Source organism: Enterobacter sp. N18-03635, assembly GCF_004006055.1.
GTDB classification, from domain to species: Bacteria; Pseudomonadota; Gammaproteobacteria; order Enterobacterales; family Enterobacteriaceae; genus Enterobacter; species Enterobacter vonholyi.
Genome location: NZ_CP034769.1, coordinates 57672 through 172220 on the forward strand (window position 1 = coordinate 57672; position 114549 = coordinate 172220).

The 114549-nt window shown below is 54.7% G+C and carries 109 protein-coding genes, 1 tRNA gene and 2 pseudogenes (2 of these 112 running past the window's edge); 44 read left to right on the forward strand and 68 right to left on the reverse strand.

The features are described from left to right. Both ELK40_RS00985 and ELK40_RS00990 read left to right on the forward strand, forming a co-directional pair. Nucleotides 1-6682 (forward strand): annotated as a pseudogene (locus ELK40_RS00985) (hemagglutinin repeat-containing protein); its annotated part reaches 4835 nt to the left of the window's first position; the annotation flags it as partial. A gap of 652 nt (nucleotides 6683-7334) precedes the next feature. Beyond that, nucleotides 7335-7586, forward strand: a complete 252-nt coding sequence (locus ELK40_RS00990) for a hypothetical protein (protein WP_127729056.1) — start codon at nucleotides 7335-7337, stop codon at nucleotides 7584-7586. A gap of 56 nt (nucleotides 7587-7642) precedes the next feature. Here ELK40_RS00990 and ELK40_RS00995 read toward each other — a convergent pair whose 3' ends face one another. The 4 genes from ELK40_RS00995 to ELK40_RS01010 form a co-directional block, all read right to left on the reverse strand. Further along, on the reverse strand, nucleotides 7643-8731 hold the full coding sequence (locus ELK40_RS00995) for an AAA family ATPase (protein WP_127729058.1): 1089 nt from the start codon (nucleotides 8729-8731) through the stop codon (nucleotides 7643-7645). 145 nt (nucleotides 8732-8876) lie between these two features. Further along, a complete protein-coding gene (locus ELK40_RS01000) occupies nucleotides 8877-9836 on the reverse strand; it encodes a DUF523 and DUF1722 domain-containing protein (RefSeq protein WP_127729060.1) in 960 nt (319 codons plus the stop codon). Nucleotides 9837-9938: 102 nt separating this feature from the next. Then, the gene (gene uraH / locus ELK40_RS01005; RefSeq protein WP_045907932.1) at nucleotides 9939-10352 is read right to left on the reverse strand and encodes a hydroxyisourate hydrolase; all 414 of its coding nucleotides are present in this window, start codon (nucleotides 10350-10352) and stop codon (nucleotides 9939-9941) included. Between the two features lie 99 nt (nucleotides 10353-10451). Then, nucleotides 10452-11177: a MerR family transcriptional regulator gene (locus tag ELK40_RS01010; protein ID WP_111964278.1), complete on the reverse strand. Its 726-nt coding sequence runs from the start codon at nucleotides 11175-11177 to the stop codon at nucleotides 10452-10454. 117 nt (nucleotides 11178-11294) lie between these two features. On the opposite strand from ELK40_RS01010, the gene ELK40_RS01015 reads away from it, so the two are divergent. Next, nucleotides 11295-11819, forward strand: coding sequence for a lipocalin family protein (locus tag ELK40_RS01015; RefSeq protein WP_109845916.1), 525 nt, complete (start codon nucleotides 11295-11297; stop codon nucleotides 11817-11819). A gap of 3 nt (nucleotides 11820-11822) precedes the next feature. Here ELK40_RS01015 and ELK40_RS01020 read toward each other — a convergent pair whose 3' ends face one another. The 6 genes from ELK40_RS01020 to ELK40_RS01045 are packed head-to-tail and all read right to left on the reverse strand — an operon-like array spanning nucleotide 11823 to nucleotide 17859. Then, nucleotides 11823-12833 (reverse strand): fimbrial protein, encoded by a 1011-nt coding sequence (locus tag ELK40_RS01020; protein WP_127732704.1) that lies wholly within the window; start codon nucleotides 12831-12833, stop codon nucleotides 11823-11825. Continuing rightward, the gene (locus ELK40_RS01025) at nucleotides 12833-13351 is read right to left on the reverse strand and encodes a fimbrial protein (protein WP_111964279.1); all 519 of its coding nucleotides are present in this window, start codon (nucleotides 13349-13351) and stop codon (nucleotides 12833-12835) included. The genes ELK40_RS01020 and ELK40_RS01025 overlap by 1 nt, the downstream gene beginning before the upstream one ends. Then, a complete protein-coding gene (locus ELK40_RS01030) occupies nucleotides 13342-15867 on the reverse strand; it encodes a fimbria/pilus outer membrane usher protein (RefSeq protein ID WP_127729062.1) in 2526 nt (841 codons plus the stop codon). The genes ELK40_RS01025 and ELK40_RS01030 overlap by 10 nt, the downstream gene beginning before the upstream one ends. Before the next feature lie 20 nt (nucleotides 15868-15887). Next, nucleotides 15888-16565 carry a fimbria/pilus periplasmic chaperone gene (locus tag ELK40_RS01035; RefSeq protein ID WP_115876729.1) on the reverse strand — a complete coding sequence of 226 codons (678 nt, stop codon included), beginning with the start codon at nucleotides 16563-16565 and terminating at the stop codon, nucleotides 15888-15890. Between the two features lie 53 nt (nucleotides 16566-16618). Then, nucleotides 16619-17203: a fimbrial protein gene (locus tag ELK40_RS01040; protein WP_115876728.1), complete on the reverse strand. Its 585-nt coding sequence runs from the start codon at nucleotides 17201-17203 to the stop codon at nucleotides 16619-16621. A 53-nt stretch (nucleotides 17204-17256) separates the two neighbouring features. Then, nucleotides 17257-17859, reverse strand: a complete 603-nt coding sequence (locus ELK40_RS01045; RefSeq protein ID WP_115876727.1) for a LuxR C-terminal-related transcriptional regulator — start codon at nucleotides 17857-17859, stop codon at nucleotides 17257-17259. A gap of 706 nt (nucleotides 17860-18565) precedes the next feature. Here ELK40_RS01045 and ELK40_RS01050 point away from each other — a divergent pair. The 5 genes from ELK40_RS01050 to ELK40_RS01070 all read left to right on the forward strand — a co-directional run bounded on the left by ELK40_RS01050 (nucleotide 18566) and on the right by ELK40_RS01070 (nucleotide 22548). Next, on the forward strand, nucleotides 18566-19327 hold the full coding sequence (locus ELK40_RS01050; protein WP_127729064.1) for a winged helix-turn-helix domain-containing protein: 762 nt from the start codon (nucleotides 18566-18568) through the stop codon (nucleotides 19325-19327). 1 nt (nucleotide 19328) lies between these two features. Continuing rightward, entirely contained in the window at nucleotides 19329-19808 is a 480-nt protein-coding gene (locus tag ELK40_RS01055; RefSeq protein WP_127729066.1) for a hypothetical protein, read from the forward strand. Nucleotides 19809-19997: 189 nt separating this feature from the next. Further along, nucleotides 19998-20936 (forward strand): helix-turn-helix domain-containing protein, encoded by a 939-nt coding sequence (locus tag ELK40_RS01060; RefSeq protein ID WP_115876788.1) that lies wholly within the window; start codon nucleotides 19998-20000, stop codon nucleotides 20934-20936. Between the two features lie 85 nt (nucleotides 20937-21021). After that, the gene (locus ELK40_RS01065; protein ID WP_127729068.1) at nucleotides 21022-22020 is read left to right on the forward strand and encodes a class I SAM-dependent methyltransferase; all 999 of its coding nucleotides are present in this window, start codon (nucleotides 21022-21024) and stop codon (nucleotides 22018-22020) included. 72 nt (nucleotides 22021-22092) lie between these two features. Then, nucleotides 22093-22548, forward strand: coding sequence for an acetyltransferase (locus tag ELK40_RS01070; protein ID WP_115876724.1), 456 nt, complete (start codon nucleotides 22093-22095; stop codon nucleotides 22546-22548). On the opposite strand, the gene rhuM is transcribed toward ELK40_RS01070, so the two are convergent. Together rhuM and ELK40_RS01080 are read right to left on the reverse strand one after the other, a co-directional pair. After that, nucleotides 22538-23575 carry a RhuM family protein gene (gene rhuM, locus ELK40_RS01075; RefSeq protein ID WP_127729070.1) on the reverse strand — a complete coding sequence of 346 codons (1038 nt, stop codon included), beginning with the start codon at nucleotides 23573-23575 and terminating at the stop codon, nucleotides 22538-22540. The two genes, ELK40_RS01070 and rhuM, sit on opposite strands and share 11 nt — an antisense overlap. 61 nt (nucleotides 23576-23636) lie before the next feature. After that, nucleotides 23637-23978, reverse strand: a complete 342-nt coding sequence (locus ELK40_RS01080; RefSeq protein WP_127729072.1) for a SymE family type I addiction module toxin — start codon at nucleotides 23976-23978, stop codon at nucleotides 23637-23639. A gap of 116 nt (nucleotides 23979-24094) precedes the next feature. Here ELK40_RS01080 and ELK40_RS22825 point away from each other — a divergent pair, with 116 nt between their 5' ends. After that, nucleotides 24095-24277, forward strand: a complete 183-nt coding sequence (locus ELK40_RS22825; RefSeq protein WP_127729074.1) for a YlcI/YnfO family protein — start codon at nucleotides 24095-24097, stop codon at nucleotides 24275-24277. A 61-nt stretch (nucleotides 24278-24338) separates the two neighbouring features. On the opposite strand, the gene ELK40_RS01090 is transcribed toward ELK40_RS22825, so the two are convergent. Further along, nucleotides 24339-25367: a hypothetical protein gene (locus tag ELK40_RS01090; protein WP_127729076.1), complete on the reverse strand. Its 1029-nt coding sequence runs from the start codon at nucleotides 25365-25367 to the stop codon at nucleotides 24339-24341. A 162-nt stretch (nucleotides 25368-25529) separates the two neighbouring features. Continuing rightward, nucleotides 25530-25624, reverse strand: a tRNA-Sec gene (locus tag ELK40_RS01095). Between the two features lie 288 nt (nucleotides 25625-25912). Between ELK40_RS01095 and ELK40_RS01100 the strand changes: the two genes are divergently transcribed. Both ELK40_RS01100 and yicI read left to right on the forward strand, forming a co-directional pair. Further along, a complete protein-coding gene (locus ELK40_RS01100; RefSeq protein WP_127729078.1) occupies nucleotides 25913-27304 on the forward strand; it encodes a glycoside-pentoside-hexuronide family transporter in 1392 nt (463 codons plus the stop codon). 12 nt (nucleotides 27305-27316) lie between these two features. Further along, the gene (gene yicI / locus ELK40_RS01105) at nucleotides 27317-29635 is read left to right on the forward strand and encodes an alpha-xylosidase (RefSeq protein ID WP_127729080.1); all 2319 of its coding nucleotides are present in this window, start codon (nucleotides 27317-27319) and stop codon (nucleotides 29633-29635) included. Nucleotides 29636-29695: 60 nt separating this feature from the next. Here yicI and ELK40_RS01110 read toward each other — a convergent pair whose 3' ends face one another. Next, a complete protein-coding gene (locus tag ELK40_RS01110) occupies nucleotides 29696-31399 on the reverse strand; it encodes an AsmA family protein (RefSeq protein ID WP_127729082.1) in 1704 nt (567 codons plus the stop codon). 119 nt (nucleotides 31400-31518) lie between these two features. Beyond that, a complete protein-coding gene (xanP, locus tag ELK40_RS01115; protein WP_127729084.1) occupies nucleotides 31519-32910 on the reverse strand; it encodes a xanthine/proton symporter XanP in 1392 nt (463 codons plus the stop codon). 225 nt (nucleotides 32911-33135) lie between these two features. Here xanP and gltS point away from each other — a divergent pair, with 225 nt between their 5' ends. Beyond that, the gene (gene gltS / locus ELK40_RS01120) at nucleotides 33136-34338 is read left to right on the forward strand and encodes a sodium/glutamate symporter (RefSeq protein ID WP_127729086.1); all 1203 of its coding nucleotides are present in this window, start codon (nucleotides 33136-33138) and stop codon (nucleotides 34336-34338) included. A 2-nt stretch (nucleotides 34339-34340) separates the two neighbouring features. On the opposite strand, the gene recG is transcribed toward gltS, so the two are convergent. Genes recG through gmk form a run of 5 tightly spaced genes read right to left on the reverse strand, consistent with a single transcriptional unit; the run spans nucleotide 34341 to nucleotide 40207 of the window. Beyond that, nucleotides 34341-36422, reverse strand: a complete 2082-nt coding sequence (recG, locus tag ELK40_RS01125; protein WP_127729088.1) for an ATP-dependent DNA helicase RecG — start codon at nucleotides 36420-36422, stop codon at nucleotides 34341-34343. A 3-nt stretch (nucleotides 36423-36425) separates the two neighbouring features. Next, on the reverse strand, nucleotides 36426-37115 hold the full coding sequence (trmH, locus tag ELK40_RS01130) for a tRNA (guanosine(18)-2'-O)-methyltransferase TrmH (RefSeq protein WP_047059694.1): 690 nt from the start codon (nucleotides 37113-37115) through the stop codon (nucleotides 36426-36428). Nucleotides 37116-37119: 4 nt separating this feature from the next. Continuing rightward, the gene (spoT, locus tag ELK40_RS01135) at nucleotides 37120-39234 is read right to left on the reverse strand and encodes a bifunctional GTP diphosphokinase/guanosine-3',5'-bis pyrophosphate 3'-pyrophosphohydrolase (protein ID WP_111964293.1); all 2115 of its coding nucleotides are present in this window, start codon (nucleotides 39232-39234) and stop codon (nucleotides 37120-37122) included. A gap of 19 nt (nucleotides 39235-39253) precedes the next feature. Then, a complete protein-coding gene (gene rpoZ, locus ELK40_RS01140) occupies nucleotides 39254-39529 on the reverse strand; it encodes a DNA-directed RNA polymerase subunit omega (protein ID WP_000135058.1) in 276 nt (91 codons plus the stop codon). Nucleotides 39530-39583: 54 nt separating this feature from the next. Next, nucleotides 39584-40207: a guanylate kinase gene (gene gmk / locus ELK40_RS01145; RefSeq protein WP_010426438.1), complete on the reverse strand. Its 624-nt coding sequence runs from the start codon at nucleotides 40205-40207 to the stop codon at nucleotides 39584-39586. A 251-nt stretch (nucleotides 40208-40458) separates the two neighbouring features. On the opposite strand from gmk, the gene ligB reads away from it, so the two are divergent. Then, on the forward strand, nucleotides 40459-42129 hold the full coding sequence (gene ligB / locus ELK40_RS01150) for an NAD-dependent DNA ligase LigB (RefSeq protein WP_127729090.1): 1671 nt from the start codon (nucleotides 40459-40461) through the stop codon (nucleotides 42127-42129). 2 nt (nucleotides 42130-42131) lie between these two features. On the opposite strand, the gene ELK40_RS01155 is transcribed toward ligB, so the two are convergent. Beyond that, the gene (locus ELK40_RS01155) at nucleotides 42132-42749 is read right to left on the reverse strand and encodes a trimeric intracellular cation channel family protein (RefSeq protein ID WP_023334014.1); all 618 of its coding nucleotides are present in this window, start codon (nucleotides 42747-42749) and stop codon (nucleotides 42132-42134) included. A gap of 340 nt (nucleotides 42750-43089) precedes the next feature. Next, nucleotides 43090-43278, reverse strand: coding sequence for a hypothetical protein (locus ELK40_RS01160; protein ID WP_127729092.1), 189 nt, complete (start codon nucleotides 43276-43278; stop codon nucleotides 43090-43092). Nucleotides 43279-43835: 557 nt separating this feature from the next. Between ELK40_RS01160 and ELK40_RS01165 the strand changes: the two genes are divergently transcribed. From ELK40_RS01165 to ELK40_RS01190, 6 genes are all read left to right on the forward strand, one after another. After that, nucleotides 43836-44513, forward strand: coding sequence for a hypothetical protein (locus ELK40_RS01165; RefSeq protein ID WP_127729094.1), 678 nt, complete (start codon nucleotides 43836-43838; stop codon nucleotides 44511-44513). Nucleotides 44514-44564: 51 nt separating this feature from the next. After that, entirely contained in the window at nucleotides 44565-45629 is a 1065-nt protein-coding gene (locus tag ELK40_RS01170; RefSeq protein ID WP_127729096.1) for a hypothetical protein, read from the forward strand. 4 nt (nucleotides 45630-45633) lie between these two features. Then, on the forward strand, nucleotides 45634-45987 hold the full coding sequence (locus ELK40_RS01175) for a hypothetical protein (RefSeq protein WP_127729098.1): 354 nt from the start codon (nucleotides 45634-45636) through the stop codon (nucleotides 45985-45987). Between the two features lie 16 nt (nucleotides 45988-46003). Then, on the forward strand, nucleotides 46004-46561 hold the full coding sequence (locus ELK40_RS01180; protein ID WP_127729099.1) for a hypothetical protein: 558 nt from the start codon (nucleotides 46004-46006) through the stop codon (nucleotides 46559-46561). A 10-nt stretch (nucleotides 46562-46571) separates the two neighbouring features. Further along, complete coding sequence (locus tag ELK40_RS01185) at nucleotides 46572-47597, forward strand: tyrosine-type recombinase/integrase (protein ID WP_127729101.1); 1026 nt, start codon at nucleotides 46572-46574, stop codon at nucleotides 47595-47597. Nucleotides 47598-47867: 270 nt separating this feature from the next. After that, nucleotides 47868-48392, forward strand: a complete 525-nt coding sequence (locus ELK40_RS01190) for a hypothetical protein (RefSeq protein ID WP_127729103.1) — start codon at nucleotides 47868-47870, stop codon at nucleotides 48390-48392. Between the two features lie 262 nt (nucleotides 48393-48654). Here the strand turns inward: ELK40_RS01190 and ELK40_RS01195 are convergent, their stop codons facing one another. From ELK40_RS01195 to ELK40_RS01245, 11 genes are all read right to left on the reverse strand, one after another. Further along, on the reverse strand, nucleotides 48655-50403 hold the full coding sequence (locus ELK40_RS01195) for a DUF5906 domain-containing protein (RefSeq protein ID WP_060570279.1): 1749 nt from the start codon (nucleotides 50401-50403) through the stop codon (nucleotides 48655-48657). Nucleotides 50404-50516: 113 nt separating this feature from the next. Continuing rightward, the gene (locus tag ELK40_RS01200) at nucleotides 50517-50738 is read right to left on the reverse strand and encodes a hypothetical protein (RefSeq protein WP_127729105.1); all 222 of its coding nucleotides are present in this window, start codon (nucleotides 50736-50738) and stop codon (nucleotides 50517-50519) included. Continuing rightward, nucleotides 50735-50929, reverse strand: a complete 195-nt coding sequence (locus ELK40_RS01205) for a hypothetical protein (RefSeq protein WP_127729107.1) — start codon at nucleotides 50927-50929, stop codon at nucleotides 50735-50737. The genes ELK40_RS01200 and ELK40_RS01205 overlap by 4 nt, the downstream gene beginning before the upstream one ends. Beyond that, the gene (locus ELK40_RS01210; RefSeq protein ID WP_127729109.1) at nucleotides 50922-51104 is read right to left on the reverse strand and encodes a hypothetical protein; all 183 of its coding nucleotides are present in this window, start codon (nucleotides 51102-51104) and stop codon (nucleotides 50922-50924) included. The genes ELK40_RS01205 and ELK40_RS01210 overlap by 8 nt, the downstream gene beginning before the upstream one ends. After that, nucleotides 51097-51975, reverse strand: a complete 879-nt coding sequence (locus ELK40_RS01215; protein ID WP_127729111.1) for a tyrosine-type recombinase/integrase — start codon at nucleotides 51973-51975, stop codon at nucleotides 51097-51099. Before ELK40_RS01215 ends, ELK40_RS01210 begins: the two co-directional genes overlap by 8 nt. Further along, a complete protein-coding gene (locus tag ELK40_RS01220) occupies nucleotides 51968-52666 on the reverse strand; it encodes a host cell division inhibitor Icd-like protein (RefSeq protein WP_244599397.1) in 699 nt (232 codons plus the stop codon). The genes ELK40_RS01215 and ELK40_RS01220 overlap by 8 nt, the downstream gene beginning before the upstream one ends. 10 nt (nucleotides 52667-52676) lie before the next feature. After that, entirely contained in the window at nucleotides 52677-53111 is a 435-nt protein-coding gene (locus ELK40_RS01225) for a hypothetical protein (RefSeq protein ID WP_127729113.1), read from the reverse strand. Next, nucleotides 53111-53317 (reverse strand): AlpA family phage regulatory protein, encoded by a 207-nt coding sequence (locus ELK40_RS01230; RefSeq protein ID WP_072197119.1) that lies wholly within the window; start codon nucleotides 53315-53317, stop codon nucleotides 53111-53113. Before ELK40_RS01230 ends, ELK40_RS01225 begins: the two co-directional genes overlap by 1 nt. A 110-nt stretch (nucleotides 53318-53427) precedes the next feature. After that, on the reverse strand, nucleotides 53428-54366 hold the full coding sequence (locus ELK40_RS22830) for a hypothetical protein (protein ID WP_230121591.1): 939 nt from the start codon (nucleotides 54364-54366) through the stop codon (nucleotides 53428-53430). A 56-nt stretch (nucleotides 54367-54422) separates the two neighbouring features. Then, on the reverse strand, nucleotides 54423-55691 hold the full coding sequence (locus tag ELK40_RS01240; RefSeq protein ID WP_127729115.1) for a site-specific integrase: 1269 nt from the start codon (nucleotides 55689-55691) through the stop codon (nucleotides 54423-54425). Nucleotides 55692-55882: 191 nt separating this feature from the next. Next, on the reverse strand, nucleotides 55883-56746 hold the full coding sequence (locus ELK40_RS01245; protein WP_090420358.1) for a YicC/YloC family endoribonuclease: 864 nt from the start codon (nucleotides 56744-56746) through the stop codon (nucleotides 55883-55885). A gap of 125 nt (nucleotides 56747-56871) precedes the next feature. Between ELK40_RS01245 and rph the strand changes: the two genes are divergently transcribed. Both rph and pyrE read left to right on the forward strand, forming a co-directional pair. Beyond that, nucleotides 56872-57588 (forward strand): ribonuclease PH, encoded by a 717-nt coding sequence (gene rph / locus ELK40_RS01250; protein ID WP_048975619.1) that lies wholly within the window; start codon nucleotides 56872-56874, stop codon nucleotides 57586-57588. 67 nt (nucleotides 57589-57655) lie between these two features. After that, nucleotides 57656-58297: an orotate phosphoribosyltransferase gene (gene pyrE, locus ELK40_RS01255; RefSeq protein ID WP_111964296.1), complete on the forward strand. Its 642-nt coding sequence runs from the start codon at nucleotides 57656-57658 to the stop codon at nucleotides 58295-58297. Between the two features lie 40 nt (nucleotides 58298-58337). On the opposite strand, the gene slmA is transcribed toward pyrE, so the two are convergent. From slmA to coaBC, 3 genes are all read right to left on the reverse strand, one after another. After that, complete coding sequence (slmA, locus tag ELK40_RS01260) at nucleotides 58338-58934, reverse strand: nucleoid occlusion factor SlmA (protein WP_008502690.1); 597 nt, start codon at nucleotides 58932-58934, stop codon at nucleotides 58338-58340. 120 nt (nucleotides 58935-59054) lie between these two features. After that, complete coding sequence (gene dut, locus ELK40_RS01265; protein WP_008502691.1) at nucleotides 59055-59513, reverse strand: dUTP diphosphatase; 459 nt, start codon at nucleotides 59511-59513, stop codon at nucleotides 59055-59057. Further along, nucleotides 59491-60702 (reverse strand): bifunctional phosphopantothenoylcysteine decarboxylase/phosphopantothenate--cysteine ligase CoaBC, encoded by a 1212-nt coding sequence (gene coaBC, locus ELK40_RS01270; RefSeq protein WP_127732708.1) that lies wholly within the window; start codon nucleotides 60700-60702, stop codon nucleotides 59491-59493. The genes dut and coaBC overlap by 23 nt, the downstream gene beginning before the upstream one ends. A gap of 172 nt (nucleotides 60703-60874) precedes the next feature. On the opposite strand from coaBC, the gene radC reads away from it, so the two are divergent. From radC to mutM, 4 genes are all read left to right on the forward strand, one after another. Beyond that, nucleotides 60875-61543, forward strand: coding sequence for a DNA repair protein RadC (gene radC, locus ELK40_RS01275; RefSeq protein WP_115876713.1), 669 nt, complete (start codon nucleotides 60875-60877; stop codon nucleotides 61541-61543). 218 nt (nucleotides 61544-61761) lie between these two features. Next, nucleotides 61762-61998 (forward strand): 50S ribosomal protein L28, encoded by a 237-nt coding sequence (gene rpmB / locus ELK40_RS01280; protein ID WP_002436699.1) that lies wholly within the window; start codon nucleotides 61762-61764, stop codon nucleotides 61996-61998. Nucleotides 61999-62020: 22 nt separating this feature from the next. Next, nucleotides 62021-62188 (forward strand): 50S ribosomal protein L33, encoded by a 168-nt coding sequence (gene rpmG / locus ELK40_RS01285; RefSeq protein WP_003024094.1) that lies wholly within the window; start codon nucleotides 62021-62023, stop codon nucleotides 62186-62188. A 72-nt stretch (nucleotides 62189-62260) separates the two neighbouring features. Beyond that, nucleotides 62261-63070: a bifunctional DNA-formamidopyrimidine glycosylase/DNA-(apurinic or apyrimidinic site) lyase gene (mutM, locus tag ELK40_RS01290; protein WP_115876712.1), complete on the forward strand. Its 810-nt coding sequence runs from the start codon at nucleotides 62261-62263 to the stop codon at nucleotides 63068-63070. Nucleotides 63071-63072: 2 nt separating this feature from the next. On the opposite strand, the gene coaD is transcribed toward mutM, so the two are convergent. The 7 genes from coaD to rfaQ form a co-directional block, all read right to left on the reverse strand. Beyond that, nucleotides 63073-63552, reverse strand: a complete 480-nt coding sequence (gene coaD, locus ELK40_RS01295) for a pantetheine-phosphate adenylyltransferase (protein WP_111964298.1) — start codon at nucleotides 63550-63552, stop codon at nucleotides 63073-63075. 3 nt (nucleotides 63553-63555) lie between these two features. Further along, nucleotides 63556-64326, reverse strand: a complete 771-nt coding sequence (locus ELK40_RS01300; RefSeq protein ID WP_115876711.1) for a glycosyltransferase family 2 protein — start codon at nucleotides 64324-64326, stop codon at nucleotides 63556-63558. Next, on the reverse strand, nucleotides 64326-65600 hold the full coding sequence (waaA, locus tag ELK40_RS01305) for a lipid IV(A) 3-deoxy-D-manno-octulosonic acid transferase (protein WP_029740803.1): 1275 nt from the start codon (nucleotides 65598-65600) through the stop codon (nucleotides 64326-64328). Before waaA ends, ELK40_RS01300 begins: the two co-directional genes overlap by 1 nt. Nucleotides 65601-65667: 67 nt before the next feature. After that, nucleotides 65668-66657, reverse strand: a complete 990-nt coding sequence (locus ELK40_RS01310) for a glycosyltransferase (protein ID WP_115876710.1) — start codon at nucleotides 66655-66657, stop codon at nucleotides 65668-65670. A gap of 11 nt (nucleotides 66658-66668) precedes the next feature. Beyond that, nucleotides 66669-67769, reverse strand: coding sequence for a glycosyltransferase (locus tag ELK40_RS01315; RefSeq protein WP_127729117.1), 1101 nt, complete (start codon nucleotides 67767-67769; stop codon nucleotides 66669-66671). A 2-nt stretch (nucleotides 67770-67771) separates the two neighbouring features. Beyond that, nucleotides 67772-68899: a glycosyltransferase family 4 protein gene (locus tag ELK40_RS01320; protein WP_127729119.1), complete on the reverse strand. Its 1128-nt coding sequence runs from the start codon at nucleotides 68897-68899 to the stop codon at nucleotides 67772-67774. Next, nucleotides 68896-69966: a putative lipopolysaccharide heptosyltransferase III gene (gene rfaQ / locus ELK40_RS01325; RefSeq protein ID WP_127729121.1), complete on the reverse strand. Its 1071-nt coding sequence runs from the start codon at nucleotides 69964-69966 to the stop codon at nucleotides 68896-68898. The genes ELK40_RS01320 and rfaQ overlap by 4 nt, the downstream gene beginning before the upstream one ends. A 150-nt stretch (nucleotides 69967-70116) precedes the next feature. Between rfaQ and ELK40_RS01330 the strand changes: the two genes are divergently transcribed. Beyond that, nucleotides 70117-71073, forward strand: coding sequence for a polysaccharide deacetylase family protein (locus ELK40_RS01330; RefSeq protein ID WP_127729123.1), 957 nt, complete (start codon nucleotides 70117-70119; stop codon nucleotides 71071-71073). A 23-nt stretch (nucleotides 71074-71096) separates the two neighbouring features. Here ELK40_RS01330 and ELK40_RS01335 read toward each other — a convergent pair whose 3' ends face one another. The 6 genes from ELK40_RS01335 to rfaD are packed head-to-tail and all read right to left on the reverse strand — an operon-like array spanning nucleotide 71097 to nucleotide 77291. Continuing rightward, nucleotides 71097-72308, reverse strand: a complete 1212-nt coding sequence (locus ELK40_RS01335) for an O-antigen ligase family protein (protein WP_127729125.1) — start codon at nucleotides 72306-72308, stop codon at nucleotides 71097-71099. Then, entirely contained in the window at nucleotides 72296-73204 is a 909-nt protein-coding gene (locus tag ELK40_RS01340; protein WP_115876704.1) for a glycosyltransferase family 2 protein, read from the reverse strand. The genes ELK40_RS01335 and ELK40_RS01340 overlap by 13 nt, the downstream gene beginning before the upstream one ends. Nucleotides 73205-73209: 5 nt before the next feature. After that, nucleotides 73210-74319: a glycosyltransferase family 9 protein gene (locus tag ELK40_RS01345; protein ID WP_127729127.1), complete on the reverse strand. Its 1110-nt coding sequence runs from the start codon at nucleotides 74317-74319 to the stop codon at nucleotides 73210-73212. 3 nt (nucleotides 74320-74322) lie between these two features. Beyond that, the gene (rfaC, locus tag ELK40_RS01350) at nucleotides 74323-75306 is read right to left on the reverse strand and encodes a lipopolysaccharide heptosyltransferase RfaC (protein WP_127729129.1); all 984 of its coding nucleotides are present in this window, start codon (nucleotides 75304-75306) and stop codon (nucleotides 74323-74325) included. 3 nt (nucleotides 75307-75309) lie between these two features. Beyond that, nucleotides 75310-76356: an ADP-heptose--LPS heptosyltransferase RfaF gene (gene rfaF / locus ELK40_RS01355; RefSeq protein ID WP_032661897.1), complete on the reverse strand. Its 1047-nt coding sequence runs from the start codon at nucleotides 76354-76356 to the stop codon at nucleotides 75310-75312. A gap of 2 nt (nucleotides 76357-76358) precedes the next feature. Further along, nucleotides 76359-77291, reverse strand: a complete 933-nt coding sequence (gene rfaD, locus ELK40_RS01360) for an ADP-glyceromanno-heptose 6-epimerase (RefSeq protein ID WP_008502707.1) — start codon at nucleotides 77289-77291, stop codon at nucleotides 76359-76361. Between the two features lie 215 nt (nucleotides 77292-77506). On the opposite strand from rfaD, the gene kbl reads away from it, so the two are divergent. Continuing rightward, entirely contained in the window at nucleotides 77507-78703 is a 1197-nt protein-coding gene (gene kbl / locus ELK40_RS01365) for a glycine C-acetyltransferase (RefSeq protein ID WP_024906617.1), read from the forward strand. Nucleotides 78704-78712: 9 nt separating this feature from the next. Beyond that, entirely contained in the window at nucleotides 78713-79741 is a 1029-nt protein-coding gene (tdh, locus tag ELK40_RS01370; RefSeq protein WP_111964308.1) for an L-threonine 3-dehydrogenase, read from the forward strand. A gap of 27 nt (nucleotides 79742-79768) precedes the next feature. Here tdh and ELK40_RS01375 read toward each other — a convergent pair whose 3' ends face one another. Both ELK40_RS01375 and ELK40_RS01380 read right to left on the reverse strand, forming a co-directional pair. Further along, nucleotides 79769-80683, reverse strand: coding sequence for a hypothetical protein (locus ELK40_RS01375; protein ID WP_127729131.1), 915 nt, complete (start codon nucleotides 80681-80683; stop codon nucleotides 79769-79771). Between the two features lie 15 nt (nucleotides 80684-80698). Then, entirely contained in the window at nucleotides 80699-81904 is a 1206-nt protein-coding gene (locus ELK40_RS01380; protein ID WP_127729133.1) for a glycosyltransferase, read from the reverse strand. Nucleotides 81905-82109: 205 nt separating this feature from the next. Here ELK40_RS01380 and ELK40_RS01385 point away from each other — a divergent pair, with 205 nt between their 5' ends. Continuing rightward, on the forward strand, nucleotides 82110-82880 hold the full coding sequence (locus ELK40_RS01385) for a glycosyltransferase family 2 protein (protein ID WP_127729135.1): 771 nt from the start codon (nucleotides 82110-82112) through the stop codon (nucleotides 82878-82880). A gap of 34 nt (nucleotides 82881-82914) precedes the next feature. Here the strand turns inward: ELK40_RS01385 and ELK40_RS01390 are convergent, their stop codons facing one another. The 3 genes from ELK40_RS01390 to gpmM are packed head-to-tail and all read right to left on the reverse strand — an operon-like array spanning nucleotide 82915 to nucleotide 86688. Next, the gene (locus ELK40_RS01390) at nucleotides 82915-83847 is read right to left on the reverse strand and encodes a divergent polysaccharide deacetylase family protein (protein WP_127729137.1); all 933 of its coding nucleotides are present in this window, start codon (nucleotides 83845-83847) and stop codon (nucleotides 82915-82917) included. A gap of 3 nt (nucleotides 83848-83850) precedes the next feature. Beyond that, on the reverse strand, nucleotides 83851-85110 hold the full coding sequence (gene envC / locus ELK40_RS01395) for a murein hydrolase activator EnvC (RefSeq protein WP_235211333.1): 1260 nt from the start codon (nucleotides 85108-85110) through the stop codon (nucleotides 83851-83853). A gap of 33 nt (nucleotides 85111-85143) precedes the next feature. Beyond that, on the reverse strand, nucleotides 85144-86688 hold the full coding sequence (gpmM, locus tag ELK40_RS01400; RefSeq protein WP_127729139.1) for a 2,3-bisphosphoglycerate-independent phosphoglycerate mutase: 1545 nt from the start codon (nucleotides 86686-86688) through the stop codon (nucleotides 85144-85146). Between the two features lie 247 nt (nucleotides 86689-86935). On the opposite strand from gpmM, the gene ELK40_RS01405 reads away from it, so the two are divergent. From ELK40_RS01405 to cysE, 5 genes are all read left to right on the forward strand, one after another. Then, nucleotides 86936-87367: a rhodanese-like domain-containing protein gene (locus ELK40_RS01405; protein ID WP_023309913.1), complete on the forward strand. Its 432-nt coding sequence runs from the start codon at nucleotides 86936-86938 to the stop codon at nucleotides 87365-87367. An 11-nt stretch (nucleotides 87368-87378) separates the two neighbouring features. Beyond that, nucleotides 87379-87630, forward strand: coding sequence for a glutaredoxin 3 (gene grxC / locus ELK40_RS01410; RefSeq protein WP_127729141.1), 252 nt, complete (start codon nucleotides 87379-87381; stop codon nucleotides 87628-87630). 32 nt (nucleotides 87631-87662) lie between these two features. After that, nucleotides 87663-88130 carry a protein-export chaperone SecB gene (gene secB, locus ELK40_RS01415; RefSeq protein WP_003860835.1) on the forward strand — a complete coding sequence of 156 codons (468 nt, stop codon included), beginning with the start codon at nucleotides 87663-87665 and terminating at the stop codon, nucleotides 88128-88130. Beyond that, nucleotides 88130-89149 (forward strand): NAD(P)H-dependent glycerol-3-phosphate dehydrogenase, encoded by a 1020-nt coding sequence (gene gpsA, locus ELK40_RS01420; protein ID WP_115876693.1) that lies wholly within the window; start codon nucleotides 88130-88132, stop codon nucleotides 89147-89149. The genes secB and gpsA overlap by 1 nt, the downstream gene beginning before the upstream one ends. A gap of 74 nt (nucleotides 89150-89223) precedes the next feature. After that, nucleotides 89224-90045: a serine O-acetyltransferase gene (gene cysE / locus ELK40_RS01425; protein ID WP_008502718.1), complete on the forward strand. Its 822-nt coding sequence runs from the start codon at nucleotides 89224-89226 to the stop codon at nucleotides 90043-90045. Here cysE and trmL read toward each other — a convergent pair. From trmL to ELK40_RS01470, 9 genes are all read right to left on the reverse strand, one after another. After that, on the reverse strand, nucleotides 90042-90515 hold the full coding sequence (gene trmL, locus ELK40_RS01430) for a tRNA (uridine(34)/cytosine(34)/5-carboxymethylaminomethyluridine(34)-2'-O)-methyltransferase TrmL (protein ID WP_127729143.1): 474 nt from the start codon (nucleotides 90513-90515) through the stop codon (nucleotides 90042-90044). The two genes, cysE and trmL, sit on opposite strands and share 4 nt — an antisense overlap. 45 nt (nucleotides 90516-90560) lie before the next feature. Beyond that, nucleotides 90561-91901, reverse strand: a complete 1341-nt coding sequence (locus ELK40_RS01435; protein ID WP_127729145.1) for an aromatic acid/H+ symport family MFS transporter — start codon at nucleotides 91899-91901, stop codon at nucleotides 90561-90563. A gap of 181 nt (nucleotides 91902-92082) precedes the next feature. Then, entirely contained in the window at nucleotides 92083-93270 is a 1188-nt protein-coding gene (lldD, locus tag ELK40_RS01440) for a quinone-dependent L-lactate dehydrogenase (RefSeq protein ID WP_023309918.1), read from the reverse strand. Further along, nucleotides 93267-94040, reverse strand: coding sequence for a transcriptional regulator LldR (gene lldR, locus ELK40_RS01445; RefSeq protein ID WP_127729147.1), 774 nt, complete (start codon nucleotides 94038-94040; stop codon nucleotides 93267-93269). Before lldR ends, lldD begins: the two co-directional genes overlap by 4 nt. Continuing rightward, nucleotides 94037-95692 (reverse strand): L-lactate permease, encoded by a 1656-nt coding sequence (gene lldP / locus ELK40_RS01450; RefSeq protein ID WP_127729149.1) that lies wholly within the window; start codon nucleotides 95690-95692, stop codon nucleotides 94037-94039. The genes lldR and lldP overlap by 4 nt, the downstream gene beginning before the upstream one ends. Before the next feature lie 271 nt (nucleotides 95693-95963). Beyond that, complete coding sequence (locus ELK40_RS01455; protein WP_008502724.1) at nucleotides 95964-96326, reverse strand: YibL family ribosome-associated protein; 363 nt, start codon at nucleotides 96324-96326, stop codon at nucleotides 95964-95966. A 58-nt stretch (nucleotides 96327-96384) separates the two neighbouring features. Continuing rightward, a complete protein-coding gene (gene mtlR / locus ELK40_RS01460) occupies nucleotides 96385-96975 on the reverse strand; it encodes a mannitol operon repressor MtlR (protein ID WP_115876689.1) in 591 nt (196 codons plus the stop codon). Continuing rightward, nucleotides 96972-98120 carry a mannitol-1-phosphate 5-dehydrogenase gene (gene mtlD / locus ELK40_RS01465; protein ID WP_127729151.1) on the reverse strand — a complete coding sequence of 383 codons (1149 nt, stop codon included), beginning with the start codon at nucleotides 98118-98120 and terminating at the stop codon, nucleotides 96972-96974. The genes mtlR and mtlD overlap by 4 nt, the downstream gene beginning before the upstream one ends. Nucleotides 98121-98218: 98 nt before the next feature. Next, complete coding sequence (locus ELK40_RS01470; RefSeq protein WP_045907896.1) at nucleotides 98219-100126, reverse strand: PTS mannitol transporter subunit IICBA; 1908 nt, start codon at nucleotides 100124-100126, stop codon at nucleotides 98219-98221. 657 nt (nucleotides 100127-100783) lie between these two features. On the opposite strand from ELK40_RS01470, the gene ELK40_RS01475 reads away from it, so the two are divergent. The 6 genes from ELK40_RS01475 to aldB all read left to right on the forward strand — a co-directional run bounded on the left by ELK40_RS01475 (nucleotide 100784) and on the right by aldB (nucleotide 107936). After that, nucleotides 100784-101140: a DUF3302 domain-containing protein gene (locus ELK40_RS01475; RefSeq protein WP_111964320.1), complete on the forward strand. Its 357-nt coding sequence runs from the start codon at nucleotides 100784-100786 to the stop codon at nucleotides 101138-101140. A gap of 2 nt (nucleotides 101141-101142) precedes the next feature. After that, entirely contained in the window at nucleotides 101143-102279 is a 1137-nt protein-coding gene (locus tag ELK40_RS01480; RefSeq protein WP_115876687.1) for an HlyD family secretion protein, read from the forward strand. 90 nt (nucleotides 102280-102369) lie between these two features. Beyond that, on the forward strand, nucleotides 102370-102978 hold the full coding sequence (locus ELK40_RS01485; RefSeq protein WP_111964321.1) for a glutathione S-transferase: 609 nt from the start codon (nucleotides 102370-102372) through the stop codon (nucleotides 102976-102978). 103 nt (nucleotides 102979-103081) lie between these two features. Next, nucleotides 103082-104467 carry an L-seryl-tRNA(Sec) selenium transferase gene (gene selA, locus ELK40_RS01490; protein ID WP_127729153.1) on the forward strand — a complete coding sequence of 462 codons (1386 nt, stop codon included), beginning with the start codon at nucleotides 103082-103084 and terminating at the stop codon, nucleotides 104465-104467. Further along, nucleotides 104464-106311: a selenocysteine-specific translation elongation factor gene (gene selB, locus ELK40_RS01495; RefSeq protein ID WP_127729155.1), complete on the forward strand. Its 1848-nt coding sequence runs from the start codon at nucleotides 104464-104466 to the stop codon at nucleotides 106309-106311. Before selA ends, selB begins: the two co-directional genes overlap by 4 nt. A gap of 86 nt (nucleotides 106312-106397) precedes the next feature. Further along, complete coding sequence (gene aldB / locus ELK40_RS01500) at nucleotides 106398-107936, forward strand: aldehyde dehydrogenase AldB (protein ID WP_127729157.1); 1539 nt, start codon at nucleotides 106398-106400, stop codon at nucleotides 107934-107936. Here the strand turns inward: aldB and ELK40_RS01505 are convergent. Next, nucleotides 107933-108898 carry a LysR family transcriptional regulator gene (locus ELK40_RS01505; RefSeq protein ID WP_111964325.1) on the reverse strand — a complete coding sequence of 322 codons (966 nt, stop codon included), beginning with the start codon at nucleotides 108896-108898 and terminating at the stop codon, nucleotides 107933-107935. The genes aldB and ELK40_RS01505 overlap by 4 nt on opposite strands. 117 nt (nucleotides 108899-109015) lie before the next feature. Here ELK40_RS01505 and ELK40_RS01510 point away from each other — a divergent pair, with 117 nt between their 5' ends. Continuing rightward, the gene (locus tag ELK40_RS01510) at nucleotides 109016-109756 is read left to right on the forward strand and encodes a MipA/OmpV family protein (protein WP_115876682.1); all 741 of its coding nucleotides are present in this window, start codon (nucleotides 109016-109018) and stop codon (nucleotides 109754-109756) included. A gap of 289 nt (nucleotides 109757-110045) precedes the next feature. Continuing rightward, on the forward strand, nucleotides 110046-110246 hold the full coding sequence (locus ELK40_RS22775) for a hypothetical protein (protein ID WP_115876681.1): 201 nt from the start codon (nucleotides 110046-110048) through the stop codon (nucleotides 110244-110246). Here the strand turns inward: ELK40_RS22775 and ELK40_RS01515 are convergent. Continuing rightward, nucleotides 110235-111311 (reverse strand): type I restriction endonuclease, encoded by a 1077-nt coding sequence (locus tag ELK40_RS01515; protein WP_115876680.1) that lies wholly within the window; start codon nucleotides 111309-111311, stop codon nucleotides 110235-110237. The two genes, ELK40_RS22775 and ELK40_RS01515, sit on opposite strands and share 12 nt — an antisense overlap. Before the next feature lie 289 nt (nucleotides 111312-111600). On the opposite strand from ELK40_RS01515, the pseudogene ELK40_RS22835 reads away from it, so the two are divergent. Both ELK40_RS22835 and ELK40_RS01525 read left to right on the forward strand, forming a co-directional pair. Further along, nucleotides 111601-112008: pseudogene (locus ELK40_RS22835) on the forward strand (helix-turn-helix domain-containing protein); the annotation flags it as partial. 93 nt (nucleotides 112009-112101) lie between these two features. After that, nucleotides 112102-112557 (forward strand): 4Fe-4S dicluster domain-containing protein, encoded by a 456-nt coding sequence (locus ELK40_RS01525; RefSeq protein ID WP_127729159.1) that lies wholly within the window; start codon nucleotides 112102-112104, stop codon nucleotides 112555-112557. Here ELK40_RS01525 and ELK40_RS01530 read toward each other — a convergent pair. Both ELK40_RS01530 and ELK40_RS01535 read right to left on the reverse strand, forming a co-directional pair. Continuing rightward, complete coding sequence (locus ELK40_RS01530) at nucleotides 112541-114259, reverse strand: POTRA domain-containing protein (RefSeq protein ID WP_127729161.1); 1719 nt, start codon at nucleotides 114257-114259, stop codon at nucleotides 112541-112543. The two genes, ELK40_RS01525 and ELK40_RS01530, sit on opposite strands and share 17 nt — an antisense overlap. 90 nt (nucleotides 114260-114349) lie before the next feature. Next, nucleotides 114350-114549, reverse strand: partial view of a collagen-like triple helix repeat-containing protein gene (locus ELK40_RS01535; protein WP_244599398.1) — the 3' portion only. Its footprint extends 637 nt past the window's final position; the window shows 200 of its 837 coding nt (coding positions 638-837); its start codon lies off the right edge, out of view; the stop codon is at nucleotides 114350-114352.

Genomic DNA, 114549 nt, shown 5'->3' on the forward strand with positions numbered 1-114549 from the left:
CACGCTGACCGGCCTGCAGAGCCTGACCGTTCAGGGGGAGCAGCGGCTGATGGCGCGCATGGCGATGGCCGCGCCGCAGCAGGCGCTGATTAACGGCGCAGGCGGCAGGCTTCTCACTCAGGGCGTGCTGACCATGGCATCCGGCGCGGTGACCAACGCCGGGAGCTGGCAGGCGCAGAACATTCTGCTTAACGCGCAGTCGCTCACCAACAGCGGCACGGTGCAGAGCGCCGACGGGCTGCAGATGACGCTGGCCGACACGCTCACCGGAACCGCGGGCAGTAAGATCACCGCGCTGGGTGCGGCGACGCTGCAGGCCGCGACGCTGGCGAACCAGGGGCAGTGGGCGGCGAAAAACCTGACGCTGACGGGCGGCACGCTCAGCAACAGCGGCGCCATCAGCGGCGTGAATGGCCTGACCCTCAGCCAGACCGGCGCGGTCAGCCAGCAGTCTGGCGGCACCCTGCTGTCCGGCGGGGCGCTGAACGTCACGGCGGCCTCCGTCACCAGCGACGGCAAAATGCAGGGGGGCACGCTCGGCATCACCACCGGGGCGCTCACCAACGGCGGACGTCTGCAGGGCGATAACGGCGCGACGCTGGCCCTCAGCGGGACGCTGACCAACAACAGCGGGGGCGAAATCGTCAGCCGCGATGGCCTGACGCTGACCACGCCCGCGCTGTTTAACTACGGCCTGATCCAGGGCGGCGGCGAGACGCGGGTGACCGCCTCCTCGCAGGCGCGTAACGACGGCAGGCTGCTCTCCGGCGCGCGCCTGACGCTCGGCACGCCGCAGTTCACCGGCACCGGCTGGCTGCAGGCCACCGACCTGATACTCAATGCGGCAAACGCCACCAACGGCGGCACGTGGGTGGCCGACCGGGCCACGCTGACCGGCACCAGTTTCGCCAGCCAGGGCACCACCCAGGCGGGACAGCTGACGGTTAACTACGGCCAGCTGAACAACAGCGGCACGCTGCTCGGCAACGCGCAGCTGAACATTAATGCCGACCAGGTAACCCAGAGCGCGGGCGGCAGGCTGCTGAGCGGCGGCAACCTGTGGCTGCAGAGCCGGGGGCTGGACCTGACCGGCCAGCTGGTGTCCCTGGGGGACTTAACGCTGCAGCTGACGAACGCGTTTACCAGCCGAACCGCCGTGGCGGCAGGCAGAACCCTGACCATCAACAGCGGCGGCGACATCGATAACCGCAGCGTGCTGCAGGGGCAGGCGGTCAACCTGAATGCGGGCGGGCAGCTCAGCAACAACGGACAAATCACCACCGGCGGCGGCACCAGCACGCTCTCCGGCAGCAGCGTGGCGCTGAACGCCGCGGGCTCGGTGCAGGGCGGAGGCGACATCACCGTTGCCAGCCGGAGCAATATTACCGTCGACGGCTTCACCGGCACGCGCGGCTCGCTGACCCTGAGCGCGCCGGGCACCATCGTCAACACCGCGCTGCTGTACGCGGCGAATAACCTGGCGCTGTTTGCCGACAGCATCACCAACCGGCGCGGCGACATCATGGCGGGGAATAACCTGTGGATGCAGCGGGATGCGGCGGGGAATGCGAACAGCCAGGTGGTGAACACGTCGGGGAATATTGAGACGCAGGGGGGTGATATTGCGATCAGAACGGGGCATTTGCTGAATACCCGTGATGGACTTTCGGTAAATAGCTGGACGGAGACTTCACAACTGGCTGAAAACGTCGGTGATGCAACGATTGAACTGCTTGTCCTGAGTCTCCCTTCAACGTCTTACAGAATCAGCAATACGAAAACCAAAGGATATCGCAACTGTACTTGTGCAATTGAGTACGATATTTACAGTTCATCTTTTGTTCCTACCGCAGAGAGCAGCCAAATGCGCTTTGCTGGCTCAGTGGTACATCTTGATGTAAGTGCGAGCGGTGGCGCGGGGCGCATCGCTTCCGGGCGCGATTTGGTTATCAATGCTGGTACTCTGGAAAATAAATCAAGTCAAATACTGAGTGAACGTAACGCATCTCTTTCAGGCTCGCAGCTGAACAATGAGAGCTATCAATCGGGAACAACGGGGACTTTTTATAATTATAAGTATCTCAGTTCTACTGGGGGTTCATCTTCGGAATCGGGATATCCTGGACCAAAAGCTAACTCGACCTTTATTTATGAGTTACAAGGTCTGACGACTGAATCTGTGGAGGGCGAAACCTTACGCGCCGTCATCCAGGCGGGCGGCAACGTCACCGCAAACTTCACCAGCAACATCAGCAACACTAATACCACCGCTAACGCGGGCGGCGTCAGCAACGTTATCTCCACCCCGTCGCTGAACACCCTCAGCAACCAGACCATCGGCAGCGGCGTACAAAAACAGGGGCTGAACGCTACCGGCACCGTGGCGGTGAACTCGCCGCAGTGGAACGATCGGCTCCAGGGTGCGCTGCAGCAGCTTAACGGCGGCGGCGCGCTGGAAAACGGCGGCGCGTCCGGCACGCCTCTCAGCAACATTGGCACCACGCAGAAAGGCAACGCGAACCTCGGCCAGTTGGGCGCGCTGGCGAACGCCGGGGTCACCACCGCCGATCTCCGAACCGCTCAGGGCGGCGCCGTCGGGCATTATCAGGGCCAGCGCGTCGATACCAGCGCTTACCCGCTGCCGTCGGGCAACAACGGCTATTTTGTCTTCTCCGACAACCCGAAAAGCCCGTACCTGATCAGCATCAACCCGAAACTGAACGGTCTCGGGCAGCTTGATCCCGCCCTGTTTGCCGACCTGAACGCGATGCTCGGGATCAAACCGTCGTCCACTGCGCCGCAGGAGACGCGGCTGGCGTTTACGGACGAGAAGCAGTTCCTCGGCTCGTCTTACATGCTGGGCCGCCTCAACCTGAACCCGGACTACGATTACCGCTTCCTCGGCGATGCGGCGTTCGATACCCGCTACGTTTCCAACGTGGTGCTCAACCAGACCGGTAACCGTTACCTGAACGGTATCGGCTCCGATCTGGATCAGATGCGCTACCTGATGGACAACGCCGCGGCGGCGCAGCAGTCGCTGGGCCTGCAGTTTGGCGTCTCGCTGACCGCCGATCAGATTGCCGCGCTCGACCACAGCCTGCTGTGGTGGGAGAAAGCCACCGTCAACGGCGAAACGGTGATGGTACCGAAACTCTACCTGTCGCCGAAGGACGTCACCGTCAACAACGGCAGCGTGATCGCAGGCAACAACGTCACCCTGAAGGGCGGCAGCATCACCAACGGCGGCAGCACGCTGCTGGCGAAAAACAGCCTGACGCTCGACAGCCAGAACAGCATCAGCAACCTCAGCAACGGCCTGATGAAAGCGGGCGGCGACCTGAACCTGAGCGCCATCGGCGATATCAATAACATCAGCTCCACCATCAGCGGCAAAACGGTCGCGCTGGAGAGCCTGGACGGCAGCATCAATAACCTGACCCAGGTTGAGCAGATTGATATCAACGCCGGCGGGAAGTACGGCAACATCGGCCTGAAAGACACCCTGCTGGGCAACACGGCGTCCATTACCGCACAGGATGGTCTGTCCCTTGAGGCGGGGAAAAACATCACCGTCACCGGCGCGAACCTGGCCTCCGGCGGCGATATGCTGCTGAACGCGTGGGGCGATATTGCCGTCAACGCGAATCAGATCAACGACGCATTCAGCTCCAGCCGGGAGAAAACCAGCCGTTCGTCCGTCACGTATCAGGGCAGTAACGTCACCGCGGGCGGTAACCTGCTGGTGAATGCCGGGCACAACCTTGACGTGACCGCCAGCGACCTGAAGGCGGGCGGCAGCGCGGGGCTGAGCGCGGGCAACGACCTGAACCTGAACGCAGAGCAAACCAGCGAAAGCAGCCGGAAAGGGAAAAGCGAGTCCCACAGCACCGGGCTTGACCGCACCACGATTTCCGCAGGCGATAACCTGGTGTTGAAGGCCGGGCAGGATATCAACGCTCAGGCCGCCGCGCTGGCAGCGGAGAAAAGCGTCGGGCTGCAGGCGGGTCGCGACGTGAATCTGGCTGCGGAAGAGACCACGCAGGGCGACAGCTATAGGTCAGGCAAGAAAACCGTCATCAACGAATCGGTACGCCAGCAGGGAACCGAGATCGCCAGCGGGGCGAATACCCAAATCCTCGCCGGGCGCGATGTCACCACCGAAGCCGCGCAGGTGACGGCGAAGGGCGATATCGGCGTGGCGGCAGGCCGAGACGTCAATCTCAATACCGCAACCGAAAGCGACTATCACTACAAAGAGCAGACCAAAACCAAAAAAGGGTTCCTGAGCAAGAAAACCACCCACACCATCGAGGAGAACAGCGCGACGCGTGAATCCGGCTCTTTGCTGAGCGGCGACAATGTGCAGGTGGTTGCGGGTAATAACCTGTTGGTGTCAGGCTCCGCCATCGCGGGCGATGGCGACGTGAAGCTCAAGGCAGGCAACAACGTCGATATCGTGGCAGCCACGAACAGCGATACCTCCTGGCGCTTTAAGGAAGAGAAAAAATCCGGCCTGATGGGCTCGGGCGGGATTGGCTTCACCATCGGCAGCAGCAAAAGCACGCACGATCTCCGTGAGAAGGGCACTACCCAGAGTCAGAGCTTCAGTACGGTGGGTTCGACGGGGGGTAACGTCGCGATTTCTGCCGGAAACCAGGCCCATATCGGCGGTGCGGATCTTATCGCCGGGAAGGATTTAAGCCTCAGCGGCGACAGCGTCATCATCGAGCCGGGGCACGACAAGCGCACCCGGGATGAAACCTTCGAGCAGAAGAAAAGCGGGCTCACCGTGGCGCTCTCCGGCACCGTCGGTAGCGCTATTAACAATGCCGTGAGCGCGGCGCAGGAGACCAAAGAGCAAAGTGATGGCCGTCTGAAAGCCCTTCAGGCCACCAAAACGGTGTTGTCCGGCGTGCAGGCCGGGCAGGCAGCGGATATGGCGGCAACCACCGGCGATCCGAACGCAATGGGTGTGAGCCTCTCGCTGACGACCCAGAAGTCGAAATCACAGCAGCATGCTGAGAGTGATGCGGTGGCAGGCAGCACGCTGAACGCAGGCAATAATCTCTCCATCACCGCGAACGGTAAAAACAAAGGCGCGAACAGCGGGGACATCGTGATTGCGGGCAGCCAGCTGAAAGCCGGGGGCGACACCACGCTGGATGCGCAGAACGACATTCTGCTGTCCGGCGCGGCGAATACCCAAAAAACCAGCGGCAAGAACAGCAGCAGCGGTGGCGGCATTGGCGTGAGCATCGGTGCCGGAGGCAACGGCGCGGGGATCAGCGTGTTTGCCAACGTCAACGCCGCGCACGGCAAGGATAAAGGCAACGGTACCGACTGGACCGAAACCACAATCGACAGCGGCAAAAACGTCACCCTTAAAAGCGGGCACGACACCGTGCTTGATGGCGCTCAGGTTAACGGCAATAAAATCGTGGCAGACGTTGGTCACGACCTGCTGATGCGCAGCCAGCAGAACAACAGCGACTACGACAGCAAGCAGACCAGCGTTGCAGCGGGTGGCAGCTTCACCTTCGGAACCATGTCCGGTTCAGGCTATATCAACGCCAGCCAGGACAAGATGAAGAGCCGCTTTGATTCGGTGGCCGAACAAACCGGGCTGTATGCCGGGGACGGCGGCTTCGACATCACCGTGGGGCATCACACCCAGCTTGATGGCGCGGTTATCGCGTCCACCGCCACGCCGGACAAAAACAGCCTCGATACCGGGACGCTGGGCTTCAGCGATATCCACAACGAAGCGGACTTTAAAACCTCGCACTCCGGTATCAGCCTGAGCGGCGGCGGCAGCTTTGGAGATAAATTCCAGGGCAACCTGCCGGGCGGCATGATCTCCGCTGCGGGTAATAAAGGCCATAAGGAAGGCACCACGCAGGCCGCCTTAGCAGAAGGCTCCCTCACCATCCGCGACAAGGCAAACCAGAAGCAGGACGTAGCCGATCTGAGTCGCGACACCGAACATGCCAACGACAGCATCAGCCCCATCTTCGACAAGGAGAAAGAGCAGAACCGCCTGAACGCGGTTGGGATGATCAGCGAAATTGGCAGCCAGGTAGCGGATATTGCCAGGACGCAGGGTGATCTTAACGGGCTGAAGGCGGCCCAGAAAGAAACCGGCGCAACACTCCCGGCAAACGCGACAGAAAAAGAGCGCCAGGATTATCTGGCGAAGCTGCGAGATACCCAGGCATACAAAGAAGTGATGGTGACGTACGGAACCGGCAGCGCCATGCAGCGCGGCATCCAGGCGGCCACGGCAGCGCTGCAGGGACTGGCGGGCGGCAATATCGGAGGGGCGCTGGCGGGCGCGTCGGCACCTGAACTGGCGTACATCATCGGTCACCGAGCAGGCATTAATGACGATACGGCGGCAAAAGCGATTGCCCATGCCATCCTCGGCGGTGTAACTGCAGCCCTTCAGGGTAACAGTGCCGCAGCAGGCGCTGTGGGGGCCGCATCCGGCGAGCTGATTGCGACAGCGATTGCCAGACAGTTCTATCCGGACACAGACCCGTCGAAACTGACGGAAGAGCAGAAGCAGACCGTGAGTACGCTGGCATCTGTTTCAGCGGGCATAGCAGGCGGGATTGCTGGGGGAAATACGGCTGGTGCGGCGGCTGGGGCTAGTGCCGGGAAGAATAGTGTTGAGAATAATGAGTTTGGCCTACCTGGAATGGGCAGTTACTTGCAGTCTCAGGGCTCGCTGATGTTTAACACTAATTTGATTGATGAAAATGGAAATATCATGAATCCGATGAGTGATGAAGAGAAAGTTAAAGCCTCTCAACACATGGTCGTAGGCGATATGCCAGACAGTACAAATATTACGAAGGTGATTGTAAATGGTTACAAAGATGGTGTGATGATAGCGGGCGCGGCGTATTTGGCTCCGGTTGCAACCGCTGGGAAAGTGGTCGGGGGGATAGTCATAGCGGAAATTGCGAATGGGACATATCAATGGTTTGATATTAACAGCGAAAAGAATCTTAGTCTCCCGGTTAGCCAGCAAAAAACATGGGATTATAAATCGAGTTTATCGGCAGGCGTCTCCGCGGCATTAGTGGCAGGGCGCGGACCACTGGCTGGTCTGGGGATTTCTTACGGCGGTACTTTGTTCACAGATGGCGCGGATCCCGGTGCTTTTGCAGGAACGACGTCTGGATGGATATTTGGTTCGCTAGTCAACGTGGTTGCTCCACCGTTGCTTAGTCCTGTGCTAGGCCCGGGAAGTGCGCCAGTTAGCGATATTATTGGTTCTCTGGGGGGAGAGTTTATCGGCAATGCTGTTAAAGATGAGGTGAACAAAAATGACAAAAAATAAACCTACTATCGCCAGGTTACTGTTCAGCATTGCCTACCTGTTTGTTTGCTGCCTGGTGTTTTTCTCTCTGGCCCTGATTGTCGTTAAATTCATCATCAGCCATGAAGTTGTTTTCGACCGGCCAGAGATCAAGCGGGTGGTCGTTGTAAGCGCTATTGCAGCAATCGCGGCAGCCGTCAGATCGTGGTTATATGCATTACTCGATGAACGCAAGATACGAAGGAAGCCCCCGGAGTAATGTCGAGTTTGGGACTATGTTTCTTTTTGTTGGGCTTCTAAGGAGGAGAATGCGGCTTACCCCAGCCTCTCCACCCGCGTCTCCCCCTCCACCATCGACAACTGATACAGCGAAAACGATCGCTGCTTCTCAATCAACTGCGCCAGCTCCGGCGAGTGGCTGGTGAGCCAGATCTGAGAGTAGCGGCTGGCCTCGGCGATTAAGCTCGCCAGGGCGGGCAGCATCTGCGGGTGCAGGCTGTTTTCCGGTTCGTTCAACGCGATAAACGCCGGTGGGCGCGGGCTTAACAGCGCTACCGCCAGGCACAGAAAGCGCAGGGTACCGTCGGAGAACTCCGCGGGTTCCAGCGGCCTGCTCAATCCCTCGCGCTGCATCATCATGCGAAAACGTCCGCCAGCGTTGTCGCTGTAAAACACGCAGCCGGGGAAGGCCTGGTCAAGGATGCGCATCAGCAGCAGCTCGTCGCCAATCTCGACGATAGTCTGAAACGCGGCCGCCAGGTTTGCACCGTCGCTGGCCAGCACCGGGGAGCGGAAACCGACCTGCGGGGCCCGCATTGCCGAGCCGATTGATACAGAAAACTCATGATAAAATCGCCAGTTACGCAGGGACTCGCGCATCTGCGACACTTCCGGGTAAAGGTGCGGTTCGCCGAGCTGTCCGAATACCGATTCGTTCTCGTACAGCGTGCCGCTGTGGGTCACCTTCTCGTGATGCACGTTGTTCAGAAACACCGCCTGGTTCTTACGCTTCATCAGCTGTGACGAAGGACGACGGTGCTGGCCGCTCAGCCAGATGGACTCCTCTTTGATCACCGGGTCGAGCTGAAATTGCGAGGGATAGGGCAGCTTCTCCACAAACCCGACCTGCAGCTCGTATTCGTAGGCCTCTGTTTCTACCGCGAGGTTCATCCGCCGCAGCTGGTCGCTGCGGGTTTTGCCTGCCCAGAACACCTTCAGAATGCCGCCCTCGTTCGCCAGCGCCTGGGAAAACTGCCCCTGAGCGGCGCTGTGCATCAGGTGTATCGCCTTGTAGATATTGGATTTCCCGGTACCGTTCGGGCCGAAGACGATGTTGAGCTGCTCAAGCTCCAGCGACATGTCGCGGATGGAGCGGTAGTTTTGAATGTGCAGGGTGTTGATCACAGGCAGGCCCCTTTCGCAGAATAAGACTGTATATAATCACAGTCTTTGAGATGAAATGCAAAAAAGAGACGACAGTGAGGATGTCGTCTAAACGGGGTACTGCTTTGGGCCTCTATGGGTCAATGGGGCCTTCGCATTTTTTTCATCACTTGACTGCCAGACGCAGACCCAAATCATCAGGATAGGGATCAAAGTAGTTTTGCGTCATCAGATACCGGTCGGGGTATTCGGCCAGGTAGTGCTTCAGCAGCGTGATCGGGGCGAGGATTGGCAACTGTCCGTTGCGATAGTGCAGGATCACGTCGCGCAGCTCGCCGCGCTGGCGGGTGTTGAGCTGGTTACGGAAATACCCCTGAATATGCATCAGCACGTTGGTGTGATTCTTCCGCGAGGCGGGTTTCTTCAGAATGGTCATCAGCTTTTCCCGGTACGCCACGAAGAAGGCGTCCAGGTCTTCCCACTCGTGCAGCGAGGCAACGAACGGGCCGATTTCTCGGTAACCCGCCTGATGGTGCGCCAGCAGCTGGAGTTTGTAACGGCTGTGGAAGTCCAGCAGCGCGCGGCGCGTGAGGCCATTTTTACGCAGCGTGTTCAGTTCGTGCAGGGCAAAAACACGTTCGACAAAGTTTTCCCGCAGCACCGGATCGTGCAGGCGTCCATCCTCTTCCACGGGCAGCCACGGCCAGGTTTCAAGGAGGGCAGCGGTGAACAGCCCGACCCCCTCCTTGCGGCCCCGGTTGCCGTTTTCATCGTACAGCCGCACGCGTTCCAGGCCGCAGCTTGGGGATTTTGCACAGACGATAAATCCCGACAGATCGCCGATTTTTGGCATATAGTCCGCCGTAAAGTCGGCCATTTTCTGCGTGAGGTCATCATGAGGCGGCTTGCTAAAACGGAGCTGCGTTTCGCCGCTTTCCGTCAGCGTCAGGCGTATGGCCGGGCGAGGCGTCGGCAGACCGATGGCCATCTCCGGGCAGACGGGCCTGAAATTTACCCACTGGGCCAGCTCATCCATGACGAAGCCCATACGCTTGTGTCCGCCGTCAAAGCGGACGGCGGATCCGGTCAAACATCCGCTAATACCCAGCACTGGTTTCGTCGTCATGGTGTAGTCCTCCCGTTCATATAATTAAAACTTACACAACATGACTAATTTGTCCAAGTATTCGCGGAACTATTTTTTTTATTCCTTTAGAATCAATGCGCCTTAGCTGCCTTTATAGGTCGAGTAACCGTACTGGCTCAGCAGAAGCGGGATGTGCAGCTTCTCGTTGGTGCGGGTCACGGTAAACAGCACCGGGATCTCCGGGAAGAAGGAGTCCAGTTTTTTGCCGTGGAAGTACTCTGCGGTTTTGAAGGTCACTTTATACACGCCAGGCTGCATGTCCTGGTCCTGCGGATAGAGTGATTTGATGCGTCCGTCCTGGTCAGTTTTACCGCTGGCGATCGGGGTCCATTTGTCCTGCTGCTGCTTTTCCAGCGTGACGGTGACGCCCGGTGGAGGCGTGCCGGTTTGCTGGTCGAGGATGTGTACGCTCAGGGTGCCGGCCGGGGCGGCGCTAAAGGCGGCAGGGGTAAAGGCCATCGCGGCCAGCATCAGCAGAGGGGCAGTTTTTTTCATGGTATTTTCCTGTGGAGTTATACGTCACAGGAAAACGTTAGCATCTGCGGCGCGGGAAAATATTCAACTTTTCGTGAAGATTCCCGCAGGAGAAAATTATCAGAGGATAATTACTTCAAGCGATACCTGCTGCTGCCACTGCTCCACCTGCTTTTTCCGCGCGGCGGTGAGCTTGCCGCTGGTGACCAGAAGCCATTTACGCTCCGGGAAAATTTCCGGTGCCAGCGCGTCAGGCGGAACCGGCAGGATGTCGATGCGGTGGCCCTGACCGGTGCGCGTTAGGGCTTCGAGCCAGATCTCGCACGGGTCGTTCAGGTGCCAGCCGCTGAGCAGAATATTATCGCCCGGCGCTTTTTTATCGCCTTCGAGGCAAAACGAGGTGTAGGCCATGATGATGCCGTCGAGGATCGCGCGCAGGGTCATGGCGGCGGCGACGTTGGCCGAGACCTGGCTGCGCAGCGGGCGCAGCACGTTCGCGACCAGCTCTGGCCTTGGGTACTCGCGTCCGGCGTCGTAAATCATCTGGCGCAGAGACTCAACTTTGCCGTCCTGCAGGCGTTGCAGCATGTTCTGCTGCAGGGTTTGCCAGTTGTTGGTCCGCCCGGGCGTCGGGCGTTCCAGCAGCGGTTTGACCTGGCCGATCGGGACGCCTTTTTTTACCCAGTCGAGGATTTTGAGCGCCTGCTGGACGTCCTCATCGCTGTACTGGCGGTGGCCGCCTTCCGTGCGCTGTGGCTTGAGTAAACCATAGCGACGCTGCCACGCCCGCAGGGTGGTGGCGGTGATGCCGCTGAGTCTGGCGAATTCGCCGATGGAGTAAGCCATGTCCGTGTCCAGAGTGGAGGAATACTCTCAATATACTACGAATTTTCCCGAACGGGATGAAGCGCCGAAACGGTGCACTACACTTAACATCCAACCGCGCAAATGAAAGGAATTCTCATGAAGCTATGGCCTGTTGTGACCGGTGTTGCGATTGCTTTGACGCTGGTCGCCTGTAAATCCCCCACGCCGCCGAAAGGCGTGCAGCCTATTACCAACTTCGAAGCCAGCCGCTATCTCGGCAAATGGTACGAAGTCGCCCGTCTGGAAAACCGCTTTGAGCGCGGGCTGGAGCAGGTGACGGCGACCTACGGCGAGCGCAGCGACGGCGGCATCAGCGTGCTTAACCGGGGCTACGATCCGGTGAAGAACAAGTGGAACGAGAGCGAAGGCAAAGCGTACTTCACCGGCGAGCCGACCACGGCCGCGCTGAAGGTGTCGTTCTTCGGCCCGTTCTACGGTGGCTATAACGTCATCAGGCTGGACGATAAGTACCAGTACGCGCTGGTCAGCGGCCCGAACCGCGATTACCTGTGGATCCTGTCGCGCACGCCAACCATTCCGGATGCGGTGAAGCAGGATTACCTGAACACCGCGCGCAGTCTGGGCTTCCGGGTTGACCAGCTGGTGTGGGTGAAGCAGTAGCCCCTACTGGTAGGAAAACGTAATGCTGGCCAGCGCGTTGGCCGAGCCGGGGACCAATTCGCCGGTTCGGATGTACTGCGCCTGGAACGGTAACGTGAGCGTCTGCGCCGCCGTGGTGCTCTGGATGAAGAACTGGCCGGTCGCACCCGCGGCCGAGCTGTCCGGCCCCATCGTCAGCGGCCCGCTGCCGTTGTAGAAAAACTGCACCCCAACGCCGGACGCCGTGGAGTCTCCGGTCAGCGTCACCACCGACGAGGTGTTCGACGGCGTGGTCTGATCGGTCATCACCGCGTGAACCGCCACGTTCGCGTCGCAGGTCAGGCCGACGGTAAACGTCCCTGATGGCGACGTGCTTCCTACCGTGGGCAGGGTGCGAATATCAATGGTGCCCAGCGCCACGCTGGCGTTTTTGCTGCCGACCGTACACCCGCTGGCGGTTACCGTGATGGTGGTCGGGCTGATAATCACCTGCGCCGTTTTTGTCTCGTTGTTATAGGCGGTGAGCACCGCGGCGTTGATGGTCGGGATTTGATAGACGCCGGATTTCAGGGCGGCACCGGTTTTAATAAAGGTGACCTTTGCCGACCATCCCAGATCCTGGGCAAACCCACTGGTGCCCTCTGCCGGGTAGCTTTGCGTGATACCGGTTTGCAGGGGGATATATTGCGTACTCTTAAAATCCTTCAGCCCGATGATATACCCCACGCCCGGTACGCCGGTCTCAAAAATGGTGTAATTCGCACCGTCGACGGTGACCGTCGCACCGCTTGAGATGGCGCTGCTGCTGGGCTGCAGCGTGCCTTTGCTGCAGGTAAAAATAAGCCCGCACCAGAACACCTGCTGCACGCTGGCGGTGGCGCTCCAGGTTGAGCCGATAATGCTGCCCGGCACCACGGAGTCCGCTGGCCCGCTGTAGGTCATCGGCTGAGGGGAGAGCGTAATGTCCGATTTCCAGTCCAAAGCCTGCACGCTGGTGCAGAAAAGTAATCCGCTGAGAAGAAACGCTAAACGCATCATAGATACTCCGTTGTCCAGGTGGCGAGGGCTGACACATCACCGGCGCTCACCGGCGTAGCGGTGGCAACCAGCTGCGCGTAGAAGGTCATCTGTACGCTGTCATCCCCCGCGGTTCCGTATGCGGTGGTCTTTGTATTCAGGGGAATGAGTACGCTCTCTTTATCGAGGATTTGCACCGCCACGCCGGTAGCGCCACCGTCGGCAATTTTCAGCAGCTGCGGGTTGGCATCATCCGGCGTTCCGCTGAAGCGAATTTTTACGCCAGCAAAGGTTGGCCCGCACGCTTCAAGCCTGAGCGTGAAGGGCGTTTTGATATTGCTGACGGCCCCGGCACGGCTGAACTGTTTAATACCAATAGTGCCCAGCGGCACGTTCTGCTCCCCGGAGTCCTGCGCCACCACGCAGGTGTTGCCGATCAAATTGCCGGTGACGGAGACCAGCACGTCGTAGCCGCGAACGGGGAGCGTGAAAACCAGCAGCAGCGCAATGCAGCCGATCCGAAGCGTTACTGACATACCACCTCCTGAGAATAAAGACCGGTGCGGGCGCTATAGTTCTGCTTGTTTAAGGCATAGGTAACGGCGCAGCGCTGGCGGTTGCCGCGACCCCACACGGCGTTCAGCGTGCCCTTCTCTGACAAACCGGAGAGATACAGGCTGCCGCCATCGCCGACGATGCCGCTGGTTTTGTCATCATCGAGCGAGACCAGCGTGCCGAAGGGGAGTACGTCGTTGCCGTGACGCACGATAAACATCGCTTTTGCCCCCTGGTGCGTAGCGAAGGTGGCGCGAACCAGGGCGCCATCGGTAGGCGTTTTGTTGGCGATGGCGTTTTCCAGCTCCACGTCGTTGCCAGCGGTCGTCACGTCCAGCGCGACCTGGTTAACGCGGTACGGCGTGGCGTACGGGATCACCGCGTAGCCACGGCTGTCCGTTTTGATGCCCTTATGGTTAAGCACGGCGACGTTGCTTGCCCCCGGGGCTTTCACCAGAATGTTGGTGTTCCCGAGCGGCTGGCTCAGCGTCAGGCCATCTTCATGCACTACCGCGCCGCCGCTGATGCCGTAGCTGAGGTTGCGGGAGTCGCTGGCGTAGCTGTAGCCCAGGTTGTAGTCTCCCCACGCGCCTTCGTACTGCAGGGTGGCATCGCCGCCGTAGTGCTGCTGCGCGCTGTAGCGCTGGTTGACGCTATAGAACAGATTCTCCTCGCCCGGCAGGTAGCCGCTCACGCCCGTGCTGGTGGTGGTGCCAGTGGAGTCCGCATGGGTCGTGGTAAAGCGCGCGCGGGTTGACAGCGTCGGGTTGCCCAGCGGGACCGAAATCGACATCGACAGGATGTTATCTTTCTTGTCGTCATACAGGCTCGAGCTTCGCTGGACGCTGACGCCAAGGGACACGTTACGAAACGTGGCGTTCCACGCAAACTGCAGGCTTTGCGTGGTATTTGATGTGTTCCAGTAGGTCTGCTGATCCCACGACAGTGACAGCGAGCCGTATTCTCCCATCGGCTGCGACAGCAGCAGCTGGTTTTTTGCCTTACGCGACATGCGCAGGTTGTACACAGTGTCGTATTGGGTGGTGACGGTGCCATCGTCTTCCACCGTCTGCTTTGGCGATCCGCCCGACATGCCTTTGTACGTGGTGTCGCTGAGGGTATAAAACCCTTTCGTGGAGTAGCGCAGCGAGAAGAAGTTAACCCGCGTGCCAATGTCGTTCAGCAGCTTGCTGTAGCGCAGGCGCACCGAATCACCGGTATAGTGCCGATCGTCCGCCAGCTGGCTGCGGGCGTGGGTCAGGTCGATGGAGTAGGCGCCAAAGCGGCCGAGGTTTTGCCCAAACCCGAGGGCCAGGCCGTTATAGCGATCGGCAAACTGCGCCCCACCGTAAAACGTCAGGCCGTATCGCCAGCCGTAGAACAGCTCGCCCTGCGCGAAAGAGGGCGCGTCCTGATTGCCCGTCGGACGGTATTTCCCGGCGCCCAGGGCATATTTCACCTGTCCGTTACGCACCAGGTTCGGCACGCTGGCAAAGGGAAGCGTGTATTGCGTTTTGCTGCCGTCGTTCTCCTGAATGGTGACCGCCAGATCGCCTCCCGAGGAGGTCGGGTAGAGATCTTTCAGCACGAACGCCCCCGGCGGAACGGAGGTTTGATAGATGATGTTGCCGTTCTGGCGAACCGTGACCGTGGCGCTGCTGCGCGCAATGCCCCGGACTTCAGGAGCATAGCCGCTGAGGCTGGCGGGCAGCATGTTGTCATCGGTTTTCAGGGCGATACCGCGCAGGCCCACGGAGTCGAAAACCTGCGCCGAGGTGTACGTTTCCCCGGCGTACACCTGCGCGCGCAGGGCGTGAATATCGCGCTGCAGCCAGGTCTGCACGTGGGCAAGTTCATTGCTGTCTTTGGTCCACGTGGTGAAATCACGCAGCCGCCACGCGCCCAGGTTGACGCCGCTGTTGAGGCTTGCAAACAGCTGCTGTTCCCGTGTGCGCATCTCGCCGCGATATTCATTATTCGAACCATTGACCACGTAATTCAGCCACGCGGCAGGAATACCCGCCTCCCAGCTTTCCGGGCTGACATATCCGCGCGGCAAATTGCGCATCGCACTTTGCGGTACGGTGAAGCTCAGGGTGAGCGTCTTCTGGTCCAGATCAAACTGCGTATCCGCAAACGCCTTCGTTAAGACGATGCAGCGTTGCGCCAGCGGCAGCACTCCGCCCTTCGCCTGATGGCTATCGATGCCCAGCACGTCGAATTGCTCGGGCGTGAGGCAGGGCAGTGCTTCACCCGTACTGTCTTCAGCAAGGCGGAACGTGACGTTACCTGTGAACGCGTAGTTGGTATTGATATACACGTTGAGGTTGTAATCACCCGGCGGCAACGCGCTCCCGGCGTTGACCCAGGCGAGATCGGCGCTGTTCGCGCTCTCGCCGTTGAGGAATGCGGGGTTAAATTGCAGCTCGCTTTCAGCAGCCACGGCTTGCCGAATCACCAGGGAGATCACCGTGGCGCACAGGATTTTTATTTTCACGTGGTCACGCCTTACTTTTATTATTGGGATAACGACGCGCGCGTGGCGGGAGTCCATGCCCCGTAATCGTTAATGGTCTGATAGCTCATGCTGCCCGCATGGCTGAAGGTTTCGGCCAGCGTCACGCTGCCTTTCGGGGGCACCATCACCGGCTGCACCGGCATGCCGTCAATTTTCACGTTGATGGTGGTGAGGTAGTACGGCGTGGGGTTGCTGAGCGTAACCTTTCCGGCACGGTAGACACCGGCCAGTTTTTTCCATGCCTCTGCCGGGCTCTCACTGAGTCCTTCTGGGCGATAAAAGACCTTGATGCGGTTAGCCGACGCAAACTGCAGCGTGTTCCCGGAGCCGCTTTTAGCCTGCTGGGGGATGGCTTTGACGGTCATCCAGTAGAGCGTCTCCCGATCCTCTGGCAGGGCTTTGCCGTTAAACATGATTTTTACCGCGCTTTCGCTGGCCGGTTTCATGACGTACAGCGGTGGCGTGATCACGAAGTCGTTGGTGCGTTCGCCTTTCTCATTCTCCATCCAGGACTGGATGAGGAACGTGGCCTCGGGATGGGTGTTTCTCACCTGCATCATGGCCTGGCTGGTGGCGCTGGAGTAGACCATTCGCGTTGCGCCCAATCCCACGCCACCGGCATAGACGGCGGATGAACATAACGCGCCCGCCAGGCAAATCCATGTATTTACGCGCATAGTGTTTCTCCTGAAAGCTAAGACAGGCCCGGCTCGCAGACCGGGCCTGAAGATTACGAATAGGTCACGGTGTAAGTCGCGACGGCGCTGGCATCGCCCGCGGTGGCGCCGCCCTTCGGCGAGTAATATTTCGCGCTGAAGTTCAGTGTGTTGGCACCCTTACGCAGAGGGATGGCCGATGCCGGTTCACCCAGCTTCACCACGTTGCCTTGCTCGTCATAAAGGCGAATAGCCACGTTTTGCGCAGAGTTGGCGCTGCCGTTTGCACCGACGGACAAGCTATTGACATCGGAACCGTCCGGCGTACCGGTGAAGGTGACGGCCACTGTGGTCGCAGCAATCGGGTTCTCTGCCGTTGAGGCTGAGGTATCGGCGATTTCACAATCTTCCAGGGTGATGGCAAACGCTTTTGCCGTGCTGGCTTCACTGCCTGCCGTCTTCAGCGTTGCGGTCCGCACTTCACCCATATCCACGTCAATGTTGGCGCTTCCTGCGCTGATGGCGCAGGCGGAGGTCACCACTTTGCCGCTAAAGTTCACCGTGCCGCCGCTGGTGCCGGCAGCCAGCACCGAGCCCACTGGCAGTACTGCCGCAATAGCGATCGCAAGCAGCGTTTTATTATTGAATTGAGCTTTCATTGTCCTGATTCCATTATGGTGTTATGTCGAGATTTGCTCTGAAAGCAGCAGGTCTAACTGGTTAAAAAGACCAGCAAATCTGTCTTGTTCCTGAGCCCTAGTTTTCTTATCGCTGAGCTTTTTAACGCGCTGACACGACGGTAAGAAAGCTGCTCTGTTTCGGCGATGTAACGCATATCCAGACCCTTTCGTAGTTCCTTCAATACCCTCCATTCACCCGGCGTCAGCGATAACGCCGTGGGTTTTTTTATTGGGCGATAACGGCTATCGACCATTTTTAATACGCTGGCTCGCCAGTGATAAAGCGGGTCCTGTAGCGAGATATAGGCGTCTATTTCACCGCGTATCCACAGCCAGGAATTTGCCGGTGCGGAATACATGCAAATAAGTACGTCGGGATAGAGGACTTTCATCTTCCTGATATATTTCAGGCAATCATATCCCGCGTGATATTTCTCCGTACCGGATAAAAAAATTAAGTCTACCGGTGCGGCCGCGAGTATTGTTTCGATCTCCGCATAATTATCGATCGATGCTGTTATCTGCATGGTCGGGGTGATATTTTTTAATAACGCGGCGATCCCCTGACGCGCAAAGTGATCTCCACCCAATAGCGCGATATTTAAATGACGTGTGTTGTTGAGTTTATTCGCCATGTCATTCCCTCGATTTATAATTGTAATGAGACTCCTCTGTCGGGCAGAGCGATGCCTGTATTTTCGAAGCAATTAAGCATTGCACGGTGTGAGCCCACTATACTCAGGGCGTTAAATAGGTAACCTGAATTAATCTTAATTTGTTTTAAGTACAGTTTAGGTGTGGCGTCAATTTCTCCTCGCTAAACCGGCTTTTGCTTATCTGCCTGTAAATAATCATACCGGTAGTTTTTATTGAAAAGTTAGCTTTAATAAATGTTTTGTAAGGAAATAGTCTGCTGACGTCATGTGATGAGGGTGGTTACTGACGGTAGCTAACAGTTTCGTGGCGAAATTGTTAATTAAGACGACAGCTTTCGAACTGGTTGTAATTTCGAAACCCGCTGGCAGAGAGCGTCCCCTCTGCTTTTTATCAAAAAAACAAATTAAGCACGCTGAATAATTCAGACAACAATGGCTAAAGCGTTCAACGGGCGCCTTTGTCGAGTTTTGTCAGTGTCAAGACGGCTTTAAATGGCGGTTAAGAAAACTTCAGACCGGTCAGATAAAGAGAAAGGAAAAATAAGATTTTTCGCCAGGTGCCAGGATATACAGTTGCGCAATTATCCGTCACATTAAGCCTTACACAGGCGAGGGATACGCAGGTTAACCGTGAAGGGAATCTACTGGAGCAACAGGCGTTGACCGGAGGTATTTAGCCTATTCTATGCATAAGCATTACATTATTAATGGCCTGGTAGAGTTTCACCCAGCCGCCAGCACATTACGCGATCTCAACAATCCTGACCGGGTGGTGGTATTAAATTCCCCGGCGGGCCGCTGTTTGTTGTTATTAATAGAAAGAGTCGGAAGTATTGTGACTCAACAGGAGTGCATGGATATTGTCTGGCAGCGCCGGGGGATGCTGGTTTCGCCTAATACCTATTACCAGAACATTTCTATTCTGCGCAAAGGTCTGAAGAAGGTGGGTTTCGAAACCGATCCAATTGTCACTATCCCGCGCATAGGGCTGACGCTCGCAAGCGATACGCAAATCACTATTAAAGAGATGCAGCCGCAGGCTGAAGAGGAAGAATGTGCTGCTCCGGATGTCTACGAAGAGACCGTCGCCCCGACGGTCTCAAGAAACCGCTTCTGGCTGTCGGGCGCGCTGGTGCTATTGCTGATGCTGGCTGGCGTGAGCGTTATCAGCCATAACCTGCTGCATGACAGCTATTTCGTAGACGGGTACCGCTTCGCGATGAAGATGGGCGAGTGTCAGCTCTATTTTTCTCGCGATATTGAAACGCAGCGCGACAGGGATAAAGCCCTGGCCTATGCCGCCCCGTTTAAGGACCAGTGCGCGAACTATCCCTGGGTGTACGTCAGCGGTTACATCCTGCTGCCCCGTGCATCGGTCATTCGCTGTGACAGACCGATGACGGAACCCAACCGCTGTATGTCCGATTATTTTATAGAGGATCGCTAGTATGGTTCGCTACCGTCAAACGCTTGTTGTGCTCTGCCTGTGCCTGCTGATAGGGGCTGTCGTGGCGACGTATTACCTCTTGCATCGCCATTACATCAAGCCCTTTTCCTGCCAGGCGAACTTTATTCAGCATCACCGTGATGAGACGCTCTCTCTGTGGCTGAATTACACCGTGGAGGGTAACAGCGGAATACTCAGCATGAATGGCCGGTTGAAAAGCGATCCTACGAAGACCCTGAATCGCAAAGTTTTCTTTCAGATTGAGCGCAAAGACAGCGTCTATAATCTGACGTCCATACGCAATATGAAATTTCCGGACGACAACATCAGCGACAGCTGGCTGGAGAAGTACGAGCCCTTATTTTTTATCTATCCGAATAAGAATATTTATATGCGTATTAAGAAACAGCAGAATGAGAATTATTTATTTATTCTGGGAACGCTGCCGACCTATGTGTGCCACACGTCAAAAAACGGATAGCGACAGGGAGAAATGTTTTTAAGTTTTTGCAACCATCATTTATGTTTGATTTAACAGCCAGGACCTATCTTAGGAAAATATAACAGCAACAACAATGTTGCGATAATGTAATTATTCTTCGGCAAGTTAATGAAAAATATAATTGATGATAGCGTCAGAATGACGCCTGCGCGGAAAAAATCCCTGCATATGGGGTTACTCCTGTGGCCTCATTTCTCGCTTTTCGCATATTCAGGATTGATAGAGGCGTTACGTATTGCTTCCAGCGTCCAGAAGCGTAGCCAGAAAATACGCTTTAAACTCAGCCTGATAAGCACTTACCCCGACTTACCGGTAGTGAGCAGCTCAGGGCTCAGCGTGCGGCCCGAGGCCGCCCATGCGCCGCCCGGCGACTTCGACTATATTGCGGCGATCGGCGGAAGTCTTGCTCATCTTCACCTGGGACACCGTGGCGACAGAGCGTTTCTCACGGATGCTCATCACAACAACGTTCCCCTGATTGGTATTGGTACCGGCAGCTTTATTCTGGCGGAGGAAGGCTTACTGAACGAGCGCCGCGCCTCGATTCATCCGCATCACCATGACGTTTTCACGCAACGTTTTCCGCAGGTTTATGCTGAGCAAAGCCTCGATTTTATCGACGAAGGCGATGTGCTGACCTGCCCGGGGGGGATCTCAACGCTCACCCTGATAACGGCGCTGATCCGCGCCCACGGGGGAGACGACATTGCGGCCACCACCTCCCGGCGGCTGTCCCTTCCTCCGCATGATGCCGCCACGCCGCGGCCCGCGAATATCGCCATGATCCCTGATTCGCGCCTGCGCAGGGCGGTGACGATCGTCGAACAGTATCTGACTCACCCGCTGAACGCCGCCAGGCTCGCGCAGGACGTTAAGCTGAGCGAACGTCAGCTTAATCGCCTGTTTCACGCCGAGTTTGGCAAAACGGCGCGGGAGTTTATTCGCAGCGCCAGGCTGCGCTATGCCTGCTGGCTGCTGAAAAACTCTCAGCAAAGCGTTACGGATATCGCGCGACGGATGCGGTTTAGCGACTGCGCCCACTTTATTCGTCATTTTCAGAGCGAGTACGGCTGCACGCCGGGGGTATGGCGCATGTCGCAGAACTGATGCACCTATTTCGTGCTTTCTTCGTAGGGTTTTACTGGCTCGCCTGGATAGACTTCCGTTAAAAGCCTAACGGAGGGAAGACGACATGAACTGGCAGCCTTTTCGCGGCGATGCGCCGGAAAATATGACGATTTTCAGCGCGTCATTTCCCGACGTCAGTGACCAGTGGCCGATGAAAGACGATGCTGCCCGTGAGATCGCCTCCCTTGACCGCGCTCTAAAAGCCGAGCCAGCGCTCCGCCCTCCGAAGGTAGAATACGACGAAGGGGGGCTGGCCGTGCTTGTCCCGCAGAATCGCTATTCCGAACAGGCCTTTCGCAACCGCCCGGCGCTCACCGCGTGGCGCACCCGGCTGGTGCCCTCCGCGCTGGCGCTGTTTGTGGTGCAAAACCCGCTGGAAGACCGCCTGCCCGACGGCACGAAAATGGACAGCGACAGCCGCCAGTGGTTTATCCACGCTAACGATGCGGTTGGCGTGCGTTCCCGCGCCCGGGTGCTGGCCGCGCTGGTGGATAAGTACATTCACAATGAGAGCGAGAACAACTGGGTCAGCCTCGCGAGCGGCGCCGCCATCCCGGTGCTGGAGGCGCTGCGTGAAGCAAAGCTTGATGGCCAGCAGGTCTATCTCACGCTGGTGGACAAAGACCCGGTGGCGCTGAGTTGGGCGGAAACCATGGCGGCGCAGGAAGGCATTGTGGTGGGCGAACAGCTGACACTGCTCAGGCGCAACCTGCTCCATACGCTGGTGCGTAACGAGGACCTGCTGCTGGAGCTGGGCGAGCATCAGGCCGAACTGGTTGACGCGCTGGGGATTTTCGAATACTTCAACGATACCGATGCGGTGATTTTTCTCCAGCGCGCCCTGCGGCTGGTCAAGCCCGGCGGCGCGGTGATTGTGTCGAACATGCTGGCTAGCAGCCCGCACATTGACTTTGTGCTGCGCGGTATCGGCTGGGAGGATATTCACCCTAGGTCGTTACAGCAGCTGCAGGATATTCACCTCGCGGCGGGCGTGCCGGTGGAAAACGTCACCGTGATCGTGCCGAAGGACGGGGTGTACGCGGTGATGGAGATTAGGGGTTAGCGCGATCGGTGTGGGGGGACAGAGCGCAAAGCGTGGGTTGAAATAGTTCGATTTTCCAATCATGATCCCCCCATGAAAATAGAAACCGCACTCCCCACACACTTCGAACGTCTGGTCGCGATCTGGGAATCCTCCGTCCGCGCCACCCATCACTTTTTACAGGAAAGCGATATTGCTGCGCTGCGCCCGTTATTGCTCAACGCTTATCTGCCAAACCTCAAGGTCGTGATCGCTCGCGATGACGCAGGCGTTATTCACGGCTTTTTAGGCGTGGATGAAAACCGCATTGAAATGCTGTTTGTTGACGACGCGAGCCGCGGGAAGGGCGTCGGGAAATTGCTGCTGAAATACGCCATCGCCGAGTTTGGCGTAAACGAGGTGGATGTGAATGAGCAGAATCCGCAGGGCGTGGGATTTTATCGCCATATGGGGTTTGAGCAGGTCGGACGCTCTGAACTGGACGGGCAGGGGAATCCGTTTCCGCTGCTGCATATGAAGCTGAGCAGGAATACCGGGATTAGCGCTTAGCCTGTTTATCCCATTTTAATAAGCCGATGATATCTTTCTCACCTTCGGCTTCTTTCAGCAGGCGCTGCTTTTTTTCAAACTCAATGTATTCTGAGCACGCCTTTTCATCAGCCGCTTTCTTGCTGATTTTGCCTGCTCCTTCCAAAACGTCCCGGTCGTTAAATTGCAGGAACTGATCGAGCTTGGTTTGCCAGTCTCGTAAAAATACCTGCTTCCGGCGTTTGGCCTGATCTTCGGCAAAATCGAGCCACATGTTAACGACGCGATTAAGTTCGCTCACCTCATCCTGAGACAGATAATTTTTTGCAGTGGTGACATCGCTTTTACGGACTTCTTCGCCTTTATAGCTTGTCAGCCCCATATGCGGTTGAGTGGCATCGGCGCGCTGGTGAATCAACTCAGCAGCGGTGTGGCCCGTGCAGGCAAAATGCAGTTTATTCTGGATGGTCTGAAAGAATTGCGTGGTTTCTTTGAGTGACGGCTGATAGTCAGCGGCTAATGCAAAAATTTCCCTTACGCGAAGGTAGACCCGACGTTCGCTGGCCCGTATATCGCGAATGCGTTCCAGCATTTCATCGAAATAGTCAGGTACGGCGGATGATCCGACAGGTGGATTTTTCAGGCGCTCGTCGTCCATAACGAAGCCTTTTACCAGATATTCCTGCAGCGTTTGGGTGGCCCATTGTCGGAACTGGATGCCTCGAGACGAGCGCACCCGGTAGCCGACAGCTAGTATTGCTTCTAGATTGTAGTGCTCTATCTCTCTGGAAACCTGACGTTTTCCTTCCTGACGAACTAACCGGAATTTCCGGATAGTTGAATTTTGATCAATTTCGCCATCAGAAAATATATTCATCAGATGCTCGTTGATAGTTCGAACATCTTTACCGTACAGATCGGCCATTGCTGCCTGGGATAACCAGATCGTGTCTGATTCGAAGCGACATTCGACACGAACTCTTCCGTCACCGCTGGCAAACATAATAAATTCGCCTGCTGGAGATTGGATTACGTCTTTATCTGCCATGTCTCCCCTCCACATCCTCAACGATTAACGCACCAGGCACTTAGTATGCCAGAAACAGCCGCTAAGCCAGGTAGTTTGTATTTGATTTTGCGAGGCGCTTTCCAGGACGTGGAGTTTGAATCGCCGCAAGCGCGTTCTCTATCTCAATAAGCTTTGCTTTCGTCCGTTTATAATCATCCTGCAACCTCTGCTCCTGCTCGTTATACGCCACCAAAACGATGCATCCCTTCATGACCTTTACCGTGACCTGCTGCCCGGTATCAAAACCCGCCGCGCGTAGCCACTTGCCGGAAAGGATGATTTTCGGCGTGGATTTGTCGAAAACATTCGGGCGGTATCCCACAATTAACGAACGCTCGGTTCCGGATTGGTCGGTGTCTGGGGTAGAATGCGAACCAGCCATAATCACCTCCTTGATAGTTGGTGAGGTTAGACGCTCTTTAATGCTTCAACCCTGCTAGGCGTTGCTAGATTTTCAAATCCATGTGGTAAGTACCACATGCAGATAAGCCAACCGAAGTGGTACCTACCACGCAAGAGAAAAAGAAACCAAATTTTGACCGTACCAAAAGCACGATGAAGAACATCCGGTTCGAGGATGAGCTTTTAGAAAAGATTGAAAAGGCGGCGGGGAAAGGGAATTTTAGTAAGTGGGTGAAAGAGGCATTTTGGCTAAGATTAAATGAAAAAATTAAATTATAAATCTTGAGCGCTTGAATTAAATAGGGGGCTGATGAACAATATTCATCAGCCTATTGACGTGCTAATTAAGCCATCCGTCTTTGATTTTATCAATGAACCCTATTATTGTCGTAAGTGCTGTTGCTATTTTGGCTGTATTTTCTGCAGTTGTTGCGCCTGATTCAATTGCAGACTGTGTCCTCTTCAAAAATCCATCAGCCTGGGTAACTGCTCTCTTGGCATCAAGAGTGGTGTTAGCCTCCATGGCATCGTCAATTGATTTTACTAATTCGTTAATTTCTGATGATTTATCCACTAGCAGTGTGGATAATTCGGTAAGTTGGCTCTTTATGTTTTCAAGATCTTTTCCTGTAGCCATGGATTCTGACCTGCCAGAGTAGGATTCACATTCACAGATATTTTTCTTGCAGACTGGGCAACCGTCTAAATAGTAATCTTTAAATGCATCACCTAAGCTTCTTTTCGGACATTTGATTCCCCATGCAGAGAAAATCCAAGCTGCTACATCTGCAATTTCCTCTGCCAAATTAGAGATATTCCCACTGTTTTTTATAACTGCAGAATAAGCTTCCTGCGTTTCGCCTAATTCTTCAAAAATCCTTGAAAAATGGTAGAAACTGCCAAATATTTTCCAAACTGCACCGTTTGAGGGGTAGATGTCGTTAATATTACTTACTGCTTTATCAATTAATCTTCTGTTTAAGGTTTGAGTGTTTTGAAGTGAAAGGAATTTCTCATTCAATTCGTGCCTTGCTGCATATGCTGCTAAATTTCCTGCTGGTTGTTTATGTGTTTGGACGCACTCACATGTAGATTTAAGGCAATAGGGACATGCATCAGGAAATTTTTTATAAAATGCTTCATTTAAATTAATATCAAACTTTGATGCCAAAGTGAATAACCAAGATAAGCTTTGAATGAAGCTTTTTTCAAACTCACCATCGCGAAGAATTGCTCGTGAAAGAAAGGATACCTTTCTTACAAGAAATGAATATATATAGTCTGGATCCTTGCTTTCATTCGCATTTCCATACATTTGTTCCAAAAAAAGTTGGTAGTCATTTATTGTTTGTAACTTAGTGATTTCCACTCTTATTCCCTCTTAAATTGAATGATGAACAGATTATATAATACACAGTGCGACATTGTATTGCACTCACATTCAATGAATTTATATAATATATCTTTACCAAGAAAGGCTAAATGAAGGGCGAATATATTTGTAAGATACCTTACTAAGAAGCTTAATTTTTGGCGGAAGATCACAGGAGTCGAACCTGCCCGGGAACGCTGGCGTCCCCAACTGGATTTGAAGTCCAGCCACCTCACCGGAGATGACGATCTTCCGCGCCTCGATTGCTACATGGAGGCGGGGCGCATTATAGCTACTTTCAGGCATTTACCACATACCCCACACCACTTTTTTCACCTCTCTTTTGACCTGTACCCCCCTGTTTCAGCTAATTCCTAAGAAAATCCTCATGTTAGCCCCTCGTGCTCCCAACATTTACCGCGATCACAAAAAACAAGAAACGTAATCTGCTAACCAGAAAACGCAATACCCGCTCCTGAAACAATGGTTTAAAACTCTGTAACCGGTCTCAGCGCCCCCTACAGCGTGAAGGATAAAAAAAGATGAGCGAAGTATTGTCAGTAAAAGAGAAGATTGGCTACGGCATGGGAGACGCCGCCAGCCACATCATTTTTGATAACGTCATGTTGTACATGATGTTTTTCTACACCGATATTTTCGGCATTCCCGCCGGATTTGTCGGCACCATGTTCCTGCTGGCGCGCGCGCTGGATGCGATCTCCGACCCGTGCATGGGGCTGATTGCCGACCGCACCCGCAGCCGCTGGGGCAAGTTCCGCCCGTGGATTTTGTTCGGCGCGATCCCGTTCGGCATCGTCTGCGTGCTGGCCTACACCACGCCGGACCTCAGCCTCAACGGCAAAATGGTTTACGCTGCAGTGACTTACACCCTGCTGACCCTGCTCTATACCGTGGTCAACATCCCCTACTGCGCGCTGGGCGGCGTGATCACCAACGACCCGACGCAGCGTATCTCCCTTCAGTCCTGGCGCTTTGTGCTGGCGACCGCGGGCGGCATGCTCTCCACGGTGCTGATGATGCCGCTGGTTAACCTCATTGGCGGCGACGATAAGGCGTTCGGCTTCCAGGGCGGCATCGCCGTGCTGTCGGTGGTCGCGTTTCTGATGCTGGCGTTCTGCTTCTTCACCACCAAAGAGCGCATCCAGGTGCCGCCGAGCACCACCTCCATGCGGGAAGACCTGCGCGACATCTGGCACAACGACCAGTGGCGCATCGTCGGCGTGCTCACCATCCTCAACATCCTCGCCGTCTGCGTGCGCGGCGGTGCGATGATGTACTACTGCACCTGGATCATGGGCTCGCCAGAGGTGTTCGTCGCGTTCCTCACCACCTACTGCGTCGGCAACCTCATTGGCTCCGCGCTGGCGAAACCGCTCACCGACTGGAAGTGCAAGGTCAGCATCTTCTGGTGGACCAACGCCGCGCTGGCGGTGGTCAGCGTGGCGATGTTCTTTGTGCCAATGCATGCCACCGTGCTGATGTTCGGTTTCATCTTCGTCATTGGTGTATTGCACCAGCTGGTGACGCCGATCCAGTGGGTGATGATGTCCGATACCGTCGACTACGGCGAGTGGACCAACGGCAAACGCCTGACCGGCATCAGCTTTGCGGGCACGCTGTTCGTGCTGAAGCTCGGCCTGGCGCTGGGCGGGGCGATGATCGGCTGGATGCTGGCAGGCGGTGGCTACGACGCGGCGGCCAAAACTCAGAACAGCGCGACCATCAGCATCATTATCGGCCTGTTTACCCTGGCCCCGGCGGTCTGCTACGTGCTGAGCGCCATTATCGCCAAACGCTACTACACGCTGAAAACCCCCTTCCTGACCAAAATCCTGGGTGAACTGGCGCAGGGCGCGCGCCGCAATCAGCAGGAATTTGAAAACCTGCCGGTCAGCAAAGAATTACAGAACTAAGAGGACGAGAGCATGAAAATCAGTGATGGAAACTGGCTTATTCAACCGGGCCTGAACGTGACCTGTCCGGTTCAGGTGTTCGACGTGGAGCAGCAGGGCAATGACCTGGTGGTATTTGTTGCGCCGCGCGACGTGCGCGAGCGTACCTGGCAGCTCGACACGTTGATGTTCACGGTGCGCCTGTTTGCCCCACAGGAAGGGATTATCGGGGTGCGCATCGAACATTTCCAGGGCGCACTGAATAACGGCCCGCACTATCCGCTGAACGTTCTGAAAGACGTGAAGGTAGAGATTGAAAACAACGCCGATTTTGCCGAGCTGAAAAGCGGCAGTATCAGCGTGCGCGTCACCAAAGGCGAGTTCTGGGCGCTGGATTTCCTGCGTAACGGCCAGCGCATTACCGGCAGCCAGCTGAAAAACAACGGCTACGTGCAGGACAGCAACACCGACCGCAATTACGTGTTCGAGCGTCTGGATCTGGGCGTGGGGGAAACGGTCTACGGCCTGGGCGAGCGCTTCACCGCGCTGGTGCGCAACGGCCAGACGGTCGAAACCTGGAACCGCGACGGCGGCACCAGCACCGAACAGTCCTACAAAAATATCCCGTTCTACCTGACCAACCGCGGCTACGGCGTGCTGGTGAATCATCCGGAGAACGTCTCGTTTGAAGTTGGCTCCGAGAAGGTTTCCAAGGTGCAGTTCAGCGTGGAAGGGGAATATCTGGAATACTTCGTGATCGACGGCCCGACGCCAAAAGAGGTATTAAACCGCTATACGCAGTTCACCGGGCGTCCGGCGCTGCCGCCTGCGTGGTCGTTCGGCCTGTGGCTGACCACCTCGTTCACCACCAACTACGACGAAGCGACGGTGAACAGCTTTATCGACGGCATGGCCGAGCGCGACCTGCCGCTGCACGTGTTCCACTTCGACTGCTTCTGGATGAAGGCCTTCCAGTGGTGTGACTTCGAGTGGGACCCGGTGACCTTCCCGGATCCGGAAGGCATGATCCGCCGCCTGAAGGAGAAAGGGTTGAAGGTCTGCGTGTGGATCAACCCGTACATCGGCCAGAAATCACCCATCTTCCGGGAGCTGAAAGAGAAGGGCTACCTGCTCAGGCGCCCGGACGGCTCCCTGTGGCAATGGGACAAATGGCAGCCGGGGCTGGCGATTTATGACTTCACCAATCCGGACGCGTGCCGGTGGTATGCCGACAGGCTGAAAGGCCTGGTGGAGATCGGCGTCGACTGCTTCAAGACCGACTTCGGCGAGCGTATCCCGACCAACGTGCAGTGGTTCGACGGGTCCGATCCGCAGAAGATGCACAACCACTACGCCTACATCTACAACGAACTGGTGTGGAACGTGTTGAAAGAGACGGTGGGTGAAGAAGAGGCGGTGCTGTTTGCCCGCTCCGCGTCCGTGGGTGCGCAACAGTTCCCGGTTCACTGGGGCGGCGACTGCTACGCCAACTATGAGTCGATGGCCGAAAGCCTGCGCGGCGGGCTGTCGATTGGTCTGTCCGGCTTCGGGTTCTGGAGCCACGATATCGGCGGGTTCGAAAACACCGCCCCGGCGCACGTCTATAAGCGCTGGTGCGCGTTCGGGCTGTTCTCCAGCCACAGCCGCCTGCACGGCAGCAAATCCTACCGCGTGCCGTGGGCGTACGATGACGAGTCCTGCGACGTGGTGCGCCACTTCACGCAGTTGAAATGTCAGCTGATGCCGTACCTGTACCGTCAGGCGGCGCTGGCCCGCGAGTTCGGCACGCCGATGCTGCGGGCGATGATGCTGGAGTTCCCGGACGATCCGGCGTGCGATTATCTCGACCGTCAGTACATGCTGGGAGATTCGTTAATGGTGGCACCGGTATTCTCCGAGGCGGGCGACGTGCAGTTCTACCTGCCGGAAGGGCGCTGGACGCACCTGTGGCACAACGACGAAATCCAGGGCAGCCGCTGGCAGAAGCAGCAGCACGGTTTCATGAGCCTGCCGGTCTACGTGCGCGACAACACGTTGCTGGCGCTGGGCAACAATAACCAGAAGCCGGACTACGCGTGGAATGAGGGGACGGCCTTCCAGCTGTTTAACCTGGACGACGGCGCAACGGCGGTGAGCGAAGTGCCTGTGGCGGACGGCTCCGTGGCGTTTACGCTGAAGGCGTCACGTCGGGGCGACATCGTGACCTTTACCGGCGCGGGAGACGCGCAAAACTGGTCGGTGTGCTTGCGCAACGTGCAGAAGGTGAGCGGCGTGAAGGGCGGTTCGCACGCGGGCAGCGAGTGGGGTGTGGTGGTGAAAGCGGAGGGCGATGAGGTGGTTGTTCACCTTTAATTCCCCTCACCCTAACCCTCTCCCCAAAGGGGCGAGGGAATGGTTTGCTCCCTCTCCCTTTCAGGGAGAGGGCTGGGGTGAGGGTGGTGTTGAAACCACACCACCCGTCATCGTCTGCTGCACCTGCTGTTTATCCATATTCACCGCGCTCAGCTTCCCATTCACCGTCGGCTTCAGCGGGGCATTCGCCTGCACGCTGCCGCTGGCGGTGAGCTGAATATTGCCGTCGCCCGTAATCGGCAGAGCAGGCCAGCCCCACTGCTGCAGCACGTTGAGCGGTACGCCGCGCCCGTTCAGGCTTACCGTAGTCTGCCGCTGCGGGAGTTGTGAAACGGTCGCCGTGGCTTCCAGAATGCCTTTTTCGGTAAATGCGCTCAGGTCGGTAATGTTCACCGTGGCGGCGTTGGCATTCAGCGCCAGCGACGGGCGGCGCACGTCGACGCGGTTAAAGGTCGCCGCCGCGCCGTTCAGGGTTGCGCTCCCGCCCCAGACGCCCCACTGGCGATCTTTCACCAGATGCAGGTTTGCGCCATAACCGTCCAGAGAGGTGATCTGCCAGGGGAAGGCGGGATCGATGTCGATCACCAGGTTACGGCTCAGGCCGAATTTTTGCAGCGTGACGCTGTTCAGCCATTCCGGCAGAGGCTCCATCCACAATGCTTTCCAGTTCTGCGGTAGGGTGTACTCCAGTCCGGCGATGGCGACATCGTCCAGCACCAGCGCTTTACCGTCGCGTAGCCAGTTGCCCGAGGTGCGTACCATGCCGCCCTCCCAGCGGGAGGTGAACTGACGCAGCGCCATGCCCTGCGGGGAAAACTCCGCATTCAGGATCGGGTCGAAAAGATGCAGCGAGCCGTAGATAAACTCGCTGGCATTCATGGACAGGCGGCCTTCCTGGCTCTGCCAGTCACCTTTGCTCAGAGTCAGGTTGAGCAGGCTTAAATCGAGATCGGTCACCGCCCAGTCCGGGCCCTGAAGCCGGGCGTCGGTCACGTCCAGACGACCAATCTGCAAAGAGGGAATGGTGCCCAGCGGTGCGAAGAACGCCGTCAGCGTTTTATCGCTCTGCAGGCGGATCTCGTTGAGGCGCATGGTGTCGATAATCCAGCTCCCGTCGGCGTTGCGCAGGGCGGAGCCAGTGAGTGAGCCACGAGCCATGTCGGCGCCAATCGTTTTCAGCACCACCTCCTTGCCGTTAAGCTGGCCCTCGATCAGCACGTTGGTGGCCGGTACGCCGTTCAGGGTCAGCGAGCCCGCGCTCATCTGAATCTGCGCGTTGTTCCCCAGCACGTTGCCCGCTTCCGGCTGCCACGGGCTGACGCCGCCCGTGACCTTCTGCGCGCTCAAATCCCATTCGGTATTCGGGCTGTTAAACGCCATGTTGTTCAACTGCAGGCGATCCGCCTGGAAAGGCAGCGGCGCCGTCTGCGGCGAGAGATTCAGCGTGCCGTCGAAGAGGGTGATGGTGTCCATGTGCAGCGGATCGGTTATCTGACGGCTGCTCAGGCCAATATCGACTTTTTTGGCTACCAGCGTGGCGGGTTTACCGTCCCGACCAAAGGTGACGTTTTCCAGAATGATGTGGGAAGGCGACGAAAAGCGGTGATTCATCTTGTCGAAACTGAGTTCGTAGTCGGTATTCACCGTTACCCAGCTGCTGACCTGAGACGCGCCCCAGCGGGTCTGGAGCAGAATGTAGAACGCCAGCAGCACAATGAGCAGGGCTACCAGAAGATAGATGAGGAGCTTTCCAATAAATTTCATGGTCTTCCATCCCGCAAAACGCACATAAGGGAGTTATGCACGATTTATGCGCAATCCTCAAGGCGGGAATGGTGTAATTCGATGTCACGGCAGGCATTGACTGCCTGCCGTGAGAGAAATCAATTTTTCTCAGGTGGGAAAACGAGGTTCAACACGATAGCGGTGATACCGCCCGCAGCAATGCCGGAAGAGAGCAGGTTTTTCACCCAGTCAGGGGCAAACTGCAGGATCAGCGGCTGCTGGGAAACGCCCAGACCAACGGCCAGCGACAGCGCGATAATCATGATCGCGCGGCGGTTCAGTGGTTCGCGGGAGACGATACGCACGCCGGAAGCTGCGATAGTCCCGAACATTACCAGCGTTGCGCCGCCCAGCACCGGCTCAGGGATGTGCTGCACAAAGCCGCTTACCGCCGGGAACAGGCCGAGGACGATCAGCATCAGCGCTACTACAAAACCGACGTAGCGGCTGGCCACGCCGGTCAGCTGGATGACGCCGTTGTTTTGACCGAAGCAAGAGTTCGGGAAGGTGTTGAATACCGCAGAGACAAACGAGTTCAGACCGTTCGCCAGCACGCCGCCTTTCAGTCGCTTCATGTACAGCGGGCCGGACACCGGCTGCTCGGAGACGTCTGAGGTAGCGGTGATGTCGCCGATGGTTTCCAGAGAGGTGATCATAAAGACCAGCATCAGCGGCAGGAGCAGACCCCAGTCAATGCCCAGACCGTAGTACAAAGGCGTGGGGACGACGATCAGCGCGCTGTTGGTCGGCGCGGTGTTCTCCGGCAGCATGCCCAGCGCCCACGCCAGCAGATAACCCGCCGCCATGGCGATCACTAGGGAGGCGACGCGCAGGTAAGGGTTACGCTGACGGTTAAGCAGAATAATGATGGCCAGCACGACGCCTGCCAGCAGCAGGTTTTTCGGCGCGCCGAAGGTGTGGTCGCTCATCGCGGCATAGCCGCCACCGATGGAGGTAAGGCCCACCTGAATCAGCGACAGGCCGATAATCATCACGACGACGCCGGAAACCAGCGGGGTGATGACGCGGCGAGCCAAATGCAGAACGCGGGAGATCACCATCTCCGTACAGCTGGCCAGCATCAGCGTGCCGAACAGCGCCGCCATCATGGTCGGAACATCCGCACCGCCGGTTTTCAGGGCCGTACCGCCCATGATCAGCGGTGCCACGAAGTTAAAGCTGGTGCCCTGAATCGACAACAAACCCGACCCCACCGGACCCCACGCTTTAATTTGAATAATCGAGGCCACGCCGGAGGCGAAAAGAGACATGCTGATAATGTGCTGCGTGTCCTGCGCCGGTAAGCCGAGCGCCTGGCAAATCAGCAGCGCCGGAGTGATCACCGCAACAAACATAGCCAGAAGATGCTGGCAGGCGGCGAAAAGCGTTTGCGGCAGCGGCGGGCGGTCTTCAAGGCGGTAAATCAGTTCGCTATTTTGCTTCGGCGCAATCGGTTGCGCATCAGGCGACTCTATGGTGTTAACGGACATCGGCGGCAATCCCACGGTGGAAAAGCGGGCATTTTATCTGACCACCTGGTAAAAGCAAACGATTGCCAGCAAAAAAAGGCAAGAAATTCTGCCGCTGTGAGCAGGTTTTCTACAACGCATCGAAAAAAAAAATTACACTTTTTGCGCCGGGGGCTCATGAAGAGCGCAAACCGGCCCAGGATAACGCCGCGTGTGTATGGAACACGCGCAAAAAAGGAGCCTTCTATGATTCATCTCGATACGTTGTCGACCCTTGTTGCCGCAACGCTGGTCTTACTGCTTGGTCGTAAGCTGGTACATAGCGTTTCCCTTCTGAAAAAGTACACCATTCCTGAACCCGTCGCCGGCGGCCTGCTGGTAGCGCTGGCCCTGCTGGTGCTGAAAAAAAGCCTGGGCTGGGAAATAGATTTTGATATGTCCCTGAAAGACCCGCTGATGCTGGCCTTCTTTGCCACCATCGGCCTGAACGCCAACCTGGCGAGCCTGCGCTCGGGCGGTAAGGTGCTCGGCGTATTCCTGATTGTGGTGGTGGGGCTGCTGCTGATGCAAAACGCCATTGGCATCGGCATGGCAACGCTGCTGGGGCTGGATCCGCTGATGGGGCTGCTGGCGGGGTCGATTACCCTTTCGGGCGGTCACGGAACCGGGGCCGCGTGGAGCAAGCTATTCATCGAACGCTACGGCTTTGAAAACGCGACGGAAGTAGCGATGGCCTGTGCCACCTTTGGCCTGGTGCTGGGTGGCCTGATTGGCGGCCCGGTGGCGCGTTATCTTGTGAAGCACTCTACCACGCCGGACGGCAGGCCGGACGATGAGCTGGTGCCTACTGCCTTTGAAAAGCCGGACGTTGGGCGCAGTATCACCTCGCTGGTGCTGATTGAAACCATCGCGACGATCGCCATCTGCCTGACCGTGGGCAAAGTGGTTGCGCAATGGCTGGCGGGCTCCGCGTTTGAGCTGCCGACGTTTGTTTGCGTGCTGTTTATCGGGGTGATCCTGAGCAACGGTCTGGCGCTGATGGGCTTCTACCGCGTGTTTGTAAGGGCGGTGTCGGTGCTCGGCAACGTCTGCCTGTCGCTGTTCCTGGCGATGGCGCTGATGAGCCTCAAGCTATGGGAGCTGGCCTCGCTGGCGCTGCCGATGGTGGCGATTCTGGCAGTGCAAACCCTGTTTATGGCGCTGTACGCTATGTTCGTCACCTGGCGCATGATGGGCAAAAACTACGATGCGGCGGTGCTGGCGGCGGGTCACTGCGGGTTTGGTCTGGGGGCAACCCCAACGGCTATCGCTAACATGCAGGCGATCACAGAACGGTTCGGGCCATCGCACATGGCGTTTCTGGTGGTCCCGATGGTCGGGGCGTTCTTTATTGATATCGTCAACGCGCTGGTGATCAAGCTATACCTGATGCTGCCAATGTTTGCCTGAAATCAGGCGTTGGAATACCGCTCGGTTTCCGGCATCCAGCGCTCAATTAACGCTGCCGCCTGTTCGGGGTAGCTTTCATGAATGTGGCGCGCAAGGCGCTGAACTTCCGGGATCATAGCCTGATCGCGCAGCAAATCCGCCACTTTGAATTCCGCGTTCCCCGTCTGGCGCGTGCCCAGCAGTTCACCCGGGCCGCGGATCTCCAGGTCTTTTTGCGCAATCACAAAACCGTCGTTGCTGTCGCGCAGCACCTGCAACCGCATCTGGGCTGTTTTCGAGAGCGGGGCTTTGTAGAGCAGGACGCAGTGGGAGGCTACCGCGCCACGGCCAACACGTCCGCGCAGCTGGTGGAGCTGGGCAAGGCCCAGGCGCTCCGGGTTTTCGATAATCATCAGGCTGGAGTTGGGTACGTCCACGCCCACTTCAATGACCGTCGTGGCGACCAGCAAATGCAGCTCTCCCTGCTTAAACGACTGCATCACCGACTGTTTTTCAGCGGGCTTCATACGTCCGTGAACCAGACCCACGTTCAGCTCCGGCAGCGCCAGCTTGAGTTCTTCCCACGTGGCTTCGGCAGCCTGCGCTTCCAGCAGTTCAGACTCCTCGATCAGCGTACAGACCCAGTAGGCCTGACGTCCTTCGTGGGTGCAGGCGTTGCGCACGCGGTCAATAATATCGCTGCGACGCGTGTCAGGAATGGCGACCGTTGTGACCGGGGTACGGCCCGGCGGCAGTTCGTCGATGGTGGAGGTATCCAGATCGGCGTAGGCGGTCATCGCCAGGGTGCGCGGGATCGGCGTGGCGGTCATGATCAGCTGATGCGGATGGAAGCCCTGTTGAAGGCCTTTTTCCCACAGCGCAAGACGCTGATGGACGCCAAAGCGGTGTTGTTCATCGATAATCACCAGCGCAAGGCCGCTGAACTGCACCTGCTCCTGGAAGATAGCGTGCGTGCCGACAATCATCTGCACCTGCCCGCTGGCGATGGCTTCCTGCTGCGCAAGTCGCGCTTTGCCTTTTTGCTTCCCGGCAAGCCAGCCCACTTCAATCCCCAGCGGCGCGAACCAGGCGCGGAAATTGTTGGCGTGCTGTTCAGCCAGCAGCTCGGTCGGCGCCATAAGCGCGACCTGTTTACCGTGGGCAATCGCGCGCAGGGCTGCCAGCGCGGCAACCAGCGTTTTACCGGACCCTACATCGCCCTGCACCAGGCGCATCATCGGCACGTCGAGCGCCATATCGCGTTCAATCTCAGCGGTGACGCGCGCCTGCGCGCCGGTGGGTTTAAACGGCAGAGAGGCCAGCAGCTTATCTTTGAGCGCATCATTCTGGCTTAAGGGCTGAGCGTGGAAGCGCTGCGCGCCCGCACGAAGCGCCAGCATGCTCAGGTTATGCGCCAGTAATTCCTCAAGGATAAGACGCTGTTGGGCGGGGTGTTTGCCGCTTTCTAAATCGCTGAGCTGCAGCGTTGGCGGCGGACGGTGCAGGGTTCGCAGCGCCTCGGGCAGGCTCATCATGCCCTGCGCCAGCTCGGGCGGCAGCAGCTCGGTAATGGCGCAGGTATCCAGCAGCTCCAGCGCCTGATCGGTGAGCTTACGCAGCGTCGCCTGCTTGATGCCTTCGGTCGTCGGGTAAACCGGGGTGAGCGTCTCCTGCAGTTCCGGCGTGCTGAGATCGCCCTGCACGCGGTACTCCGGGTGGATCATCTCTGCGCCGTATTTCCCGCGTTTGGCTTCACCATAGGCCAGCACCCTGCGGCCCGTCGCCAGGCTGTTTTTCATCGCCGCGCTGAAGTTGAAAAAACGCATGGTGAGGATGCCGGTGCCGTCGCTGATCTGGCAGGTCATCATCCGGCGTCCGCCGAAAGTGATATTGCAGTTCAGTACTTCGCCTTCAACGGTGGCGTAAATGGCGGGAAGGAGATCGCCAATCTTATAGAGCTGGGTGCGATCTTCGTAACGCAGCGGAAGGTGAAGCAGGAGATCCTGCACGGTATGCAGACCAATTTTCGCCAGCTTATTGCTTTGCGCCGCGCCCACGCCCGTCAGGCTGTTAAGCGGGATGGCATCCAGCAGGCGGCCTTTCATCGCTTACCCGGCGTACTGCATGGTGGCCCACCACTCGGCATCGGCTTCAATTTCGCCCTGCGCGTTGACGTGGGGGTAAGGCAATTTTTTCTGCTTCGCAACGCGAGCCAGCACCGGATAACCACCTTCAAACAGCAGGCGCTGCTGTTCATCTTCCGGCAGCATGCTGTTGCTGCGCTCGTACATCCCCGCGTTCTGACGCTGGCGCTGCGCTTCATAAAGAATGAGCGCGGACGCCACGGAGACGTTGAGAGACTGGACCATGCCGATCATCGGAATGATGATGTCCCGATCCGCCAGATCCAGCGCTTCCTGGGAGATCCCGGTTTTCTCCTGACCCATTAAAATGCAGGTCGGGCGGGTGTAGTCGATCTCGCGGAAATCGACGGCTTTAGCGGACAGGTTAGTGGCAAGGATCTGCATCCCGCGCCCTTTCAGGTGCGATACGGCTTCGCCAATGGTGTGATGATTTTTGACGGACACCCAGCTGTTGCTGCCTGCCGCCGCTGAGACCGTATTTCGCATACGGCCGTCCGGCCAGACGGCGTGCACTTCATGCACACCGACAGCATCTGCGGTACGGACGATGGCAGAGACGTTATGAGGTTTATGCACCTGCTCCATGCAGACCGTCAGGTCAGGCTGACGCCTGGCGAGCATTTCGCAGATACGTGCATAACGTTGTGAATTCATAAACCTAGTTTCGGTTTCGGGTGACTTTAATCACGTCCGGCATGACGCGGATCTTGCGCATAATATTCGCCAGATGTACGCGGTCGCGGGCGGTCAGACGAATAAAGGCGCTATAAACGCGGCCATCTTTTTCTTCCGTATTCAGACTCTGAATGTTGGAAGAGGCCGTGTTGATCGCTGCCGTCAGGTTCGCCAGGGCACCCTGGTGGTTGAACATATCCACCTTAATTTCGGTGATAAATTCCTGCGCGGTCTCTTTATCCCACTCGACCGCCATAAACTTCTCGGCTTCTTTCTGGTAGCCGCGAATGTTACGACAGGATTCATGGTGGATAACCAGCCCTTTGCCCGGGCTGACGTGCGCAATAATCGGGTCGCCAGGAATTGGGCGGCAACATTTTGCGAAGGTGATCAGTACCCCGTCCGCGCCTTTAATCGGCAAATGAGCATGGCCAGATGCGCCTGGAGCAGAAGGTGTCGCTTCGCCCTGCTGCAAGTTTTTCGCTACTACGACGCTCATAGCGTTGCCCAGACCAATTTCCGCCAGCAGATCGTCCAGAGACGTGAGCTTCATTCGGTCGAGTTCGCGCTGGATATGCTCCGGTGGGATCTCAGCCAGCTTACGGCTACCGCCCAACGCGTGGTTGAGCAGCCGACGTCCCAGACTGACGGAATCATCACGCTTGAGGTTTTTCAGCAGCTGGCGAATTTTGGCGCGTGCTTTGGAGCTTACGACAAAGTTCAACCAGGCCGCGTTCGGACGTGCGCCCGGCGCGGTAATAATTTCTACCGTCTGGCCGCTGGAGAGCGGCTGAGACAGCGGATAAGGCTGCCTGTCGACGCGCGCGCCGACGCAGGCATGCCCGATATCGGTATGCACGGCGTAAGCGAAATCGACCGGCGTTGCGCCCGCAGGCAGTTCGACAATGCGACCTTCTGGGGTGAAAACGTAAATCTCATCCGGGAAGAGATCGGATTTAACGCTCTCGATAAATTCAAACGAGCTGCCCGCACTCTGCTGAAGTTCCAGCAGGCTCTGCATCCAGCGCTGGGCGCGGATTTGTGCGGTCGTACTGCTTTCGCCGCCGTGCTCTTTATAGGCCCAGTGTGCGGCTACACCCATCTCTGCCATCTGGTCCATGTCTTCGGTGCGAATTTGCACCTCAACAGGCACGCCGTGCGGCCCGATCATCGAGGTGTGCAAAGATTGATAGCCGTTCGCTTTTGGAATGGCGATATAATCTTTCATGCGCCCCGGACGCGGCTTGTAGAGGCTGTGCATCTGCCCCAGCACGCGATAACAGGTGTCCGAGTCATGGACGATCACGCGGAAGGCGTAGATATCCATGATCGAGTGAAAACGTTGCTCTTTGAGCACCATTTTGCAGTAGATGGAGTACAGGTGTTTCTCGCGACCGCTAACGCGGCACGGAATTCCCGCTTCCTGCAAGCGCCCTTCGATTTCAGAGAGGATTTTTTGAATCATCTCTTTACGGTTACCGCGTGCGGCTTTCACCACCTCTTTAATGACGCGATAACGGTTCGGGTACAACGCTTCAAAACCCAGCTCTTCCAGCTCGGTTTTAATGTGGTGAATACCTAAACGGTGCGCCAGCGGGCTGTAAATTTCGAGGGTTTCACGGGCAATGCGGCGACGTTTATCCGGACGAAGTGAGCCCAGCGTGCGCATGTTGTGGGTACGGTCAGCGAGTTTGATGAGAATGACGCGGATATCCTGCACCATCGCCATAATCATCTTGCGGAAGTTTTCGGCTTGCGCCTCTTTCTTGTCGCGGAAATTCAGCTTATCAAGCTTAGAGACCCCTTCCACCAGTTCGGCAACGCTTTTGCCAAACAGCTGTTCCATGTCTTGGTAAGTGGCAGGGGTATCTTCGATCACGTCGTGCAGCAGAGCGGCCATGAGCGTTTCGTAGTCGAGTTTCATCTCGGCCAGAATACAGGCCACCGCTACCGGGTGCGTGATATAGGGTTCACCGCTTGAACGTGTCTGGCCCTCGTGAGCGTCACGTGCAACGAGATACGCCTGCTGAAGACGCTTAATCTGGTCTTCAGGCAGGTAGGTTTGAATCAGTTGATTCAGGCTTTCAAACAGATACAAGGGCGACCCGCAGGTTTAATTAACGACGACCTTCAGCAATAGCGGTTACGGCCTGCAGTTCTGCGGCTTCCTGCTCTTGCTGCTCCTGGCGCTCACGCACGTCGAGGATCTGGTTGTTGATCAGACCTTCTTCGATTTCGCGAAGTGCAATAACGGTGGTTTTATCGTTTTCTTCCGGTACCAGCGGATCTTTACCGCCTACCTGCATCTGACGAGCGCGACGCGCGGCGACCAGCACCAGGTCAAAACGGTTACCAATTTTCTCTACAGCGTCCTGAACAGTTACGCGTGCCATACTTAAAATGCTCCACAGGTGAAGAAATGACTGGGCATGATACTGAAAGTGGGTTCAGTCTGCCAACAGTTTGGTGATTAATGCGTCATGTCGCTGCTTCTGGCGGCTCATACGCAGACGTTCTGCACGAAGAATGGTTTTGAGATCGCTCAGCGCGGCATCAAAATCATCATTCACAATTAGGTAATCATATTCCGCGTAATGGCTCATTTCTGCAACAGCCTGTTCCATACGCTTTGCGATCACTTCTTCGCTGTCCTGGCCGCGCCCACGCAGGCGGCGATCCAGCTCATCTTTCGATGGCGGTAAAATAAAGATACTGCGGGAGTCAGGCATTTTCTTGCGAATTTGCTGCGCACCCTGCCAGTCGATATCCAGGAACACATTCACGCCCGTGGCCAGAACCTGCTCAATGGTTTCACGCGAGGTACCGTAGTAATTACCGAAGACTTCAGCGTGTTCAAGAAACGCGTCTCTGCCGATCATCGCTCTGAATTCGTCGTGATCCACAAAGAAATAGTGTTCACCGTGCACTTCACCCGGACGCGGCGCTCGCGTGGTATGAGAAACAGAAACCTGTGTGTCGTACAACGGTTGGGTTTTTAACAGTGCCTGAATAAGGCTGGATTTACCCGCGCCGCTAGGGGCAGAAACAATATAAAGCGTGCCTTGAGCCATGAGAGTCTTTTGTATGTGTTAACGAAGAAGTCCTACATACGGGCTTATTATACACGTCACCGCCGTGTGACGTAGCCTTTGTCACACTTTTTCCCCTGGATTATTGAATTTTGCGTGCCGTTTTCAGGTTTTATCTGGGGTTTTCAGCCACCAAAAGAAATACCGGATAGCGTCTCGCATTGTGAAACGTTGCCGTTAGCGTTGCTTCAGGCATCAGGGTATACCTCCTGCAATGCAAAGGAGGGGTAGCGATGTGGCGATGGATAAGCGGGGTAATGTTGTTGTGGTGTGGCTATGGCGCGGCGGTTTGCCCAGTGTGGTCGCAGGCAAAAGCAGAGAAAGAGATGGCGTCGTTAAGCGCGCAAATCAAACGCTGGGATAACGCTTATTGGAAGGAGGGGGTGAGCGAGGTCAACGACGAAGTTTACGACCAGCTTCACGGGCGGTTAACGCAGTGGCAGCACTGTTTCGGCAGCGAGCCTTCAGAAGAGAAACTCCCTAATCTGACGGGGAGCGTAAAACATCCTGTCGCCCATACTGGCGTACATAAAGTGGCCAGCAAAGAGGCTCTGAGACAGTGGATGCTCGCTCGGCAACATCTGTGGATGCAGCCCAAAGTTGACGGTGTGGCGGTAACGCTGGTCTATCGTGACGGAAAGTTGACCCAGGCCATCAGTCGAGGTGATGGCCTGAAAGGGGAAGACTGGACCGATAAGGTACGTTTAATCCCGTCTGTTCCGCAAAAGCTCACCGGCAAGTTGGCAAATAGCGTCTTACAGGGCGAGCTTTTCTGGTTAAGCGACAATCACGTTCAGCGGCAGATGGGCGGTATGAATGCTCGCGCAAAAGTTGCGGGTGCGATGATGCGGCAAAAGGATAACGCGCTATCGAATAAGCTCGGCGTATTCATCTGGGCCTGGCCGGACGGACCGAAAGAGATGCATACATCTCTAGCTGAACTGTCTCAGGCTGGTTTTACGCTGTCGGCACGGTATACGTTACCCGCCGATTCTGTTGATGCCGTCGAGAAACAGCGCGCGGCCTGGCACGTAACCGCATTACCCTTTGCCACGGATGGCATTGTGGTGCGTTCGGAGAATGAACCCGCGGGCGAAGATTGGTTACCGGGAGAAGGCAGCTGGGTCCTCGCGTGGAAATATCCTCCTGCAGCCCAGGTCGCCGAGGTGAGTGATATTCATTTTTCCGTGGGACGAACGGGCAAAATTTCCGTTGTAGCAGCGCTGGAACCCGTGCAACTGGATGATAAACAGGTGCAGCGGGTGAGTCTGGGCTCGGTTGAGCGCTGGCAGGGGCTGGATATTGCCCCGGGGGATCAGATCCAGATCAGCCTGGCCGGGCAAGGTATCCCCCGATTTGATAAGGTGCTCTGGCGCGGGAGTGACAGACATAAACCAGAGCCTCCGGCCCCACGTTATCATTCTCTTAGCTGTTTCTATGCTTCACCGGAGTGTATGGAACAGTTCTTTGCCCGACTGACCTGGCTTAGTTCAAAGCAGGTACTTGATATTGATGGATTAGGCGAGTCAGGCTGGCGAACCCTCTGGCAGGCGCATCATTTTGAACATCTCTTTTCGTGGCTGTTATTAACGCAGGCGCAGCTGCAGGCTGTACCGGGATTTTCCTCTGCGCGCGGGCTGGCGCTCTGGCACCGATTTAATCTGGTGCGCGAGAAGCCTTTTATCCGCTGGCTCATGGCATTGGGTGTGCCAATGTCGCAGTCTTCGCTGAAGGCAATGGGAGACATATCGTGGCAGAAGATGAGCGGGCGCAACGCAAAGGACTGGCAGACCCTGCCGGGAACGGGAGAGGAGAAAGCGCGACAAATCATTAACTGGCTGCACGCGCCTCAAATTGATGTGCTGGCGAAATGGCTCGCTGAACAGCACATCAATGGGTTCTGAAGCTAGTGTGCGCTGTGTTTGTAATGAAAAACGGGCAGCCCGAGCTTCAGACGCAGCGCCAGCATGCGGGCCGTAAAGCCAAACAGCAGCGTCGAGATGACCACCACGTCATGGTTAGAAACATAATGCTGCAGAGCGATATAAAGCACCGCTGCCGCAAAGGAAATGCCAGCATACAGCTCTTTTTGAAAGACCAGGGGGATGCGTTTGCAGAACATATCTCGCAGCACGCCGCCGAATACGCCCGTGACCACGGCAGCAATGGTGGCGATTACCGGGCCTTCCCCCATATCGAGCGCGATTTGCGCACCGATGATCGAAAATACGATCAGCCCCAGCGCATCAAGCACCAGGAACAGGCGGCGAAGATGGGGCATAACGGGCGCCACGATGGTGGTTAACACGGCGGCCGTTGCCACGATAATCACGTACTCAGGGTGTTTAACCCAGCCGAGCGGGTAATGGCCAAGCAGAATATCGCGCACGGAACCGCCGCCCAGTGCGGTCGCTGTAGCAATAATGATTACGCCGAAGGTGTCCATACGGCGACGTCCGGCGGCAAGTGCGCCGGTCATGGCTTCTGCGGTGATGCCAATGAGATAAAGGATGTGAAGCAGCATATACCCTCCGGTGTGAACGCGTGGGAGGTTAGCGATTTGTGCGCAAGATCACGATTGAGATTTTCTAAGGCGACCTGATTTGCCCTATAAATTTTTATCAGGATATGTTGAAAAAGCTTGATGAGCGGCGGTAAAAAACAAAAAAAGATGCAGGAATGGATTAGAAATAGTAATGGGTGGCGCCATCGACACCACCCGAAATGCATTACTCGATTGGATCTGTTTGTTGAGTGTTGGCTTTGGAGGCTCTATTTATCTGTATTTTTGTTTTTTGTTTTTTACTTTGTGTACACCCTTGGGTACACCTTTTCAGCCAGAGTAAGTAACGGAATATTGACCTTTAACGCCTCGGTGATGGCTTTCTCCACTGATATTCTGGCGCGGTCATGCGCTGGTGATGGCGTTTTTTTGCAGCAAGCGTACCGGCCACTCGGCAACGAATCTCTAGCAGATCAGACGCGTCTAACTCGCATCCCTTCATCGTTACCATTTCAGTTATCACAGCTTCGATCACCTCGGATTTCAGCATGTAAATCACTCCTCAAGCAATTGGTCACTTAGCGAATAATTTTTAGGCAATTGTAGGGTACAACCGCCCCTTCGTTTTCCGTGTTTTGCAGAAATGGGCTGGGGTTATCTACCTCTCTACCTAATGACCTCTATCCCTTGTGTCACAAGGCTTTAAGTGGGTAGAGAACTTTTTTTAAGTTATCTACTATCGTCTACCTGTGGGTAGAGTACCCTACTCATTTCCCAGGTTATCCGACCAATCAAACACCCACTTCCAGCATCAAATTAACTCGAAAACATCAAGCTAAAACTTTTCTTCCCGTTAGAGGATCGCCACGTTTGACCGGCTTAATCTGGATAAAGGACGAAAAAAAGCCCGCGAAAGGAGGCGCGGGCTTTGCTTAGTATCACGTTATGCAATCTGGAGGACATCACCCCTCACCCATTCAGAATAGCAGAACTCTACACCCATTTACCACTTTTTACGGTTGATTGTTGTGTTTGTATCTGTTTTTGTGGTTTTGAAGTATAATATTCATACCGACAATCCCGTCGAGGTTACAGGACAATTTGACCATGCCAAACATGACTCGCTTTAATGCGACCCCTTCCGGATCTGGCGTAATCATTACTGCAAATTTTGATAATGATACGGAGATTCAATTCCCTACAGACCCCGCATCTGCAGACTTCATGACAACCATCGTTAAAGCCTTAGCAGAAGCGAATGATCGCATTATCGCCGCTGAAAACCGCGCAGCGGCCGCCAACCGAACAGCAGACCGGCTAAAGAAAAGAACTGGCGATCAGCAGCCTGCAGGCTCAGGCCAGCCGCCTCAATCCCATGCTGAGTTTCTCAAGTCAGTATGGAAAGCCGTGCCAGATTTCACGGTTGGCGTTGAACGCAACCCGGAAAACATCGCCATTGAGGCACTTCGCTTTGTGCCCATTGCTGTTCTGAAAGCCATTTCCGGCTATACGTTGCCTGAAAATATTCCACGGAGTGAGGCTGTCTCGTTACTGGAAATTGCCGGGGAATACATGGAGGCGAACAACATCAAATCGAAACCATATATCCCTAGTATCAATGCTAAAGAAGCGGCTCAAAAGCGCCGGGATTTCGATGCTGATGTGAATAAAAACATTCAGCTTCAACGTCAGCTTGATCAGCACTGGGAGCAGCAGAAAGTCGATGAGAAGGAAAGACAAAAAACCATCGATAAGCACATGCGCCCATACGCCAATCATTATTAACTCTCACACCCGGCGATTAGGCCGGGTTTACTTTTTTAAAGGGGTATGAACATGTCACAAAACTGGATGCGTCACTTTGAATTACAGCTGGTGGACGACAACGGGAAGGGCATTGAGCTCAGCGATTTTAAAGTTACCTTTACGATCGACTGGTTCAACATCAGCAGCGCGTCGCGGGTGGGAACGTTCAAAATTTACAACCTGTCGGCTGATACGGTGAACCGCATCACCGGGCAGGAGTTTTCGAAAGTGCGGCTGATTGCGGGCTATGACGGCATCGCGCCAGAAGTGTCGGCCAACAGCGTCGGAACGGCGCGGGAAGTTGACGCTGCGGACGTGGGCCAGAGTGATGGCCGCAACTACGGGCTGATTTTCAGCGGAGAAATTCGCTACTCGGTCACAGGAAAAGACAGCCCCATTGACTCCTACGTCCTGATTCAGGCAGCCGATACGGATCTGGCGTTTGCTACCAGCATCACCTCGCAGACACTGGCGGCTGGCTACACGACAGAAGACATGTTCAATCTTTTAATGAAAGACTTTGAGGCCAAAGGCGCAACTGTCGGTCGCACTCCAGTATTCCCCCCTACAGTGTTCCCTCGGGGCCGCGCACTGTTTGGCTTGACCAGACACCTGATGGACAACGTGGCCGCACAATGCGGAGCGACCTGGCAGTTCGTGGACGGACAGCTAAATATGCTGCCAGAAGGTGAGTATATGCACGACGCCATTGTGCTCAACAGCGCTACCGGGCTTATCGGGATGCCGCAGCAGACCATCGGCAACGGCGTGAACGTTCGCGCACTGATTAATCCGAATATTCGAATTAACGGGCTCATTCAGCTGGATCAAGGTTCCGTGTATCGCACCGCGCTATCAAACAACGATATCGCTATGGCTGGCGGGCAAATCACGGACCAGAACACGGACGGCAATATCACGCTCAGCGGCACCACGGCGCAGCCTGCCAGCATCGCAACAGATGGCGTTTATGTTGTGAAAGGCATTATGTACACTGGCGACACAAGGGGCCAAGCGTGGTACATGGATATGATGTGCGAAGCGCGTGGCGCGGCAGACATTAAGACTAAATCAGCACAGGAAAAAGGACTCTAGGACAATGAAAATTAATATTAAGAAAGTAGCTTTAACAAGTTTGCTTTTCATTCCCTTAATTTCCAACGCTGCTATTCAATGTGGTGGTTATCGCCTGACTATCGACGATAGCGAAGGGTTAACTCGCGTGAATGGTGAATTGGTCACAAGCCAAAAAGTTAAATATCTTGGGGCTGCAGGCGATGAAGCAAATGCGGTTTGGAATATGAGTCTGATGCCAGCGCGTGACGGGAACAATTACGGCTTTGAGTTCGTGAAGCGCAAAGGAAAAGCTTTCCTGAACGTCCAGCTGCTGCAGAACAGCATGGATGCGCCGAGAATCATCGGCTCTTTCCCGTGTAAAAAAGTGCCTGATTAATCGGACGGTAACTTAGATGGACGGTTTACCTGATCATATCGGAAACTTACCAGCATATCGGCAGAACCTTGCCGATAAATCTGTAAACGGGGATGTGACCGCCGTTGAACGTATCAGAGCAAGAATTATGCTTCTGATAAGTTATCTCTCAGCTGACGTTATACCCGACGAAAAGCTTCCTGCATTTCTGGGCCTCGTCGACGAGCTACTCGACCGAGTGGAAAATCTCGGGGGTAACAGGGCTCGCATGATGAATATACATCGCGAGCTGCGAGAACTGGAGGATCGGATTTATATCCCAATTCGCCAGAATGCTGCTGCACAGTTTGATAGCATCCGTAGGGAAAGACCTGATTTGACAGGTAATGCTCTGCTCAAAAATCTGGTAGGCGATGAGATTAACGAATATCGAGCGAGAAACCCCGATGAGTCAGATAATACAGTTCTGGCCACTCTTATGAGGTCATCACCCCGTGCGGATATTCTCATCAACATGATCCGCCAGCGAAACGATGAAAATCCTGTAACGATATTTAGCTGGCAACCTCTGGCCTTACCGCTGCTGGATATTTAGGGGGGATAATATGGCATCTATCCGTGAGGTTGGCGCCGGAAAGCGCCTGCGTTATGTCGTTAACTGGCTGGATAAAGAAACCCGTACCGGGCGACGCAATACCTTTCACAGCATCGACGATGCGGCGGCGCTGCTGTATCAACTGGAAGTGGCAGCCCTTGACTGGCGAACGGCAGACAATGCGGAGGCGGTAAAACGCTGGACGCTGCAGAAACTGTCCTGGTTCTGGCTGGGATATCAGCGTGACAGGCTGAACCGGAACAGGATCAGGGCAACCAGTTACGACCGCTACCGCTATTGCCTGCTAAACCTTCCGTCTGACCTGCTGAATAAAAACCTGAATAAAATCACTTCACGCCAGCTTAGCGAGCGGCTTAACCGACAGTCGCTGGTGTACATCGGCGCGGCTTTTGCTTATCTCATGCGTTCCGGGATGATTGCGCATAATCCGGTTCGCCAGAGCCGATCTCCGGCAGACAGGCCGTGGCAAATCCCGGATGAAGATACCGTGTTAGCCATGCTGGATCGCGCAGAGCGGCGCGAAAGGATTGCTATCTGGCTGGGCGCGGCTTGCGGCCTGCGTATCAGCGAAGTGCTGGCGTTAACCTATCGGGATGTGAGCGCTGACGAAATACAGGTTCGCTGCCATCTGACTTCGCGAGGGATTATCCGGGGCAGAAAGCGCGGCAGGGGCCGTTCCGTCGATATGCCGGTTGGCCTGTATGAGTGCCTCGATAAAACGCTGCTGGGAACGGATACACCGCTGATTGCCGGAAGCAACGGACAGAGGCTGAGCCTGAACTACAGCACATCCGGCGTGATGAAACGCCTGCTCTCTGAATTCGGGATAGCGCGCTTTCATGACCTGAGGCATTTTGCGGTGTCCAGCCTGGTAAAAAACGGCGTTGATATTCTGGACGTGTCGGACATGGTGGGCCACTCCCGGCCGTCTGTGACGTTGAATATTTACGGGCATCTTTTCCGCGAAAAACCGTCACTCAAGAACGCTCTGAGAGGAGGGGTAAGGAGAATATAGTAAACTCCTTACTTTCCCGGTGTGATGCGGGTTCATCGACTGTAAGCGACGATCCGGCCATTTTTGGATAATACCGCACTTTTTCACGCTTTCCGGACGGGTGAGCAAAAAAATGCGGAGAAATGAGGAATGACGCGGCCTGTAGCCCGACAAAGTGCGGCATATCACATGAGCTCAGGCCGCATTCTACCGTTATCGATACGCCGCGGACTTTTTGAGGGTTCGTGAACACGTCCCGTTTTTTTCCGATGGTAGACAGAGTGAGAAAAAATGAACGTTTTAGCAGCCGCTGAAAATGGCTTCCGGTTTAAGGGGATCTGGTGGACGGAGGAGACCTTTACTGACGTATTACGCACGGTACTGAACCTGCACCGTGCTATGAGTAATCACCGGGTGGCTTTCCACTTTGGAGTTTCTGAAAAAGCCGTCAGGAAATTGAGAGCACGCAGCGATATCGCCAATGGGGTGATACTGCGCCTGATCGAAGAAGCGAAACTCAGCAGGAGCAGGCCAGCACAGTATCGCGAACGCAACTGGTACAACAATTATCCGGAAGACATCGAGGCCAGAAAAATACTGATAGCCGCAGAGGCGGAAAGGGAAAGGCAGCGGGTGATTCGACATGAGCAGCGAAAGCAGAGAACGCGCCGGGTTACTGATGGTGCTGTACGTCTTGAGCGGATTAGAGCGCAGCGGCGTGAGGCGGTACAATGCTGTAAACGGTCAGGATTAACTCAGGTGCTGGCAGCAGAAAGCCTGTCATGTTCGCTAAGTACTGTCCGGCGGTACTGGTGAGCCTTAAACACCGCCATTAATATCTGGATTTACCTGCCAAATCCTAAAAGGCACTTTTCCAAGTCTGTAACTTAGCCCTTCTGCCATATTCTTCCCCCACACGCGTAGTACAGCCCTGAACGGCAAGGCGGCGTCTTCGCTTTGCTGGGTAGATAAGGTAGATAATAGGTAGATAACAAAAATATAGTTATCTACCTAATAAGAGCATTGAATTTAAAGTGATTTTTCGTTTCGTGTAGACAAGGTAGATAGCATTAAGGTTTTACAAAAACTCGTCTGCTTTATCTGTTAGTTGTACGTTCGTTTGCCGCCTCCCTTTGATCGTCCTGGTCAGGTACTCGGTTTTGTACTCTTTTGCCGCCTCTTTTACTGCTTTGGCAAACTCAGTGACGCTCAAAGGCTTAGACAGCCCCTGATATTCCATAAATGACAGGTAAAGGTGGTAGAGGTAGCGTCGTGGGTCCCGCTCTTCTTCTGCCCTCTTACCGCCTCCCATTTCCATCCCGCGAGGCTCACTCATGAAAGCCAGTGCGGCACACAGATCCAGCACAGGATTAGACGCGCGTTTAATCTCCAGCGCCTCCTCACTGTCACGCTGTTCAATAAGCAGGTTTTTGGCATCATCTGGATCGGCAAAGATATCCAGCAGGCGGCGAATGATAACCGGTATTTCTGCTGCTATCTTGCGCGGCAGCTCCGGGTCTTTATCTGCTTCCCTGACCTTATGATTAAACTGGAAGATAACCCGCCGGCGGGCCACTCCCCCGGCACGTTCCGTGAATATCATTGGCGTGTTATTGGTAGCGATAACTACCGCCCGAAGAATGGCAGTAAATTGATGCTCGTTCTTCGGGTCAATCTCCACAGCGTCACCGCCGGTTATGGCTTTAATGCCGGTACCCTCGCCAGTGTATTTGGGTTGGTCTGGCAAAGTAATCATGCTCTTTCCGACGAACTGGGCACGTCCACGCGCCGTATCGAGCGCCACCATATTACCGCTGGCGGTGTTATGTTCCCCGGCCAGCAGGGTAGCAACTTGTGTAAATACGCTCTTACCGCTTCCCCCTTCCCCGGTTATCTCAAGGAACAGCTGCCAGTCGTACCGGTTAGCCAGAACCATGAAAAGACCAGCGCAAATTCTCCGCATTTTAAGGGCGTCTCTACCTGATGAATAACTTAGCCATTTATGGAAGTTCGGCGCATGGTCATGAAGATTTTCGCCAGGCACCGCCGGTGAATACTCAATGCCGTTGTGATTGGTGATCCAATTGTCGGCGCTATGCGCTGAAAATTGCCCGGTTTCCATATCATAGACACCGTTCTTAAAGGCGATCAGGTTCCTGCGCGGCACTGACATTACGGGGATTACAATTTTTAACGCCTCAATTACGTTATTTATGTGCCTTTTACTGAAATCTGTCTGGTTTTCGTTGTAGATAGCGACCATTTCACGACTTAACTCTAACTGAGAGGTCTTTTCCCACACGCCATCACGGTATGCATGTACAGCCTCACTTTCTGCATGAATTGCGATCCCGTTGTAACGGGCGGCCAGTAGCAGCGCCTTTTTGTTGTCAGCCATTTGGGAGAGGTTCATACCCGTAGCATGGACTTTAACCAAGCTTTCGCCGTTTTCAGCATCGCGTTTCAAACCGGGAAGGCGGGCAGACCAATCCTCTTTTGGTGACGGTTGAAATATTCCGTCAAATAGACGCGCCTGACGCACCCCGGCCAACGCCAGTTTTGTCGCAATAGTGGTGAGCTGTTCCTCGGTAATGTCGCCAGCGCGGTATATCCGGGCACTTTCTCGGCCTTCGTCGATAATGATCAGGTTGTTCAGTTCAGCCAGCTGCTTATCGCCGATATATACGGGAGGTACGTCGTCACCAGCTCTTTTACCTTCAGACTCGATCCAGTGTTGAGCATGGCTGTATGCCTCAGTGCCAGCAAAAATAATTGCCTCAGTACGTTTGTCTTTCGGCAAGTGTTTAACGTTAGGGGCTCTTTTCATTCTTCATTCGCTCTCACTGGATGAAATTCTTTAATAAACCACTGGTCTCCCTGACTGATTTCAGGATGAGAAAACCCGCTAGCATTTAAGCCAGAATCTTTATTTTCCATTGTTTATTCCCCGGTATTTAGCTTGTAAGCGTCCCGCGCTTTCACCAGTTCGACAATAGATTTATTCAGCAGTGACATGATGGCACCAACCTTACACGCTTCATCATGGTACTCTTCGCCGTTTGGGATACTGTCAATCCACATGCTCAGGACAGCCATTGCGCGTTCATTTTCAGAAAGTGCGTTCTCGGCGTGCATCAAAACATCAAAGGGAACCTGTTTCATCTTTTATCTCCCAAGCGTTGTTCGGCTATTAATGCTTGGTGAATTTCATGATTAAAATCACAAGCAATGGAGAGCAGATTAATCATAGCCTCTGAGCATTCAGCGGTAGCTTTCTCCAGAATTACTTCGTAAAGCGATGCTGCCAGTGCTGATTTATATTCAGCCTGGTCTAAGCTAATTGGCTTACGCATTTTTCGCCTCCCGGACAAAGTTAATTCGGATGTGTTTATAACCGCCTTTCTGTGCCAGCAATTGCGCCGTAGTTTTCGCAGTCTCAGAGTCAGTGCTGGTCATGGTGTAGTGAATGCCAATAGTTAAGCCGCGCTTGTTAACTGCGTAGCCGTCAATCTGGAAGGTTTTACGCATTGCACACCTCCAGCGCCATAGCCGCCTGCAATTCCCCAGCCTGGCTACCTAACTGCAGATATGTGCGGGTTACCGCCGGGTTGCTGTGCCCGAGCATTTCAGAAGCGATAAGCAGCCCCTGATCGCCACCACGGCGCATCATGTTGAATGCGGCGATTTTGCGGGTACTGTAAGCACTCAGGCGCAGCTTGGCGTTAATGTGTCTGGTGAACCACTCACAAACAGCACTCAGACGCTTCCAGATGGTCTGGCGGGTAACGCTACCATTCAGAGAATGGCATCTGTTACTTTCAATCTGGCTACGACTGAATACCAGACCATCATCCACCAGATTACGTTCCTGACGTTCGCGAAGGCGTTTCAGGATACCGGGCGGCAGCTGCTTAGTGTCGCGCTTCACATCTGCACGACTGACCAGTTCGAAACACATCTCCTGCTCTTCAGGTGTCATGCTGGCGGCGATCTCGTCCGGGGTGGCGCTATCCCATGCCATATAGCCCATGTGGTCGCCATTCATCCTTGCGGCGTCTTTACGGGCCTTACGCACCAGCTCCACGCCCTTACGTGTTGCTCTGGCTTCTGCGGCTTTGGTTTGCTTGGCTACGGTGATGGTTGCTTTACCTGTCGTCCAGTCAATGCAGGAGTAACGCAGGTTGCAAACGTCAGCGGTACGCCAGCCGGTGACCACAGAAATATCCCACCACAACAGCACCCAATCGGGTTGTGTCTGCTGAATACGTTCACGCAGTTTGATTTGTTCGTCACGATCGTAAATGGGCGATTTGGTGCGGCTGCCTTTGGTGGACACTGCGGCCACAATATTGCCGCGAACGGCTCGGGCTTTAGCGGTAAGAGTCTGGAGATTAAGCATTGTGCACCTCCAGCCCGTTGATGTTCAGTTCAAAGCAGCCGTTGCGATGCTGGAAAAGAGGGCATTCAGAGCGGATCTTCGCTGCAAATGTCAAATCCCAGCGTGGAAAGGTATCGCGGGCGGCTTCTTCGGTATCAGCCATTGTACGTAATACGATTGGTGCGCAGGTCTGCCCCTTGGGCGTACCGAGGAAAAGCCAGGTGAATTTGGTTTGAGTTGTAGCGGGGGTAGTAGCCATTGTGGCGGCCTCCTGTAACTGAGTCTTAAACTCACCACCGGAAACGCCAATTTCACTGGTGGTGAACTGGACAGGGTTGGCGTAACCGGCGTTACAGGAAACCGGCGCTTCCGAAGAAGCCCCCATCCAGCCCACCATTAACTGTTGAGCGGCGCGAAGTACTTTCGCGACACCAGGATAACTGTGAGCAGAATTTTCGACAACAAAAAAGACGCAAGGCGCGTCTACTGTCGCCTGTAACATATCCGGGACGCCAATCCCGGCACCAGATTTTGCTGGTGCCTTTGCAGTGTAATACTGGTCCGCAAAAACTGGCAAGCCGTTTTTTCGATACTGGATCCCAGAGCGCTTATTTCCATGAATATTGCCGCTAAGTGACAGAATACCCAATAGGACGATTTCAGCGTGAGAGCGGCCCTGACCTACCAAGGCCATAACAATCGAGTTCATCATTTACGATCCCTTATGCGGCGTTTTGGGGTTCCGGGTACAATGAAATGATATCGGCGATATCATGCTTCGATAATCCGCAATATCCGCCAATAGCGGCGTAATAATTCATTAACTGGATAACTTTCAAGACATCTTCACGACATGAAAAACGATAGCGAAGATGTGCACCAATACCATCGGGGTTGCGTTCTTCAGTCCGTTCCAGCCTGATATCAAGCAGGCGCTCTAATTCAGTCGCATAATTCCTGCCAGAAGAAAGTCGGCAGTAACGGAGAATGTCATTTTCAGTCCATCCCTTCACGCCAGTGCGAAGCATGTAGACGCGAGCACGATATTTTTTAGGAGTGCGCCTGTGTGCTTGAATGAAACCAGAGGCAGGCGTAACATCGGATGTGCGAATATCTGAGTTAGCCGCCTGCAGTAATGGGCGGTTTTTCTTTTCCATTACGCAGCCCCTTCCCGGCGTTCCGCCAGCCATTTGTTAATCTCCAAAGCATCAAATGCCGTAACGTTATTTGTGAGTTTTACTGGCCGTGGCAGAGTTCCATTTTTAACCCAGCGATCGATTGTTGGCATAGATACACCGAGCAGTTCTGGCAAACGGAAGCGTCGGATGTAGCCATTTGTTGGAATGGATGATGATTCTTTCATGTTCCCGTAACTCCTAATGATAGCGGTTGATGTTACGGGATGAGAGTAGCGAGCAGGAGAAGTGGTTATAAGGCACAGTAATCTTACTGTACCCGTAGCGTTAAGTTAGTCTACCGCTTGCCGTTTGCGGCAGACCGCAGATGTTTCAAAATGACATCCTCGTTTGTGATCGGCAGAACCTGAATTTCATTTTTATGTGCGAGAATACAATCTCTCCACTTTTCAGGGCTTATTTCCTTTCGCTCACCTCTACATTCTTCTGGATATTTAGATAGTAGGTGAATTGCGGCTCGATACAGTTTTTCTCTATTCGTTGCATGATGTTCGGCCATATGATTAATGTTGCTATTCATTAATATGTTTCTTTTCTCACTTTCAATATATTCATTGCTAGGTAAATCGTTATAGTCACCATTATGTTTGACTAATTCTTTAACCTGTTCTGCAGTTATCCATAGGTCATTCACTGATATCTCGTATTTTGCGTAATTCTCAATGCAGGAATCTTCATCTTCGACATCATCTAAATACTCTTCTGCTAATGGAATCAGACACATATCTGGTGTGCTGTCGTCTGTTCTATAAATTCCCAGCGAGTCGGAACCCATTGAAACAGTGCCGTAATTCAATACATCATTGATACATCTGGTGGGTGGGACCCAAAGACCGAATGCCCTTCCGCCGTGGCTTTGAGATAAGGAATCAGCAATATCCTCGTCCGAATTTCTTAATTGATAAAAACGAGGATGAAATATGACTTCTTCATCTTCATTATTTGAAAGGTTATCAATCGAAAATGAAGTGTGATTTGATAGGTTTTTTGCATTAGCCAATACACTGTTGTTATTTTTAAGTGATAAAAACCACTTATCAAGATCATCAGCATTGCCTTTTGCCAAAAGAATAGAGTTTAACCCATCTAATCTGACACATAGCGTAATTTTTCCAGATACTGACAAGCTTAAAAGGTCTTCGGCTTGTATATCAAGAAGTTCGGCTGCTCTTTTAATGCGGCAGAATGAAAATGGTATTTTTGTTATGTTTGCCATATGACACCTTTAGCATTTGAATAAAATGTTATTGCCAGACACACACAGTCTTTCGTTCATGATAGCTTATGGCTCTTCTTGATTGGTGTCACGTTGTATTCCTCGCCGCTTTCCAATGCCACGAGCAGATCAACCCAAAGCTCCAGCGCCGCTTTTCGTTCATTAAAGTATTGGTGCCGGTTGTAAATCCCCTCAACGCCTTTGATTTTATGGTTTAGGCACCTTTCTGCTACAACTGGATCTACTCCCAGCGCGGCTAGATGAGTTCGAGCTGTACGACGAAAGTCATGAATTGTGAAGTTTGGAATACCAGGCATTTCGGCTCGAACTTTTGCCAATGCTACGGGAAGGGTGCTTTCCTGAATGTGGGGTATCATCCTGTTTTGCATTTTTCTTGCCGGGAGCACCCATGCGCTATTGCATGAAAAAGTGTGTAGTTCTTTCAGCCATTCCAGAGTAGGCGGAGGTAATGGTATGTCGATTGGGTCGCCGTTTTTGCTGCGTTCCTCTGGTAGATGCCAGATTGCCGCCTCCAAGTCGAACTCCTCCCAGCGAGCAGCACAGAGTTCCATTTTGCGAACACAAAGCGACAACAGTAACTTAAAGGTTAGTTCGTTCTGGCGGCTGAACCCTTTTGCCGTGCGCATAGCCCTAAACAAGCAAATCAACTCGTCCCGGCTAAGCCAGCGCTCGCGGGCCACCTCTTTCCCTCCAGCGTCCGACACTTCAAAAGCTGAGCAAGGGTTTATCTCCAGAGCGTGCCGCTTGATGCCGTAATCGAAAATTCGTCTCGTCCATCGTAGAACGTCCGTCGCTATTGTTGGTGCTCCACGATCAACAATGCCTTTCAGCATGTCGTCAATGTGGCGCGGTTTCACGTCCTCAACCTTCATCCGGCCAATACATGGGTTTATGTCTTTATCAATACGACGCCGCAATATATCAGGGTGTTTCCAACGGGGTAAAATTTGACGCTCAAAGTATTCCGCAGCGAGATCGGAAACATGCATGGCATTTTTGTTATCTTCAATTTTCGCCAGGGCTTTGGCCTTACGCTCCTGCTTCTCCCCTGCAACGTCATAACCAAGCGCTACCCGGGCGGAAAGTTCTTTCGCTCTATCTCTGGCTCTTGCCAATGACAGCTCAGAATAAGAACCGATCAACATGGCTCGCGGCTTTCCAGCCAGCTTGTACCTGAATCTCCATGTTGGGATTTTGTCGGCGCTACGATACCGAAGATAAAGCCCGTTTCCGTCCGAACGGCCCTCGAACCGCTCTCCTGACTTTATCCATGCCCTGATTTGCATGTCTGTTAGTTTTGGCATTGCGAACACCTGAATATTAATTTGGTAGGGGTGTACCCAATCCTCTGTGACAGAAACTCATTGGGTACACCATTGTGTACACACTAATCATGCGCTTTGTTGATTCTTAATGATAGCCCGTAATAACAAAAAAAGCCCGGCATAGTGCGGGCTTAAAGGTTTTTTGATAGCTAATGATATCCGGTGAATGTTTACTCGATATTCTGGATCTGCTCGCGCATCTGCTCAATCAGCACTTTCAGCTCAATCGCTGAATTCGTCACTTCTGCATTGATTGACTTAGACGCCAGGGTGTTCGACTCGCGGTTGAACTCCTGCATCATAAAGTCCAGACGGCGGCCCACAGCTTCTTTCTTCTTCAGAATGTTGTAGGTTTCTTTAACGTGCGCTTCCAGACGGTCCAGCTCTTCAGCGACATCGATACGCTGCGCCATCAGCACCAGCTCTTGTTCCAGACGGGTGTTTTCCAGCTGAACTTCCGCTTCTTCCAGTTTGGCGACAAGACGCTCGCGCTGCCATTGCAGCACTTCTGGCATATGGGCGCGGACTTTGGCTACTTCGGTGCTCACGCCTTCAAGGCGCTGCTCAATCATCGCTTTCAGCGCCTGGCCTTCGGTTTCACGGGCAACGATAAAGTCGTCCAGCGTGCCGTCGAGGGCTGCCAGGATTTCAGCGGCAATGGCATCCAGGTCCTGTTCACCGGCGGCCATGACGCCAGGCCAGCGCAGAATATCAACCGGGTTGATTTCGCCTTCATCGCTCTGCATTTTGACCCAGTTCGCCGCATTCACGAGCTGTTTCGCCAGTTTTTCGTTGAGGATCAGTTCGCCCTGAGCGCTGGCATCAGGCTCAAAGCGCAGGTTACATTCCACTTTCCCGCGCGTCAGACGCGTACGGATACGTTCACGTACGACAGGCTCAAGGCTGCGGAACTGCTCCGGCATACGGAAATACGTTTCCAGGTAACGCTGGTTTACCGAGCGCATTTCCCATGTGGCGCTACCCCAGCTACCCTTGATTTCACGCCGGGCGTAGGCGGTCATACTGCGGATCATAGACATTCCCGTTTTTAAAGGAGAGATGGGGGGATTATAGCTTTCGGGGGCTTCTCAGGATAGGAATAAGCGTCCTTTATCCGTATAATGCGCAGCCACATTCGTTTCAAGCCGGAGAATCCATCATGCGTCCATCAGGTCGTAGCGCCAATCAGGTGCGTCCCGTCACCCTGACCCGTAACTATACAAAACACGCTGAAGGCTCCGTGCTGGTTGAGTTTGGTGACACGAAGGTTCTGTGCACCGCGTCCATTGAAGAAGGCGTTCCGCGTTTCCTGAAAGGTCAGGGCCAGGGCTGGATCACCGCAGAGTACGGCATGCTGCCGCGTGCGACCCATACCCGAAACGCCCGCGAAGCGGCAAAGGGCAAGCAGGGCGGTCGTACCATGGAAATTCAGCGTCTGATCGCGCGTGCGCTGCGTGCAGCCGTTGATCTGAAAATCCTCGGCGAATTCACCATTACGCTGGACTGCGACGTTATTCAGGCAGACGGCGGTACGCGTACGGCGTCCATTACTGGCGCATGCGTGGCGCTGGCGGATGCCCTTAACAAGCTGGTTGCGGCCGGTAAGCTGAAAACCAACCCAATGAAAGGTATGGTTGCGGCGGTGTCCGTGGGTATCGTTAACGGTGAAGCGCTTTGCGATCTGGAATACGTTGAAGATTCTGCCGCCGAGACCGACATGAACGTGGTGATGACCGAAGACGGTCGCATCATTGAAGTACAGGGCACGGCGGAAGGCGAGCCGTTCACCCACGACGAGCTTCTCTCCCTGCTGGCGTTGGCCCGAGGGGGAATCGAATCCATTGTAACGACGCAGAAAGCGGCGTTAGAAAATTGATTTAAAAGGCGACCAATGAGTCGCCTTTTTTTTGCCTGTAAGACAGAAAAACCAAAGGAGCAAATCCATGAAATCGTATCAGCGCCAGTTTATTGAGTTTGCGCTTAACAAGCAGGTACTTAAGTTTGGCGAGTTTACGCTGAAATCCGGGCGTAAGAGTCCCTATTTCTTCAACGCCGGGCTGTTTAATACCGGGCGCGATCTGGCACTGTTAGGCCGTTTCTATGCCGAAGCGCTGGTGGATTCCGGGATTGATTTTGATCTGCTGTTTGGCCCGGCCTATAAAGGCATTCCGATTGCGACCACCACCGCGGTGGCGTTGGCGGAACACCATGACCGCGATGTGCCGTACTGCTTTAACCGCAAAGAGGCTAAAACCCACGGTGAAGGCGGGAATCTGGTCGGCAGCACACTGCAGGGCCGCGTCATGCTGGTCGATGACGTGATCACCGCGGGTACGGCGATCCGCGAATCGATGGAGATTATCCAGGCCAACGGTGCGACGCTTGCTGGCGTGCTGATTTCTCTGGATCGTCAGGAGCGTGGTCGCGGTGAAATTTCCGCTATTCAGGAAGTTGAGCGCGATTACAGCTGTAAAGTGACGTCGATTATCACCCTGAAAGAGCTGATTGCGTATCTGGAAGAGAAGCCTGAGATGGCGGACCATCTGGCGGCGGTACGTGCGTACCGGGAAGAGTTCGGGGTGTAGTTAAATTGCCCGGTGGCGCGACGCTTACCGGGCTTACGGATTACTGCAGCTGAGCAGCCACTAACGGCCAGCGGGCATCAAAATCGTCCGTTGGACGGTATTTGAATTCGCTACGCACAAAGCGGGAGAGCATTCCTTCACAAAACGCCAGAATCTGGCTCGCCAGCAGCGTTTCATCAATGCTGTAACCCTCGCCCTCACGCATTTTCTTTTCGCGCAGTACCTGGCGCAGCTGCGCTTCAATTCGCTCGAAAAGCTGGTTAATGCGGCCCTGCAGTCTGTCCTGTTCAAACATCAGCGCGTGGCCGGTGAGGATACGGGTTAAGCCCGGATTGCGTTCACCGAAGCCCAGGATTAACAGCACAATCAGACGCAGACGCGCGGTTGTGTCTTTTTCATCTTTCAGAATCAGGTTGATGCGCGTGATCAGGCTGTCTTCAATGAATTCGATCAGGCTGTCGAACATCCGGGTTTTGCTCGGAAAATGACGGTACAGCGCCGCCTCAGACACGCCCACAGAGGCGGCCAGTTTAGCGGTGGTGATGCGTTGACTGCCATCGCTGGATTCAAGCATCAGAGCCAGAGATTGAAGTATTTCTTCGCGACGATTCCTTTTCGCGGTTTGTTTTTCTGCCATGTTACAAAATACCCCTGAAAATAAGCACTTGCCAGGCTGGCATCCACACAGCGACCGCAAACTGGCGTTTGCGGTTTGTTATTGCATTATGACGCTGTGAGATACGTGTCTTTCGGGCCGTTATTTGCGCCCGGAATGGCCGAAGCCGCCTTCGCCACGGTCGGTGGCGTCAAAGTCTGCCACCAGGTTAAATTCTGCCTGTACCACCGGTACAAAGACCATCTGTGCGATACGCTCGCCTGGTTCAATGGTGAAGCTGTCCTGACCACGGTTCCAGACGGAGACCATCAGTTGACCCTGATAGTCGGAGTCAATCAGACCCACCAGGTTACCCAGCACAACGCCGTGCTTATGGCCCAGACCAGAACGCGGCAGGATCACCGCTGCCAGAGACGGGTCAGCAATGTGAATCGCCAGGCCAGTTGGAACCAGGGTAGTGGCACCCGGAGCCAGTTCTACGGCGTCATCGAGACAGGCGCGCAGGTCAAGACCGGCAGAGCCGGAGGTGGCATAGGTTGGCAGCGGGAATTGCTCGCCAACACGCGGGTCCAGAATCTTAACGTCGATTTTTTTCATCATAACGGGTAACGATCTCGTCCAGTAATTGTTGGCCCAGGAGTTCCTTGCGCTCAAGCGGTAAGACTTTATCTCCATCCTGCCAGAAAAGGTGCAGTGCGTTGCTGTCGCTGTTAAATCCCTGTGTGGCCAGCGATACGTCGTTCGCGCAAATCAAATCGAGGTTTTTGCGGGTACGTTTTTGCCGGGCATATTCTTCCACATTATTCGTTTCTGCGGCAAACCCAACAACGTATGGACGATGGCTTTTTAGTGCGGCGACACCGGCAACGATGTCCGGGTTTTTCACCATTTTTATTGTTAATTCATCGCCTTGCTTTTTAATTTTAGCCTCGGCGATCGTCTCGGCACGATAGTCTGCAACGGCTGCACAGCCGATAAAAATCTGCTGGCTTTGAGCATGCGCCTGCACGGCGGCTTCCATCTCCAGCGCGGTGGTAACGTCAATTCGCTTCACAAACGCAGGGGTAGGCAGCGATACCGGGCCGCTCACCAGCGTGACGTTCGCGCCGCGCTTCGCCGCTGCGGCGGCAATGGCAAAACCCATCTTACCGGAGCTGTGATTGGTGATATAGCGCACCGGGTCCAGCGGTTCGCGCGTAGGGCCCGCGGTAATCATGATGTTGAGATGTTGCAGATCGTTGACAGGCGAAAAATGGGCGGCGGCCATATCAACAATCGTCAGCGGATCAAGCATGCGACCCGGGCCAACGTCGCCGCAGGCCTGGCTGCCGCTGTCCGGTCCCCAGATAAGCAGTCCGCGTGAGGCCAGCGTCTCAAGATTGTGCTGGGTGGCCGCATTACGGTACATCTGCTGGTTCATAGCAGGAACGACGGCAACAGGCGCAGGCGTGGCCAGACAAATGGTGGAAACCAGGTCGTTTGCCATACCGGCCGCCACCCGAGCGATTAAATCGGCCGTGGCGGGGGCGAGGATAACCAGGTCTGCCCATTTACCCAGTTCAATATGGCCCATCGCGGCTTCGGCGGCCGGATCGAGCAGGCTGTCAGAAACCGGGTATCCTGAAACGGCCTGCAGGCTCAGGGGAGTGATAAAGGCTTTACCGCCTTCGGTTATCGCGACCCGCACGTCAGCCCCTCGCTCGCGCAGGCGACGCACGAGGTCCGGCGCTTTATAAGCAGCAATGCCGCCGCTCACGCCAAGAACGATTTTTTTACCGGCCAGGCTCATCATGATTCTTTCCTGTTGGGTTTCACCAGAGAGCAGGCATTTTATCACAATCCCCAAAGCGGGGTGATTTTGTCCTTCGGCCACTTTGCGAGGCGCCACGCAAGAACGCAATGTGGTCGTCGAGCGACGGATTGGCCTGTGGCAGCATGAGGTTAAAAAATGGAGAAAGAGCATGGAAGAAGAGGACGAGGAGCTGCTACCGCGCGAAAAATTGCTGCGCTATGGCGTCACCCTGTTAAAAGACGATGAACTGCTGGCGCTCTTTTTACGTACCGGAACGCCCGGAAAAACGGTATTTACGCTGGCTAAAGAGCTGATAGCACATTTCGGTTCGCTGTACGGTTTATTGACCGCCGATCTGGCGCAGTTTAAGCACGTTGAGGGAATTGGCGTGGCGAAATATGCCCAACTGAGGGGCATAGCTGAACTTGCCCGCCGTTTTTATAATGTCCGCATGGAGAAGGAAGATCCGATCCTGACGCCAGAAATGACGCGTGAATTCCTGCAAAGTCAGTTAACCGATATTGAACGCGAGATCTTTATGGTGATCTTTGTCGATAACAGAAATCGAGTGCTTAAACATAGCTGTCTCTTTGCGGGCACATTGAGCCACGTTGAGGTGCATCCGCGTGAAATTGTGCGGGAAGCGATAAAAGTGAATGCAGCGGGCGTGATCCTCGCGCATAATCACCCCTCTGGCTGTGCAGAACCGAGCAGAGCTGACAAAGAAATCACCGAGCGCATTATCAAATGCTGTCAATTCATGGACATTCGTGTGCTGGACCATCTGATAATTGGCCGCGGTGAGTACATTTCTTTCGCAGAACGTGGCTGGATTTAGGCTATTTCTCGCGATCCATCGGGATCTTTGTCTGTTCGGGACTTGAGCACACCGCCGAGTCAGCGTATACTACGCCACCTTTGAGAATCTCGGGTTTGGCATTTGGGCCTGGCAATCGAGAGTTCACTTAGAACTATGCGATGACCGGGCTGTAAAGCCTGACGAGGCGCCGATACCCCATACGAAGCTCGAGCTAATTTGATTTTTGGAGAATAGACATGTCCCGAGTCTGCCAAGTTACTGGCAAGCGTCCGGTGACCGGTAACAACCGTTCCCACGCACTGAACGCGACTAAACGCCGTTTCCTGCCGAACCTGCACTCTCACCGTTTCTGGGTTGAGAGCGAGAAGCGTTTTGTCACCCTGCGCGTATCTGCTAAAGGTATGCGTGTAATCGATAAGAAAGGCATCGATACAGTTCTGTCCGAACTGCGTGCCCGTGGCGAAAAGTACTAAGTACTTAAAGAGGAAATAAATCATGGCTAAAGGTATTCGCGAGAAAATCAAGCTGGTTTCTTCTGCTGGTACAGGTCACTTCTACACCACCACGAAGAACAAACGTACTAAGCCGGAAAAACTGGAATTGAAAAAATTCGATCCAGTTGTACGCCAGCACGTACTGTACAAAGAAGCTAAAATCAAATAATTTTAGTCTCCTTGTAACGAAAAACCCCGCAACTGCGGGGTTTTTTGCATTCTGTATCTCAACGGAGGAACCATGCCTGAATTACCTGAGGTAGAAACCAGCCGCCGCGGTATTGAGCCCCATCTGGTCGGCGCGACGATTCTTCACGCGGTTGTCCGTAACGGGCGTCTGCGCTGGCCGGTGTCCGATGAGATCCACGCCCTGAGCGATCAACCCGTCCTTAGCGTGCAGCGTCGCGCGAAATACCTGCTGCTGGAGCTGCCCGACGGCTGGATCATTATCCACCTGGGGATGTCCGGGAGCCTGCGCATTCTTACCGAAGAACTGCCTGCGGAAAAGCACGACCACGTCGATCTGGTGATGAGCAACGGCAAAGTGCTCCGTTATACCGACCCACGGCGCTTTGGCGCGTGGCTGTGGACGAAAGAGCTGGAAGGGCATAACGTGCTCGCGCATCTGGGCCCTGAGCCGCTCTCAGACGCGTTTAACGCGGAATACCTGAAAGCGAAGTGCGCGAAAAAGAAAAGCCCGATTAAGCCGTGGCTGATGGATAACAAGCTGGTGGTCGGCGTGGGGAATATCTATGCCAGCGAATCGCTGTTTGCCGCCGGGATCCATCCCGATCGGCTAGCCTCTTCGCTGTCGGCGGAGGAGTGTGAGCTGCTGGTCCGCGTGATTAAAGCCGTATTGCTGCGCTCGATTGAACAGGGGGGAACAACGCTGAAGGACTTCCTGCAAAGTGACGGCAAGCCGGGCTATTTTGCCCAGGAGCTGCAGGTGTATGGCCGTAAAGGCGAACCGTGCAGAGTCTGCGGCACGCCAGTGATTGCCACGAAGCACGCCCAGCGCGCCACGTTCTACTGCCGTCAGTGCCAGAAATAGCGCTACTTGAGCTTTTCCATCAACGCCTGGTGGACGTTAACCGGCAGGAAATGGGTAACGTCCCCATGATGGCGCGCCACCTCTTTTACCAGCGTGGACGAGATAAACGACCATTCTTTGGAGGGCATCAGGAACACGCTTTCCAGCTCCGGCATCAGGTGGCGGTTCATGTGCGCCAGCTGCATCTCATACTCGAAGTCTGCTACCGCGCGTAAACCTCGGATCAGAATATTGGCCTGCTGAGCTCGGGCGAAGTTAGCCATCAGATCGCTAAACCCGACCACCTCAACATTCGGTAGGTGCGAAATGGCATCGGTGGCGAGCTGCACGCGCTCGTTGAGATCAAACATCGGCTTTTTGCTGGGGCTGGCGGCAATGGCCAGGATCACCTTATCGAACATGCTCGCCGCACGGGTGATGATATCAAGATGACCGTTGGTGATCGGATCGAAGGTACCCGGATAAATCGCTTTTGTGCTCATGGCTCACGTTTTCTCTGAGTAGCCGCGGCAGAGCGCCCACAGCTCGGTGTATTTGTTGAAAGTATACTGGGCATTTACTACCGCGAGTAACCAGCCCTGCTTACCGTCCAGCACGCCACCACGCAGCAGCAGCGTTTTCAGAAACGCGCCCAGCGTATGGGTGAAGATACCCGTCAGCGAGGCCTTCTTGCCGCGCTGGTGACGCTCCTGCGCCCATGCGGTGGCATAGTTGAGCTGTTTACGCTGGAAGCTCGCGAAATCACGGCAGGTCAGATGCAGCAAATCGCCCCTCAGGGGGATGACCTGGGCGCTATCGCAGCTCAGGGATTCATGAACCAGATTGTCATTGTACTGATACCGCTCGCGCTCGTAGAGGCGCATGACGCGATCGGGATACCAGCCGCTGTGGCGCATAAAACGACCAAGGAAGTAGTTGCGGCGGGCAATGCTGTATACGGCGCCAGGCTGGGGCGAGGAAAGCACCGCCTGAATGGCCTGCTGAAGCTCCGGCGTGATGCGTTCGTCGGTGTCGAGCATCAATACATAATCACCGGTGGCATACCCCTGCGCGCGCTGGCGCTGGATGCCATAGCCTTGCCAGTCCGTATCGGTAAAGACTTTTGCGCCCGCAGCCCGGGCAACGTCTACCGTATCATCCGTACTTCCGGAGTCGAGCACGACAATCTCGTCAGCCCAGGCAACCGACGCCAGGCAGTCCGGAAGCAGGTCGGCGGCGTTTTTGGCGATCATCACGACCGACAGACGCGTTGACATTAGTGGCTCCGCTGAGGCAGATAAGGTTGCAGAAGCTGCAGCAGACGGGTCAGTGCGCCCTGGTTCTGGTGCAGCACTTCGACGGCATGGCGGCCGTACCACAGGCGATAATCTTCGTCAGTCAGAAGGGTCGATACTTCTTTGACCACCGAATCCGCATCGGTCACGGTAATTAAACCATCGGCCTGCTGTAATTTCGCGCAGATGTCTTTGAAGTTAAACGTGTGCGGTCCCATCAGCACCGGAATGGCGTGGGCTGCTGGCTCCAGCGGATTATGGCCTCCGCGCTCGACCAGGCTACCACCGACAAACGCGAGGTCAGCAATGCCGTACAGCAGCATCAGTTCGCCCATTGTATCGCCAATCACCACCTGGGTGCTGCCGGAAGGGATTTCACCGCTGCTGCGCAGCGTGAAGCTGAAGCCGCCTTTCTGGACCATTTCACGGGCATCTTTAAAACGCTCCGGATGGCGAGGCACAAGGATCAGCAGTAAATCAGGGAATTTTTCCAGCAGCTTGCGGTGAGCCTGCAGGATGATCTCTTCTTCGCCATCATGGGTACTGGTTGCAATCCAGACCTGACGACGTGGAGCCCACTGGCGACGCAGCGTGATGGCGCGAGCGGCGAGTTCAGGGGTTACAGAAATATCAAATTTCAGGCTTCCCGTTACCGCAAGCTGGTTGCGTTTCAGGCCCAAAGAGATAAAACGTGCTGCATCTTCTTCATTCTGCGCGGCAATCAGCGTGATCTTACTGAGCAGGCGGCGCATAAATTTACCCAGCTTGCCGTAACCTTTCGCCGAGCGCTCTGAGAGGCGCGCGTTGGCAATGACCAGCGGGATTTTACGGGCATGCAGGGCGGAAATCATGTTCGGCCACAGTTCGGTTTCCATCACGATCACCAGCTTCGGGCGCACGGTGTTGAGGAACCGATTCATGGCGCAGGGCAGATCGTAAGGCAGATAAACGTGCTGCACGTCTTTACCGAAAGCGGATAACGCGCGCTCCGAGCCGGTTGGCGTCATCGTCGTGACGGTGATTGGCAGTGAAGGGTAGCGGTGACGCAGGGCGCGAACCAGCGGGATCGCCGCCAGCGTTTCACCAACAGAAACAGAATGCAGCAAAATACCGTCCGGTACGACTTTATTGCGGCAGAAGCCATAGCGTTCAGCCCAGCGTTTGCGATACGCAGGCGCTTTCCGGCTACGAAGCAACAGTCTCAGCCACACCAGTGGCTGAATGATGTAGAGCAGAGCGGTATACAACAATTCCAAGCGATTATCCGTTTTTTTTAGTTTCGGCGGGCAAATTCTAAGCATTTAGGCCAGGTAAAGCTATCTCTTATGCCAGATACCGTTTCAAACGGAAATAACGTCTACCCAGCCGCCAGCGCAGACGCGGACTTTTTGCACTTTTCCAGATGAGTTTCCAGATGCCTGTTTCGAAGAATTCTTTAATAATCATTGATTTCTTCTTCTCATCCTTCATGTTGTCGAAGGTGTGAATAATTCCCAGCCCCTCTTTGGCAATTTGCCAGTGGCAGGCAGGGATCCCTTTTACCTTATCCGGGTAACGCTGATTAATGGCGTCGAGCATCTGCAGGATTTTCATGTAGTGACGCGCGGAACGAATCAGCGTGTCGTCATTGTCCGGCATATGGGACACCGATGCAGAGTGAATGTAGTAGTCGTAATAACGTTCACTGGTGTACTGAACCCGCTCTGCCGCGAGCAGCACTTCGGTGGTCCACGGAATATCCTGATGGCGCAGGCCGGGTTCAAAATGGAAGCTGTGTTTACGGATAAAGTCGTGGCGATAGATGTTCAGCCAGGTGACGTGAAGGAATTTGCGAGAATCCAACGCCATTTTTAACCACGCAGGGCCAGCCATGACCCCTGTCGAAGCCAGTTTGTCTTCAGGAAAAATCGGGCGCGAGGGCTTCTTGTTATTCTCCCAGACGTAGTTCCCGTTACAGGTGGCGACATCCAGATCCTGCGTGACGGCCATATCCAGCAGGCGCTGGTACATGCCTGGTTTAAAGACATCATCAATATCCGGGAAAGAGAGATATTGACCCGTCGCAACGGCCAGACCGGTATTACGCGCGATGGATACACCCTGGTTTTGCTGTTCTATGACCTGCATCTGCGGCATTTTTTCTCGCCATTTCTCGACGATCTCCATCGAGCGGTCAGTAGAGCCGTCATTGACAATGATGACTTCCATGCTGTCGATGCGTTGATTGACAAGGCAGGTAAAGAACTGATCCAGGAAAGCTTCACCGTTATAAACGGCAACCACCACGCTTAACAATGGGGCTGAATTTTGCATAAGAAACCTGATTATTTTTGATTGTCGACCAGAGCAATATATTGCTGGCAAATGGCATTGATACCGAACGACGCGATGGTTGCATCGCCAACGACCGGCGGGGTGGTATAAATATCCGCCAGCGTTTTTGCCAGTGACTCGTCATTTAACTCTGCCAGGCCGCGCGCTAAAGCCCCGGTAAGGATTTCGGCAGGGCCTCCTGGGCAATTTGTACTGACCGGTGGCGTCTGGCAGATAATGGCTTCGACCAGCACATTACCAAAACCTTCGCAGTCAGAACTTAACACTAAAAGGCGTGCCCCTTTAATCCAGGGATAGGGATTGGACTCGAACGGGCGGAAAACCGTTTTGTTTTCAATGCCCAAATCGCGGGCAAGCTGCTTGAGTTTTTGAATTTGAGCGTCAGATCCATTGCCCATCATGACCAGCGTTGTGTCAATTTTACTCAGAGCTAACGCACGTAAGAGACGGTCGTGGCGTTTGTGCTCATGGAAGCGGCCAACATGAATGATGTAATCCTTTCCCTGCATCTCGAAGGGCGCATCCGCCAGACGCTGAATTTCAGGAATATCGAAAGGATTATGGATAACCGCTTTGCGTCGAAGATTGAGCGCCAGCGTCTCGGAAAGATCGTTCAACACGGCGCCTGAGACGGCGACGACGTTGCGGTTTTCGTAGGTATGACGAATTTTAAGATGTTTAAACCAGCGCGAAAGCCCGCTGCGATGGCGAAGATAGGAGAACGAGAACATGCCATGCACGCAGAACCAAACTTTGTTACGTTCAAGGGCGCGGCAGTGCGCCACAATCCGGTCTGTTTTGTGCAGATGAGAGAACACCACATCAAATTTGCCGCTGCGTTCAGCCCGCTCAATAGCTTGATCCAGCAATTGGGCGCGGCGTGGAATTTCCGTCAGCTTTCGCCACGGTTTTTTACATGTGTCCTGAACAACCTGATAATCGATGCCCTCCGGGATGGCGTAGTCGCACACTTTCCGCAGAGAGAATAGAGAGACCTGATGCCCCATATCTATTAATCCGCGGGAGAGTGTAAGAACCGTTTTTTCAGCTCCTCCACCGGGTAAACCATCAATAATCATTAGGATGCGCATTTTTAATCCAGTAATTTTTGATAAAGCGTAATAAGCTGACTTGACAGTTTTTCGGGAGTGGCGTCTTTTACACGTTCACGTGCCGCTCGTCCCATATTGTTATTTTTTTCCAGTGAAGGGATAGCGGCTACCGCTTCCTTCAATGTACTGATATCAAGCGCGTCACAATAAAATCCGTTCTGGCCTTGTTGAATAAACTCTGCACCACCGCAACTCTCTGAAGTAATGACGGGCAAGCCGCAGGCCATCGCTTCAAGAATAACGTTAGGAAAGGGATCATACAGCGTTGGTAACAGTAAACCATCGGATAGCTGATAAAAAGGCAGAGTTTCTTTTTGCACCCCCAGGAAACGGATTTGCCCCTCGCAGCCTAACGAACGGGCGAGGTCGCGATAACGATTTTCTGCTTTATCTTGTCCAACCACAATCAGCCAGGCTGATGTTCCAGCAATAGCGCGTATGGCGCTCGCCAAGCCTTTTCGTTCAAACCCTGATCCTACAAAACAGAACACCACCGCATTGACCGGCAAACCAAATTGTTGGCGCAAAATCGCACGTTGCGCCGCCTGAGCCGGAATGAATCGGCTGGAATCAATAGAATTATAAATCACATGGATTTTATTTGCGTCAATATCAAAGTCTTCAACGATTTCGCGTTTGATCATCTCCGCATTACAAATTACGGCTTTTAACTCAGGTGCCTGATACATGTCCCGTTCCGCGCGCATCACGTAGCGGTGATAGCGGTCATACATCAGCATTTGCGCACGCCAGGCAGGTAAAATGCGCGCGCGCTGAAGCAGCCAGCGACGATGCACTCCATCACCCGCGCGATAGATATCACAACCCGGGATGCGCTCATGGCTTTGAACAATATCAAACTGCTGTTGCTGCCACAGCGCGCGCGCGGCTTGTGCAAACCCGCGTTCTCGACTGATGCGGCCCCATTTTTGAGGGTTGCAAATGTGGATATGCCAGTCGTCTTGCTTCTCTCCCTGCCACTCACGCGTGATGACGTTGAGTTCAAGGTTCTGATTGCTCAATGCGGTGAGAGCTCGCGAAACGAAGCGCTCTGCCCCGCCATCAGGGCGATATTTTTGGCGAACAATGGCCAGACGATGGTTTTTCATGACAGATATCTCCTTGCAGCGGAGACGACTGCATCAACAGGAATGGCATCGAGATAGCGTTCTTTTGTTTTAGTATCAATGGCATCCGGATCGGGCAGCGGGCCGTAATCGCCGGCCCAGATCACTTCCCCTTTAACCTGCCACGGTGACCAGAATGTCAGTTTTGATGGACCAAACAATGCCACGCAGGGCGTTTGCAGCGCGGCGGCCATATGCATTGGAACGGAGTCAACGCCAATAAACAGAGAGGCATGATCGATAAGCGATGCCAGTTGACGCAGCGTCAACTGGCCTGCCAGCGAAACCACGCCGGTTTTGGGTGCGGCAGCGAGAATGCGATCGATCATCGCCAGCTCTTTTTTATCCGGCCCCGCGGTGAGCACAATCGTATGACCATCCTGCTGCAGAGCAGTCATGGTTTGCGCCATCTTGTCTTCGCTCCAGCATTTAAAGAACCAGCGGGACGTCGGTTGGATCACGATATAGCTGTCGCCCACACCTTTCTGCGTCAATCTTTGACGGGCATGATCCCAGTCTTCTTCGGTGTAGGCCATGGTTACGGCAGGCTGTGGCGCGATCGGCAATGGCGCCAAAATGGAGAGATTCTGTTCGACCGTATGCAGGGATTTATGGCCTTCGACAGAGACCAGATCGGTATGACAAAAACGCCAGAACGCACTATTGCGTTTGTTAAACGCAAATCCGAGGCGAACGGGGGCACCGGTGAAACGGGTAACGATCGCGCTACGCCATTGATCGGCAAGGTTAATTACCAGATGATAATGCTGATTTCTTAACGCACACAACAACTGCCACTCTTTTTGAAGATGCTTCAGCGTGCCCAGCTGTTTCCATTTGCGATCAATTCCATAAATTGTACCGATCGCTGGATGCGCGGCGAGCATATCGCGGGTTTCTTCATACAGCAGGACATCAATCTGCGCCTGCGGCCATTTTTGACGTAACGAATCAATGACGGGAGTGGTCAGCAACATGTCGCCATGATGGCGGAGTTTGATAAGTAAAATGCGCAAATCAGGTGTGTCAGGTAAGTTATTCATCATCATCTTATCGGCGTTGTACTGATGGCAATTCTAATAGACCTGTTAGCGACTTGCACTCTTTCTCCATAATCTCAGTAATTTCCCTGGAAGGGTTTACTCATGCTTTGGAGAGTGCGTAACATAGCGCTAACTTTCCTGTCTTGCGGACTCATTATGAACAAACCAGCGTTTATCATCACAATTGATACTGAGGGCGATAATCTCTGGCAAAATCACCGCGTCATTAAAACGGAAAATGCGCGCTATCTGGCGCGTTTCCAGACGCTTTGCGAGCGTTTCGGCTTTAAGCCCGTGTGGCTGACCAATTACGAGATGGCGATCGAGCCCGTTTTCATCGAATTCGCAAGGGACGCGATCGCCCGCGGTCAGGGGGAGGTGGGAATGCACCTCCACGCATGGAATAGCCCGCCGGAACACGATCTCACGGGAGATGACTGGCGCTGGCAGCCTTATCTGATTGAATTTTCCGATGAGATGATGCGCGAGAAAGTGCTGTTCATGACCCGACTGCTGGAAGAGACCTTCCAGACCAAAATGTTAAGCCACCGTGCCGGACGTTGGGCATTTGACAGTCGCTATGCAAAATTGCTCGTTGAACTGGGTTACCAGGTTGATTGCTCCGTGACGCCACGCGTGAACTGGCGCAATGCGAAAGGCGCCCCGCAGGGCAATGGCGGAACGGATTACCAGCATTTCCCCGACCACGCCTATTTCATGGACTTAGACAATATTTCCCGGGCAGGTAATAGCCCATTACTCGAAGTGCCGATGAGCATTCAGTATAAACACCCGGCGTGGTTGAACACGATCAAACAGGGTTACGATCGGCTTCGGGGTAAATACCGTTCCCCGTCCGTCAACTGGCTAAGACCGTCCGGTGGGAATGCGGCGCAAATGATTCAGGTCGCACAGGAATGTCTGTCGCAGGGAAATGAGTACGTGGAGTTTATGCTTCATTCGTCGGAATTTATGCCAGGCGGAAGTCCTACGTTTAAAGATGAGGCAGCGATAGAAGGGTTGTATCAGGATTTAGAAACGCTCTTTGGCTGGTTATCCGATAAGACGGTAGGGATGACGCTGGCGGAGTTTTATCAATACAAGAAAAAATAATGCCCGCAATGCGGGCACTATCATTAACGTTGCCTGGTTTGCGAAAAAGGTGTACTCAGCGCAAACACAGTGACAAAGAAAATTAAGGCCTCTGAACTCAATAGTATGACGTCCGTCATGCCGTAGAGTAATAAAAGAAGCAGGGTCGTCAGCAGCAGGCCATTTTTGTTTTTTAGTGCGTAAGCGAACATCGATATATAGGCAAAGAATAATATCGCTAGCCCGGGGAACCCTTGCAGTGAATATTTTTCAATAAACTCATTGTGCAGATGCACTTTGATAAACTCGAGTGCGGCCGCAAGATGTGGATGCCCATTTTTCACATATTGCTGTGTCCATACTTCGCGGTCTTCAACTGATTGCCCTAAAGGATGGGCAAGTCCGTTTTGAATACCCACACTCCACATAGAGAAACGTGCGCCGAGCGAGGTTGCATCATTACCTTTTTGGTAATTTTCAACTTCAATTTGTGTTTGTTGTATCTTTGGTAAAATTAATGGCTTGTAGCTAACGACAACAATGCCCGCCACAATGCATAAGAAAATCAACGTTGATTTAAGATGTATTCTTCTGAAGTGGTAGAGCGTGAGTATAATCGCCAGGAGTAAATATAATCCCATTGCGGCACGCGTGCCCGTTAGAAGAATGACAAAGTAAGAGATTAAGATGATGAATCCTGCGGCTACATACAGTTTTATATTTTTCTGTAGATAAAGGCTATATACAAACGCCAGTGACAGTACAGAGTAAACATAGGCCGACACGGTTGCACGGTTTATGGCCATCTCGATACGCCCCATACCCTGCGATGCTTGCCATAAGCCATAGCCAGTAGCAAGAATAAACCCAGCACCAGAAGCGTATAAGAAATATTTCTGGAAGGATGCTTGATCAATGTAAGACTTAAACCGGTCAAGATAGAATATAAGGATACTCGCCAGAATCAATTTTTTACTTGCACCGAGATAATCGCTATAAACGTTCAAACCCTCGCTATGATACTCATACACCATATACCAGCTAAGATTAAGCAACCCGATTAATAAAATGGGCAATGCGATAGTAAAAGGGCGCACTGTGATCTTTTTATATTCGCAAGCTAAACCGATGATGCTGGCATAAATTGCAATATAGAAAAACTCGCGCTGCTTCCCTGAACTCAGCAGCGCCAGCGCAAGCGAAATAAGGCTCAATATCAGCGTAAGCTGATAAAGCCGCAGTTTTACTTTTTCCATAATGCCTCAATGACCCTTTTTTTGTAGCTGAAACGTACATCTCTGGAGAAGAAAAAAGAGAAAGAATAAAGAGCGTTTACCCGCTGCTTAACCAGTTTGAGTTGCTGGTCAGTCAGATGCTGGCGGTGGTTACTGTAAATATCAAACCAGTGACAATTCACAAGGTGTCTAAATGATGGCGGAAATGTTTTTTCCATCTGTAGTGTGCATTCAACCAGCATAGCGATTTTACTGGCGTCGAGTCGACTCGACAAACTGTCGCTACGTTTAATGTAATAATAGTGTCCCTGACGCTGATAAACTATTTTACTCGATTGCATCAGCATGCCGGGAAATACGGCGAAATCTTCATAGCAGATCATCGAAGGAATCGGGTTGCTTGCATACAATTTTCGATGCATGAATTGCCCGATGAGATGTGCCTGAAAATCTTTGTGCTGCAGGAACCGCTTTATTGCTTCATGCTGTGACAACGCAACAGGAGAGAAACCCTGCCAGTCGGCGGTGATTTTCTTAGTGTCGCGAATTTCCAGCAGGCGCGTCAGTAACATATCAGGGCGTTCTTTTTTGAGAAACTCCACGGCGTCCCTGATGCTGCTTGGTTTCAATCGGTCATCGCTATCCAGCATGGTAATATATTCACCTGAGGCCAGCGAGAGGGCACTGTTTCGAACATGACCTACGTTACGGTATTCAACGTATCGCGATTGGACATTTGGAAACGCTGGCAGCCATGCTTCAATAATATCCTGCGTTGAGTCATTGGAGCTGTCGTTAAAGATAATGATCTCTACATCGTTGCCCGCACCATCAATTGCCTTTTGCAGGCTTTCCAGGGTTGCGTGAAGCGTATCTTTAGCGTTATGCGCGGCAATAATGATGCTTAGAAAAGCCATAGTAATTATTTTCCCTGAGCATCAAAGGAGTATGCGGTTGCGTTAGTTGTTGATAACTCGCAAATAAAATGTTTGAGGTCACGTAGCGATTCTTCAGTTACAGCGAAGAGTTCTTCTCTGCTCTGTGAGAAGTAATACCGCGTTTCAAAAACGTATGAGCAAATGTTGTCATCATTTCCAATTAGCAATACGTTGCCCAGCGGACGCTGTTCATAGTGGCAACAAGGCCCGAACAATAGGATAACTGGCACTCCGACGGCATCGGCGATGTAAACATTCCCCGAGTCAGAGGCGATATAACAATCCATTTTAGAAATGGCCCACGGCAGCTCTTCAAGCGAGATTTTGCCAATCAGATTAATAAAGTTGGGCAGTTCACCATAAGTGCGGGTGATATCGTCCATCCACGATTGTTCATTTGGGGCGCCAAAAACATAAAATTCGCAAGGCAGGTCAGCGAGACGATCGGCAATTTGCTTCCAGATGACCGGCGGAACGGTTTTCGCTTTATTCCCGGCGGCTACGCTGATGCCAATGCGGATCACGCCGGGTTTATCGAGGATTGCCGGATAGGTTGCGGGTTTGTAAAGTGGCTTTGTGGCGTGCTTTGGCGAGTCTTGCCAGGTTAAGGTGCGATCGGCCAGCTTGAGATAATTCGTGACCGAAAGAGTCTTCTTACCATGTTCAACAATACCGTCTGCCGTGGCATAGAAAATACCGTGATACCATCTGCGCGTGTAAGTGCTTAAAAACTGTTTGTTTTTAGCATTACACACGGAGGCGAAAAAGAGATTTACGCTGTTAGGTTGCAGGAGATAGACATTGTCATAGCGATTCATGATCCGGCAGGCAAAGACCAGTTTTCGCCACAGGTTACGCTTATGCTGCTCGATGAAAAAAATTTCATCGATCGTCTCATCATGCTTCGCCAGCGCACCCACGCTACGACTGATGAGTACGTCGCTTTTTTGAAGGTATGCCAGAAGGGGCGTTGCATTAACAAAATCGCCGATTTTAGCTGTCTGGATGACCAGGATTTTACCTGTCTCTTTGCGGAACAGCTTTCGGATAAGCTTCACCGGAAAAAGTAAAATCAGCAGAAATACGTAACTCATGCGTTAGATATCCCTGTTGGAAAGCCAACGGCTGCCCTGTAAAAATGAAAAAATAGCATCTGCGCTGATATCCTTCGTTTGCTGGGTCGGGCTGACCATCTGATGCTGGTTCTTACCGTAACCCCCGATCAATCCGGGATCGGTCGGACCAAAAATCGTAATATTCGGACGATCCAGCGCCGCGGTTAAATGGCTTAAACCGGTATCAACGGAAACAACAGCATTCGCCCCTGCCAGCTGTGCAGCAACCTGCGCCAGCGTGAGTTTCGGCAATACCTCGACGTGCGAAAATCCTGCAGCCAGACGCTCTGCACGCTGCCGCTCATGTTCAGCGCCCCAGGGCAGTTTAATATGGATGCCGGTAGGTTGCATTAGTTCAATCAGGCTTCGCCAGTGCGTTTCCGGCCAGTGTTTATCGTCGCGAGTTGTGGCATGCAGGAACACAAGATAAGGCTGAGCACAGGGATCTGTATTGCGCAAAAAGTGCTGTGCAATGGCGTAGTCGCCCTGGGTTTCCGGTTTGGCATAGCCCAGGCTTTTTGCGAAAAGCTCGCGGGTACGTTCGACGGCATGCTGTTGCTTTGCGATGTAGTGGCGGCGGTTATAGAACAGGCTCGCCAGCGGTTCGCGGGCGGTGTGCCAGTCCATGCCGTGCTTTATGCCGCGTGCCAGACGCGTCACCAGCGCAGCGCTTTTCACCAGCCCCTGGGCGTCGATGATAGCGTCGTAATGTTGTGCCTGCACCGCCTCACGGAAGGCTTTGCGTTCGGCTTTAATTGGCGTGGAGAACCACGCTTTGCGCCAGCGGCGAATCGCCACCGGGATCACGAGGTCAACCGCTTCATGCCAGGTGGGGATCTGTGCGAAACCTTCTTCCACTACCCAGTCAAAACGAATGCCGGGAATGGCCCGCATGGCGTCCGTCAGTGACGGCAGCGTATGCAGAACATCGCCCATCGAAGAGGTTTTAACGATCAGTACCCGCATTCGTTATCCTTCTTCGCTCAGCAGCAGTTCGTTAAGTTCTTCGAGAACGCGCTCTGGGGTAATGTCGATCAGGCTCTGATGGTAGCCTTCTGCGGCATCGCCTTTGCGCACTTTGTGGTAGCCGGTGATCAGGCGAATGACGCGCGCTTTATGAGAAAGCGGGGGCGTGAAGTCCGGGCTACTTGGGCCATACAGCGCCACAAGCGGGCGGTTGAGCGCGGCAGCGACGTGCATCAGGCCAGAATCGTTACTTACTACAGCCTTACAGGCGGCAATCAGAATAACCGCCTGTTCAAGCTGCGTTTCTCCCGCCAGGTTGCGGCACCAGGCCTGCTGTTCATTACTGAGCGTCGCGAGAATTTCGTTGCCTGCCTCGTGGTCCTTTGCCGAGCCGAACAGGACAATCTGGTAGCCTTCGTCAATCAGCTGTTTCGCCAGCTCCGCATAATGATAGTGCGGCCAGCGTTTTGCCGGGCCGAACTCGGCGCCAGGGCAGAAGCCAATCATCGGGCGTTCAGACGAAAGACCAAACGCGTTACAGGTCTGGGATTTTTCACCGTCGTTAACCTGAAGCTGTGGCCAGAGCAACGGCTGCGGCAGGTCTTTCGCACTGCGCATCACGCCTTTGTCATAGGCCAAAGCCACGTAGCGTTCCACCATCAGCGGCCAGGCCTCTTTATCCAGCACCCGCGCATCGTTCAGCAGGCCGTAGCGCATTTCGCCGCGCCAGCCGGTACGGTGCGGTATCCCCGCAAAAAAGGGCACCAGGGCGGATTTAAAGGAGTTTGGCAGGACATACGCCCGATCGTAGCGCTTCTCGCGCAGGCTATGACCGAGTTTGCGGCGTTCGCCGATTTCCAGCGCCCCGTGGCCAAGCGGCATCGGGATGGCTTCATTCACTTCCGGCATACGCGACAACAGAGGACGGCACCATGCAGGTGCCATCACGTCGATTATCGCCTGGGGATAGCGCGCCTTGAGCGTGCGATAGAGACTTTGCGACATCATCATGTCGCCCACCCATGACGGGCCGATCACCAGAATCTTCATACTTACGCGTCGCGGTTCAGCCAGGCCATATATTCCGTTACGCCTTCGGCAACGGTCTTGAACGGCTTGTCATAACCCGCTGCGCGCAGGTTAGTCAGATCGGCCTGCGTGAATGCCTGATAACGGCCTTTCAGCTTGTCAGGGAACGGAATGTACTCAATGCTGCCTTTTTTGTGATACGCCAGCGTGGCGTCGGCCACTGCCTGGAAGGACTCCGCGCGGCCGGTCCCCAGGTTGAAGATGCCGGATACGCCGTTTTCCCAGAACCACAGGTTCACTGCGGCAACGTCGCCTACGTAGACGAAATCACGCTTAAAGCCGTCACTGCCTTCGAACAGTTTCGGACTTTCGCCGTTATTCAGCTGGGTGTTCAGGTGGAACGCTACGCTTGCCATACTGCCTTTGTGGCCTTCGCGCGGTCCGTAGACGTTGAAGTAACGGAAGCCGACGATCTGCGAGTTCGCTTCCGGCAGAACCTGACGCACGTACTCGTCGAACAGAAACTTAGAATAACCGTAGACGTTCAGCGGCTGTTCATACTCGCGGGACTCGATGAAGTCTGAGGTGCGGCCGCCGTAGGTTGCAGCAGAGGAGGCGTACAGGAACGGAATTTCACGCTCCAGGCAGTAGTGCAGGATCTCTTTGGAGTACTGATAGTTGTTGTCCATCATGTACTTACCGTCCCACTCGGTGGTGGAAGAACACGCACCTTCGTGGAAGATGGCTTCGATCTCGCCGAACTCTTCGCCTGCCATAATCTGGATAAGGAAGTCTTCTTTATCCATGTAGTCAGCGATGTTCAGATCCACCAGGTTAACAAACTTGGTGCCGTCTTTCAGGTTGTCAACCACCAGGATGTCGGTGATGCCTTTGTCATTGAGAGCCTTAACAATATTGCTGCCGATAAAGCCCGCGCCGCCGGTAACGATGATCATAACTGTAACCTTTGAAGTGTGGAGCCCGGGGACAATCCCGGACGCTAATGTCTCTATCATATCATTAGTATGGCTGCCCTTCAGCCATTCACCTTCACAGCGCAGGGGTACGCGTGATTTATGCTGCAAAAACGACAAGAGATGACGTGTCATCTCGTCATGAACTATAGGTTTGGGTAATATGTCCCGAAATTTGCCGAGTCTGGAGAATTGCAATGCGTGGTGATTTTTACAAACAGTTAAACAGCGACCTCGACACCGCACGTGCGGAAGGGTTGTTCAAGGAAGAGCGTATTATCACGTCTGCCCAGCAGGCGGACATCACCGTTGCCGACGGCAGCCATGTGATCAACTTTTGTGCGAACAACTACTTAGGTCTCGCAAATCACCCTGAGCTGATTGCCGCTGCAAAAAACGGCATGGACACCCACGGTTTCGGCATGGCCTCCGTACGCTTTATCTGCGGTACGCAGGACAGCCACAAACAGCTTGAGCAAAAGCTGGCGAGCTTCCTCGGAATGGAAGACGCGATTCTTTACTCCTCCTGCTTTGACGCCAACGGCGGTCTGTTTGAGACCCTGCTCGGTGCAGAAGATGCGATTATCTCCGACGCCCTGAACCACGCTTCCATCATCGACGGCGTACGCCTGTGTAAAGCGAAGCGTTTCCGCTACGCCAACAACGATATGGTTGAGCTGGAAGCGCGCCTGAAAGAGGCTCGTGAAGCGGGTGCTCGCCACGTGCTGATCGCCACCGACGGCGTGTTCTCCATGGACGGCGTGATCGCCAACCTGAAGGGCGTGTGCGACCTGGCGGATAAATACGACGCGCTGGTGATGGTCGATGACTCTCATGCGGTCGGTTTTGTCGGCGAAAACGGCCGCGGTTCCCACGAATACTGTGACGTGATGGGCCGCGTGGACATCATCACCGGCACGCTGGGCAAAGCGCTCGGCGGCGCGTCCGGCGGCTATACCGCCGCGCGTAAAGAGGTGGTCGAGTGGCTGCGTCAGCGCTCCCGTCCGTATCTGTTCTCCAACTCCCTGGCGCCGGCGATTGTTGCCGCCTCCATTAAAGTGCTGGAGATGGTGGAGTCCGGCGCTGAGCTGCGCGACCGCCTGTGGTCCAACGCCCGTCTGTTCCGTGAAAAAATGAGCGCCGCAGGGTTTACCCTGGCCGGTGCCGACCATGCGATCATTCCGGTGATGCTCGGCGATGCGGTCGTCGCGCAGCAATTTGCCCGCGAACTGCAGAAAGAAGGGATTTACGTCACCGGGTTCTTCTTCCCGGTGGTGCCAAAAGGTCAGGCGCGTATCCGCACCCAGATGTCTGCGGCGCATACGCCTGAACAAATTGAACGTGCGGTAGAAGCCTTTACCCGCATTGGTAAACAGCTGGGCGTAATTGCCTGAGGACGTGTGATGAAAGCGTTATCCAAACTGAAAGCGGAAGAAGGGATTTGGATGACCGACGTGCCGGAGCCGGAAGTCGGTCATAACGATCTGCTGATCAAAATTCGTAAAACGGCCATCTGTGGTACTGACGTTCACATCTATAACTGGGACCAGTGGTCGCAGAAAACCATCCCGGTACCGATGGTTGTCGGTCACGAATATGTCGGCGAAGTGGTGGGTATCGGCCAGGAAGTGAAAGGCTTCAAAATTGGCGACCGCGTCTCCGGTGAAGGCCATATTACCTGCGGCCACTGCCGTAACTGCCGCGGCGGGCGTACTCACCTGTGCCGTAATACCATCGGCGTGGGCGTGAACCGTCCGGGCTGCTTCGCGGAATATCTGGTGATCCCGGCCTTTAACGCGTTCAAAATCCCGGACAATATTTCTGACGATCTGGCCTCTATATTCGACCCGTTCGGCAATGCGGTGCACACGGCGCTCTCTTTCGACCTGGTTGGTGAAGACGTGCTGGTCTCCGGCGCGGGCCCAATTGGCATTATGGCGGCAGCCGTGGCGAAGCACGTGGGTGCGCGCAACGTTGTGATCACCGATGTGAACGAATACCGCCTGTCGCTGGCGCGCAAAATGGGCGTCACCCGTGCGGTGGATGTCTCGAAAGAGAGCCTGAGCGACGTGATGGAAGAGCTGGGCATGACCGAGGGCTTTGACGTGGGTCTGGAGATGTCCGGCGCGCCACCGGCGTTTCGCACCATGCTCGACACCATGAACCACGGCGGTCGTATTGCGATGCTGGGTATTCCGCCATCGGATATGTCTATCGACTGGAACAAGGTCATCTTCAAGGGGCTGTTCATTAAGGGCATCTATGGCCGCGAAATGTTCGAGACCTGGTACAAGATGGCGGCGCTGATCCAGTCCGGTCTGGATCTGTCCCCGATTATCACTCACCGTTTCTCCATCGATGAGTTCCAGCAGGGCTTTGACGCGATGCGTTCCGGCCAGTCAGGGAAAGTGATCCTGAGCTGGGATAAGTAATCAAAAAGGGGCCTGAGGCCCCTTTTTTTATTGATTCTTTTTCTCTTCGTCCGTCAGGTAGCGCACCTTGCGGGTGTAGTCCTGACCTTTGAACAGCAGTTTGTTATCCGGTGATTCAAGATATTTTTGCCATTCTGAGAGAGGGAAACCGCCGTGCGCGCCAATCACCTCTTTCGGGACTACGGCTTCCTGCCCGCCGATCTTCTTGGAGACCGGCCAGTTCATCCAGTCACCCAGGTTAACCGTTTTTAAATCCAGCATGTCCAGCAGCGCGGCGAGCGGCAGCTGATCGGTCGGCGGCTGCGTGTCGTCCATCAGTTCCCAGGTATCCTGGAACAGCGTCAGCCACAGCGGGCAGATACGGCGCCAGGTTTTTTTAGTTGCCGCAAGAAACGCGCCGTTAACGTGATCGACCAGATAAGGGCGCACCGTCTCCTTGTAATACGCCGGCACTTTCTCCGCAGGCGCACCTTCCAGCTTGGCAATCATTTTACCCTGACGGAAGCTGGAGTAGATGTGCATATCGGCCATGTTGATCTCTGGCATCTTCAGCAGATTGAGATCGGAATCGATCATCAATATCCCTTCACCGCGAGCCTGTAGCGGGGCGTTAAGCTTCACCAGACGGCTGAGGTAGATCTGCTTATAGCGGTAACTTTCCTCACGAACGGGAAGGTTAAGCGTCACTACGCGGGTTTTAGGCGGCAGTATCCCAAAGGCGGATTCGGGTTGATCGCTGACGATGACGATTTCGCTCACCCCGGTGGCATAACGTTCCGCGAAGGTGGCAGAGAGTAATGCTTCTTCGACGAAATCTGCGCCGGTACACGGAATCACAATAGAGTCCACCGCAGCAAGCGCGCCCGTCACGGGAAGAGAGCTGTAAGGAATGTTGTGTCGCCCGGTGATATGACGATAGCGAGCATTAAGAAATTTAAACATAGTTATCTCGTTTGTTCAGCGCGCGCCAAGCACGGCTTCGACACCGCTGACGTAGTTTTCAATGGCGTAGTTATGACAGACGTTCTGGTAAGCAGCTGCCGCCAGTCGAGCCCGCAGTTCCGCGTCTGCCCAGATATTGTCCAGATGTTGTGCAAGTTGTGAAACATCGCTCCAGGGGAAGAGCAGCCCTGTCGAATCATGGTCAATTAATTCCGCCGTGCCGGTTACCTGAGAGCCAATCACGGGGATATTGAGAAGCATCGCTTCCAGCACCACGCGCGGTAGCCCTTCGCTTTTTGAGGCGAGGATAAAGGCGTCAAACGTAGCGAGGTAATCAAACGGGGTGTTCTGAAAACCGGTGAAGATGACGTGATGTTCAATTCCCAGCGCTCGGGCCTGTTCCGCTAAAGCGCGGCGTTCGGCACCTTCGCCGACCAGCACCATTTTCCATTTCGCCTGCGGATGCTTCTCGCTGAACTGTGCCAGCGCCTCCAGCGTGTGGTGGTTGGCTTTGCGAGGGATTAAGGATCCAATACTGCCGAACACAAACGTGTCGTCATCAATATTCAGGCGCTGGCGCATCGCACTTCGGTCAGGCAAAGGCTGGTGGATGTCGATGGCATTATTGACCGTCGTACACAGTTCGGGCCGGACGCCATGCTGAAGTAACACGCGTTCAACGCCATGCGAGACGGCGATGATTTTTGTTGCATGGGCATTAACCAGCTTTACCAGAGGTAGAGTCAATACAGGTTCAATGCGGCAGTGTTGGATCACCCGCGCCTGCAGGTTCGCCGCCGCCAGATAGCCTTCTTCATTTGAGCCAGGCTGGTTATTCATATAGAGCGTATCGAAACCGCCCTGCGAGAAAAGAGTTTCGATCTTGCTGACGTTAGGCCTGATGCGCCACATAATATCCACGTGACGCGTTAATGCTTTGCGGGCGCTGCGCGAGAAAAACAGCAGGCTACGTCCAGCTTCCTTCAGCAATTTGGCCCAGACCGGCTGCGGACGTTGAGGGATCACGATGAGCGGGATCCCGATGCCGTTGAGCACCTGGCCAATCGTCTCACCTTCGGCACGACTATAATCACTGTAAAAACAACAGGTAATATCGAATTTATCGCGATTGATTCGCTTCAGGAGCTCAAGCATACTGTTGGTGCCTCCCCCCCATTCTTTACCCGTATCCAAGAGGAGAATTTTTCTTTTGTGCGGCATGTCTGAATCCGTGTGCTACCCTTCATCTGACAGCATTATAAAGAATCTGTTGAAATAAAATAGATTTTTCTATTTTATTGCGCTTCAGGATTAGAGAAAATTTCAAGCGCGTTTATTTTAAAAGTGTGATTCAGGACTTTAACCATCTCTACTCATTTATATAGTATTAATAATATTAATTTAGGCTGCTATTGAGAGTGGGAAAATGTTTAAAATAACGGTCTGCTTATTAACGTTTAATTCTGAGAGATTGTTGCATGATGTTATTCCGCCTCTTTTAAAAATAGCGGATGAAGTCGTCGTGGTTGATTCAGGGAGTACGGACAAAACACGATATATTTGTGAAAGCTTTGGACTGCTCCCGGTCTATAAAAAATTTGGCTGGCATGGCGAGCAGATGAACCATGCCATATCCTTAGCCAGCAATGACTGGGTCCTGTGCATCGATAGCGACGAAATTCTTGACCAGGAAACGGTTAATGCCATTTTAAGGTTAAAAGCAGGTGATGAGCCTGACCCCGGAACGGCATGGCGAATATGCCGCCACTGGTTTGTTCTGGGTGAAGAAGTCCGGACGATTTATCCTGTTTCATCCCCTGATTATCCTGTGCGTCTTTTTAACCGTAAACAGTCCCGGTTTAATAACCGACCGGTAGACGATCAGGTCGAAGGTTTTCTCCGTTGTGAACGTATTCAGGGTTATGTAAAACATGATACGTTTCCCACGTTGCACGAGCTTTTTAATAAATTAAATTGTTATACAACCCGCCTGGTTCAACATCAAAAAATACGGCCCTCTGTTGGGCGCGGCGTAATCAGCGCCATCGGTGCTTTTTTCAAATGGTATCTTTTTAGCGGCGCCTGGCGTAAGGGCAAAGTGGGGGTGGCAACGGGACTGTATGCCACAGCCTATAGTTTTTTGAAGTATTTCAAATCCTGGTATCAGCATCAGGAAAAAAAAAGAGTCCGTTGCTAACGAGCAGACGGACTCACAGATTGCGAAATAGGCGTCAGGCTTTCTTGCCCCATCCCTGCCACTGCTGCTGGACGTATTTCACCAGCGTACTGTTACTGATGCTGTCTCCGATGACGGAGAAGAAGCGTGTCGCATAGACCGGTTCAAGCGGCTGCTTCGATACACAGCGCTTCACGCCGCGGAACGGATTACGCGGCGCTGTCGGTACGGGCTGCGCAGAATTCGGTGTAGAGGTATCCACCTGCGGCTCGTTCAGTAGATCGCTCGGACGTACGAGCGTGATATCGGAAGGCAAGGTCGGCAGCATCTGCTGCAGGACGCGAACGGTAGACGGGTGCGGGTGACCGATGGCGATGGCTGAGCCATTGCGGCGGGCCAGCTGTACCGCGCGATTAAACTGCATGCGGATATCGGCTTCGTTCTGGGTATCATCCAGGAACACCTTGCGCTTAATTACCTTTACGCCCGTTCCCTGAGCGGCACGCATCGCCTGGCTGTTGCCGATGGTCATGCTGTCGAGGAAGTAGAGGTTGTAACGCTCCAGCGCCTGCATCACTTTGAGCATCCCGTACAGGCTTGACGTCATCGCGCTGCCCATATGGTTGTTCAGCCCTACGGCATACGGCACTTTGTTGTAGGCGTCACGGATGATGCGCTCGATTTCCTCGCTGCTCATGTCCGGGCGCAGGGTATCTTTTTCCAGCGGCTGCTTGCTGAGAGGTGCCATTGGCAGATGGATCAGCACCTGATGGCCGCTGCTGTGTGCTTTGGTCGCCATCTCACGCGCGTGGGGCGCATTTGGAAGGACGGCGACAGAGATGGCCGACGGCATCGCCAGCACCTGATTTTCATAGTGCGGACGATAACCGAAGTCATCAATCACGATAGCGAGTTTACCTGCGTATACCGGTGCAGTCAGCGCCAGCGCGCTGACGACGGAGAAAACCATTCGACGAAATTGAAGCAAAACTTATCTTCCCAACCACGGCTGTGGATTGACCGCCTGACCCTGGCGACGAATTTCGAAATAGAGTGACGGGCGGCCCTGACCGCCACTGCTGCCCACAAGGGCGATGGGTTGGCCGGCGCGCACCTGCGTGCCGACGCTGACCAGCGCGCTCTGGTTGTAGCCGTAAAGGCTCATATCACCTTTACCGTGTTCGACCACCACCACCAGTCCGTAACCCTGCAGCCAGTCGGCCAGAATCACGCGGCCATCGGCGATGGCTTTCACTTCGCTACCTTCAGACGCACCGATAACGATCCCTTTCCAACGTAGCTCACCCTGCAGCTGTTCGCCATAGCGATGCAGAATTGAACCACGAACGGGCCAGAAAGCCTGGCCGCGAGGAGAACCCAAACCGCCGGTACGCGACATCAGGGAACGTTCGCTCTCGCTTGGCTTGTAGGTGGTGCCTTTGCGGGACGCTTCCTGCTGCTTGTCGCGAACGGCCTGCGCCTCGCGCGCTTCTTTTTCGGCACGCGCTTTCGCCGCGGCTTCCGCACGGGCGATGCTGTTACGCAGTTTTGATTCGTTGGCGCGCATTTCGCTCAGCTGGCTCTGTCCTTCCTGAATAGAGGATTCAAGGCCGGAAAGGGTTTTCTTACGCTCGTTGCGCGCCTGCTCGAGCTTCGCCTGCTGGGCCTGCTGATCGTAGAGCAGCGTCTGCTGCTGGCTCTGCTTCTCTTCCAGCTCGGCTTTTTGCGTGGAAACTTCTTCGCGCGTCTGCTTCAGCTGCGCGATAGTCTCCTGGCGCGCCTGGTTGAGATAGCCAAAGTAAGCCTGCAGGCGCTGGCCGCGCTGGCTCTCTTCGCCGCTGAGGATCAGCTGGAGTCCGGTATGTTCACCCTGGCGGAATGCGGCATCAAGCTGTGCGGCAAGATTGCGCTCCTGCGCATCGCGCTGGCGTTCCAGTTTGGCAATCGACGCGTTCATCTCGTCGATCTGCTTGTTCAACTGGGCAAGGGTGTTTTGCGTTTCACGGAGTTTACGCGCGGCGGCGGAGATCGCCTCTTCCTGTTGCTTTAGCTGGGCAAGAAGTGCGGATCGCTGCTGTTGCTGCTGGCGTACCGCACGCTCTTTGGCGGCGATATCGGCCTGAATGGATTTCAGCTGGTCGCGGTCATCCGCGTGGGCGGATGCGGCGCACAGCAATACGCCAGCGCTGAGTGCGCTGGCGTAAAACAGAGGTCTGACTGATAACCTAAGCGGCTTCACGACCCATGTGATTGAAAAAATCGCCTTTCCCCTCATGGGGAGCGATTATTCCACGATGAACAGCGGCTTACCAGTCATCTCTTCAGGGATCGGCATCCCCATCAGCGACAGCATGGTTGGCGCGATGTCAGAAAGCTTGCCACCCTCCACTGCTTTCAGTGATTTATCACCCACATAAATCAGCGGAACGGGCAGGTTGGTGTGGGCGGTATGCGCCTGGCCGGTCGCCGGGTCGCGCATCTGTTCAGCGTTACCGTGATCTGCGGTGATCAGCAGCTGGCCGCCAACGGATTCAACAGCTTTCGCAACCTGATCAACGCAGTGATCCAGTGCTTCAACCGCTTTCACTGCCGCTTCCATCACCCCGGTATGACCCACCATGTCGCCATTCGGGTAGTTACAAATGATGGTGTCATATTTACCGCTCTCGATGGCCGCAACCAGTTTTTCCGTCAATTCTGCAGAGCTCATTTCTGGCTGCAGATCGTAGGTCGCGACTTTCGGTGAGTTGATCAGAATGCGGTCTTCGCCTTTGAACGGCTCTTCAACGCCGCCGTTAAAGAAGAAGGTCACGTGCGCGTATTTTTCAGTTTCGGAAATACGCAGCTGCGTTTTGTCGTTCTTCGCCATCCACTCACCGAAGGTGTTTGCCAGCGAGGCCGGTGGGTATGCGCACGGCGCTTTGATGTCTGCCGCATATTCGGTCAGCTGGATGAAGTCGATGTTTACCACTTTCTTGCGGGCAAAACCGTCGAAGTCGCTGTTGACGAAAGCACGGGTGATTTCGCGCGCGCGGTCAGCGCGGAAGTTCATGAAGATCAGCGCGTCGCCATCTTCCATGGCGGCGTCGGTCTGGCCTTCAGCGCGAATGACGGACGCTTTGACGAATTCGTCGTTTTCATCACGAGCATAAGCTGCTTCCAGCGCTTCAACGGCGGTCGCGAACTGGAATTCACCTTTTGCCAGGGTCAACAGGTCATAGGCCTGTTCAACGCGATCCCAGCGGTTGTCGCGGTCCATGGCGTAGTAACGGCCAATAATGGATGCTACGCGGCCTTTACCCAACGCGGTGAATTTGTCTTCGAAGGCTTGCAGAGAGCCTTTTGCGCTGCGTGGTGGCGTATCGCGACCGTCCAGGAAGGCGTGCAGATAGATTTTTTCTGCACCGCGTTCAGCGGCCAGTTCAACCATCGCCATGATGTGATCTTCGTGGCTGTGCACGCCGCCAGCAGAGAGCAGGCCCATAATGTGTACAGCCTTGCCAGCGGCAACGGCTTTATCGACCGCGCCAGACAGCGTTGGGTTGGAGAAGAAGGTGCGTTCTTTGATTTCAACGTCCAGACGCGTCAGGTCCTGATACACAATACGCCCGGCGCCCAGGTTTACGTGACCGACTTCGGAGTTGCCCATCTGGCGGTCCGGCAGGCCCACTTCCAGGCCAGACGCGTCAATCAGCGTATGTGGACGTTTTGCCCACAGGGCATCCATGACCGGGGTTTTGGCGTTGAAAATAGCGTTATCCTGGCTATCTTCACGGTAGCCATAACCATCAAGAATCACCAGTACCATAGGTTTTTTAGAAACCGACATTGCGACAACCTCATGCTCAAGAGTCAAAATTTGCGTAATTTTACTACAGCTGAATCGATCAAATAGCCGCAGAAGATCAAAGAAAGCGCAGGGGCAAGGTGCCCTCCAGACCATTTTGAGGCATTTTTTTAGGTGGCATGCCGCAGAAAATGGATTAGGTTATGGTCGCTGGCTGTATTTGCCAGAACGCACAGGTATACTCCTGTCCTGGTTTTTTTTATCACTTAGTCGGGAGTAGTTACCCTCCATGCAAGAAATTATGCAATTCGTTAGCCGCCATCCGGTTCTGAGCATCGCGTGGATTGGCCTGCTGGCTGCTGTGCTGTTCACCACATTTAAGAGCCTGACGTCTAAGATTAAGGTTATCACCCGTGGTGAAGCGACGCGTCTGATTAACAAAGAAGATGCCGTCGTTGTCGATCTGCGTCAGCGTGACGATTTCCGTAAAGGTCACATTGCGGGCGCAATCAACCTGTTGCCAGCTGAAATCAAAGCGAACAACGTCGGTGAGCTTGAAAAACACAAAGCCCAGCCGATTATCGTTGTCGATGCGACCGGCATGCAGGCACAAGAATCTGCCAGCGCGCTTCATAAAGCAGGCTTCGAAAACGTAACTGTGCTGAAAGAAGGTATTTCCGGCTGGAGCGGGGAAAATCTTCCTTTGGTGCGCGGTAAATAAGGAGTTCAGTCATGGCCAATATTGAGATCTATACCAAAGCGACGTGTCCGTTCTGCCATCGTGCGAAAGCGCTGCTGAACAGCAAGGGCGTCACGTTCCAGGAACTGCCAATCGACGGTGACGCGATTAAACGCGAAGAGATGATCAAACGTAGTGGTCGCACGACGGTTCCGCAGATTTTTATTGATGCGCAGCACATTGGCGGCTGTGATGACTTGTATGCGCTCGACGCCCGTGGTGGACTCGAGCCGCTGCTGAGCTAAGAGACTTTAGGACAATTAAAAAGGGTATTTCCATGTCAGAACAAAACAACACCGAAATGACTTTCCAGATCCAGCGTATCTACACCAAGGACGTCTCTTTCGAAGCGCCAAATGCGCCACACGTTTTCCAGAAAGATTGGCAGCCAGAGGTTAAACTTGATCTGGATACCGCCTCTACCCAACTGGCAGATGACGTGTATGAAGTCGTGCTGCGTGTGACCGTTACCGCATCCCTGGGTGAAGAAACTGCATTCCTGTGTGAAGTACAGCAGGGCGGCATCTTCTCTATCGGCGGTATCGAAGGCAACCAGATGGCACATTGCCTGGGTGCGTACTGCCCGAACATTCTGTTCCCGTATGCGCGTGAATGCATCACCAGCCTGGTTTCTCGCGGTACATTCCCGCAACTGAACCTTGCGCCAGTTAACTTTGATGCGCTGTTCATGAACTATCTGCAGCAGCAGGCTGGCGAAGGTGCTGAACAACATCAGGATGCCTGATGAGCACTGTTAATGCGTCAATGACTGTGATCGGTGCCGGCTCATACGGCACCGCTCTTGCCATCACGCTGGCAAGAAATGGTCACGATGTGGTCCTCTGGGGCCACGACCCAAAACATATCGCAACGCTGCAGCGCGACCGCTGTAACGTGGCGTTTCTCCCGGACGTTCCGTTCCCTGACTCCCTGCACCTTGAAAGCGACCTTGCGACCGCGCTGGCGGCCAGCCGCAACATTCTGATTGTGGTTCCGAGTCATGTCTTTGGCGACGTGCTGCGTCAGATTAAGCCGCTGATGCGCCCGGATGCGCGCATTGTCTGGGCGACTAAAGGACTGGAAGCCGAAACCGGACGCCTGCTGCAGGACGTTGCCCGTGAAGCGCTGGGTGATGAGATCCCGCTGGCGGTCATCTCCGGCCCGACCTTTGCCAAAGAGCTGGCCGCTGGCCTGCCGACGGCGATTTCGCTGGCCTCAACCGATCGGGCCTTCTCAGACGATCTTCAACAGCTGCTGCACTGCGGCAAGAGCTTCCGCGTCTACAGCAACCCCGATTTTATCGGCGTGCAGTTGGGCGGAGCGGTGAAGAACGTGATTGCGATTGGTGCCGGGATGTCAGACGGCATTGGTTTTGGTGCCAACGCGCGTACGGCGCTGATCACCCGCGGTCTGACCGAGATGTCCCGCCTGGGCGAAGCGCTGGGTGCCGATCCGGCCACCTTTATGGGAATGGCTGGCCTGGGCGACCTGGTGCTGACCTGTACCGACAACCAGTCTCGTAACCGCCGTTTTGGCATGATGCTCGGACAGGGCAGCAATGTGAAAGACGCGCAGGAGAAGATTGGTCAGGTGGTGGAAGGCTACCGCAATACCAAAGAAGTCCGCGAGTTGGCGCACCGTTTCGGTGTCGAAATGCCAATAACCGAGGAAATTTATCAGGTATTATATTGCGGAAAAAATGCGCGCGAGGCAGCATTGACCTTATTAGGTCGTGCGCGCAAGGACGAGCGCAGCAGTAACTAGTCGGAACCGTTGTCACCTGAATGACCCAGCCAGCGCAGAACTGGCTGGTCATTAACTATCGTCTGGAGTAAGCAATGCCGTGTGAAGAACTGGATATCGTCTGGAACAACATTAAAGCCGAAGCCCGGGCGCTGGCCGACTGTGAGCCTATGCTGGCCAGTTTCTACCACGCAACGCTACTCAAGCACGAAAACCTCGGCAGCGCGCTCAGCTATATGCTCGCCAACAAGTTGGCATCCTCAATAATGCCTGCTATCGCTATCCGTGAAGTGGTGGAAGAGGCTTACGCCGCTGACCCGGAAATGATCGCCTCTGCCGCCTGTGATATCCAGGCGGTGCGCACGCGTGACCCGGCGGTCGATAAATATTCTACGCCGCTGCTGTACCTGAAAGGCTTCCACGCTCTGCAGGCGTACCGCATTGGCCACTGGCTGTGGAATGAAGGCCGCCGCGCGCTGGCGATCTTCCTGCAAAACCAGGTTTCCGTGACGTTTCAGGTTGATATTCACCCGGCGGCTAAGATTGGCCGTGGGATCATGCTCGACCACGCCACCGGGATTGTTGTCGGGGAAACGGCAGTGATTGAAGACGACGTCTCGATCCTGCAGTCGGTTACCCTGGGCGGTACCGGCAAAACCAGCGGCGATCGCCATCCGAAAATTCGTGAAGGGGTGATGATAGGCGCGGGTGCCAAAATTCTTGGCAATATCGAAGTCGGACGCGGCGCGAAGATCGGCGCAGGTTCCGTGGTGCTCCAGCCTGTGCCACCGCATACTACCGCCGCTGGCGTACCGGCGCGCATCGTCGGTAAACCAGACAGCGACAAGCCGTCCATGGACATGGATCAGCACTTCAACGGCATTCACCATACCTTCGAGTATGGCGACGGCATTTAACTTCTGAGAATGGCGCCCGGATATTCCAGCTGGCGCCATGCTTCATACACCACCACCGACACCGCGTTCGACAGGTTCATGCTGCGGCTGTCCGGCATCATCGGAATACGGATTTTCTGCTCAGCGGGCAGGGCATCCAGAATCGTGGCCGGCAGGCCGCGGGTTTCCGGGCCAAACATCAGATAGTCACCTGCCTTATAGCTCACGGCGCTGTGCGCCGGCGTGCCTTTGGTGGTCAGGGCGAACATGCGCTGCGGCTGCTCGGCTTCCAGAAACGCGGCGTAATCGTGGTGGCGAATAACGGCGGTAAATTCATGATAATCCAGCCCTGCGCGACGCAGACGTTTGTCGTCCCACGTAAAGCCCATTGGCTCAATGATGTGCAGACGAAAACCGGTGTTGGCGCACAGGCGGATAATATTGCCGGTATTCGGCGGAATTTCTGGTTCGAATAAAACGATGTTAAGCATGCTGCCCCCTTAATTGCGGGGGCAGGATAGCAGAAAAGAGAGGAACTACGCGACGCCGGGCTCCTGCGAGCGGCTGTACAGCATTTTGTAGACGGTTGCCGCGGCGGCCACCAGAGCGGGTATGCTGAGGATCATTAAAATACTGTCCGCCTGCCACTGCATCGAAAGAAGCTGGGCGCTGGTCATGGTTCCCACCACGCCGCCAAAGCGGCCGATCCCCTGCATCCAGGCGATGCCCGTCGCGCGGCACTCGGTAGGGTAAAAGGTGGCGGCCAGGGTTTGCATGCCCGACTGCGCGCCGTTCATTGCGATCCCCATCAGGAAGATCAGCCCGCCAAACAGGGCGATATGATTATGCTCCATGCCGAGTAGCAGGATCAGCCCCATCGTCAGGATAAACCCGCCCGCGACCACCTTGTGCGCTTCCCAGCGGTCCATCATCCAGCCCGCGAGCAGGATCCCGGCCGTGCCGCCGAAGGTGAACAGCGAGGTGAGCCAGGCAGACTCCGCCAGGGCATAACCCATTCCCTGCATCAGCGTCGGCATCCAGCTCAGCAGGACGTAGTAAATCACCAGCCCCATAAAATAGGTCACCCACAGCATCAGGGTGCCGGGCAGCCAGGGCATGGAAAACAGCTGCGACACGCTCCCTTTTTTAGACGCGACTTTCTCCTCCGCCAGGAAAAAGCCCGTGACGCTATCCAGCGTGCTGCGGGCGAACCGGCTGGCGATGCGGCGGACCTGCATGACATCTCTTCCGCGCTGCACCAGAAACTTCACCGACTCCGGCAACAGCAGCGCCAGCAGCAGCGTTAAAATCAGCGGTGCAATTGCGCCGGTCAGCAGCACGCTTCGCCAGCCGTGGTGGGGAATCAGCCAGGACGAGATCGCGCCGCCGCCCGCCGCACCCAGAGGGAAGCCGCAGTACATGGTGTTAATCGCCATGGCGCGACAGCGCTGGGGGGCAAACTCGGAGATAAGCGTAATGGCGTTGGGCATCGCAGCACCGAGCCCGAGCCCCGTCAGGAAGCGCCACAGCGTCAGGGTATTCAGACTTTGCGCCCAGGCCGTCCCCAGGCTCGCCAGGCCGAAGAACAGGCACGAAAAGACCAGCACGCGCTTGCGCCCCATCCGGTCCGATACCGGACCGGCGATCAGCGCACCCAGCGACAGCCCCAGCAGCGCCGCGCTCAGCACCGGCCCCAGATCCTGTTTATGAATCCCCCATTCTGCCGACAGCGTAGGCGCGATGTAGCCCATCGCCGCCGTATCAAAGCCATCGATCGCCAGAACCAGAAAGCCCAGCACAATGAGCAGCCAGTGAAATCCTGAAAAGCGACTTTCATCGATCACCTGCTGAATATCCACCTTACCTGAATACGCCATACGCTCCCCTCTGATGTGATGTTGTTTTTGTGTTCTTGTCTTTGCTTGTCTATACAATTGCGGACGGCAGGCGGATGTCAAATTTTCTTATCCAATATGTTATCTGGATGTTATTTTTGGCATAAAAAAGCGCCCGAGGGGGACTTCGGGCACATGAGAAAGGGGGAGTAACCGGAGAAGGTCAGGCCGCGTTTCCCTGAGCAAGGGGAGCCAGCGCTGCCGGTAATTTGCTTAACTCCTGCACCAGGGAATCTCTGCTGATTTCGCCGATCGTTTTCGCACCGGTGAGCGTCATCGCCACCTTCATCTCTTTTTCGATCAGGTTGAGCAGATTCGCCACGCCTGCCTGACCGGCCGTCGCCAGGGCGTACAGATACGCGCGTCCCAGCAGCACGCTGTCGGCGCCCAGCGCAATCATGCGCACCACGTCCAGCCCGTTGCGGATCCCGCTGTCGGCCAGGATGGCGATATCGCCCTTCACCGCATCGGCAATGGCTGGCAGGGCGCGTGCGGAGGAGAGCACCCCGTCAAGCTGGCGTCCCCCATGATTAGAGACCACAATCCCGTCTGCGCCAAAGCGGACCGCATCGCGGGCATCTTCCGGGTCGAGGATCCCCTTGATCACCATCGGGCCATCCCAGAATTCGCGGATCCACTCCAGGTCTTTCCATGAGATGGACGGATCAAAGTTATTCGCCAGCCAGCCGATGTAATCCTCCAGCCCGGTGGGTTTACCCAGATACGCCGAGATATTCCCCAGATCGTGTGGACGACCGTTCAGGCCGACGTCCCACGCCCACTGTGGATGTGTTACCGCCTGCCAGTAGCGGCGGAGCGCCGCATTTGGGCCGCTCATGCCGGAGTGCGCATCGCGGTAGCGCGCGCCGGGGGTCGGCATATCAACGGTAAAGACCAGCGTGGAGCAGCCCGCCGCTTTGGCGCGCTCGAGCGCGTTACGCATAAAGCCGCGATCGCGCAGGACGTACAGCTGGAACCACATCGGGCGTTTGATGGTTGGGGCGACCTCTTCAATCGGACAAACCGAGACGGTAGAGAGGGTAAACGGAATACCTTTGGCATCCGCTGCAGCGGCGGCCTGCACTTCGCCACGGCGGGCATACATACCGCACAGGCCTACGGGCGCGAGCGCGACGGGCATGGAAAGCGTTTCGTTGAACAGTTTCGTCTCAAGGCTCAGGTCAGACATATTCTTCAGCACGCGCTGGCGCAGCGCCACCTCCGACAGGTCTTCCACGTTGCGGCGCAGGGTATATTCGGCATACGCCCCGCCGTCGATGTAGTGGAACAGGAACGGGGGCAAAATGCGCTGCGCCGCGGCGCGATAGTCACTGGCTGCTGAAATAATCATGCTTTGTTCTCCCTGGAAATATCACTGTCGCCTGGCAGACGGGTAATACGCGCCTGTCGGGCCTGGTCTTCATCGAATCGTTTGATGGTGGTATGCACGAAGCCCAGATGCGCCATCATCGCTTTGCGCGCGGCCTCGGCATCACCGGCAAGAATGGCGTTGAGCACCGCCTCGTGCTGTTCGGTCAGTTGGGCAAACACCGGCGGAACCAGATACATGCGCTGGCGGCTCTGCTTCACGGAGGATTGCAGCAGGTCGAAAAACCCGCGCATGGTCTGGAGCAGCACCACGTTGTGCGACGCCTCGGCAATCGCAAGGTGAAAACGGACGTCCGCCTGGGAGGCGATATCCGGGTCGCTGCTTTGCGTGGCCTCAAAGCAGGCGATGAGTTTCTCTTTGTCGGCGTCGGTTGCCCTCATGGCCGCGTGCCAGGCGGTACTGGTTTCGATGGCGTGACGCGCTTCAAGGATGTCGAAGCTGTAGTCCGGGTCGTTCTCCATCAGCGTTTTCAGCGGCTGAACGATGTTTTGCTCGGACCAGTCTTCATGCTGCCAGCGCACAAAGGTGCCGCCGCCGCGACGGCTTACCAGTACCCCTTCGCTGACCAGCGTCGCCAGCGCCTCGCGCAGTGAATTGCGCGACACGCCAAGCTGGGCGGCGAGCTGGCGTTCGGCGGGCAACTTCATGCCCGCTTCCAGCTGTTGTTCTTCAATCAGCGCCCGCACGCGAGAGGCAATCTCGTCGGACAGGCGTCTGGGCATCACTATCATGGGATCATCCAGGTTAAGACATAGGCCTGCAGGGTGGTGATCACCCCGACCATGCAGGTGAATATCAGGCTGTGTTTCACGGTAAAGCGGAACAGATCCGACTCTTTACCGACCAGTCCCACCGCCGCACAGGCAATGGCGATGGATTGCGGGGAGATCATTTTCCCGGTCACGCCGCCCGTCGTGTTCGCGGCCACCAGCAGGACGTCCGACACGCCAATCTGCTGGGCCGCCGTGGCCTGCAGCGCGGCAAACAGGGCGTTAGACGAGGTATCGGACCCGGTCAGGAATACCCCCAGCCAGCCGAGGAACGGCGAGAAGAAGGTGAAGGCGTGGCTGGTATGGGCCAGCGCGAGCGCCAGCGTCGATGACAGTCCGGAGTAGTTCGAGATAAACGCGAACGCCAGCACCATGCCGATGGAGTAAATCGGCAGCATCAGCTCTTTAACGGTCGCCGCAAAGGTCTGCACCGCAGCCGCAGGCTTCATGCGCAGCCACACCACGGAAAGAATAGCGGCAAACAGGATGGCGGTCCCGGTGGCGGAGAACCAGTCGAATTTATAGACCGCGGCATACGGCGTGGCGGCGTGCACTACCGGCGGCATACGGGCGACCATCTTGTCGAGGAACGGCACGGAGATATTAATCACCATGTCGTACAGCGCGCCGCCAGGGGCGAACAGGGCTTTAAACGGCGGGATGCTCCACAGCGTGACCGTGGCGGTCAGGAACAGGAACGGTGACCAGGCGCGGATCACCTGTCCTGCGGTGTAGCCGGTGCGGGCCAGCGTTTGATCGACCTGCGAGGCGCCCATGTCGGCGAAGCGGAAAATACGGACCGGCTGCCAGCGTTTCAGGAACAGCGTCAGGCAGACCAGAGAAACCAGCGAAGAGATGATGTCCGGCAGCTCCGGGCCAAGGAAGTTCGAGCTGAGGTACTGGGCGATAGCGAACGAACCGCCCGCCACCATCACCGCAGGCCAGGTCTCCTTCACGCCGCGCCAGCCGTCCATAATCGCCATGATCCAGAACAGGACGATAATGGTCAGGAACGGCAGCTGGCGGCCAACCATCTGGCCGATCTCGAAGCTGTCCAGCCCGGTGACCTGCCCGGCCACCAGAATCGGAATACCCATCGCGCCAAACGCCACCGGCGCGGTGTTCACAATCAGGCACAGGCCCGCGGCATAGAGCGGGTTAAAGCCCAGACCCACCAGCAGCGCAGCGGTGATCGCCACCGGTGCGCCAAAGCCTGCCGCGCCTTCCAGAAACGCCCCGAAGGAGAAGCCAACAATCAGCATCTGCAGGCGCTGGTCAGGCGTGATGGAGAGAATCGACGAGCGGATAATGTCGAACTGCCCGGTTTTCACCGAGATTTTATAGACAAAGACCGCCGCGATGATGATCCACGCAATCGGCCACAGGCCGTAGAAGAAACCGTAGACGACGGAGGCCAGCGCGCGATCGACCGGCATTTTGTAGAAGAACAACGCCACCATCAGGGCGACGGCAACGGTATACGTCGCGGCGAGGTAGCCCTTCAGCTTTAGCTTAATCAGCGCAAAGAAGAAGAACAGGATCGGAAGCGATGCGATCAGGCTCGACAGCCAGATATTTCCAGCCGGGTCGTAGTTTTGTTGCCAGAGGCTCATGCAGGTCTCCTGGGGACCAGACAGCCTGCGCTGCGGGTGAGTCTCCGCTCAACTCTGCGTCACAGGTTGTGTAAAAGTGGTCCTGCCAATGTTGTGTTGTAGGGTTAATGACAATGAATGGTTAACCAATTGTTATGGTCAGGCAATGAGTTTGTGAGCGGAAATAATGGAATTGTGAACCGGGGGAGGATTGATTGCGCTATTGGTTGGACCAATTCGCGCGAAGGGGAAAAGAGTAGGCCGGGTAAGCGCAGCGCCACCCGGCATGAAATCAGAACGCGGTCTTACAAAAGCCCGTCATCTCTTTCAGGCCCATTTCGCGGCCAAGCTCGGTCATCGGGTGTACCACCACCAGACCGCGGACGCTTTTCTTCAGCTTGCCCATGTCGGCCTGTTCTTTTTTGGTGATGGCGCGGCGGTGCGGCATGTTCATCAGCTTCTGCGCTTCTTTGCTCAGCTTCTGGCCTTTGACTTCGCGCAGGCGCTCGATTTCCGCTTCCAGCTTCGCGGTCTCTTTCTCAAGCTCGGCGTATTTCTCGGCGGAATCGACCAGCGACAGGCCAGCCATCTGGTGGCGGATGAGATCCAGGCGGTCGCTCAGGCGTTTAATTTCGTTCTTTTCGACTTCTTTCATAACAAATGACTCTGAAAACGGGGAATTTACAGGGAAGGATACACCAATGTGAGCAGGCTTACTTCTGAAACGCTTTTTTTAAGCTGATTCGGGAAATCAGCTCAGTCAGGGAGAGAACCATCGTGGAACGGACAACCTGTTGATAACGCAGCTTTTGCATCGCGTAAAGCTCAGGGTCGCTGTTATCAAAATGGGGAGCAGGGGGCAGCGCGGTAACGCAGTGCAGCTCGCCGAAGGGCCCCAGAATCTCATCGTCGGTAAAGGTATACTCGTTACCGTCATGATTGAGCTCTTCGCGCAGCGCCATTAGCAGCTCCGCATCTTCATACTCTTGTCGGTTGAGCACGCCAAGACCATAAATCAGCTTCAGACGCACGGATAGATCGCCCAGCGGTCCGTCTCCGTCCAGTAACGGTTCTACAGCATATTTTACCGCGTAGTCGTCTTTGCGAAACACCTGAAGCACCAGGATATTCACCGCCTCGGTTAACAGCTCGACGGCGGCAATCAGGAAACTTCGTACGGTTTTGCCAGCATTCAGACGCTCAAGCACACGATTTTCAAAGGCCTGGGTTTGTTCCATTATTGCCTGCATATCTGACAATCTGTAATCAGGGCGCAGGATTACCTGCGCCGCATTCTGCATCATTTGGTTGCGTTGTATGCGTTGACCGCCTCCGCAACCACGTCGCTGTTGGCGTCCAGACCGGAGATCTGCGCCAGCGCAGCCTGCGCGCCTTTATCATCAATCAGCTGAGCCAGCTCAATCGCCTGTGGGTCCTGCTCGCTGCGGTAGTGCATCGCTGCGGCAATCCCTTTCACCAGGTTGGCATGCGGCAGGCCGTATTCCAGCGTGCCCAGCAGCGGCTTAATCAGGCGATCGCCCGCGCTCAGCTTGCGCAGCGGCTGGCGGCCCACGCGCTCAACGTCATCTTTCAGATACGGGTTTTCAAAGCGACCGAGGATTTTCTGGATGTATGCTGCGTGTTTCTCAGCATCAAAACCGTAGCGTTTGATCAGCACCGCGCCGCTCTCTTCCATTGCCCCTTTTACCACCGCGCGGATCTTCTCATCGAGGATCGCGTCACGAATGGTCTGATGACCGGCCAATTTTCCGAGGTACGCGGTTATAGCATGCCCGGTGTTCAGCGTGAAGAGCTTGCGTTCGACAAATGCCATCAGGTTATCGGTTAATTCCATTCCCGGAATGGTCGGCAGCGCGCCTTTAAACTGGGTTTTATCGACGATCCACTCGCTGAAGGTTTCTACGGTCACTTCCAGCGGGTCGTTGGTCGCGGATTCGGAAGGCGGAACGATGCGATCCACGGCGGAATCCACAAAACCCACGTGCGCTTCAACCCAGGCTTTGTCTTCGTCTGCCACCGCGTTAAGAACGTGGCCTTTCAGCTGCGTAGTGCCGCGCACCATGTTTTCACAGGCGATGATGTTCAGCGGGGTGTCGATACCCTGCGCTTTACGTTTTGCCAGGCCTTTCGCGACAGCGGGTGCGATGCGCTCAAGGACGACCGGACCCACGGCGGTGGTGACCAGATCGACGCTGGCGATCAGGTCAATAACGTCTTCACCGATGCTGCTGACCGCGTTGACGCCAGATACTGTCTCAACCTGCTCGTTTTCGCCCACCACATGGACCTGATAGCTATGACGGGCATTCAGGGCATCCAGGACAACCTGATTCACATCGGCGAATGTCAGGGTAATGCCCGCGTCTGCCAGTAGTTTACCGATAAAACCACGACCGATATTACCTGCGCCAAAATGTAATGCTTTCATAGTGTTAACCTTCATCAATGTTTTTACCCGAGAGGGCTGGGGTGAGGAACGTTTTCCCCTCACCCTAGCCCTCTCCCCGGGGGGAGAGGGAAGAGAACTTATTTGTTCAGCAGAGCCAGCACTTCTTCCACGCTGGTGGTGTTGGCCAGACGCTCAATGACGGACTCATCGTCCAGCGCGTTGGTCAGGCTGGTAATCACCTGAATGTGCTCGTTGTTGCGAGCGGCGATACCAATTACCAGACGGGCGATGTCGTCTTCTTCTTCACCGAAGCGCACGCCCTGCGGATACTGACAGAATACGACGCCGGTTTTCAGGACGCGATCTTTCGCTTCAACCGTTCCGTGCGGCACCGCGATGGATTCGCCCAGGTAGGTTGGCGTCAGTTTTTCACGTTCCAGCATCGCGTCGACATATTCAGGCTGAACGTAGCCGCCTTTCACCAGCTGCTCACCGGCAAAGCGAATCGCTTCTTCTTTGGTAGCCGCGGTACGACCGAGGAAAATATTCTCCGCACCCAGCTTAAACAGGTGTGCATTGCTCTCATCAAAGCTGTCCTGCAGGCTGGAGCGCACTTTCACTTCGTTGTCTTCGTGACGCTGCGCGGCCACCAGACGTTCGGTCAGGCTGGTGTACAGGCCGCTGTCGAGGAAGTTGGTCAGCGAAATGTGCTGTGCCTGCGGCACCTGGCGCATGGCGCGTTCGGTCAGATCGCGGTGCGTGATGACCAGGTCAACATCCGGCGGCAGGCTGTTAATGGCGCTGTTGGTCACGGAGATGTTGGTCAGGCCCGCATCCTGCACTTTCTTACGCAGCACGCCTGCACCCATCGCGCTGGAACCCATACCGGCATCACAGGCAACGATGATTTTACGCACGTGGCTCAGGTCGTTAGAGACATCACCGGCTGCCAGTGGGGTTGCGCCTTTGGATTCGGCTTTCATATCGTGCATACGACGGGTTGCGGCTTCGATGTCATCATCTTCTTTCACCTTGCTGGTTTTCAGCAGGATAGAAGAGACCACGAAGGAGACGGCCATTGCCGCAAAAATAGCCGCGAGGTTCGCGAAGTAAGCGCCTTTTGGCGTCATCGCCAGTACCGCCAGGATAGAACCCGGAGAGGCCGGAGAAACCAGACCGCCGCCCAGCACGCTCAGGGTGAACACGCCGGTCATACCGCCGAGGATAACGGCCAGGATCAGACGCGGGTTCATCAGCACGTACGGGAAGTAAATTTCGTGGATACCGCCCAGGAAGTGGATTATCGCCGCGCCGCCAGCAGACTGTTTAGCGCTGCCACGGCCGAAGAAGATGTACGCCAGCAGAACGCCCATACCTGGACCCGGGTTAGCTTCAATCAGGAAGAAGATAGACTTGCCGAGATCGTGAGATTGCTGAATACCCAGCGGCGAGAAGATACCGTGGTTGATGGCGTTGTTAAGGAACAGGATTTTCGCCGGTTCAACGAAGATAGACGCCAGCGGCAGCATTTCGTGCGCCACCATGAAGTTAACGCCTGCCGCCAGAATTTTAGACAGCACTTCAACCGCAGGGCCAATGCCGAGGAACGCCAGAATGGCGAGGATCATCCCGATGATGCCCGCAGAGAAGTTGTTCACCAGCATTTCGAAGCCGGATTTGATCTTACCATCAACCCAGACGTCGAATTTCTTAATCGCCCAGCCGCCCAGAGGACCGGCAATCATCGCACCGAGGAACATCGGCATATCCGCACCGACGATAACACCCATGGTTGTGATGGCACCCACTACGCCACCACGGTCACCGCCCACCAGACGACCCCCGGTGAAACCGATGAGCAGCGGCAGGAGATAGGTAATCATTGGGCCAACAAGTTTCGCCAGCGTTTCGTTAGGCAACCACCCTGTCGGAATGAACAATGCGGTGATGATACCCCACGCGATAAACGCGCCGATATTTGGCATCACCATGTTGCTGAGGAAACGACCAAAGCTTTGAACTTTGATCTTGAAATCGGATGACATAAAACACCCCTTCTTCTGTTTACGCTAAGGCTTATGGCCCGAGGTTTATTGTTAATGAGGCGGCAGAGGTAGCCGGGCCCTGTTCTGATGCTGTGAAATCTGGCACTGAATCGTTCAACTGTCCAGACAGTGAAAATTTATGTGATTCATGTCACGTAAATGTAGGGGGTAAGGATATCTATGAGGTGATCTGAATCACAAAAACGATGGGCAAAAAAAATACGATGGCGAGAAAAAAAGCAAAATACACCATTTTGTGTGATTGTTGTCACATTTTGTTCTGGCGTGTTTGTTTCTGGATTGTGACTGATTTCACAAAATATTTTTATACAGATTTCTCCGGCTGTGATCGACGGCAAACTCTGCTTCGCGTTTCAGCGCCAGGATGATATGGCACGACACGATAAGCCAAAAAACCACTTTTGATGTGTGGTATGGCGAAAAGTTAAAAGGTGGATTACGCTCATATTGTAAGGTTAAGTCTATTATTATTCAGGATATATTTTGACACGCTTATAAACTTGCATGGAGATATTATAAAAACCCATACTCCCCGGCTCGGAAATAATAAGCACAACCCCGTGTTTATAAAAAATTAATTAGGTTGCGTACCGTTTTATTAATTTAATGAGTTGACGTTGTTTAAGTGAGGAGAATATGTTTCTCAACTATTTTGCGCTGGGCGTATTGATTTTTGTATTTCTGGTTCTCTTTTATGGAATCATCGCTATCCATGACATCCCTTATAATATGGCCAAAAAGCGTAACCACCCGCATGCCGATGCCATTCATACGGCAGGCTGGATTAGCCTGTTTACGCTTCATGCCATCTGGCCATTCCTGTGGATTTGGGCCACGCTGTACCGTGAAGATCGCGGCTGGGGCATGCAAAACCACATCACAAAGCCTGATGAGGTCCCGGGCATGGATGCGCTTGCAAAACGCGTGGCCGAATTAGAACAAAAGCTGGCCGCGGTAAAGCCCGCTGCTGATAAGACCACGCTGGAGCGCTAATCATGGATCTGTTGATTATTTTGACCTACGTGGCATTTGCCTGGGCCATCTTTAAAATATTTCGAATTCCGGTCAACCAGTGGACGCTTGCCACCGCAACATTAGGCGGCGTATTTATTGTTGCCGGACTTATTCTGCTAATGAACTATAACCACCCGTATACGTTTACGGCGCAAAAAGCGGTTATTTCTATTCCAATCACGCCGCAGGTGACCGGTGTGGTCAGCGAAGTGACCGATAAAAATAACCAGCTAATTAAAAAAGGCGAAGTGTTATTTAAACTGGATCCAGGCCGCTATCAGGCGCGGGTCGACAGGCTTCAGGCCGACCTGGTGACCGCGACGCACAATATCGATAATCTGAAAGCGCAGCTGGCGGAAGCCGTTGCCAATACCACGCGCGTCTCCGCTGAACGCGATCGCCTCTATAAAGATTATCAGCGCTACCTGAAAGGCAGCCAGGCAAAGGTGAATCCGTTCTCTGAAAGCGATATCGACAACGCGCGGCAGAACTATCTGGCGCAGGATGCGCTGGTGAAAGGCTCCGTGGCTGAACAGGTGCAGATCCAAAGCCAGTTAGACAGCATGGTGAACGGCGAGCAGTCGCAGATTGCGTCGTTACGCGCCCAGCTTGCCGAAGCCAAATACAACCTGGACCAGACCGTGGTGCGTGCGCCGAGCGATGGTTACATCACCCAGGTGCTGATACGTCCGGGGACCTATGCCGCCGCGCTGCCTCTGCGTCCGGTGATGGTCTTTATCCCTGAACAGAAGCGTCAGATTGTGGCCCAGTTCCGCCAGAACTCGCTGCTGCGTCTGAAGCCGGGCGATGAAGCGGAAGTAGTGTTTAACGCGCTGCCGGGCCAGGTGTTCTCCGGGAAGCTCACCAGTATTCTGCCGGTGGTGCCGGGGGGAACCTATCAGGCGCAGGGCGCGCTGCAGTCGCTGACGGTGGTGCCTGGAACGGACGGCGTTCAGGCACTTATTGAGCTGGAACCCAACGCCGAAGTCGATGCCCTGCCGGACGGTATCTATGCCCAGGTGGCGGTCTATTCGGACCACTTCGCCCACGTCTCGGTTATGCGTAAAGTACTGCTGCGTATGACCAGCTGGATGCACTACCTCTACCTCGATCACTAATCCTTCCAGGGCAGGAATGCGACATGCAGACCTGCCCTTTTTTCATCGCTTGATCCATACTGACTTTTTTCCGGCATCAAGGATCAGGCAATGAAACTCATCGGCAGCTATACCAGTCCCTTCGTGCGAAAAATCTCGATTCTCCTGCTGGAGAAGGGGATTGAATTTGAATTCGTGAATGAACAGCCCTACAACGCGGAAAACGGCGTCGCGCAGTACAACCCGCTGGGAAAAGTGCCAGCGCTGGTCACGGACGAGGGCGAATACTGGTTTGATTCCCCGATTATTGCGGAGTATATCGAGCTGCTGGGCGTTGCCCCGGCAATGCTGCCGGCTGACCCAAAAGCGGCGCTGGCGGTGAAGCAAATTGAAGCCCTGGCCGACGGTATTATGGATGCGGCATTAACCTCCGTACGGGAACAGGCAAGGCCCGCTGCCCAGCAGTCGGAAACGGAACTGTTACGCCAACGGGAAAAAATCAGCCGCAGCCTGGACAGGTGTGAACAGCTTATCCGGGAGGGAAAGATCGACACCGACAGCCTGAACCTGGGGACCATCGCCATCGCCTGCGCGATTGGCTATCTCAACTTCCGCCACGTCTCCCCGGGCTGGTGCGTCGACCGTCCGCTGCTGGTGAAGCTTGCAGACACGCTGTTTAGCCGCGAGAGCTTTGCCCGTACAGAACCGCCAAAGGCTTGACGCGGGTTATAACACTTCGGCGTCGGAGGCGGTACAATCCCTCTACATGTTAACTCCCTCTCCCGTCGGGAGGGGGGAAGATATTTATTCGCCAGGCGCTTTCATGACTACTCATCGTTCGCTGTACAGCCAGATCCCCGCTACCGACCGTCTCCTTCGCGAGCCCCGCATTCATGCTGTTGTTGAGCGCTTCGGCCATACCGCGACGGTGGAAATGTTACGCCTGCTTCAGGACGAAGCCCGCTGCGCGATTCAGGCAGAAAACGCCTTGCCCGACTGGTGCAGTGCGTGGGAGCAGGAAGTTGAACAGCGGCTGGATGAGAAGGCGCAAAGCGCATTACGCTCGGTGATTAACCTGACCGGTACCGTACTGCATACCAACCTCGGGCGAGCCCAGCAGGCGGAAGAGGCCGTTGCCGCCGTCGTGCAGGCCATGCAAGCGCCTGTAACGCTGGAGTACGATCTGGACGGCGCCGGACGCGGGCATCGCGACCACGCGCTGGCGGAGCTGCTGTGCCAGCTGACCGGTGCGGAAGATGCCTGCATTGTGAATAACAACGCCGCAGCGGTGCTGCTGATGCTGGCGGCCACCGCCAGCGACAAAGAGGTAGTGGTGTCCCGCGGCGAGCTGGTGGAGATTGGCGGGGCATTTCGTATTCCGGACGTGATGCGCCAGGCGGGCTGTACGCTGCATGAAGTGGGCACCACCAACCGTACCCATGCGAAAGACTATCGCGCGGCAGTGAATGAAAATACTGCCCTGCTGATGAAGGTCCACACCAGCAATTATCATATTGAAGGCTTCACCAAAACGGTTGAAGAGGCGGAGCTGGCGGCGATTGGGCGCGAACTGAACATACCGGTGATTGCCGATCTCGGCAGCGGCTCGCTGGTGGATCTGAGCCTGTACGGGCTGCCAAAAGAGCCGATGCCGCAGGAGATGATTGCGGCGGGCGTTAGCCTGGTCAGCTTTTCCGGCGACAAACTGCTGGGCGGGCCGCAGGCCGGGATTATCGTCGGCAAGCGCGAGCTGATTGCGCAGCTGCAGCAGCATCCGCTCAAGCGCGCCCTGCGCGCCGATAAAATGACGCTTGCCGCGCTGGAGGCGACGCTGCGGCTCTATCTCCACCCGGAAAAACTGGCCGACCGCCTGCCCACGCTGCGTCTGTTAACCCGTGATGCCGCCTCGATTCGCGCCCAGGCTGAACTTCTGCTGCCGCGCGTCGCCGCGCACTACCCCGATTTTGACGTTCGCATTGAGCCCTGCCAGTCGCAGATTGGCAGCGGTTCGCTGCCGGTGGACAGGCTGCCGAGTGAAGCGCTGACGTTCACGCCGCGTGACGGGCGCGGCGGCCATCTGGAAGCCCTGTCGTCGCGCTGGCGCGGTCTCTCGACGCCGGTTATCGGGCGGATTTACGATGGCCGAATGTGGCTGGATTTGCGCTGCCTTGAAGATGAAGAGCGATTTCTGGAGATGTTGTTGAAATGATTATTGCCACCGCCGGTCACGTTGACCACGGAAAAACCACGTTACTGCAGGCCATTACCGGCGTAAACGCCGATCGCCTGCCGGAAGAGAAAAAGCGCGGCATGACCATCGATCTGGGCTATGCCTACTGGCCCCAGCCTGATGGCCGCGTGCTGGGCTTTATTGATGTGCCGGGGCATGAAAAGTTTCTGTCCAACATGCTGGCGGGCGTGGGCGGCATCGATCATGCCCTGCTGGTGGTGGCCTGCGATGACGGCGTGATGGCGCAAACCCGCGAGCACCTGGCGATCCTGCAGCTGACCGGTAACCCGCAGCTGACCGTGGCGCTGACCAAAGCCGATCGCGTGGATGACGCACGCGTCAGCGAGATGCGCGAAACGGTACAGGCGACCTTGCGGGAGTATGGTTTTTCCGATGCACCGCTATTTGTCACCGTGGCGACGGAAGGGCGCGGTATCGACGAACTTCGCCACCACTTACAGCAGCTTTCATCACGCGACCACGCCAGCCATCATCGTTTCCGCCTGGCCATTGATCGGGCGTTTACCGTAAAAGGTGCGGGGCTTGTGGTGACTGGTACGGCGCTGAGCGGCGAAGTGAACGTCGGTGATACGCTCTGGCTGACGGGCGTGAACAAACCGATGCGCGTGCGCGGGCTGCACGCACAAAACCAGCCCGCAGACCGCGCCCACGCCGGGCAGCGGATCGCGCTGAACATTGCCGGGGATGCGGAAAAAGAGCAACTTAATCGCGGCGACTGGCTGCTGGCCGATGCCCCGCCGGAACCGTCTGAACGCGTCATCGTCTCCCTGCAGGCAAACGTGCCCCTGACCCAATGGCAGCCGCTGCATATTCACCACGCGGCCAGCCATATCACCGGGCGCGTGTCGCTGCTGGAAAACGATCTCGCCGAGCTGGTATTCGATTCACCGCTCTGGCTGGCAGACAACGATCGTCTGGTTCTGCGTGACATTTCTGCAAGGGAAACGCTGGCCGGGGTGCGCGTGGTGGCGCTTAACCCACCCCGACGCGGCAAGCGTAAGCCGGAATATCTGCAGTGGCTGGCCGCGCTGGCGCAGGCCAGCGATGATAACGCCGCGCTGCGGGTGCACCTCGATCGCGGAGCGGTGAGCCTGCGTGATTTTGCATGGGCACGCCAGCTGAGCGGGGAAGGCTTACGCCAACTGACCCAGGAGCCGGGCTTTATTCAGGCCGGAGACAGCCTGCTCAATACCCCGGTTGCTGCGCAATGGCAGCGTAAGATACTGAACACGCTTGCGACTTACCACGAACAGCATCAGGACGAGCCTGGCCCGGGCCGTGAGCGTCTGCGGCGTATGGCGCTGCCGATGGAAGACGATGCGCTGGTGCTGCTGCTGATTGAAAACATGCGCGAAAGCGGGGCGATTAAAAGCCACCACGGCTGGCTGCACCTGCCGGATCACAAGGCCGGATTCACCGCAGAGCAGGAGGCGATATGGCAAAAAGTAGCCCCGCTGTTTGGCGATGAGCCGTGGTGGGTTCGCGATCTGGCTCGCGAAACCAACACCGACGAACAGCTAATGCGTCAGGTATTGCGCCATGCGGCGCAGCAGGGACTAATAGTCGCGATCGTGAAAGATCGTTATTACCGTAACGATCGTATTGTGGCGTTTGCCAACCTGATCCGCGAGCTGGATCAGGCGCGCGGCTCGACCTGCGCAGCGGATTTCCGCGATCGGCTGAACGTGGGGCGCAAGCTGGCGATCCAGATTCTGGAGTATTTCAACCGCATCGGCTTTACCCGCCGTCGCGGTAACGATCACCTGTTGCGCGATTCGTTATTATTTCCTGAAACTCCGTGACCTCCGTCGTAAACACCGTTACCGGTTGGCGAGAAAATCGCCAGCCGGAACTACCCTTGTTGTACACCAACAGCAAGGAGACGGACATGACAAACAATCCTCCCTCATCGCGTATCCAGCCCGGCGAGTATGGTTTTCCACTCAAGCTGAAGCCTCGTTATGACAACTTTATTGGCGGCGACTGGGTCGCTCCCGTCGACGGCGAATACTATTCCAACCTGACTCCCGTTACCGGCCAGCCGCTGTGCGAAATTGCCAGCTCCGGCAAGCGTGATATAGACCTGGCGCTGGATGCGGCGCACAAAGCGAAAGAAAAATGGGCTCACACCTCCGTGCAGGACCGGGCGGCGATCCTGTTCAAAATCGCCGACCGGATGGAGCAGAATCTGGAGCTGCTGGCGACGGCGGAAACCTGGGATAACGGCAAGCCGATACGGGAAACGATGGCGGCAGACGTGCCGCTGGCCATTGACCACTTCCGCTATTTTGCTTCCTGCATTCGCGCTCAGGAGGGAGGAATAAGCGAGGTAGACAGCGATACCGTGGCGTATCACTTCCACGAACCGCTGGGCGTCGTCGGGCAAATCATTCCGTGGAACTTCCCGCTGCTGATGGCGAGCTGGAAAATGGCGCCCGCGCTGGCGGCGGGAAACTGCATTGTGCTCAAACCGGCGCGTCTGACTCCGCTCTCAGTGCTGCTGCTGATGGAAATCGTTGGCGATCTTCTGCCGCCGGGCGTGATTAACGTGGTCAACGGTGCGGGCGGTGAGATAGGGGAATATCTGGCCACCTCAAAACGGATCGCCAAAGTGGCGTTTACCGGGTCGACGGAGGTGGGCCAGCAGATCATGCAGTACGCCACGCAGAACATTATCCCGGTGACCCTCGAGCTGGGCGGGAAATCCCCGAACATCTTCTTCGCAGACGTAATGGAGGAAGAGGATGCCTTCTTCGATAAAGTACTGGAAGGGTTTGCGCTGTTTGCGTTTAACCAGGGCGAAGTCTGCACTTGCCCAAGCCGCGCGCTGGTGCAGGAGTCCATCTATGAGCGCTTTATGGAGCGGGCCATTCGCCGCGTCGAGTCTATCCGCAGCGGTAACCCGCTCGATAACGCCACGCAGATGGGGGCGCAGGTCTCGCATGGACAGCTGGAAACTATCCTCAACTACATCGACATCGGCAAGAAAGAGGGGGCGGATATTCTCACCGGCGGGCGTCGTAAGGTACTCGGTGGGGATCTGCAGGACGGGTATTATCTGGAGCCGACGATCCTGTTCGGTCAAAACAACATGCGCGTCTTCCAGGAAGAAATTTTCGGACCGGTACTGGCCGTGACCACCTTCAAAACTATGGAGGAGGCGCTGGAGATTGCCAACGACACGCCGTATGGCCTGGGAGCAGGCGTCTGGAGCCGCAACGGTAATCTGGCCTATAAAATGGGAAGAGGCATTCAGGCCGGGCGCGTCTGGACCAACTGCTACCACGCCTATCCGGCGCACGCGGCATTTGGCGGTTATAAGCAATCGGGCATCGGGCGTGAAACCCACAAGATGATGCTGGAGCATTATCAGCAGACGAAATGTTTGCTGGTCAGCTACTCCGATAAGCCGCTGGGGCTGTTCTAATCACCCAGCTCAGGCCGTCCATGCACGGCCTGAGCAATTTGCTGGCGCAGGCAGTTCAGAACGCCATCCAGTACGTATTGCACGCGCCAGGGCTGGTATTCGCGTTTGCGGAAGATGGCCGTCAGATCGAGCCACCACTCTTCCTGATGCGGGAAGCAGGGGACCAGCATCCCTTGCGTTAATTCTTTTTTCAGACTTTCTTTTGGTGCAAAAACAATCCCAAGATTATTTCTTGCCAGCTCCAGAGCCGTCTGCGTATTGTCGCAAATATAATTACCGGTCACCCGGTAGTCATGCACGTCATCACTGCCATGCACTCGGAAACGCCAGATGTTGGCATCATCAACCAGCATGGAGTCAATGAGAATACAGGAGTGATTAATTAAATCTTCCGGTCCCGTTAAGGGGTGTTTATTTAAATACTCCACGGTTGCGAAGGCCGTAACGGAATATTGTGTCAGAACGCTGGCAACCAGACTTTCGTCTTTAGGCTGCGCATAAGTAATTAAAATGTCGCAGTCATCCGGAAAGGAAACGCCTTCTGAAAATTCATTCCGGTCCAGATTGTAGGTTTTCAAAGAGATGCGAATGTCACCGATGTCTTCTATCTGATGGATCACGTGTCGCGCGAGGTAGGTCACGATGCCGGTTGGGGCATAGATCGTCACTTTTCCGCGCTTTTCGTGCTTATAATCCGCAATGAAATTCACAAGCTGGCTGTTCTTATCCAGTGTTGCATTAACGTAAGGGAGCAACGCTTCACCAAACTGGGTCAGGGCAAGCTGGCGCGTGGTGCGCTCAAAAACCTTGAGTCCAACCCGCGTTTCAAAATCAGACAGATATTTACTGACGTTGGCCTGCGCCATGCCCAGCAGGGCGGCGGCATCACCAATGCTGTGGGTGGCTGCAATGACGGAGATAATTTTTAATTCGCGTGGTTTTAGCTGTAATGTACTCATCATGCACACCCATCTATATGATTTTATATATAATATTATATAAACCGCAGCGTTGCATTGGCAATTTTGTAACCATTATTATGCGCCTCGCTTGTTTGGCATTTAAATGGATTACATAGAATGGCTATTAAATACAATTTACTCATCGCGGCCACGTTATTTGCATCAACGTCTGCCATGGCTGGTGATTTTTCACTTGGAGCGGGGGCTGTATTTAATGAGTCTCCTTACAAAGGCTATAACGAAAATACTACCGCAGTACCGTTAATTAGCTACGAAGGCGATCGCTTTTATGTTCGCCAGACCACGGGTGGATGGATCCTGTGGAAAGACGCAAAAAATGAACTCAGCCTGACCGCAACGTGGATGCCGCTGCATTTCGATCCTGATGACAACGACGATCATCAGATGAAGCAGCTTGATGAGCGTAAAGCATCTGCGTTCCTCGGTGGGGCGTACTACCGTCACGAAAGCTGGGGGTCGCTGAAAGTGGCCGTTTCTGGCGATGCGATGGATGAAAGCGGCGGCGTGGTGGGCGAGGTATCGTACTTCCGTCCGATCAAAATGGAGCGCCTGACCCTGACACCTTCTGTTGGTGTTTTCTACAGCGACGAAAGCTATAACGACTATTACTACGGCGTATCCGGCAGCGAGTCTCGCCGCTCCGGACTGGATAAATACACCGCTGGCGACAGTTGGACGCCATACGTTGGCATGGCGGCTAAATATCAGTTAACCCAGAATCTGTACCTCAACGCCAGCGCGGTTTACACCGTGTTGCCTGACGACGTGAAGAACAGCCCGATGATCGACCGCGATGACAGCTTCGCGCTGATGACCGGCCTGACCTGGCGTTTCTGATGCGGTAAAGCCGGGTGGCAGGTTCGCCTTACCCGGCCTACTTGAACTGCCATCGCAGTTTTACGTATGCCCGCGCGAGCGAAGCGCCGCCGGGCATTTTTGATTGTAATGAACTCCCATTTTCCTTTCCCTTAAAAACTTCCTCATTAATGTTCCTGATACGCTAATGCGATCTGCGCCATCAATAAAGATGTGCATCATGTGTATCATTCTTAAAGAAAATTAAATCTGGCACTCTCGCCCGTATTTGGCGAAAGGCGGGAATTAAGCACGGATATCAGGAGTCGTTATGTTTTTTCCGGCTTACATTCATTCTGATTCAGACGGTAGCGCCAGCGGCTTTTCCCTGACGTTCCATGCTGTTGTTTCAGGTGATTCCATGTACGACGCTTTTAAGGATGCACGTGATGCGCTCATAGCGCACTTCGAAGCGTATTTCGGGCTGAGGCAGCACGTCGCGTGCTGCCTGGGTAAAAAATTAATTATATAGAGCTGCTGTTGCTTTCAGCATATCAGCAAAGGAATAGATATCATCGACTGTCGTTATAGGGTGACGCGTTTCGTTTTTTTCTATGTCGAAAAGTCCGATGTATTTTTGTGTGCGATTAAAATGCAATCGGCAAAGAGGTTTGCGGTTGTTGTCATCTACAAGAACACCAAAGTAACTTTTGGTATCTCGATGAGTTATACGGGGTGCCTCCAGTACCGCTCTGGTGATTGCTTTAACAATATGATATCCCTCGAGCTCCTCTAGCGTTGTAACCACGTCGCTTTCATCTTTATGTTCGTCTTCCTCAATATGTGATGATTCATTTGGAGTTTCGATGATCGCTGGGGTTATGCCCGTAATAGCTGACTTGAGGCGCTCATTAACCTGATCATTTATGTACTGACTTGCAGCTTTTTTGGTCAAATTTAAAAAAGACTCTCTGACTTTTTGAGTCAGAATCCCATCATAAACTCGGGATGCAAAAAATTTCACAAAGTCATCTTCAGGATTATTTAGTTGAGAGTGCAGGATTTTTTTGATCTGGCTGACATATTTTAATTCACCAGCAGCATTGATAATTGATTCCAAATCAAAGGAAGACTTAGTTATTTTTTTTAACTCAGGTATGATATTTTCGTCAATATCAAGAAGATCTACTTCCAAAAATGGTTTTTCATCCATTTTATTAGGGGCATCCAGATCTGTGAAAAATTTATAATTTTGTCCATTGGTGAGTATTGAAATTCTGGCGTTTGTTACATGAAAATACCTGAATAATTGCGAGGCATGATTTATATTTAATGGTTCGCCAATTTTTTTACATTCAATAAGTATCTGCACATCATTGTTTTTCATTATGGCATAATCGATTTTCTCGCCTTTTTTTGTACCAACATCACAGACAAACTCAGGTGTCACCTCTGAAGGATCAAAAACATCATAACCCAGAACGTTATGGATGAATGGCATTACAAATGCAGTTTTTGTTGCTTCTTCAGTATTAATTGCATCAAGTTGTTGTCTTATTTTATTTGATAAGGCATTTAATCTTTCTGTGAATTCCATGGGATATCCTTATTTTTAGCTGTGTGTCTTTATGGAATAACACTAAAAGGCATCTCAGACAATGGTATGTCTGAGCTGAACGGCTGCAAAAAAACAATATCGAGGGTTAGATCACATTGTCTTTCAATCGATGATAATCAGGGAACTCGGCATCACCGAACTCCATAAAAATATTATATATTCATAAAGGTGATATTATTCTTGTTTATGTTCCATCCACCCAGATCCGCATTTCTCCTTCTCCCCGATTTGCCCAACTGAACCAGGGAATAAGAGTCAGCGTGCAAGGCTGGCGCTGGAGATGATTTTACAGCAGGTGTCGCTCTCTTAAGAGTATGAAGACAGCGCGGATCAGGCCGGTGCGGCGATTGCGTGGAAGACGAAGCAGCTCATTCGCACGTAGTTTCATTTACCGCTTTCGAAGTCGCAGCCAGCAAAAGCGTTGCACGGCAGTATTGATTACTTCGGGCGCGTGTTTCGCCGGACTTTCCATTTAACCCTGACTGAGGCGATACATCGCCTCAGTCAGGGCAGCGGAAAACCGTAGCTGGATGGCTCTGCCTCGCTGACCGAAGTGGCAAACCGCTGCTGTTTTAATCACGTGGGCTATGTTCGGCAGATATTTTCAAAGCATACGGGCTTAACACCCGCTGTCTGGAAACGGCGGTACTGTAAAGAGCATATCAATTCCGGCTGAGCGCATCCTCTTTGACCCATAACACCTTCGCTGAATCTGGCGGTATGTATGATGTATACAGTACCCGCTTTTAATGCACGCGAGGCGTAACAGATGAACCGATTTATCATGGCGGATGCGGAAAAATGCATCGGGTGCCGCACCTGTGAAGTGGCCTGTGCGGTTGCGCATCAGGACAACTTCACCGCACAGGCTTTTACCTCTCGCCTGCGGGTTGTGAAGGGGGATACATACACTACGGCGGTGGGTTGCCATCAGTGCGAGGACGCACCCTGTGCCAATGTCTGCCCAACCCATGCCATTTGCCTTATGGCGGGCGCCTGGCTTGTTGAGCAGACGCGCTGTATTGGCTGTAAAAGCTGCATGGTCGCCTGTCCGTTTGGGGCGATGCAGGTACGGCTGGAGGGAAACAGGCCACAAGCGCTGAAATGTGATTTATGTGTGCAGCGCGAAGGCGGACCGGCCTGCGTGGAGGCCTGTCCAACCCACGCGCTGCGCTGCGTTGATCCTGCCAGTATTCGGGCTGAAAAGCTTACTGCATTTTATTGAAATTCCACGTAAACGTCAGGCTGTAGCGCCAGTCTCTGTTGCGACTGTCTGTCGGAACATCCCCGACGGGTCTTGCCGCCTCAACCGTGATGCTATAGTGGCGGGTATCGCCTACCATCACGCCGGCCGCCACTGACCCGAGCCGCTGATGAGGCAAGCCGGAGGTGTTAAACCAGGTTTGCGCGGTATCGGCCAGGATGTAGGGCTGGATAGTGGCAAGCCAGGTGCTCTCTTTTCGCATCTGGATATAGCGCAGTTCTACCTGCCCGCCGTAGCCGTAGTCACCGCTTGCTTCACTGTCCTGATATCCTCGGCCAAACCGCTGGGCTCCGAAACTAACGCGTTCGGGTTCTGGCAACGTGTTGTTTGACCAGTCCCCCTCCCAGGACGTTGATAGCCGCCATTTATCGGCAAACAGCCAGGCTGCGTCCAGATAGCTTTTCGTGAGCGTAAAATTAATATCGGGCCTGGGGGCCGAGACGATATCGGCACCCATCGCATCAATACCCTGACGAACGTTAAGTCGGCCGCTGATGCTGGCGGTTGTGAATTGATGTGCACCGTTGATGCCGACTTCCAGGGCGGGATAACGCGCGTGCTGATTGACGGAGTCAAGGCTATAGGTTTTGCCCTGCAGTCTGGCCTGCAGAGCATAATCATCCTGGCGGTCGGTGTAATCAAAACCGCTGGTCAGATTAATTTGTGATTTTTGCGTCAGCAGCAGGGGATAGCCAAACGTCACGCCGCCGTTGTATTGCGTTGTTTTTTGCTTCGAATCGACGCTGATATTATTCGGCAAAGAGAGCAGGGGAGAAAAATCTCGCGGCTCTTCATGGTAATAGCTGCCTTTGAGCTGCATCGTCAGCCCTTCATCGTTTAAAAACTGCTGCCAGTTGAGCCCGACATAGTTTTTTCGCGTGTTGCTATCTAACGGCACAAGCGTGGCCACGCCAAGCTGATCGCCATAGCTTGTCATGTTGCTGAGCGTGCCGTTCAGCATCATTAAATCTTGCCCTTTACGGGTATCGATCGTCGAGGCGATATTCCAGCTCCGCTCCTGGTTGCCGGTGATTTGCATCGCCGCCGCGCCATAGATATTGGTTGGCAGCTGCGCGTTAGCCGTAACCGGAACGTTCGGGGTGCGCGTCATCAGCTGGCTGTAGCGATCGAACGTATCCTGAGACAGCGGTTTTTCCGCCATGATTTTTTCGGACAGACGTTTAAGACGTTCAGCGATGTGGGGGTTATTACTGGTGATGTCGCTATGAGCGACATAGCCTTCAACCAGAACAATTTTAATATTGCCCTGCTGGAAATTATTATCGGGCAGCCAGGCATAGGAGAGCGGAAAACCGTCAGCCTTGTAGCGCGCCGTAATATCGTTTACCAGCCCCGTGAGCGTTTTTAGCGGCACGGTTTTTCCGGCGTAAGGTCTGAAGGGCTGAAGTAATTCCTTCAAGGGATAACGCGTGCCGCCAATAAACTGAATGTGATTAATGGTAATGGGCGTTTCAGGCGTCAGCGTTGACTTCGGTTTTTCTATTTTGACGGTCGGCTGTTGAACGGCTTCAGTCTGTTCGGGGGCAACGTTACGAGAAACTTGCGCCGGGTTATCGGGGTTAATAATAGAGGGCAGAGTATCGGCGCGGGCCATGCTCAGCACAACCAGCCCCGTCAGCGAAAAAAGGAAGTGGTGTTTCATCGCGCAATCCCTGTTCGTCATCCCCGGTTGGGGTAAGTGTCGCTGAATAAAGCGCCCCTTAACCAGGGGCGCAGACAGGCAATAAAAGGATTACTGTTTTGGCGTCAGTAGGCTCGACGTTAGCGTGTTGAGCCCGTTAATCGGGTTTGACGTAGATGTGTTTTGGGTTGTGCCTGCATTGGCCGTTACACCCGCAGTCAGCGTATTGAGGGTGGTATTGACCGTTGTGCTCAGGCTATTGTTTGTGGCTGTCACATTGGCATCGGCCGTCAGAGATCCTGTGCCGCTGC

Bases quoted from the DNA above. Each gene is read 5' to 3' on its own strand.
- ELK40_RS01110 (WP_127729082.1), bottom strand. From the start codon at position 31,399: ATGAAATTTATTGGAAAGCTCCTCATCTATCTTCTGGTAGCCCTGCTC.
- ELK40_RS01190 (WP_127729103.1), top strand. From the start codon at position 47,868: ATGAACGTTTTAGCAGCCGCTGAAAATGGCTTCCGGTTTAAGGGGATC.
- ligB (WP_127729090.1), top strand. From the start codon at position 40,459: ATGTGGCGATGGATAAGCGGGGTAATGTTGTTGTGGTGTGGCTATGGC.
- ELK40_RS01215 (WP_127729111.1), bottom strand. From the start codon at position 51,975: ATGCTTAATCTCCAGACTCTTACCGCTAAAGCCCGAGCCGTTCGCGGC.
- recG (WP_127729088.1), bottom strand. From the start codon at position 36,422: ATGAAAGGCCGCCTGCTGGATGCCATCCCGCTTAACAGCCTGACGGGC.
- ELK40_RS01525 (WP_127729159.1), top strand. From the start codon at position 112,102: ATGAACCGATTTATCATGGCGGATGCGGAAAAATGCATCGGGTGCCGC.
- ELK40_RS01320 (WP_127729119.1), bottom strand. From the start codon at position 68,899: ATGAAAAACCATCGTCTGGCCATTGTTCGCCAAAAATATCGCCCTGAT.
- mtlR (WP_115876689.1), bottom strand. From the start codon at position 96,975: ATGATGCAGAATGCGGCGCAGGTAATCCTGCGCCCTGATTACAGATTG.
- ELK40_RS01080 (WP_127729072.1), bottom strand. From the start codon at position 23,978: ATGGCTGGTTCGCATTCTACCCCAGACACCGACCAATCCGGAACCGAG.
- ELK40_RS01185 (WP_127729101.1), top strand. From the start codon at position 46,572: ATGGCATCTATCCGTGAGGTTGGCGCCGGAAAGCGCCTGCGTTATGTC.
- ELK40_RS01025 (WP_111964279.1), bottom strand. From the start codon at position 13,351: ATGTCAGTAACGCTTCGGATCGGCTGCATTGCGCTGCTGCTGGTTTTC.
- selA (WP_127729153.1), top strand. From the start codon at position 103,082: ATGACTACTCATCGTTCGCTGTACAGCCAGATCCCCGCTACCGACCGT.
- ELK40_RS01405 (WP_023309913.1), top strand. From the start codon at position 86,936: ATGCAAGAAATTATGCAATTCGTTAGCCGCCATCCGGTTCTGAGCATC.
- rpmG (WP_003024094.1), top strand. From the start codon at position 62,021: ATGGCTAAAGGTATTCGCGAGAAAATCAAGCTGGTTTCTTCTGCTGGT.
- trmH (WP_047059694.1), bottom strand. From the start codon at position 37,115: ATGAATTCACAACGTTATGCACGTATCTGCGAAATGCTCGCCAGGCGT.
- ELK40_RS01335 (WP_127729125.1), bottom strand. From the start codon at position 72,308: ATGGAAAAAGTAAAACTGCGGCTTTATCAGCTTACGCTGATATTGAGC.
- ELK40_RS01330 (WP_127729123.1), top strand. From the start codon at position 70,117: ATGAACAAACCAGCGTTTATCATCACAATTGATACTGAGGGCGATAAT.
- ELK40_RS01310 (WP_115876710.1), bottom strand. From the start codon at position 66,657: ATGCAAAATTCAGCCCCATTGTTAAGCGTGGTGGTTGCCGTTTATAAC.
- ELK40_RS01510 (WP_115876682.1), top strand. From the start codon at position 109,016: ATGGCTATTAAATACAATTTACTCATCGCGGCCACGTTATTTGCATCA.
- ELK40_RS01170 (WP_127729096.1), top strand. From the start codon at position 44,565: ATGTCACAAAACTGGATGCGTCACTTTGAATTACAGCTGGTGGACGAC.
- ELK40_RS01220 (WP_244599397.1), bottom strand. From the start codon at position 52,666: ATGATGAACTCGATTGTTATGGCCTTGGTAGGTCAGGGCCGCTCTCAC.
- rfaQ (WP_127729121.1), bottom strand. From the start codon at position 69,966: ATGATGATGAATAACTTACCTGACACACCTGATTTGCGCATTTTACTT.
- ELK40_RS01385 (WP_127729135.1), top strand. From the start codon at position 82,110: ATGTTTAAAATAACGGTCTGCTTATTAACGTTTAATTCTGAGAGATTG.
- ELK40_RS22830 (WP_230121591.1), bottom strand. From the start codon at position 54,366: ATGGCAAACATAACAAAAATACCATTTTCATTCTGCCGCATTAAAAGA.
- rfaF (WP_032661897.1), bottom strand. From the start codon at position 76,356: ATGAAGATTCTGGTGATCGGCCCGTCATGGGTGGGCGACATGATGATG.
- rfaC (WP_127729129.1), bottom strand. From the start codon at position 75,306: ATGCGGGTACTGATCGTTAAAACCTCTTCGATGGGCGATGTTCTGCAT.
- ELK40_RS01340 (WP_115876704.1), bottom strand. From the start codon at position 73,204: ATGGCTTTTCTAAGCATCATTATTGCCGCGCATAACGCTAAAGATACG.
- ELK40_RS01055 (WP_127729066.1), top strand. From the start codon at position 19,329: ATGGTTCGCTACCGTCAAACGCTTGTTGTGCTCTGCCTGTGCCTGCTG.
- uraH (WP_045907932.1), bottom strand. From the start codon at position 10,352: ATGAAAAAAACTGCCCCTCTGCTGATGCTGGCCGCGATGGCCTTTACC.
- rpmB (WP_002436699.1), top strand. From the start codon at position 61,762: ATGTCCCGAGTCTGCCAAGTTACTGGCAAGCGTCCGGTGACCGGTAAC.
- mutM (WP_115876712.1), top strand. From the start codon at position 62,261: ATGCCTGAATTACCTGAGGTAGAAACCAGCCGCCGCGGTATTGAGCCC.
- ELK40_RS01245 (WP_090420358.1), bottom strand. From the start codon at position 56,746: ATGATCCGCAGTATGACCGCCTACGCCCGGCGTGAAATCAAGGGTAGC.
- ELK40_RS01060 (WP_115876788.1), top strand. From the start codon at position 19,998: ATGGGGTTACTCCTGTGGCCTCATTTCTCGCTTTTCGCATATTCAGGA.
- radC (WP_115876713.1), top strand. From the start codon at position 60,875: ATGGAAGAAGAGGACGAGGAGCTGCTACCGCGCGAAAAATTGCTGCGC.
- coaD (WP_111964298.1), bottom strand. From the start codon at position 63,552: ATGAGCACAAAAGCGATTTATCCGGGTACCTTCGATCCGATCACCAAC.
- rpoZ (WP_000135058.1), bottom strand. From the start codon at position 39,529: ATGGCACGCGTAACTGTTCAGGACGCTGTAGAGAAAATTGGTAACCGT.
- ELK40_RS01300 (WP_115876711.1), bottom strand. From the start codon at position 64,326: ATGTCAACGCGTCTGTCGGTCGTGATGATCGCCAAAAACGCCGCCGAC.
- ELK40_RS01515 (WP_115876680.1), bottom strand. From the start codon at position 111,311: ATGGAATTCACAGAAAGATTAAATGCCTTATCAAATAAAATAAGACAA.
- ELK40_RS01070 (WP_115876724.1), top strand. From the start codon at position 22,093: ATGAAAATAGAAACCGCACTCCCCACACACTTCGAACGTCTGGTCGCG.
- ELK40_RS01155 (WP_023334014.1), bottom strand. From the start codon at position 42,749: ATGCTGCTTCACATCCTTTATCTCATTGGCATCACCGCAGAAGCCATG.
- ELK40_RS01455 (WP_008502724.1), bottom strand. From the start codon at position 96,326: ATGAAAGAAGTCGAAAAGAACGAAATTAAACGCCTGAGCGACCGCCTG.
- ELK40_RS01180 (WP_127729099.1), top strand. From the start codon at position 46,004: ATGGACGGTTTACCTGATCATATCGGAAACTTACCAGCATATCGGCAG.
- ELK40_RS01195 (WP_060570279.1), bottom strand. From the start codon at position 50,403: ATGAAAAGAGCCCCTAACGTTAAACACTTGCCGAAAGACAAACGTACT.
- ELK40_RS01175 (WP_127729098.1), top strand. From the start codon at position 45,634: ATGAAAATTAATATTAAGAAAGTAGCTTTAACAAGTTTGCTTTTCATT.
- kbl (WP_024906617.1), top strand. From the start codon at position 77,507: ATGCGTGGTGATTTTTACAAACAGTTAAACAGCGACCTCGACACCGCA.
- ELK40_RS01375 (WP_127729131.1), bottom strand. From the start codon at position 80,683: ATGTTTAAATTTCTTAATGCTCGCTATCGTCATATCACCGGGCGACAC.
- ELK40_RS01010 (WP_111964278.1), bottom strand. From the start codon at position 11,177: ATGGCTTACTCCATCGGCGAATTCGCCAGACTCAGCGGCATCACCGCC.
- ELK40_RS01505 (WP_111964325.1), bottom strand. From the start codon at position 108,898: ATGATGAGTACATTACAGCTAAAACCACGCGAATTAAAAATTATCTCC.
- selB (WP_127729155.1), top strand. From the start codon at position 104,464: ATGATTATTGCCACCGCCGGTCACGTTGACCACGGAAAAACCACGTTA.
- ELK40_RS01045 (WP_115876727.1), bottom strand. From the start codon at position 17,859: ATGGCGAATAAACTCAACAACACACGTCATTTAAATATCGCGCTATTG.
- rhuM (WP_127729070.1), bottom strand. From the start codon at position 23,575: ATGGCAGATAAAGACGTAATCCAATCTCCAGCAGGCGAATTTATTATG.
- secB (WP_003860835.1), top strand. From the start codon at position 87,663: ATGTCAGAACAAAACAACACCGAAATGACTTTCCAGATCCAGCGTATC.
- ELK40_RS01015 (WP_109845916.1), top strand. From the start codon at position 11,295: ATGAAGCTATGGCCTGTTGTGACCGGTGTTGCGATTGCTTTGACGCTG.
- ELK40_RS01315 (WP_127729117.1), bottom strand. From the start codon at position 67,769: ATGCGCATCCTAATGATTATTGATGGTTTACCCGGTGGAGGAGCTGAA.
- ELK40_RS01205 (WP_127729107.1), bottom strand. From the start codon at position 50,929: ATGCGTAAGCCAATTAGCTTAGACCAGGCTGAATATAAATCAGCACTG.
- aldB (WP_127729157.1), top strand. From the start codon at position 106,398: ATGACAAACAATCCTCCCTCATCGCGTATCCAGCCCGGCGAGTATGGT.
- ELK40_RS00990 (WP_127729056.1), top strand. From the start codon at position 7,335: ATGACAAAAAATAAACCTACTATCGCCAGGTTACTGTTCAGCATTGCC.
- gltS (WP_127729086.1), top strand. From the start codon at position 33,136: ATGATTCATCTCGATACGTTGTCGACCCTTGTTGCCGCAACGCTGGTC.
- ELK40_RS01230 (WP_072197119.1), bottom strand. From the start codon at position 53,317: ATGAAAGAATCATCATCCATTCCAACAAATGGCTACATCCGACGCTTC.
- ELK40_RS01225 (WP_127729113.1), bottom strand. From the start codon at position 53,111: ATGGAAAAGAAAAACCGCCCATTACTGCAGGCGGCTAACTCAGATATT.
- ELK40_RS01240 (WP_127729115.1), bottom strand. From the start codon at position 55,691: ATGCCAAAACTAACAGACATGCAAATCAGGGCATGGATAAAGTCAGGA.
- ELK40_RS01165 (WP_127729094.1), top strand. From the start codon at position 43,836: ATGCCAAACATGACTCGCTTTAATGCGACCCCTTCCGGATCTGGCGTA.
- lldR (WP_127729147.1), bottom strand. From the start codon at position 94,040: ATGATAGTGATGCCCAGACGCCTGTCCGACGAGATTGCCTCTCGCGTG.
- grxC (WP_127729141.1), top strand. From the start codon at position 87,379: ATGGCCAATATTGAGATCTATACCAAAGCGACGTGTCCGTTCTGCCAT.
- ELK40_RS01035 (WP_115876729.1), bottom strand. From the start codon at position 16,565: ATGCGCGTAAATACATGGATTTGCCTGGCGGGCGCGTTATGTTCATCC.
- ELK40_RS01345 (WP_127729127.1), bottom strand. From the start codon at position 74,319: ATGAGTTACGTATTTCTGCTGATTTTACTTTTTCCGGTGAAGCTTATC.
- rfaD (WP_008502707.1), bottom strand. From the start codon at position 77,291: ATGATCATCGTTACCGGCGGCGCGGGCTTTATCGGCAGCAATATTGTT.
- ELK40_RS01210 (WP_127729109.1), bottom strand. From the start codon at position 51,104: ATGCGTAAAACCTTCCAGATTGACGGCTACGCAGTTAACAAGCGCGGC.
- ELK40_RS01475 (WP_111964320.1), top strand. From the start codon at position 100,784: ATGTTTCTCAACTATTTTGCGCTGGGCGTATTGATTTTTGTATTTCTG.
- ELK40_RS01380 (WP_127729133.1), bottom strand. From the start codon at position 81,904: ATGCCGCACAAAAGAAAAATTCTCCTCTTGGATACGGGTAAAGAATGG.
- ELK40_RS01200 (WP_127729105.1), bottom strand. From the start codon at position 50,738: ATGAAACAGGTTCCCTTTGATGTTTTGATGCACGCCGAGAACGCACTT.
- tdh (WP_111964308.1), top strand. From the start codon at position 78,713: ATGAAAGCGTTATCCAAACTGAAAGCGGAAGAAGGGATTTGGATGACC.
- ELK40_RS01000 (WP_127729060.1), bottom strand. From the start codon at position 9,836: ATGACGACGAAACCAGTGCTGGGTATTAGCGGATGTTTGACCGGATCC.
- ELK40_RS01050 (WP_127729064.1), top strand. From the start codon at position 18,566: ATGCATAAGCATTACATTATTAATGGCCTGGTAGAGTTTCACCCAGCC.
- ELK40_RS01470 (WP_045907896.1), bottom strand. From the start codon at position 100,126: ATGTCATCCGATTTCAAGATCAAAGTTCAAAGCTTTGGTCGTTTCCTC.
- xanP (WP_127729084.1), bottom strand. From the start codon at position 32,910: ATGTCCGTTAACACCATAGAGTCGCCTGATGCGCAACCGATTGCGCCG.
- ELK40_RS01065 (WP_127729068.1), top strand. From the start codon at position 21,022: ATGAACTGGCAGCCTTTTCGCGGCGATGCGCCGGAAAATATGACGATT.
- ELK40_RS01020 (WP_127732704.1), bottom strand. From the start codon at position 12,833: ATGCGTTTAGCGTTTCTTCTCAGCGGATTACTTTTCTGCACCAGCGTG.
- ELK40_RS22775 (WP_115876681.1), top strand. From the start codon at position 110,046: ATGTTTTTTCCGGCTTACATTCATTCTGATTCAGACGGTAGCGCCAGC.
- ELK40_RS01160 (WP_127729092.1), bottom strand. From the start codon at position 43,278: ATGCTGAAATCCGAGGTGATCGAAGCTGTGATAACTGAAATGGTAACG.
- gpsA (WP_115876693.1), top strand. From the start codon at position 88,130: ATGAGCACTGTTAATGCGTCAATGACTGTGATCGGTGCCGGCTCATAC.
- ELK40_RS01100 (WP_127729078.1), top strand. From the start codon at position 25,913: ATGAGCGAAGTATTGTCAGTAAAAGAGAAGATTGGCTACGGCATGGGA.
- pyrE (WP_111964296.1), top strand. From the start codon at position 57,656: ATGAAATCGTATCAGCGCCAGTTTATTGAGTTTGCGCTTAACAAGCAG.
- trmL (WP_127729143.1), bottom strand. From the start codon at position 90,515: ATGCTTAACATCGTTTTATTCGAACCAGAAATTCCGCCGAATACCGGC.
- rph (WP_048975619.1), top strand. From the start codon at position 56,872: ATGCGTCCATCAGGTCGTAGCGCCAATCAGGTGCGTCCCGTCACCCTG.
- mtlD (WP_127729151.1), bottom strand. From the start codon at position 98,120: ATGAAAGCATTACATTTTGGCGCAGGTAATATCGGTCGTGGTTTTATC.
- lldD (WP_023309918.1), bottom strand. From the start codon at position 93,270: ATGATTATTTCAGCAGCCAGTGACTATCGCGCCGCGGCGCAGCGCATT.
- gpmM (WP_127729139.1), bottom strand. From the start codon at position 86,688: ATGTCGGTTTCTAAAAAACCTATGGTACTGGTGATTCTTGATGGTTAT.
- ELK40_RS01480 (WP_115876687.1), top strand. From the start codon at position 101,143: ATGGATCTGTTGATTATTTTGACCTACGTGGCATTTGCCTGGGCCATC.
- slmA (WP_008502690.1), bottom strand. From the start codon at position 58,934: ATGGCAGAAAAACAAACCGCGAAAAGGAATCGTCGCGAAGAAATACTT.
- yicI (WP_127729080.1), top strand. From the start codon at position 27,317: ATGAAAATCAGTGATGGAAACTGGCTTATTCAACCGGGCCTGAACGTG.
- gmk (WP_010426438.1), bottom strand. From the start codon at position 40,207: ATGGCTCAAGGCACGCTTTATATTGTTTCTGCCCCTAGCGGCGCGGGT.
- ELK40_RS01435 (WP_127729145.1), bottom strand. From the start codon at position 91,901: ATGGCGTATTCAGGTAAGGTGGATATTCAGCAGGTGATCGATGAAAGT.
- lldP (WP_127729149.1), bottom strand. From the start codon at position 95,692: ATGAGCCTCTGGCAACAAAACTACGACCCGGCTGGAAATATCTGGCTG.
- dut (WP_008502691.1), bottom strand. From the start codon at position 59,513: ATGATGAAAAAAATCGACGTTAAGATTCTGGACCCGCGTGTTGGCGAG.
- coaBC (WP_127732708.1), bottom strand. From the start codon at position 60,702: ATGAGCCTGGCCGGTAAAAAAATCGTTCTTGGCGTGAGCGGCGGCATT.
- ELK40_RS01485 (WP_111964321.1), top strand. From the start codon at position 102,370: ATGAAACTCATCGGCAGCTATACCAGTCCCTTCGTGCGAAAAATCTCG.
- cysE (WP_008502718.1), top strand. From the start codon at position 89,224: ATGCCGTGTGAAGAACTGGATATCGTCTGGAACAACATTAAAGCCGAA.
- ELK40_RS01040 (WP_115876728.1), bottom strand. From the start codon at position 17,203: ATGAAAGCTCAATTCAATAATAAAACGCTGCTTGCGATCGCTATTGCG.
- ELK40_RS01530 (WP_127729161.1), bottom strand. From the start codon at position 114,259: ATGAAACACCACTTCCTTTTTTCGCTGACGGGGCTGGTTGTGCTGAGC.